We start from the raw sequence: 115,343 nt of genomic DNA, 5'->3' as shown, positions 1-115,343 counted from the left end.
TTTTCATGGAAACCATACCTATGAAGTGCCCATTAGGCTAAAAGATACCATTCCTATGAAGCTAATTAAAGCTTATTTAAAAGGAGGTGCCGACCCTTACGGTAATGACAAAAAATATATTGGATTAACACAATTGGAGTGGGTAAAAAAAATGAATAACAAATAACGCCCTTTATATTAATAGTCTATTTGTATTCTTTAAAATCCCAAATAAACTTACTCTACATGCTTACAACCTAAATTACTTAACCAATCTAATAACCAAGTAAACGGCTTTACGTATTAATACGTAAAGCCGTTTCTCTAATTAATAAATCACAACTAACTATTTTTCAATAAATTAAACCACAAACCTGTATTATAGCAGTTTTTCACATGTTATTTAAGTCTTTTATACATGCATAAAAGGTTATTGTTACATGTTGTATGTCATTGAATAAAAACAATACTACTTATATATTTGCCTTGTAATTAAGTACTAATACTTATTAAAAATATTAAAACTAGATACTATGAAATCACTATTAACAAAATCAACATGGGTCTTATCACTTGGATTGCTACTATGCGCCTGTGGTGGAAAAGAAAAAAAGGCATCAACCGAAGAAGTTACTGCCGAAGCTTCTAAAACAAAAACATTAGATATTGAAAAACCACAATTAACTTTTGGTTTTATCAAATTAACCGACATGGCACCTTTAGCCATTGCGAAAGAAAAAGGATACTTTGAAGATGAAGGATTATTTGTATCTGTTGAAGCACAATCAAACTGGAAAAATATTCTAGACCGTGTTATTGATGGGCAATTAGACGGGGCTCACATGTTAGCGGGTCAACCCATTGCAGCTGGTGCAGGCTTTGGCAGACAAGCAGAGTTGGTTACCTCCTATTCTATGGATTTAAATGGAAATGGTATTACCGTATCAAATGATGTTTGGGCTAAAATGAAGCCAAATGTACCAAAAGATGCCGATGGAAAACCAATTCATCCTATAAAAGCAGATGCTTTAAAACCTGTAATTACAGAATATAAAAACAAAGGAAATGCCTTTAAAATGGGCATGGTATTCCCAGTGTCTACACACAATTACGAAATCAGATATTGGTTAGCTGCCGCTGGAATCAACCCTGGCATGTACACTGCCGATAATGTACAAGGACAAATTGGTGCCGATGTGTTACTATCTGTTACGCCACCACCACAAATGCCAGCAACCTTGGAAGCAGGTACTATTTATGGATATTGTGTAGGTGAGCCATGGAATCAACAAGCTGTTTTTAAAGGTATTGGTGTGCCGGTTGTAACCAACTACGACATCTGGAAAAATAACCCAGAGAAAGTATTTGTAATGACAAAAAAGTTTGTTGACGAAAACCCAAATACTGCCATAGCAGTTACCAAAGCTTTAATTCGTGCAGGTAAATGGTTAGACGAACCAGGAAACAGAGCTGAAGCAGTTAAAATATTATCAATGCCTCAATATGTGGGTGCAGACGAAGTGGTTTTAGCAAATTCCATGACGGGTACTTTTGAATTTGAAAAAGGTGATAAACGTGATATGCCAGACTTTAACGTGTTCTACAAGTATAATGCAACCTATCCTTTTTACTCTGATGGTATTTGGTTCTTAACCCAAATGCGCAGATGGGGTCAAATTCCTGATGCGAAACCAGAAGGATGGTATTCAGAAACCATTAAAAAGATTTACAGGCCTGATATCTGGAAAAAAGCAGCCGATTTATTGGTAGCAGAAGGCAATATTCCTGCTAGCGATATACCTAGTACAGATGGTTACAAACCTGCAACAACCGATTTTATTGATGGTACTAAGTATGACGCTAAAGACCCAATAGGATATATCAATAGTTTCTCTATAGGAAATAAAGATAAAAAATAAAATTTTCAAAAAAGTTAGTACTCATGAAGCAAAGCATAACATTAGATAGAATAACCAAGTTTGTAGGATTGGATTTTTTAAAAAATATAAAATCAATATTTACTGGGAAAATTGAGAAAGAAGATTTTAAAAACTTCTTGCGAAAAGTAGTCGTGCCTCTTGCTTCCATGCTCTTATTTATAGGATTATGGCACATGGGAGCTAAAGCACTGTATAATACAGAAGCTGAATACAAAATAGAAAAAGCATTAACCGAACAAGGGCAGGAAGCAGCAGATGCCATGAGAGCTTGTATAGCATCAGGTGCTATAAAATGCCAACCAAACACATTACCATCTCCTGCTCAAGTTTGGGCTTCTTTTAAAACTTTATTGGACGACCATTATATTATTAAAGCCGACAAGGAAGCTTTTATTGAAAAAACAGCTGCTTTAAACGCAAAACGATTGGCAGAAGGCAAAGATCCTATAACATATACAGGAAGACCATCGTTTGTTGACCAGATCTTAACTAGTATAAAAACCGTTTTTGCAGGGTTTCTTTTAGCATTGCTTATAGCAGTTCCTATCGGGATCGTCATAGGGCTTAGTAAAACCTTAAGAAGTTCGGTAAACTGGTTAATTCAAATTTTTAAACCGGTATCGCCCGTAGTTTGGCTATTACTTGTTTTTATGATTGTAAAAACATTAACTAAGGACTCTGAATCTGATAGTGCCTTTATCATCTCGTTCATTAGTGTTGGTTTATGTTCTATGTGGGCAACTTTGGTAAACACTGCTATGGGAGTTTCATCGGTAGATAAAGATTATATAAACGTCGCTAAAGTATTGAAATTGGGAACATTTCAAAAAGTTTTTAAAGTGATATTGCCATCTGCGCTACCATTAATTTTTACTGGATTAAGAATTACGCTTTCAGTATCTTGGATGGTACTTATTGCCATTGAATTATTAGCACAAAGCCCTGGTTTAGGATCGTTTGTTTGGGAAGAATTCCAGAATGGAGCGATAGATTCCAATTCAAAAATCATTGTTGCCATGTTTGTTATTGGTGGTATTGGATTTTTGTTGGACAGAATTATGCTAATCATTCAGAATATGATTTCGTTTAATAAAAATGATGGGATTTAATGAGTTGCAAAGTTGCAGAGTAACAAAGTGGCAAAGTCCCAGGGATTAAATAAAACGATGAGCGTGTTAGTGATTGTAACAGTACCCTTTTAGGTCACCCTGAGCACAGTCGAAGGGTAAAGCCCAACTCAACACCAAACAAATCAACAAATAAACAGAAAACAACAAAATGGCATACTTAGAATTAAATAATATTTACAAAACCTACGGTAAGGATGATAACGCTACCGAAGTGCTTTCGAACATTAATTTGTCTATTGAAGAAGGTGAATTTGTTGCTATTGTGGGTTTTACCGGCAGCGGAAAAACGACCTTGGTAAACCTAATAAATGGCCTTTTAGAGCCTACAAGCGGCGAAGTACTGTTTAAGGGGGAACCTGTTGTTGGAACAAGCCATGAGCGTGGGGTTATTTTTCAGAATTACTCATTACTGCCTTGGTTAACCGTTGGACAGAATGTTTATATGGCGGTTAAGGAGGCGTTTCCTAAAAAAAGCAAGACGGAGATAAACAGTATTGTGGCAGAATATGTAGATATGGTTAACTTATCGCATGCCATCAACAAACGTCCTAAAGAATTATCAGGTGGTATGCGCCAGCGCGTTGCCGTAGCACGTGCCTTAGCCATGAAACCCGAAATGATTATCATGGACGAACCGCTTGGTGCTTTAGATGCCTTAACTCGTGGGAATTTACAAGATGAGATTTTAAATATTTGGGGTAAAGAAAAACGTACCGCACTGCTAATTACCAATGATGTAGATGAGGGTATTTATATGGCAGACCGCATTATTCCATTACGTCCAGGCCCCAATGCAACGTTGGGACCTGAGTTTAAAATTGATATTGATCGCCCACGAGACAAAACGGAAATGAACGATAATCCTAATTTCAAAAAAACAAGAAATGCCATTATTGAGTATTTAATGGATATAGGAAACGAACGAAAATCCATAGCGCAAAAGGAATATATGTTACCAGAATTGAGCCCTAAAGACTTTGCTGGATACTTTTAAACAAAAGAACAAATGAATACAAATACCATAGATTACAATAGAGATATAGATACCGAAAACGGTATCATGTTCCCTTCCAGAGTTATGTTGGATTTGAAAAACCTTAAGAAAGTATACCCAACGCCCAAAGGTGATTACATTGTGTTGGAAGATTTGAATCTTCAAATTATGAAAGAGGAGTTTGTCACCATTATTGGGCACTCTGGCTGTGGTAAAACAACCATGCTTTCTATGATTGCTGGACTTAATGCTATTTCAGGCGGTAACATATCTGTTTTAGGGCACCATATTAAAGGTCCTGGACCCGATAGAGGCGTTATTTTTCAATCGCCCAGTTTAATGCCCTGGATGACATCGCTTCAAAATGTATTGCTAGGTGTTAACCAGGTATTTCCAGACGCTACCAAAGCCCAGCGCTACGATATTGCTAAATACTATTTGCAAAAAGTAGGATTGGAAGATGCTTTTAATAAAAGAGCTTCAGAACTATCCCAAGGCATGCAACAACGTGTTGGTATTGCCAGAGCATTTGCTATCAAACCAAAAGTATTACTGCTTGATGAACCATTTGGAATGTTAGATTCTTTAACAAGAGGCGAGCTTCAAGACATCCTAATAGAAATTTGGAATAAAGAAAAAATCACTGCAGTTATGATTACCCACGATGTGGATGAAGCTATTTTCTTAGCAGACCGCGTGGTGATGATGACCAGTGGCCCCAAGGCTAAAATTGGAGATATTTTAAACATCGATTTTGAACGCCCAAGAACCCGAAAATCGGTATTGGAACATGATAATTATTACAAATACAGAAAACATCTCATAGATTTTTTAGAACATTAAATACCTTAAACCAAACAATTATAAATTAAAATCAAAAAAAAATGAAAAGACAATACGTATTTTTAGGACTATTATTGGGTTGCTTACAATTTGCTCAAGCACAATTTACATTAGATGGTGAATTTAGACCACGAACAGAGTACCGCCATGGTTTTGGAAGTATCATTCCAGATGCTGCCGATGCTGGTTTTGGAATCTCTACACGAGCAAGGTTAAACGCAGGCTTTACTACCGAAGCTTATAAGTTTTATTTAAGCCTTCAAGATGTGATGGTTTGGGGTGAAAACAGACAAATTTTACCGTACGACCAAAACAACTCGTTTGCTGTTTTTGAAGCGTGGGCTGATATTAGTTTAGGTTCAGGTTTTTCTACCAAATTAGGACGACAAGTTATTTCTTATGACGACCAACGCATATTTGGAGGTTTAGATTGGGCACAACAAGGGCGTAACCACGATGCAGCCTTAATTAAATATAAAAAAGAAAAATTTATGCTCGATTTGGGCTTGGCATTTAGTCAAGATTACTCTAACCCAACAGGTTTTATAAATACAGGAACGGCTTATAACACCACGGGATTCTTTACTTATAAAACCATGCAATATCTATATTTAAAACAAGCATGGGAGAATTTTTCAGGAAGTTTATTATTACTTAACAATGGATTTCAAAAATTTGAAACTGATGGTGTAACACCAGACGGTGTAAATAGTTTACAAACTTTGGGAACGCACCTTGATTATAAAAAAGATGGTTTTGGTGTCGCTGCAAACGCTTTTCTACAAACAGGCGACCAAATAAAAGGAGCTTACCTTTTAGGGTTGGATTTTAGCTATAAAGCGTCTCCTAAAGTTGGTCTTGGTGCTGGTATCGAAATTATAAGCGGTAACGATCCAACATCTACTAAAAATGAAGCGTTCTTCCCATTATATGGAACAAACCACAAATTCAATGGTTTTATGGATTATTTCTACGTAGGAAATCATGCAAATTCAATTGGCTTGTTTGATGTTCATGCAAGTGCCAACTTTACATTAAGCGAAACATCTAGCTTATTGATTAAAGCACTTAATTTTAGTGGCGAGCAAGAACTGGCAAGTGGTGAAAAATCTTTAGGAACCGAATTGGATTTAGTATTTACAAAGAAATTTAAAGGTTATAATATGGTCTTAGGTTATTCGCACATGTTTGCTGCAGATGGTATGTATGAACTAAAAGGCGTAACCGAAGCTGATGCATCAGATACTCAAAACTGGGCTTGGGCTATGTTGGTTATAAAACCTAAGTTTTTAAACTAATAAACAAAACAAACAAGCTATCTGCTATTAATCAATTTGAGTTAGTGTTTTAAATCCGAAAGAACTCCATAATATTATGGGGTTCTTTTTTTATAAAGTATTTTGAAATACGACTTTAAATCGTAACTGTTCGAAATGATAGTAAATAATATTATTATATTTACTCAATAATTTATTTCAATTGAATTCAAAATTAATTGCAAACGGTATTTTAAAAGCAGTAGCCATTATTTTAGGTATTGCTTTACTACTATGGTTTTTATATGAAATTCAGTCGGTAATTGGCTACATAGCCATTGCTGTAGTTGTTTCGTTAATTGGCAGACCCATAGTGCTTTTTTTAGAACGTCGGTTAAAATTTAAAAACACCTTGGCTGTTATAGTTGCTATGGCTATTCTTATTGGGTTATTTACTGGTTTAGTGGCTTTATTTATTCCTTTAATAATAAAACAAGGACATAATCTATCGCTGCTAAACATCAATCAGCTTCAAAATAATATTGAAAATCTGTACATTGAAATCATAAATTATTTCAATGTGTATCAAATTGATTTAGAGCAATCCATAAAAGAATCAAATCTACTATCAAAAATAGATTATGGACTTATTCCCAATTTTTTTAATTCGGTTATAAGTGGTTTGGGGAGTTTTAGTATCGGTTTTTTTTCGGTATTGTTTATTTCCTTCTTCTTTTTAAAAGACAGTCATTTGTTTGAAAATGGTGTACTTACTTTTATACCCGACGATAAAGAATTAGGTTGGAAAAACTCTTCAACAAAAATTAAAGATTTACTCTCAAGATATTTTGTTGGCCTTATTTTTCAAATCATAATCATATTCATTATTTATACAATTGGATTGCTCATTATAGATGTTGAAAACGCCATCCTTATTGCCTTTTTATGCGCTTTATTAAATCTTGTTCCATATGTCGGTCCATTAGTTGGTGCCTTTATAATGTTGGCTCTTACCATGACCAGTAACCTTGGCGAAAGTTTTAACGACGTTATTTTGCCTAAAGCATTTTGGGTCTTTGTAGTATTTATTATTGGGCAACTGATCGATAATTTTTTCAGTCAGCCAATTATATTCTCTAAAAGCATGAAATCCCATCCACTAGAAATATTTTTGGTGATTTTAATCGCAGGTATTCTGTTTGGTGTTATGGGTTTAATACTTGCTGTACCCACCTATACTGCCATTAAGGTTATTTTGAAAGAATTTTTATCTGAAAATAAGATTGTAAAAAAACTGACTAAAAATTTATAACTCCTTTTGAATACGGCTATTTTAAGTACTGAAATTCAAGAATTTATAGATAAAAATTTAAATTCTGATATGGTTTCTTTGTTGTTAAAAGGAATAACCTTCCCCAATATTGAAATCAAAACCATCATTGAACAAATTGAAGCCAAAAAGCGTAGTGAAAAGAAACTACCCACTTGGTTTGAAAGCAAAAATATTTATTATCCCAACAAACTAAACATTGAGCAAACCTCATCGGAGATAACAGCACAGTATAAATCGGGTTTAATAAGTGGAGCATCCATCATCGATTTAACGGGCGGTTTTGGGGTAGATTGTTATTATTTTTCAAAAGCTTTTAAAACGGTTGAACATTGCGAAATCAACAAAGAACTTTCTAAAATAGTAACCCACAATTACAAGCAATTAGCTATTCAAAATATAAAAACACACGCTGTTGATGGGATGAGCTATTTAAAAACCAGCAATAAAACGTTCGATTGGATTTATATAGACCCTTCCCGGAGACACGATAGTAAAGGAAAAGTCTTTTTTCTAAACGATTGCCTACCCAACGTACCTGAACATATTAATCTACTGTTCAAGCACTCAAAAAACATTTTAATAAAAACATCGCCCCTACTCGATTTTTCGGTTGGTATCAATGAATTAAAACATGTAAAAACCATTCATGTCGTAGCAGTAAATAATGAGGTTAAAGAATTACTTTGGGTTTTGGAAGATGAATTTACAGAAGGTATTTTTATAAAAACCATCAATCTTAAAAAAGATAATAACGACGTTTTTAATTTTTCTATGGAAAATGAAAAAACAACAACCTCGACTTACAGTCAGCCTCTCACCTACTTATACGAACCTAATAGTGCTGTTTTAAAGGCAGGTGGTTTCGATTCTATTTCTACCCAATTAAACCTTTTTAAACTTCATAAACATTCACATTTGTACACGAGTGATACTTTAATTGATTTTCCCGGAAGGTGTTTTAAAATTGAACACGCTATACCATATAACAAAAAAGCCCTAAAAAAATTAGGTATAAAAAAGGCTAATATCACGACACGTAACTTTCCTGAAACGGTTGAACAACTCCGTAAAAAACTCCATATTAAAGATGGTGGCGAAAACTATTTGTTTTTTACTACCGATATGGAGGATAACCATATGGTGTTAATAACTCAAAAAGTAACTGCTTTGTTAAAAGAAAATAGAATAAAGAAAATAGAATAGAGAGCCTTCGAGAAATTAAGCAAGGTAACAGATCAATAATCTCTTTAAAAAGCCTTTATCACTATGTTAGCAGTCAATTGTAGATGTTTATCGGACAACAATGACTGATATATATCATTTTGATTTTCGTATGATTCATGTATTTTGTCAATGAAGAGGTTTAACCTTTTTCGATTGAAGCGAAAATTAGTCATTTTTTGTCCAATCGAAGCCTTTTTCGAGTTAGGGCCGAGCGTAAAGAAAAGGTTTAGTAAACCTTTTTAGAGAAGGAGCCAGCTTGTCGCATTGGAAAAGCTACGGAAAGAAAAAAAGACGTAGAGTGGGCAAAAAAGGGCGGTTTTTTAGCCAATTAGAAAAAGTTTAAACCACTTCAATGTAATTCAAAATTAAATGTGATGTTAGGAGATTTAAAAAACAGTCAGATAGAGCATTTATTATATAGCCAAGTTATTGGACGGATTGGTTGTCATGCAGATGATATGACTTACATTGTACCTATAACTTACGCTTATGATGGCACCTATATTTATGGACATACAAAAGAGGGTATGAAAGTAGACATGATGCGAAAAAATCCAAACGTGTGTTTAGAGGTAGATGTTATAGATAATATAAGCAATTGGAGAAGTGTCATCGCTTTGGGCAAATTTGAAGAATTAAAAACTTCTGAAGAAAGAGAAATGGGCATGCAAAAACTAATGGATCGTGTACTACCCATAATGACAAGCGAAACAACAATACATCATGCCATGACCGATTCCCATGGAGAATATGCTGAGGCGATGCAAGGTATTGTATATAGAATTAGGCTTACGGAAAAAACTGGGAGGTATGAGAAGAGATAATAGATAATAGAATAATAGAAAATAGACGATAGCAAAACCATCGGGATTATTTAGATTAATTATTACAAAAAGCTAGACCACAAATCGGTAAACTCCTTAAAAAGCCATTAGCACTGTGTTTGCAGTGAATTGTAAAAGTTTTATTGGACAATAATGATTATTTAAGATGAGTTCAATAAATAAAGTTTAAATTATGAACAAACACCATACGATTATTATTGCAGGTGCAGGCGGCATCGCTCAAGCAGTTGCGCTTATACTCGTCGAATGGAGTACAGTCACTCCTACTATTTTTATTGGCAACAGAACACTTTCCAAAGCACAAAATCTTGTGAAATGGATTGAAGCTGGCACAACCCGACCCTGTATTTTAAAACCTTTTCATCTTTCAGAAACAGGTCTTTCCAAAGAAATGAAAATTGTTTTTAATCAAGGAGATATTCTTCTCGATTGCTTGCCCGGAACCCAAGCACCAAAGATGGCAGGCTTTGCCAAAGATTATAAGTTGCATTACGCCAACCTAACCGAATATGTGGCAGAGACCGATAAAATAAAAGCATTGGCAAAAGATGCATCAACAGGCTTTATTTTACAGACTGGTCTCGCTCCAGGCTATATAGATGTATTGGCTAATCATCTATTTAAAGCATTTTGCAATGATTTTCAAGTAAGCAAAGTAGATACTTTAGAGTTTAAAGTAGGTGCACTTTCAAAGAATGCCGTTGCACCCCACTACTACGGATTCACATGGAGTCCCATAGGGGTTGCTACAGAATATATTAAAGAAACTGAAGTGATTCGTAATTACAAAAAAACAAAACGCCCTTCCCTATCAGAACGAACCTCTATAATTATCAACGGAATAACTTATGAAGTAGACCTGACTTCGGGAGGCGCTGCCGATTTACCCGATGCTTTAGCCGGACAGGTGGATGCCATGGACTATAAAACCATACGATTTCCTGGTCATTATGCGTGGGTAGAAGAACAAATTAAGAATGTATCCGATTCAGATCAACCTATTGAAGCTTTACAACTCATTATGGAAAAGCAGATTCCACATATTGAGGAGGACCAAATCATCATATATGCAGCAGTGCAGGGTAAAGACGCTAAGGGTACTTTGCGGAGACGAGAAGTAGCAAAGCAAATTCTCCCTCAAAAAATAGGCAAGTATCAATTACGGGCCATTCAAACAACAACGGCGGTTCCTTTAATTCAATCAGCTCAATTATTACTGGAATCGACATTAAAAGGCGTCTTATTGCAAAGTAATATAGATCCACAATCTTTTTTAAATGGAAACTTTATCGTTCCCATTTATGGAAATGTATAACTATGCTCAAAATTAATATGATATGAATAATTCAGACAACACACCGGAAGACACTTTACTAAAATGCCATCGCGACGTATTGTGGTGGAAATCAATGGTTGAATATACTGAAACAGAAATCATTTTCATCAACAAATTACTTAATTCCAATGCATTTGAAACAACCCACGACACTGTTTTTGAAATCTTAAATACTTTCAAAAACCAGATCAAAACTGAAACAAAGGCATTGAAAAACCTCAAGGAAATCATTGATGGTCACGACATTAAAATGCGTGGTATGATGGAGTGTGATGACTTGTCCTGTGATGCGGTATATTTAAGCAATCATGAGTCATTAAAAGTTCATTTTGAGAAATTCCTTAAGGATTTTTTCGAATACAAATTAAAAATTTACAACTATATTGGAAGTATTTTAAAACAATCTTAATCCTGAAAGTGATACTTATGAATATTATAACCCTTACCATACATCCCGCTTTGGATAAAAGTGCCAAAGTAGATAGTCTTGTACCTACCCAGAAACTCAAATGCCACTCCATAGTATATCAACCTGGGGGTGGTGGCATTAACGTCTCTAGAATGCTCAATAGGCTTGATGAAAAAGTACATTGTATATTTACTTCTGGCGGCGATACAGGTAAATATCTTCACGAATTACTTTTAAAAGAAGGCATTACGCCAGAAAGTATTGCGATAAAATCATGGACGAGGGAAAACCTATCCATAGTGGATACAAAGAGTAATTTACAATATCGTTTTGGGATGCCGAGTAACGGATTGCAAGATGTGGAACTCACTGAAATAAAATCGACACTGGATAAATGCCTTAAAAATAATGACATCCTTGTATTAAGTGGAAGCCTACCTGAAAACGTAGCAACAGATTTTTATGCGACATTAATTAAACAAGTGTCTCCGAAAAACATAAAAATTGTTATTGACACTTCTGGACCAGCACTCACAGAGGCTCTTAAAGAGCCGATATTTTTAGTAAAACCAAATCAAAGAGAATTGGCACAATTGGCAGACAAGGAATTTTTATCAAGCACCGAACAAGAGGCCTTTGCTTTAGATGTGGTAAAATCCGGTAAAGCTCAATATGTCGCCGTTTCTTTAGGTGCAAGAGGCGCCTTTATGGCATCCAAAGAGGGTGTTGTTTACCAGTCCACACCTTCCGTATCAGTAAAAAGTACTATCGGCGCAGGTGATAGTATGGTAGCAGGATTGATCTATGGGATTAAAAATGTTTTTTCGGTACAGGACATTTTAAAATGGGGCGTTGCATGTGGAGTCGCCACAACCATGAATGAAGGCACCAATCTTGCCAGTAAATCACATATCGACGATGTTTTGAAAATGATGAAGTAGTTTAAACGCTATAAGAATAGCCTAAATACTTTTTAATTCAAAATTTTAATGATAGACTTCTCTTCAAATATATGTTGCCTTCTTTCATTCCATTTTAGGATTTCATACCAAATAACGAACAAAAACCCTGTAAAAATGCTCAAAAACGTTTGGGTCAAGGAGAGTCTTTCAAATTTTAAAAATCCAATAAAAGGTTCAACAAAAATAAATAATGCCGTTATTACAATTGTGATGCTTATTATAAGTGGTACTAATTTGTTTTTATAACCCAACGTGGTAATAACGGAATAATAGAAGGAACGATTGACCAATGTGAGTGTGATATTTGAGACAATAAGTGTTAAAAAAACCATGGTTCTGGTCAATGATTCTCCGTAGTGGCTATGAACTGCATATTGATATATAAGTAAAATACCGACCGTAATCATCAATCCTTGAAAAATACTTGTTGTGAGTTCCCTGAAATTGAAAAAAGTACGTGTAAAAGGACGTGGTTTTTGTACCATTATGTTCTGTTCCATGGGTTCATTTTCATAAATGATGGAACATGTGGGTCCCATTATCAATTCCAACAAAATAACATGTACTGGTGAAAAAATATTGGGATACACCCATCCTAATGCTAAAGGAATGAAAACAGTTAGGATAATGGGGATGTGAATGGAGATAATGTATTGAATCGCTTTTTTGAGATTTGCATAAATTTTGCGCCCCATAGCAACGGCATCAAGCATTTTTGATAAATCATCTTCCAATAAAATAATGGAAGCTGCCTGTTTTGCAATCTCCGTGCCTCTATTACCCATGGCAATACCAATATGAGCTGATTTTAAAGCAGGGGCATCATTAATACCATCACCAGTCATAGCTATAATTTCTTTTTGGGCTTTTAAAGCATTGATGATTTTTAATTTTGCGTCTGGAAACATTCTGGTAAACAAAAAATTATCTGTGGATGCGGATTGCAATTCAATGTCTGACAAGTTAATTAATTCTCTTCCTGAAATCCGTTTGTCATCATTTTTAAAATGTATTTGTTTTGCTATGGCAAGCGCAGTATCCTCATTATCACCAGTGATTATTTTTACTTTAATTCCAGCGTTATCAAAAGCTTCAAAAACTGATTGGATATTGGGTTTGGGCGGATCATAGAAGGCAACAATTCCTTTGAAGTTAAATTTGAAATCTTGTTGATTCCGTGGGAAATCATTTCCGGAAAAATCAGAGGCCCCTACTGCCAGTAAACGATAACCATGGGACGCTAAATTACCAATGGTTTGGTTGATTTGTTTCTTTTCATTTTCTGAAAGATTGGATACTTTCATGATGGCTTCGGGGGCGCCTTTTGCCGCAATGATACGCTTACCGCTTTCGTTCTCAAAAATATGGGTCATCATGGGAGGCGTTCCCCCCAAAGGGTATTCATGAACCATTTTATATCTTGGACGTTCATCTTCATGAACTATTTTGGAATAGGCCTTGTGCAAGGAAATTTCCATGGCATCAAATGGTATAGGCTCACTTGCCCACATGGCGAGTGCTATAAGTTCTTTTTCATCCGCTTTAAATGCTGACGAATCAGCATCGGAAACTGTGTTCGATTTTAAGGAATAGATTTTAACAAGACTCATTTCATTTTTGGTAATGGTCCCTGTTTTATCAACGCAAATTGTGGTGGCACTTCCGAGAGTTTCAACGGTTTTCATCTGTTTGACAATGATGCCCATTTTTAATAATCTCCAAGTGCCTAAAGCCATGAATGTGGTAAAAGCAATGGGAATTTCTTCCGGCAAAATGCTCATTGCCAACGTCAAGGATTTCAATAAACTGTCCAAAAAATCATAAGTCCGAAAATAATTGAGAAGCCATACTCCAATAAAAACGACCACACCAGCAATAACCATCTTTTTAACAAAATTCTGGATTTGAATTTCGATGGGTGTTTTTTCTTCTTCTATACTTTCAATACTCTTTCCTATTTTACCTAATTGGGTCTTTTCACCTATTGCGGTAACAGTGACTATACCCAATCCACTAGCCACAGAGGTGCCTTGATACACAAAATGGTCTGCTTTGTCTTTATCCTTATAAACTGCTAATGATTCACCTGTTAGAAGCGATTCGTTGACCGAAAAGTCATTGGAATGGATGATGGCACCATCTGCCGATATGGAATGGCCTTCTTCCACAATCAAAGCATCTCCAATAACAATATCTTCACTTTTGATATCGATAACTTCACCATTCCTAATGACTTTACTATGTGGTTTGGTAAGATCTTTTAATTTCTCTAATGCGATACGACTTTTGGAATCCTGATACAAGGAGATTGTGGACACTAAAACAATGGCAACCGATAGAAAAATGCCATCACCTATATTGCCAGTGATAAAATAGATAGTGGCCGTAACCAACAGCAAAATCACCATGGGTTCTTTCAATAAACTTTTTAAAGCCTTTATAAACTCATTTTCCTTCTTGAAATTTGTGCGGTTAATGCCAAATTTTATCCTTGATTGAAGTACTTGACTATCTGAAAGCCCTTTGATATTGAAATTTTCTACTGAAATCATTGGCTTTTGGTTGAGTATGTAACTAATTTAAAGAATAAAGGCCTTAGATAATGTCCGTAATTTGTTTCGGAAATTATGAATAGCGTTTGCTATATTATATAGCTATCAAAATTGTAGTTTTTTGTATCAAGATTTTTTCACATAATCAAAGACAATCTTTTTAAACATACGAAAATCCTTATCAAATCTATACATTCTTTCCTTTAAAGCACCGTGTTCTTCTCTATAGTTTCCATCCGACAGGCCTTTTTCACCTTTTTCTATTCTAGAAAGTAAACGCTCGTGTTTCATGATTGAATCCTCTATATCACTAAAGAGATCGGCATGTATTTTATCCAATTCCTGTAACAATTTAGTGTACTCATTTTGACTTTTCTCTTTTAATTCTTTCTTTTTTAAAAGATCCTCAAAAAAACGTGCTTCATCTTTCCAAAAGGCAATGGTTTCAAGCCATTCTTGACTTTCAAAATGTAAAGTATCTAATCCTGTTCCTAATAATAACTTGATCTTTGGATTTGATTTTTTAGTTTTCATCTGTTTATATTTATTATTTTAACTTCGTTAGATGGAACACCCTTAATAATCATCCTCGTATGTGTAAATGCTTCTCATGGGCGTTTCATAATGTTTTACTTGGCTCATTTACTTCTTGTTAAACACCTCCTTAAAACTAGTTTTTATACCTAAAATTAATTGATTTTACCTCCTTTTTTGTTACACCTGATTATTGCAATCCATCAATATTAAACTTATGGCTAGAGATAGTACATCCTCCTTTAAACTGAGGTAAATTCCATGATTGCAGCCACATAATAAAATTCCACAAAAATTCAGGAAAACAAAATGATATTTATCAGTTGCTTTAAACATGGCTGCCTAAAAATCAGTATTTTAAACAAAATAAAAGCGATAATTTACTTTACGAAACTGATATATATCATTCTCAAATAATTGCTTCAATTGTATATTTAATACAGCAAACTATTATTTATAAATCTATTTAAAAATGAAAACAGATGTAGAAATTAGAAATGATGTACTCGATGAATTGGCATGGCAGCCAGCTATTGATGAAACTGAAATTGGTGTAACCGTAGAAAAAGGTGTTGTTACCCTAACTGGTACGGTAGACAGTTATGCAAAAAAAATAGCAGCGGAAAAAGCCGCTAAATCTGTAAAAGGAGTCCGAGCCGTTGCAGAAGATATTGAAGTAAAATACGGTACTGAGTACAAAAAATCGGATAAGGAAATCGCAAAAGCTGCTGCTGATGCCTTAAAATGGAATTATTCTGTGCCAGATGATAAAGTCCAGATTAAAGTAGACAATGGGTGGATTTATTTATCTGGAGAAGTAAAATGGGAGTACCAAAAAGATGCTGCTAAAAGCGCCGTTGAGAATCTTCTTGGCGTCAGGGGGGTTAGTAATTCCATTACCTTAAAACAAAGTATTGAACCTTACCAAGTTAAAGAGAAAATCAAAAAAGCATTGGAGCGTTCTGCCGAAATTGAAGCACAAAACATTAATGTTATTGTGGATGGTCATAAGGTGAAATTACGTGGAAAAGTGCATTCATGGACAGAAAAAGAAGAAGTCCGTAGAGCTGCATATCTAGCACCGGGTGTTTACGAAGTAGACAATGAACTTGAAGTTACTTATTAGTAATAATCTGGTTTATTGTAAAACCCTAACAAAGCACTTTTGTTAGGGCCTTTTTATTTCAATAATAATTACGCCACTTTTATGATTTACTTATTAGATATTTATTCGAAGGCAAACACTGTTTAATAAGTGAACTCAAACATTAACTTGAAGATGTTTTAAGTGCTTTTTTTAATAGTTGTTTCACCTCTGTATCATCAACTTGATAAAAATTTTGATAAAACTGCCCTACTGACTGAAAATAATCTGGAACTAGAGGACATATTACTTCATCAACATAAGGTGAGGCCTGTAACTTTTTTATGGTATCACCTGGAGCCACAGGAATAGCCACTACAATTTTGCTCGGCTTTTCATCATGAAGCATTTTAATAATGGATAACATGGTATTTCCAGTTGCAATACCATCATCTACAATAATTAAAGTCTTCCCTTTTAATTGCAATGGTTTTCGATCTCCATAATAATCATTATAGCGTTTATTAAGTGCGTTTCTGATTCTTATTGTTTCTTCTTCGATATAGAAAGACGATATGTCTGCCGCGGTATCACTTAAAATACGGCTTTTTAAGGTTACTGCCCCAATAGCATATTCCTTATGTAAAGGGTGTCCGATTTTTTTAGACAAAACAGCTTCCAAAGGCAGGTTTAATTTTTCACTTATAATGAACCCCAATGGGATTCCACCTCTAGGTATGGCCAATATAATAGTATCCGTTTTATTGTATTTTTCCAATTTAGCAGCCAGTAATTTGCCAGCTTCATTTCTATCCTGATACATTGTTTTACTTTTTTAAGTACTTATTAAACCATTTTGTTGACAGATCTGCGACTTCTTCCAATTTTCCAGGTTCTCCAAATAAATGAGAAGCACCTTCGATAATTTCAATCTTTTTAATGCCTCCAAGTTCAACGTATGCTTTTTTATTTAGCTGAATTACCACATCATCATCACCTCCAACAATTAAAAGTGTTGGCGCTTTTATTTTATGCAATACAGGCATTGCTAAGTCAGGTCTACCTCCTCGAGAAACAATGGTTCTAATTTTATCTTCCAATTGTGCTGCTGCATAAAGAGCTGAAGCGGCGCCTGTGCTGGCTCCAAAATATCCAACGGGCACATCTGTTAATTCTTCATATTCCAGCAACCATTGGGTAGCCTTTGCCAAGCGTTGTGAAAGTAAATGGATGTCAAATCGATTTTCATAAATCAAATCCTCCTTTTCGGTTAATAAATCGAAAAGTAAAGAAGAGAATCCTCCAACTTGAAGATGTTCGGCTACGTAATTATTTCTACTGCTTAATCTGCCACTGCCACTGCCGTGTGAAAAAATTACCATTCCTTTTTGGTTATCAGCAATCCTTAATCTTCCTTTTAATTGGACATTAAGTACTGGAATATCTATATTTTTAAAAGAAGTCGTTGTTTTCATAAATTTCGATTTAAATTGAACAACCTTTACTTGATATTTTTAGACTCGTAATAATCTGTAAATATGTTATCAAATAAATAATAACGTTATATTATAGTAGTATATTAAAACTTTTTATGATTATGATATGAATTTTAATCTTATGCCCCATGCTACGGAACTTCTATGTACTGAATATTAGCATTATCAATATAAATCCTGAAAAATTGTATCTTAGAGAACTACTACATATGAGAGACTATGATTTCATTGGTTTTTATTTAATCTTCAGATTTTAAGGTTTTCTTGGCGTCTTCATAATCCTCTTTAGTGATTTCTCCTTTCGCAAAACGCTTTTTTAAAATATCCAATGGGCTCTCCCTTTTTGTTTTTTGGTATGGAATGTCGTATGGTGTTGCAAAAATCCAGATTACTAGAATGATCCATATAATCCACCATATAAAATGCATTCCAAAGAAATGTCCGTAATAATGATCCATGATTGTTTGCTTTTTTAGGTTTAAAGTTTTTAAAAGTAAATTGTTACTTTATTATTATTTTTCCATCGTTTCTAGTGCTCATCATCTCCATATGTAACATACTCATCGCTCATGACTTCTTTTTGATGCATTTGCAATAGACTTAGAGACTGTTTAAGTTTTATACTTTTGATTTTTAAGTATTGCGTCCACATCTGGTTTTTGGTTACATACCTATAAATATAAAATGAATTCCTCTTGATTAAAATGATAAATATCATTTTGCCCATTCCTGAAGTTCAATACATTAGTACTTTATACGAAGTGGTTTAAACTTTTTCGATTGAAGCAGGACGGAGCGTGAAAAAATAACCCAGTGGGTTATTTTAGCGAACGGGCCAGCCAGCGCAATGGCAATTTTACTCAATTGAAGTCTTTTTTGAGTTGCATAGCATCGTACGGAAAGAAAAAAAGACCTAGAGTGGGTAAAAAAGGACGATTTTTTAGCCAATTAGAAAAAATTTAAACCACTTCAAAAAGTGGTTTAAATGAAAGTCTCATTGGAAAGAAAAAATCTGTACGGCTATATCATAAATAGTATTGTGGTTATAGCACTTGGTATTATCTACTGGAAACAGATGGACTTTACTACCAATAGATTGTGGCATTGGGTGTCATTAGCATTAGTAATTCTCACCTTGGGAATGTTAACCACCGTTTTTTTTATTCTAAAAGCACAGCTCAAAGCAAAAAGACAATCTGAAGAAGAACTTCTTAAAAACCAAAAATTATTACAATCAATAATTAACAATACGACCAACGCTATTTCGGTAAAAAAAATAAATGGCGAATATATATTGGTAAATGAGAAGTATCAATCGATTTTAGAATCTTCAGAGAAAAGTTTAATAGGTAGAACAAACCATGATATCCTTCCAAAAGAAACTGCAGACAGATATTTTAATGCCGATTTAGATGCTGTAAAAGCAGGAAAAGAAATTCAAATAGAAGAAGTTTTTGAGCAATCTGATGGCCCACACACCTATTTGTCTGTAAAGTTCCCTTTGTTTGATGCCTCAAACAGAATGTATGCTATTGGAACTATTTCCACAGACATCACCCAAAGAAAGGCTATTATGGAATCCCAAAAGGCTGCAGATACTTTTTTTAATATGTCCATCGATAGTTTGGTCATAGCTTCCAAAGACAGATTCTTAAAAATAAATCCATCATTAAGTAAGCTTTTAGGATATAGCAATGAGGAGCTTTTAAATAAACCGTTTGCTACTTATATTGTCCCTGAGGACATAACAATAACTGAGCAGGCCATTGAAAAACTAGAAAAAGGAACAGATCTAATAAATTTCAAAAACCGGTGGATATGTAAAGATGGTACCATTAAATGGTTATCCTGGCATGCTACCGCAGATACCAGTACAGGAATGCTATATGCAATTGTTAGAGACATTACTGAGAATTTAAAACTCAAAGAAGAAGATGAAAAAATGATGAATGAGTTATATGAAAGTCAGCAAAAACTGAATATGATCCTAGAGAATATCAGTGATGGTGTACTAGTCGCAAATACCAGCAAACAGGTTCTATTGGCCAACGATGTAGCGAATGAGCTTTTTGGCATAGAAGACGACTCCAAGATTTCCGTCGATTTTTCTAATCATTTTAAAGTGCTTTATCCAAATGGAGAGAAAATATTTCCAGTTCAAAACCTTCCTGCTGAACTTGCTTTGGCTGGTGAGATCACCGATGATATAGATGTATTACTACAAAATAAAAAAACCAATGAAATGCGGAGGGTTTTGTTAAGCGGAAGGCCTATACTTGATAATGAAAATCACATAGCCGCGGTAGTTGTTACCATTAAGGATATAAGCAGATATAAAAAGTTGGAAGAAGAATTGGAAAGAAAAGACCAAGCATCAAGACCCTTGATTGGTTTTAAAACATCACGAACTAAAAAAAAGAAATAATGCTATATGTTGTTAAGTCCGCAATATGTTGTTATAACAAAGTCATATAAGCATACATTACAAAACACCTTAATCAAATAGCATTATCCAATAGTTCTTCTGGTTTTAAAGGTGTTATTAACTGTTCTTCCTCAAGAGCAAGAACGACAAGGTTAATATATTCATTAATAATTTCTTCCACGTTCTTCGGGTCAGTTATATCAATGTATCCTTTCCATATCAGATCCCTTTCTTTGGTAGGGCAAATACAATACATGCTAGTTTCAGTATGGTATAGTTTGTAATTCTCGTAATAATCTGGGTTATAGTAAATATCTTGACACATAAGATAGTCTTCCTTGAACTTTTTATAGGTTGAATCAAATCCATCATAATCTTGTTTGTACCTAATCTTATGATCCACACCAATTATTTTTGTTAACAAAATGGTGTCAAACCCCTCACCTAACAACTTAGTCTCCAAATCGTCCATCTGAGCTCCGTTTATTTTATCGGTCATCACAGATGAATCAAGGAAGACCATACTTGTAATTGCTTCCGATCCTCTTAATTCAAATTTCTTCTTTAATTGATTTTCAAATTGTTGTCTTGCATTCGTATTTGAGGTCATGCCAATTATTAATACTTTGGTAGGAAAGTAGGTTGCTATGTCTGGATTTTTCCAAGAATCCACAAGTTCTAGGGAACAACCAAATAATGATAAAAATAATATGGTAGAAATTGTAGAAATTAATAATTTCATCTGCTTATTTATTTTTTTAATTGTCAGATTTTAGTACAAGACAAAAATTGAAGCGTGTCACATTGAGACTTTCGACTAGGCTCAAGATAAGCTAAAGTCGAAATGCTATCAAAAACAATATTTCCAATGTCTTCGACCGGGCTCAGACTGGCATCTGAATATATTTGGATTTTTGTCATGCACTATATTGTCAGATGGAGCACCCTTAACAATCATTCTCGTGTATGTGAATCCCATTCTCATGGGTGTTTCATAATTTGGGTTTTTATCATTTTTTAAGTAAACGCTGTTGCTTTTCTTTTTTGAGTATATTTTTAACCTCTGTAAAAAGCTGGGATTTTAATGATTGGTAATCTTTTAAAAATTCGCTTACCTGAATAATAAGATTTTCATGTTCTTTTTTATAAACCTTCTCCTCTTTTGGCTGATTAACATCATCTACCATTATTTTAAGCGCATTGCCATGCACTTTAATAGCTTTTATAAGAGAATTGTTTCTTTTTTCAAAGTGTTTTATAGTTTCTATAATTTCTTGGTATTTGGAGAATTTTTTGGTATCAATTATTTGAAGGGTATGTGTTTTTACTAAATCTTCAAAGAAGATATGTTCGTCTTTTACAAATTCTAATTCAGATAACCAATCTTGTGTATGCTTATGCATTTCTTCTGCATTGAGCCATTCCACATGCTTTGTTTTAAGATGTGTATTCATGACATTTTTTTTAACAAGGCAGAAAGTGATTCTTCAAATCACTTTCTGCCTTAATTAGATTTAAAGAACTTATCTTGACTTTTTCTGTTTCCTAAAACCTGCCTGCCGGCAGGCAGGAATGGCTGAAATTTATCCATATTTCGTTACTTTTTTATACGTAGCCATGCTATGCCTTTCAAAAAGTGCCTCATCTGTATAAATTTTATATCATTTTCGGTTAAAAACAAAAAGTCAAGATGAGTTCAAAGATTTAATTAGAAGACTTAAAGAATTTCAATTTTCTTTTTAGCTGTGGTTTTGGATTCTTCTTTTTTAAGAAGATTTAATTTTAAGATACCATCGTTGTAACTAGCTTTCACTTTTTTATCGGCATTAACGTTTGCAGGTAATTTTAAGGATCTATTAAAAGAGTTATAACTAAACTCTTTGCGAGTGTAGCCATCATCTTTTTCCTCTTTTTCCATCTTTTTTTCACCACTAACATGAAGCATGTCACCATCAATGCTTACATCAAAATCTTTTTTTGAAAATCCTGGGGCTGCAAATTCAATTTCAAACTCGTTATCGTGTTCCTTAACGTTCATTGCTGGCATGAAACTGTCATCTTCCAATAAATCGTCGTTAATAAAAGGGTCATAATTTAAGAGATTTCTCAATCCGCCATTATTCCATGGGAATAATCTGTTTCTGTTGTTAAATTTTACTAGTGTCATCGTTTTATGTTTTTTTAATTAAACCTTGTTATAGAAGTGATTTAAACCTTTCGATTGAAGCGAAAATCAGTCGTTTTTTGTCCAATCGAAGACTTTTTAGAGTTACATAGCATTGTAGAGTGGACAAAAAAGAGCGATTTTTTTAGCCAATTTGGAAAAGCTAAACCACTTCATGGTATAAATTTACAATACTAAAACACGAGGGGAAATGATAAATATCAGTTAAGCATGAGATTTCAATACATGTTGACTATGAACTCATTTTTAATTTTAAATGATTATTTTTTCCACATCAGATAATTTGGGTATGGTAACATCCCAATGATACACATCTTTAATTTTCACCCTTAAAACATCCAAAGCTGTTGGCTCTCCATGAATGAGATATACTTTTTCAGGAATGTTAATAATATTGCTCATCCAATGAATCAATTCTTCCTGGTCGGCATGTGCAGACAGACTTTCCAGATGTTTTATAGTAGCTTTAACGGGATAGTATTTGCCAAATAATTTGATTTCGTGAACACCATCCAATAATTGCCTTCCACGAGTACCTTCTGCTTGATATCCGACCATTAAAACGGTTGTAGATGGTTCGTCAATCAACTGTTGTAAATAGGTCAATACACGCCCACCTGTAACCATGCCACTTCCTGCGATAATGACTTTAGAGCGTTTATCATCTATGGTTTCCCAAGTTTCTTTATAGGATTGCACAATGTTTACATGACGGCTCATGGCACTTATATCGGAACTTGAAAGTTTGTGCCATTTTGGGAAGCGATTAAAAAGCTCCAAAACGTTACTTCCCATAGGGCTATCCATGAAAATGGGAATGTTTGGTATTTTGTTTTTTTGATATAGCTTCCAAAGGATATACATAAGAGTCTGAAGACGCTCAACTGCAAAACTTGGAATGATTAAATTACCCTTTTTGTGAACAGTATCCACAATTATTTCCGAAAGTATGGTCTCCACATCTTCAGACGGATGAAGCTTATTACCATAGGTACTCTCCAGAAAAAGGAAGTCTGCCCATTCAGGGCGTTTAGGATCATCTAACAAATAATCATTGGTCCTTCCAATATCACCAGAAAACACAAAACGTTTTCCATTGATGTCTATTTCTATAAATGTTGCCCCAAGAATATGACCATTATATTGAAAACGATACGCTATGTGTTCCGATAGATTAATCCATTTATCTTCCATTTCAACTTGAAACATGTGGGTTGTTTTTTCGGCCTCCTTTACGGTGTAAAATGGCAATGCAGGGTTGTGTTTGGTATAGTTTTCTTTATTGGCATTTTCTGCCTCTTCCTCATGTATTTTTGCACTGTCCCTTAAAATGATTTCTGCAATGCCCAAGGTAGGTGCTGTTCCTATTATTTTTCCCTTAAAGCCCTCTTTTACCAAGCGCGGTAAATACCCCACATGATCTAAATGCCCATGTGTGAGCAAAACCAGATCAATAGAGCCAACATCAACAGGAAGGTCACACCAGTTGAGTTCTCGAAGCTCTTTGAGTCCTTGAAACATCCCGCAATCAATTAAAATATTTTTTTCAGAGGTTTCAATTAGAAATTTTGAGCCAGTAACCACGCCTGTAGCTCCCAAAAAATTTACCTTCACATAATTATCCATGGCATCAGTGTTTACATAGCATGTTTATCTCATTTAGGATTTTTGCTTTACGGATATCGGAAATACCTAAGTGATCCAGAAAAAACACATCATCTATTAAATCCCTGCAGAGTACAACATCCCTGCTTAATAAAAACTGCTTTTCGCGGCCACTCAGTAAGGTGGAAACAGTTATTGGATATAATCCCAATCGGTCTATACGATCTCTTAAACCGTCATTTTTTGGATAATCCCAACTCAACAAATACAACCCAATGCATTTACCATATTGTAACGCATCTTCAGTAAACCGTGTATTTGTGACCAGCCAGCCTTCATTAAGCACGGTATCACGTGGTTTTGAATCCCAATGCGACTTGACATCTTTATAACGAGAAGCGATGTATAAAGGCACTTTAACATTGCAGTTTCTTCCTTCTTCACTATGAAATTTACATTCAATTACCGTAGTGGTACCGTTCTTACTAGCTAACACATCGATTTCATGCGTCACGCACTCACCTCGTAATATTTCACCAACATGGGTTTGATACCCTGAATATTTTAAAATGGCTCCTATAAAGCGTTCAAAAGGATAGCCTGTGGGTCCCAATTCATAAATTGCTTTTTTAAGTTTGTACTTTGATGCCAGATAACTACCCTTTTTTTTGAGTAATGCAAACGCTCGGTTATAAATTTCTTTTGTAGAGATACCGTCATATAATTCTTCCTGTACTTTATCTATAATTTGGCTTACTGTTTCATTGTTTGCACCAGATTTGCTTAATGATGCATGCAGCTTACCCAGTGAAAACTTTACTTTTTCACCCGAAGATTTAATGACTTCAAAATCAGTTTCCATAGATCCTTAAAAAAATATTATAATAACAACAACTCTATCTATTATTTAGATTCAAAGAAATCCCTTACCCAAGCTATAACCTGATTATCGGTCATGCTATCGGTCTTTCTTTTGCCTTTGATTTTTACACTTATATTTTTATGGTTCTCTTCCAACTCTTTTGCGAATTTTTTATAGGTTTCCGCAGGACCAAAAATGACCAAAGCATCCGTATTGTTTATCTCTTGCACTATATCCTTAAAATAGGATTTAAACTGTTGCTTTTCGCGTTCTAAATATTTAACATCCTTAACGATTTCTTTTGCGCCTCCAATATGTCTATTTGCCGTAACATTATAATTATCTATATCAGAATGGATTATTTTCATGGTTTCCTCATTGTTTTCTATATTAACAATGAGTGCCCTGCTTTTATCTAACCAAATACCTGTGCTTTTCATATGTGAATATTTAGACCCCTACCCCCAAGCCTCCCCAACCCCTCCGAAGGAGGGACTTAACAAAGGGAACTCATACTGGTTCTAAGGGTTGTGTTTATTTGTTTATTCGTTTATTTGTTTATTTATTTATTCAGAATTCTGAATTCATAATTCTTCCAGTCATATGGACACGAGCTATAGCGAACTGGCGAAGCAATCGCTTTATTTTCATTGGTCTTTATGTTTCCAAATCATGGCTTCATTTTCCTATATTGAACTCGTTTAAACTTTTCATAACTGGCTAAAAAATTGTCCTTTTGCACTCGCTTTTTGTCTTTTCTTCCTTCCGTAGCTTTTCCAATGCGACAAGCTGGCTCCTTCTCTAAAAAGGTTTACTAAACCTTTTCTTTACGCTCGGCCCTAACTCAAAAAAGCCTTTAATCGAGCACAAAATGACTAATTTTCGCTTCACTCAAAAAAGTTTAAAAGAGTTTTCTTTTAATTTCTTAAATCATGCATCACTAAAATGGGTACTTTTAAATCAAAACTGATTTCTTTTACCAATGGACGTGTAAGTATGCTTCCGAAAAATGTATGCTTTCTGTTGATAAACGCTACCATATCGCTTTCTCTACTTTCAACAAAACAATTAATAGCAGAGGGAACAGATATATGGCTTAAAGAATGGAATGAATGGCTTATATCTTCAAAATATTCTACTAAAAGTTTTTTACCGTTCAATTGCTCTTCATCCAATTCCTCTTCGTTGGTAACGTGTAATATTTTTATTGAGGCTTTATATCTTTGGGCAATATCAATTAAATAACTTAATTCCCGTTTTTTAAAATGTGTTTTGTAACTGGTTGGAAATACAATCTCTTTTGGCAATTGTATTTTTGCCAATTCTGGAACCACTATGACGGGGCAGTTTCTCACTTTCTCCATAACAATAACGGCTGTACTTCCAAAAACATTGCCTCTCGCTTTTGTTTCGCCTCTGGTGCCCATAACAATGAGTTCGATATCTTTCTCCTCTACGACATTTTTAATGGCCTCCAAAGGATTGTTGAATATTGATATCGTCTGAAAGTTATGCTTTGGGTTTCCTTTCTCTCCAAAAGCGAAAATATTCAAAAGTTTTTCCAGTTCGTATTCGGAGTTTGTTTTCTCAGTTTCATATACTTCACTTCCTGACACCATATTTGCAACGTTGTAAATATTTTTTAAATCGACAGAAAACACATTGAGAAAATAAAATATACATGTCTCATTCTTATAAAGTTCCAAAGCATAATGGATAGCTTGCAAAGCATTCGTTGAAAAATCTGTTGGTAATAATATCTTGCGTTTCATCTGTCTATATTTGTTATTTTTTTAATTGTCTGATGAAATACCCAAATTATTAGGGTGTCCCGAAAACTTTCGGAATATTTAATACGTCTGTGAATGGGCATTTCATGAGTTATTTTTCTTTTGATTATGTAATCATTGTTGTCCGATAAAACTTTTACAATTCACTGAAAACACAGTGAAAGGGCTTTTTAAAGCGATTACCGATTTGTCGCCTAGCTTTTTGTAATAATTAATCTAAATAATCTTCCGAAGGTTCTATTTGTCTATTGTCTATTCTCTATATTCTATATCAGCTCATTCTGGTATTACCAATACGGGAACTTTTGGATGGAAGGCCAGTTTTTTTATCACTGGCTCATTGATTATAGTTTCCAAGAGACTGTGCCTATACTTTACCATAGCAAGCATCTCTATGTTGAGTTCTTCAATAAATGTTGTGATGGCTTCTGCTTTTTTTGTATAATCGGGCAACCAATGAAAACTACATTCATAATCGGCCAGATAGTTTTCAAGCATCGTCATATTATACTTTTGAATATCTGATAATTCCTTTTCGGTGTTAATATGCACGACTCGAATTTTAGAATTGAATAAATCTGCCATACTTTTAAGTGGCCTTAGTTCATCATTATAGAAACGATTGTAATCCGTTGGAAACGCTATTTGCTTTGGCGCAACGAAATCATGTTCATCTGGAACAATTAAAATTGGGCAGTTTTTAATCTTTTTAACGACTTTTACTGTATTGCTTCCAAACAAATAATCAATTGAACCTGTTGCTCCCTTAGTTCCCATAACAACAATATCAATGGCGTTTTGTTTAACTGCTTCATGGACAGCATCCATGAGTTCCTCTTCAAATAAAAGCGTTTTGAAATCATGATTGGCATTGGCATTGGCAATTTCTGTCTGGGCTTTTAATTCTGCTAATTCCTTTAATGCTTGCTCTTTTAACTTATCGATATAATGTGAGGTAATATAGGTCCTGGATACGGGATTTGTGATGTACGTGGAATGCAAAAAATAAAAGGTGCAAAATTCATCAACATATAGTTTTAAAGCATATACGATAGCGTTCCATGCATTATCTGAAAAATCGGTTGGCAATAAAATATGGAATGCCTTGGTTTTCATGACTCGCGATGTGCTTTAGAAGGAATTACCAAAAATGGAATATTCAAATGAAACCCAATTTGATTGATTGTATTCTTGAAAAATAAATTTTCAAAAAACGAATGCTTATTGTTTATCATGACCAACATGTTGATTCGATGTTTAATCTGAAATTTATTGATGGCTTCTACTATCTCCATACTTTCAACATCATGGAATAAATAAGCTGTGCTTTTAAACATATTTTCCAATATCATTTTATGGCTCTCCTGTGCTTCTGTTAAATCATAGCCTGTTGAAACATGCATAGTATTTATTCTTGAATGGTGTGTTACTGCAATATCTACCAGAAGGTCTAAAGATGTCTTTTGATAATCAACATCAAGATCAGTAGGAAACAGAATCTCTTGTGGTGACTCATATTCAAAATCTGATGGAATGGCTAGAATGGGGCATTTTATATTTTTAAAAACCTGAACGGTATTTGAGCCTAACAATACCTCTTTGGCTCCTGTTGCTCCTTTTGTCCCCATAACAATAAGGTCAATATGACGTTCGTCAATCAATTCTTTAATGCCAAGAACCAACGTGTCAAATCTGGCAATCGACTCAAATCTATGGTTTGGATTATTTTCGAATTCCTTGGAAATTCTGCCCATGAGTCTGTCCAAACCCTGTAAGGAAGCCTCTCTTATGGCATCTCCCAAACCGAATTGAGCCGGATATGCCAACATATACTCTACATGATAAATAACGGGAATATACGTGTTAAACAAATGAAAAGTACATTCTTCATCTTTGAAAAGTTTTATTCCATATTTGATAGCATTCCATGAATTATCTGAAAAATCGGTGGGCAAAAGAATATGTTTCATAACCAATAATTTTTTAATGTATTTATATATAACGGGTGGCATTTTGGAGTGCCAAAAGTGGTATTTTAAGGTCCACACTTACTATATCTATTTTAGAAGGAAATAGCATATCCTCCAAAAATGAATGTTGGGTATTGACCATAACCAACATATCTATGGCATTATTCTTTATATAATTTTGAATCGTTTCTGCTATTTTTTTACTGTGTACTATGTGAAAATCAATATTGGTTTTACAGATGGTTTCTTTTATAAAAGCTTGGTTATCTTCTTGTCTAAGTGATAATTTATCGCTTTTCGAAATATACAATACATCAATAATGCTTTTATAGGATGCGGCTAGGTCACATACTAATTTTAGTTCACGATGTTTGTATGGAATTAGATAATCAGTTGGAAACAAAATACGTTTCGGCTGCGTATTGGTATAATTTGAAGGAATCGCCAAAATAGGACATTTCACATACTTCAGAACTTGAAAAGTATGGCTTCCAAATATAATATGTCGTTCATCAGACTTTCCTTTCGTACCCATTACTATCAAATCAATATTTTTAGCATCCGCAATGAGATTAGCTTCGTCCACCAGCGTATTGTAAGCAGATATGGTGTGAAAAGTGAATCTAGAGTTTAATGTCATTTTTTTTACAGTCTCAAGAAGATTTTCGAGATTTTTTTCCGATTGGTTTTTCACTTTATCCAGAATGTCATCAAAAACCTCACGAGATGCCAACTCTTCATGATTATAAAAGTCATTTTGATAGGCATGCATAAAGAAAAAATCAACCTTTTGATGTTTAAAAAATTCCAATGCATATTTGACCGCATTCATTGAATTTTCAGAAAAATCTGTAGGAAGAAGTATGGATAGCATCGCATATACTTTTTAGGATTCCAGATAAATTTAAACTTTTTTATAAATAGAAAATATGATATATATCAGATAAAATCAATTAGCAATTTGTACTATTGTTAAGACTGCACTTTTGAAGTATCTGATGGTCTTTACTGCCATAGCGATAAATTGTAATACCTTTTAGTTTATATTTCCATGCTGTCATATAGATGTCCGAAACATCTTTAACACTAGCATCTTGAGATAGATTTATAGTTTTTGAAACGGCATTATCAGTGAATTTCTGAAAAATCTTTTGATGCAATAAATGGTACTGCCAAGATATTTCCAAACTTGTTTTAAATAACAATTTTATTTGTGAAGGTATGCTTTCTATTTCCTGAATGCTACCAGACTGGTAAATTTGCTTTTTCAAGGCATCGGTCCATAAATTCAGTTCCTTCATTTTTTGTAGAAAAACACCATTTAGGGCTGTTTGTTTTTTTCCACCTAAGATGCCAACTCTTATATAAGCCAAGGCAAACAAGGGCTCAATAGAATACGATGTGTTTGCAATAACCGAAATGGTCCCTGTAGGTGCCATACTATTACAAGTAGCATTTCTCATTTTGTAAATTGGAAAAAAAACGCTTCTTTCCCATTCTGGAAACACACCTTTTTCCATGGCTATAGCTGCTGAAGCCTTATAGCTTTCTTGCTTAATAAATTTCATGAGTTTTTCACCTAAAGTGAGTGCCTTCTCGGATTCATAAGGCATTTCCAATAAAATGAGAAGTTCTGCCCATCCCATGACTCCCAACCCAATTTTCCTATTGGATGTTGTTATCGCCTCCACCTCCGGCATTAAATAATGATTTACTATGATAATATTATCTAAAAATCGAATGGCAATTTGGATAGTAGATGCTAATTCCTCCCAATCAACCTCATATTTATTATTGACCATACGTGTCATTTTTGAAAGATTGATAGATCCCAAATTGCAACTTTCATAATTCAACAAAGGCACTTCACCACAGGGATTTGTACAATTTATATTTCCTTGTTTTGGTGTAGGATTTGCTGCGTTTATAGTATCCAAAAATACCAATCCGGGATCTCCGGTTTTCCAAGCTTCTTCGACAATCAGTTGCCATATTTTTTTTGCTTTGAGCGTTTTCTCTATATGAAGCGTACGAGGGTTTATAAGTTTCCAAGTAGAATCATTTTCAACAGCTCGCATAAAATCGTTTGTGATACCAACGGAAATATTAAAATTTTCAATGGCTTTTTTACTGGATTTTGATTGAATAAACTCAAGAATGTCAGGATGATTGACATTTAAGATCCCCATATTGGCTCCTCGCCTTTTGCCTCCTTGTTTCACGTATTCCGTAGCAGCATCATAAATTTTCATAAAAGCAACTGGACCAGATAATGTCCCGTTTGTGGAACTCACCAAATCATTTTTAGGTCGTAACTTCGAAAAATTAAATCCAGTACCACCTCCACTTTGGTGTATCAAAGCAGCATGCTTCAAAGTCGTAAAAATACTTTCAAGGCTATCCTCTATTGGCAAAACAAAACACGCACTTAATTGACCATTTTTACAACCTGCATTCATTAATGTTGGTGAATTTGGCAAGAATTTCAGCAGACTCATAAGATTATAAAACGTATTCTCCCAATCTGCAACATGCGCCTTTTCACAACTTGCAACAAATTTGGCTACCCTACGAAAAAGCTGTTCGGGATTTTCAATAAGTGCGCCTTTACTATCTTTTAGTAAATAGCGGTCTTCAAGAATTTGTATGGCATTTTTAGTCAATATTTCCATAGCAGGGGCGATTAGAGTTATGAAAGCGATGCATACTTCTTAACTTTTAAGACTTTAATAACTCATCATTAGCCATATAAAACAATTGAATATGAATTTTCAGGTGCATATTTATGACTGAAGTTAAGAGATAATCTAAATATATCCAGATGAATCAATAACATCAATGATATATGTCATTTAAAAATTGAATTTTATTCATCAATTTTAATCCACATAACACATTAATCTCAAAACCAATGATTGTGCATGATTTTTCTACCAACAATTCTATTTTAAATCAATTCATATCTGAATTAAGGGATGTTGATATACAAAAAGATGCTATGCGTTTCAGAAAGAATATTGAGCACATTGGTGAAGTATTAGGATATGAACTAAGCAAAACATTACATTATAAAATTAGAGATGTTAAAACACCTTTTGGGAGCAAGACGATGGCCGTATATGAGGATCAACTTGTTTTATGTTCAGTGCTAAGAGCTGGCCTAACTTTACATCAAGGATTATTAAATTACTATAACAAAGCTGAGAATGCATTTATATCGGCCTACAGGCACCACAGCAATAACAGTGATTCTTTCGAGATTGTTGTTGAATATCTTGCATCACCATCACTTAATAACAAAACCTTGATTTTATGCGACCCGATGGTGGCTTCTGGAAAAACCTTGGTTAATGTGCTGAAAGCTTTTAAACGACATGGGATACCAAAACAAATACATATAGTCGCTGTTATAGGCTCAAAAACTGGGGTAGAATATATTAATAGTATGTTTCCTAAAAACACCCATTTATGGATTGCCACCATAGATGACAACTTAAGCAATAGAGGGTATATTATTCCCGGTCTTGGTGATGCTGGTGATCTATCCTTTGGAATAAAATTATAAGGATTATTTAAGGGTTGTTGAATCAAAAACGGAGAAGTGTCTAGCTTCTCCGTTTTCTTGGACATTCAATTTTATCTTGTAACCTTTTCTAACCGCTAATATTCCTTCATTGCTAAAGAGAATTTAGCTTTTCAGTTAAAAACAACTTTGAATGTCTTTTTGTAAATATCTTAATACTCATTATAAAATTTAACAGTAAAAAACAGGAAGCCGAAACTTCCTGTTTTCCCAAAACATTCAATGATGCTATCTAACATGCGGTTTTCTGCAATTGACCATTATCAAATGACCAAATGGAGGTTTTCCTGTTGTATAACAGCTTCGAACGCCTTGTTTCGACCTTGATATCTTACAATGGCAAGGTCTATGCTTTTTAAAAAACAGGAAGTCGAAACTTCCTGTTTTCCGAAGAATTTAAGTTTATCAATTAACATTAAAAACAAACAGTAATATAACTTTATTCCTAAAGGGCAACTGATAATGTTATGTCAAGTAATATCTCCAAATTCTTCTTGAAGGCTAAAAAATCATACGATTTATAGACTTCATATATTTTCAAATGAGAAAGAACGTTTTTATTTATGATGCTAATTTACTATACGAAAATGAATTTGAAACTGATATATATCAGTTTGTAAAAAAAAATTAAAAACGACACCAATCACCTATAAAATATAAACGAAAGCCAGAATCAGTTCTGGCTTTCGCTTCTGATTAATAGCTCAATATTTAAGGACTTTCATCCTAATCTTTATATTATAAAAATATAGAATGGATACATTAAATGAAATGATTATTATCAGTTTTTAAAACTAATAAAGCACAATGCCATAGACCTGATTCAAGAGAAAGAGTCCCGTTAGAAATAGCAAAATATAAATAACTTGTACCAACTTAATATTTATAAAATTCAGCCAACTTACTGTTGCTTTTGGTATGATAAAAAGTGCCACACCTATGAATAAAGACGTCCATCCAATAAGGGTTATTATTAATGTCCATGATGGGCTCCATATATTATGGAACAATACATTCAACAGCCCTACAATGGTTGCTAAAAGTGATGATAAGATAAGAAATTTTTCATCCTTAAGGTCCGTAAAGATTTGTTTAATCCTGATGGGATTGAAGGTCAAGATCACAAAAAATATGATGAGGTACCAGCCCCAGAATTTTCCCAAAAAAAGTGATGCATCCATAGATATTATTTTTATGAAGCCAATAGAAGCTCTATTAATAGATAGAATTTAATAAATAAATTTATTGAAATGAACAATCCCCGAGGGGTATTTTGATTATTTTATTTTGTCCTAAAGGCACAAAAAACCGAAATCCATTGTTGAGATTATCATGATAATTATCAGCTAACTATTCATGAATTACTAAAAATGGAATATTGGTATGGTAGCTTATTTCTTCAACTTTGGAATGGAATAAAATTTGTTGAAAAAAGTTTAAATTTTTAGCCACCATGGCAATCATATCAATATCCCTGCTTTGAACAAAACATTCGATAGCATCTTCAACATCTTTATTGGTAAGATTATAAAATCTCATTTCAAAATTACTGAAATAATCCTGAAGCAAGTCTTTATTATCTTGCTGACTCAAACTCAACTTTTCAAAATCATGGCTAATATGTACAACTCTTAAACTTGCATGGTGCATCTCTATGATTTCATAAATAGGTTTCAGGAGATTCACACCATAGGTCAAAAAATAATCTGTGGGAAAGGCTATTTCGTTCAGGTTAGTAAACGTCGCATTTTCCGGCACAATCAACGTCGTACACTTTACTTTTTTGATAACATCTGCAGCATTGCTTCCAATAATTATTTTTTTTAAGCCAGTAGCCCCTTTAGTTCCCATTATAATCATGTCGATTTTCTTTTCATCCACATACTTACGAACAGAGTCTATAAAAAAATTATAGTCTGTAAGCATGAAAAAATGGTGGTTCTTATTAACAGGAAATTCTTGGGATATACGCTTCAGGGTTTTTCTTAATTGTAATTTTGATGGCTTTATAAAGGTGTTTTCAATTAAATCTTCAGTATCTATATGGAGTGAATCTTCAGCCATCGCATAATTCAATATATTGACATGCAATAAATAAAAAGTGCAGGTTGAATTCTCATAAAATTTAAGTGCATATTTAATGGCATTCCATGAGTTTTCAGAAAAATCTGTGGGCAGTAAAATGGTTTTCATCTGTTTATTTTTATTTTTTTTATTTATCAGATGGAATACCCTTAATAATCATCCTCGTGTGTGAACGCTATTCTCATGGGTGTTTCATATAATTCAAGTTTCATCAGTATTTAATTACTTTAGTAGGTTCTTAACAAATATATAGGGTTATATGGCATTCTAAAATGATTTCCATCATGTTTCGAAATAATGACTGATGGTCAATAAATATCCTGAAGCTTTTTTATATCCAAAATTTTAATATTTCTTCCTTCAATTTCAATAAGACCCTCTTTTTTAAAATTAGTCATGGCCCTAATAAACGTTTCAGTTGCAATGCCGGCCACACTGGCCAAATCACTTCGGGAAATCTTAATAGGGTCTTCTGGTTTTCTGTTCATTTTTTCTGCAAATTTCAAAATAGCTGTTGCGGTTTTCCTATTTACAGAACTGTAAGCCATTTGCAATAATTGATCTTTGACATCTATAAGGTCATTAGTAAGTAGCTGAATGAGCTCCAAAGTGACCTTATGGTTATTATCGAGAATGTTTTTGAGTTGGTCTTTTGAAATACCAACCAACTCTGTATTCTTGATAGCCGTTGCAGCTTCCTGATAGGGAATGTTTTGAATAAATGATGTGTATCCAAACAAATCATCTTCTTTATATAAGGCAGTTGTAAGCTCTTTGCCTTGTTCATCTAATTTATGGCATTTTACAACACCCTTAATAACCAAAAAGATATGATTGGAATTTTGCCCTTCTTTATAAATGGCTTCGCCTGCCTGAAATTGAAATGCCTCCCCATTATCATCAAAAAAATTTTTAAGATCATTGAGCGTTCTGATCTCATCATTATTTTCAACTTTTTCCAGAATATCCTTGTTTTCCTTTAAAATAGCACCCTTTGCCAAACGACTTTCAATGGCCGTTATAAGATCTTCTTCATTAAATGGTTTGGTAATATAATCGTCTGCCCCAAGATTCATTCCCAGACGTACATCCTTTCGATCTGTTTTTGCAGACAAAAAAATGAATGGTATAAACTTAGTACTTTCATTTTTGGAAAGCAACTCCAAAACCCCATAACCATCCAATTCTGGCATCATAATATCGCAAACAATAATATCTGGATGCTGTTGGATGGCTTTTTCAACACCTACCTTACCATTGGAAGCCATAATGACTTCATACCCTGAGAGCTCCAGTATTTCTGCCGTGTTCCCCCTTAGTGAGACATCATCTTCTATTAGTAATACTTTCGTTATCATACGGGATTATTTGGTATGGTTAAAATAAACGTTGACCCTTTATTTTCCTGGCTTTTAAAGGTTATTGTGCCACCCAAATTCTCTATATGGGACTTTGCGATATTAAGACCAATTCCCGTCCCCTGGGTTATTAAAACATTTTCTGCCCTAAAGTAACGATGGAATATATTCTTTTGGTCTTTCTCTGGAATTCCAATACCAGAATCTATAATTTCGAAAGTTGTCTTGGATTCGTCTTGCTTGATATTTAAATGAACAACCGTGTTTTCTGATGAATATTTGATAGCATTATGCACTAAATTGGACAGGGCCAATTCTAAAGCCTTTTCATCTTGTACCAATGATATATCCTCTATTTTTTCAGGATATATAATTTGTTGCCCTTCCTTTAGCAACATATTGGCATTGTAAACAACTTCATTAATTAATTTACTCAACCTAAAAGTAGTAAATTTGTAATTTATTCTTCCTGCTTCCAATTTTTCAATAGACAAAAATTCGTCCAGTATATTATTTAGATAATTTACTTTATCTGTAATCATTTTAATATGTTTTTCCCTTTTGTCTTGATGCTCTTGCAATGAATATTTACTTAAAAGGATGCAAGAGGTCAATATCGTGCTCAATGGAGTTTTAAATTCGTGGGAAACAAGAGATAAAAATTTGGTTTTCAATTCATTAATATTTTTTTCTTGTTCGAGTGAGGCTTTAAGCTGTTTTGTTCTTAACGCCACTGTTTTTTCTAGTTTTTGGGTATAATTTCTTTGCTCTGTAATGTCCAGAACGATTGCTACAAAGACTTCCCTCTCTCCTAAAACCGATAATTCCAAATTCACATACACAGGATATGTGGTTCCATCTTTGCGTTTATGGATCGTCTCAAATTCAATTTTGCCTCTATTTTTTTTGACTAAAGGTTCTGCTAGCTTTCTTATTCCCTTTTCATTAAATTCAGGTTTAATGTCCATGAGGGTCATTTCTTTTAATTCATCCAATGAATAACCTAGGTTTTTTTGCGCACCATAGTTGGCATTAATGAATTTTAGCGAAACCAAATCGAAGACATAAATCTCGTTTAATGAATCATCAAATATTTTAGATAGGTAATTGCGTTCTTGTTCGACTTGTTTGCGCTCTGTAGTGTCAATGATAAGAGCCATTATATAGGTTTTATCGAAAACTGTAAACGGATTCAAGCCAACCTCTACCGGGAATTGATGGCCATTTTTATGCAATGCAAATAAATCACGATCATGGCCCATTTTACGTTTTTCACTATTTTTATAAAAAACATCGAAATAAGTGTCATGTTTGGAGTGGTGATTTTGTGGTATTAATGTATTTAACCTCTTTCCTATTAATTCCTGTTTGTTATAGCCAAACATAGTATCGGCAGAAATATTTGTGGAAACAATGTTTTGATTTGCATCTACAATAACAATGCCCTCTGAAACCGCATCAGATAAAATTTTAAAAATATCCTTGTCGTCTTTAAACATTTATTTTCGGGTTAAAAGGACTATAAAGATAAAACTTATTGTACTAATTATCACGGTATTATTTCAATAATAATAACAAAATTGACAGGAAATAAGCGTCCTGATATATATCATTATAAACGTGACGTTCATTTATTATTTTAGATGCATTAATTTATAAAATATAAAATCATGGGAGTATTAAAAGTCATTGAAATTTTAGGCAATTCACAAATCAATTTTGAAGATGCTATAAAAAACATTGTTTCTGAAGCCGCAAAAAGCGTCAAAGGAATCAAATCTGTTTATATTAAGGACATGCAGGTTTCTGTAAAAGAAAATCAAATTACCGAATATAGGGTCAATGCCAAGGTAACATTTAGCGTACAAGATTAAGAGACTGTCTAAGAGACTGTTTAAATTTTATCCTTTGGCTCTTTTATGTGCCTTTTTCCACCATACTTCAGCTATTTTTCGGTCCATAGCTATGACTATGAATCTCAAAATACCTTAGTCTGACAAAAAAATACCCTATAAAACATTCCAAAAACGAAATTTAAACAGTCTCTGACAAAAATTCTTTTGTTCAAAACCTTTCTATGTTATACGCTCTGGAAAGGTTTTGTGTTAAAATGAATCGAAAAGTACAGTAGCTTTAAAAATGAGTTCATGATATATATCATATAAAAAAATATGCTATTTTTTAATTTTGTATAAAGCAATACCATTAAAATGACATCTAAAAAGCACATGACCTTAAAATTTTATCAGAATTTGGGTAAATTATTTTATGCCATGGCTGCTGCAGACGATAAAGTACGCGAAGCAGAAATGAACAAACTCAAGGAGCTTGTTAAAAAAGAATGGCTGGATGTTGATGATATTGAAGACAAGTTTGGAACGGATGCCGCCTACCAGATAGAAATTGTTTTTGACTGGTTATCCCAACCCCAGGATGTTGAACTTAACATTAAAGACTGTTATGATGATTTTGTAGCCTATAAAAAGGAGCAAAAACACCTATTTACAAAAGATGTAAATCGATTGATTCTTAAAACGGCAAATGCTATTGCAGAAAGTTTCTCTGGAAAAAACAAATCGGAATTAATGCTTTTGGCTAAATTAAATATCGAATTAAATAAAGAATAACCATGAGCTATTATTTTAGTACAGTTATTAAAGGTGATTTTGATCACATAGTAGACAAAACAACAGTATTACTTCAAAAAGAGGGCTTTGGTGTGCTTACCCAAATAGACCTCCAACAGACTTTAAAGAAAAAGCTTGATGTTGATTTTAATAGATATAAAATCCTTGGCGCTTGCAATCCACAGTTTGCTTACAAGGCGCTTCAAATAGAAAATAAAGTTGGTACCATGTTGCCTTGTAATGTCATTGTACAAGAACTCAGCAACGGAACTATTGAGGTGGCGGCGGTCGATCCCATTCAATCCATGCAAGCGATAAAAAACCAAGCATTGGAAGCTATTGCCCATGAAGTTTCGGACAAACTAAAGAACGTCATTAAAAACCTAAAAGATGAAAAGTAATTTTAGCAGTATTATCGATTCGAATGTTCCAGTCCTTGTCGATTTTTTTGCCGATTGGTGTGGTCCATGCAAAATGTTGTCACCCATTTTAAAAGACGTGAAGACTGAACTTGGTGATAAAGTCAAAATTGTTAAGATTGATGTCGATAAAAATGAAGCATTGGCAACACAATACCAAGTGAGGGGTGTTCCCACCATCCTTTTGTTTAAGAACGGCAAACAATTATGGAGACAATCTGGTGTATTGCAGAAAAATGACATTATCAATATCATAAATAGCCATAGTCAATAACGAGGTTAAATGTTAGAAAGTTCTGAGTTCTGAGTTCAGAGTTATGAGTTTGATGTAGATATGAAGTTTGTGATACACGATTCAACGGAATTACATCGAATTCACATTAAATAAGGAAGTGATCAATCATGATCAATATCATTTTATAATAGCGTTACAAATTCTACCTTAGGGTCTATTATAAAATATTCGGTCATGAAAAAATTACTAATTATACTTCTTATTATTCCTGTTATTACTTATGCACAAACAACAGAACTGCTAGATTTTATAGCACCTTTTAGCGATGACGTAGCAGCTGTTAAAAAAGGTGATTCTTGGGGGTTTATAAATGAAAAAGGCGCTATTGTTATAGATTTTCGGGATGATTTGGTTCTAACGGAAGTCGATGGTTACAAATACCCCGTTTTTAAAAATAATCGATGCCTAATTTCTGAAAGTAAAAATGGCATTATATACTTTGGATACATTGATAAAACAGGCAAAACAGTGATTGCCCCCAAATTCTTAAATGCTTCAAACTTTAATAACAACAAAGCCATTGTATTAGATATTTCTAAGGAAAAACTTGGAACTAATAATCTATTAGGTAAAAATGTCGTCAACTATAGGTATTATGAAGTTATTATAGATACTAATGGGAATATTGAACATTATTTAAACCCACAAGGAGCCCATATCGTTTTAGATAAAAAATTTCTGAGAACAACACCACCAGAAATAACATCAAAAAGAATATCTGATAACCTGTATGCTGTTATCACAGAAAACGAGAAATGGAAAATAGTAACAGCAAACAACTAATAACCTATTTTCAATGAAAGCAAACCTTCATTTGGGCAGTGTTTCAGGTATTAAAATAATAGTGCATTGGACATTCTTTTTTTTAATTGCTTGGATAGTTTTAAGCGAATTAAATCGTGGTGGTACTACCGAAAGTATTTTATTTAATACTGCACTGGTATTAGCTGTTTTTGTATGTGTAGTTTTACATGAGTTTGGACATGCTTTAACCGCCAAACGCTTTGGTGTAAATACTAAAAAAATAACATTACTCCCCATTGGTGGTATGGCAAGTTTAGAGCGTATACCAGAATTGCCAAAGCAAGAACTTTTGGTTACGTTAGCTGGTCCTTTAGTAAATGTCATTATTGCTATTTTTCTATATTTTATTGTTCCTATTGATGAGTTTATGCACTTAAATTTCACAGAAACCTTTGAATCACTTACCAATTACACGTTTCAAAGTTTTTTGTTTTATTTATATTTAGTCAATATTGGTTTGGTGGTTTTTAACCTGATTCCAGCATTTCCTATGGATGGAGGTCGCATTCTAAGAGCCCTTTTAGCTATGAAAATGAATCGTGTTAAAGCAACACAAATCGCATCGGGTGTAGGACAATTTATAGCGCTACTCTTTTTATTAATAGGTTTATTATACAACCCATTTTTAATCATTATTGCATTTTTCATTTTTTTAGGCGCTTATGGTGAAAACCAAATAGTTCAACATTTGGAGTTACTTAAAGGACATAGTGTTGAAGAAGCTATGATCATTAACATAACCACTTTTAACCCAGACGATTCTATAGATTTGGTTGTAAACAAAATCATTTCAGGAACAGAAAACAATTTTGTTGTTATTAAAGATCATCAAATTAAAGGCATTTTATACCATAAAAATATCATTGAAAACTCCAATAAAAATATATTGGTAAAAGATATTATGGAAACAACTTTTAAAACCGTCAAAAATACTGATGATCTCAATGACATTTATCATATTGTTTTTTCTGAAAAAAAATCATTTATACCCGTTTTAAAAGAAGAAAAGCTTGTTGGTGTTATTGATGCCACAAACCTAAACGAATATATTTTATTACAAGCCAAATTATCTAGTTGATATGAATCGTATGTTATTCCTAAGTGTTCTTTTTATCATAACGTCTTGTTCCAAAAAAAAGGACAGAATACTTCCAACACAAAAGCCTTTAACCGAGTCTGTATATTCTTCAGTAACCATTCAACCTGATAGTTCATACCAAGCTTATGCTATAGTTTCTGGTATTTTAGATGCTAATTTAGTTGAAGAAGGTGATGTGGTTTTAAAAGATCAAGCGATTATACAAATCATTAATAATACGCCTAAACTTAATGCTCAAAGTGCTAAATTGGCTTTGGAGCTCGCTAAGGAAAATTACAAGGGAAAAGCGGCAGTTTTAAGCGGTATTCTAGATCAAATACATGCTGCTAATCTTAAATTTAAGAACGATTCCATTAACTATTTCAGACAAAAAAACCTTTGGGAACAAAAGATTGGATCTAAATTAGAATACGACACCAAAAAACTGAATTACGAACTCTCAAAAAACAATCTACAAACCCTTCAAAACAATTATGAGAGAACAAAAAACGAATTACAAACCGCTGTAAAACAATCAGAAAACAAGTATCAAACAGCCTTGATAAGTACTAAGGATTTTACGGTAAAAAGTAAGATTGATGGTAAAGTATATGCACTTTACAAAGAACCTGGGGAAATAGTAAATACCATGGAACCTCTTGCAGCTATTGGTAGCGCTTCTAATTTTATTATTGAAATGTTAGCAGATGAAGTAGATATTGTAAACATTAAACTAAATCAAGACGTTTTAATTCATTTAGACGCCTATAATAGCACCGTTTTTAAAGGAAAAGTCTCAAAAATATATCCCACAAAAGAGGAGCGCAATCAAACCTTTAAAGTTGAAGCGGAATTTGATAAGCAGCCTGAGGTTTTATATCCAGGACTTTCTGGGGAAGCCAACATCATTATAGCCACAAAAGAGCATGTATTGACCATCCCGAAAGATTATTTGATAGAAGGCGATAAAGTTGAGACAGACAAAGGTATTATAAAAGTTAAAACAGGTTTACAGAACATGGAATATATAGAAATAACCGGTGGGATTACCGAAAACACCTATATCTATAAACCAACGCAATAATGAACTGGAAGGTTATTCTAAATATTGCCAAAACCCACTTGATAACCAAGATCAGACAAACATCCATAGCTGCATTGGGTGTTACTTTTGGCATTGGATCCTACATTACTTTGGTTTGTTTTATGACTGGTTTGAATACCATGCTAGACGATTTGATATTGAATCAAACGCCGCATATTCATATTTATAACGAGATAAAGCCTTCCAAGAAACAGCCATTGGCTCTTTATGACAAATTCGATAATAGCTTCAATGTGGTGCATTCCATAAAACCTAAGTTAAGTCAAAAAAAGATTCACAATGCCTTACCAATCATTCAGTATTTAGAAGACGATCCTAATGTTAAGGGTGCACTTCCACAGATTAAAACCTCCATCTTTTATATGGCAGGTTCCATCGAAATTGGTGGCAACCTCACAGGCATTCATGTCATGGATGAAGCCAATCTATTCAATTTGAAAGATTATATTGTAGAAGGTTCGCCTGAAGCCTTGGACATCACTGATAATGGGATTTTACTTGGAATTGGAATAGCTGAAAAGATGTCGCTATCCGTTGGCGATCGTGTTCAAATAAGCACCATTAACGGCGATGTGTTTCCATTAAAAATAGTTGGATTTTATCAAAGTGGTATTGCTGATATTGATGCCATCCAAAGTTTCGCCAATCTCAAAACTGTTCAACGCGTTTTGGGTGAAACTGAGAATTACATCACAGACATTCATGTTAAATTAGAAGATATAGACTTGGCTTTTCCAATGTCAAAAAAAATTGAGCAACAGTTCAACTTAACAGCTATTGATATTAAAACAGCAAATGCACAATTTGAAACAGGAACCACCATTAGAAACCTTATTACCTATGCAGTTTCCATAACCTTGCTTATTGTTGCAGGATTCGGTATTTATAACATTTTGAATATGCTCATTTACGAAAAAATGAATGACATTGCCATCTTGAAAGCTACAGGTTTTTCAGGGAAAGACGTACAGTATATCTTTATGAGCCAAGCCATGATTATTGGGTTTTTAGGCGGTATTTTAGGGCTGCTAATTGGCTACGGACTGGCAAGTTTAATAGGCACCCTTCCTTTTAAAACAGCCGCCTTACCAACAGTTACTACCTATCCCGTAAATATCAATCCACTATTCTTTATAATCGGTTTTTCATTCGCCATGGTTTCCACGTTTTTGGCTGGTTACCTTCCTTCCAAAAAAGCCAAGAAAATAGATCCAGTAACCATCATAAGAGGGCAATAAATGCGTATATGGATTCCATGAAGAACGGCTATACTTGAATTGATTTTAGCTTCAATATTTAAAATTATAATAACATCATTATATCTAAAATGACCAAAATGGTGCAGTAATTGTTGGTTCTTATTGAATATGAAAAGAATAGAGTCCTATTAATGTATTATTCTTCACAAACACATATTGAAACTGATGGTTATCATTGCGTGAATTCTGTTTTGTTAAGATATTTAGAGACTGTACAAATTTTGTTTTCGGAATATTTATAGCGGATTATTTCGTCAAAGGATAAAACTTAGACAGTCTCTTAATAACATTATAAATCTAATAATCATGAAAAACAAGGAGATTCATTTTGTGGATAAAGTTATAGACGCACTTAGAAAATCGGCTAAGGAGTTAGAGGAATTTCAAGTGAAAGCTGCTTTAGGAAAGGCTGAAGCCCATGACAAGTATGAAGAGGTTAAAAAGAAATTTAATCAATTTATACATGACAGCGAATTTAAAATTAAAGGAGTAAAAGAAAAAATTGATGAACTCCATACCAAATTTGATGAACTTCGCGTACAATTGGCTTTAGGAAAGGCAGAGACTAAAGATATTTTTAAAAAACAAAAAAAGCAATTGCTTTCAACAATACATGACATTGAAGTTAAAATTAAAACCAACGAAACTTTAAATAGAATGTATACATTAACTCTTATTGAAATAGAACAATTTAAAATTCAACTAGAGATTTTAGAACAAAAATTTAATAAAGATAAACCCGAAACTAAAGATGCTTTTGAAAAAAGTAAAAAAGACTTTAACTCTTTTATAGATAAATTTAAAGCTAAATATACTAAGGAAAAAGAAGAAACCAAACTGGAACATTTTCAGAATGAAATCTCTGAGGCTTTCGACCATTTTAAAAAAGCATTTTCTAAACCCTAAATAGTTATATTTTTAGGTAAAAAGAGCAATATTTATTGTTCTTTTTTTTTGAATTAAATGAGGATAATCTACATATAATTCAATAATCATAATCGCCTTTCTTTATATTTGATAGCATACCAAACGCTAAAATTACTGCTAATGTAAAACTAGAAATACCCAACATTGAAATGCCTTTCCAAAGGGGCTGTATTTCAAATATTATAAACAAAGACGCTCCAACTATGAGGGCCACCATAATAAAAGCCGTAATTAATTGCTTTGTGATTCTTTGAAGCGTATGAACCATGGGGTCAATACCTTTATGGGTTAAATCTACTTTTATTTGACCGGAGTTTATTTTGCGTATAGCATTCTTTAAGTCTAACGGAAATTCTTCCATATAATCTGTTAGTTCCACAATTGAATTAACAATTTTTTTCCCGATTATTAATGGGCTGTATTTTTTTGTAGCACTATCTTTTAAATAGGGTTTGACGATTTCAAATTGCTCTAAATTAGGGTCCAATTTTTCAATTACCCCTTCAATGGTAACTAAAGATCTTGCAAAAAGGAAAAAATAAGTAGGCACTTTTAAGCCATGGGTAATTATAATATCTTTGAGTTCCAATAAAATAGTACTCATTTCATTTTCATGCAAATCCCTTACATAATATTTCTCTACAAATTCATTAATGTCAAACTCTAAATCCCTCATATTTAAAATCGGCGCATTGTTTGAAAGTTGTTGTAAGGCTCGAATTATTTTTTTAACATCTTTATTGGTAATAGCAAAAAATAGCTTTCCAAAAATTGATATATCTCTTGGCAACATACTTCCCATCATACCAAAATCCAGATAACAAATACGATTATTGGGCAATACCAGCAAATTTCCAGGATGAGGATCGGCATGAAAGAAACCATATTCAAAAATTTGTTTAAAATAGCTAATGGCCAATCTTCTAGCAATAACTTTGGTGTCTATCTCTTTGGATTTCAGCTCTTCAATTCTATCAATTTTAATTCCTGAAATAAACTCTAATGCTAAAACTTTTGTTGTAGTGAATTCTTGATATACTTTAGGTGCTTGAGCAAATTGTTCGAAAGAACCATCTTTTTCCAAATTATTATAAAATCGTTGTACGTTAATGGATTCATGAATAAAATCTAGTTCTTTTAATATAGAAGCTTCAAAATTTTTAACTAACCCAATAGGATCAAAACTTTTTAAAGACGGTATTCTCTTTTCTAAAACATGGGCAATTCTATACATAACTTTAATATCCTCAATAATAACATCATAAATTCCGGCACGTTGTATTTTTAAAGCGACCCGTTTTCCAGAATGCAATGTTACTTTATGTACTTGAGCCATAGATGCCGACGCAAAAGGAGTTGGTTCAAACCAAGCAAATAGGTTTTCTACTTTATCTTTTAATTCTATTTCAACGACAGCTTTAGCTGCACTTTCAGACATTGGTGGTACATTATCCTGAAGTTTTTCCAACTCAAAAGTTAATTCTAATGGCACTAAATCCGGTCTGTTGCTTAAAATTTGACCAAATTTTATGAAGGTGGGACCTAACTCTTCGCAAACCAATCTCATCTTTGCCCATTTGCTATACTGTGTTACACGTTTTCTTGTGGAATTTGGAATTAATTTTTGAATGAATGTATAGTGCTTGTTTTCCTCAAGATATTGTACCAAATCCTCAAAGCCATATTTTATTAAGACTCTTAGAATTTGGTTATATCTTGAGATAGATTTTAACCGTTTTATAACATCAATTATAAGCCCCATATTGTTTTGCTTCCAATTTATTGAGTCTTGCTTCCAACAATGCTTCTGAATTTTCCAGCTTTTCTATTTTTTCATTTAAAGCTTTAATTTCGTCTAGATGAGCTACATTTATTTTTTTATAAAACTTAATAACCAACTCTTCTATTTTCTCATTTAGTTCTTCTTTTAGCTCATGGGTTTTTAAAATAATTTTATCCATAAACTCCAATTCGTTTCCATTTTCGTCTAATTGCGATTCGGACATTGCTTTATTGATATTAGCTTTACTCTTTTCTGAAAATGCATTTATTTTTTCCAAAAAGTGGGTGTCTCTAGCTAAAATATACATGCTAGAACTTAATGTGAGCAACTCCAAAATTGTTTTAGTTTTCATCTGTTTATTTTTATTGTTTTTTAATTGGCTAATGGAACACCCTTAACAATCAACCTTGTGCGAATGCCATTCTCATGGGTGTTCATATGTTCAAATTTTATTCTCTAGCGACAACATATCGTATCGTCTTTCTAATCCTTGGTGTTTATGGATAACATTATTTCTATTGGAGTTTGATAATTTATCCTTTGCTTGTGCGAACTTGTTGTTAATAGCGATTTCATAGCCTTATAATTTACCTTAAACCAGTACTAAAGGTATCAACAAATAGGATTATTTAACATGATTTAAATCATGTTAAATATGGCATTAATACTTTAATTTTAAGTTATTTAGAAACAATAACATTAATTATAAAACCTATGGAATCCGATTCAATAACAACTGTAATGACCAAGGATGTGGTTTCTGTTTCTCCAGAGCAAAATATTTTAGATGTAAAGCATATTTATGAGAAAAAAAGATGGCATCATCACATTCCTGTTTTAGAAAATGAAAAATTGGTAGGTATGGTCAGTTTAATAGACTTTATGTATAATATCGTTGGAGCTGGGATTAATGATGACCATGAGATTTATAAAAAACTAAAAGTAAGAGACATCATGACCCAAAAACCATTTTATTTAACTACTAGTGCAAAAGTTGAGGATGTTGCAAAAGTTTTGTCTGCTCAATATTATCATGCTGTTCCTATTCTAGAGAATGATAAATTAGTAGGTATTGTTTCTACTGCCGATATTATTAATTATTATTTAAATAAAACATCATAATATCTCAAGAATGACGCTAATAAATCCCTGAAATTTTCAACAATATTCAGTAAAACTGATAATTATCATTTCTTTTTTTTATAAAGAACCGTATTTATTTCTAGTGTCAAGTCAACGTTTAAATGACGCGTAAGGCGGCAGTATACTTTGAGGTATTACAGACAGAAATGAAAAATTAAAAACTTAATAATGTCCTTTGGATCAATAAAAAATACGGCCATAGATATTCATATTCCTGAGTTTAAACAAAACAGCAGCCTTACCAACAGTTACCACCTATCCCGCAAACATCAATCCATTATTTTTTATAATCGGTTTTTCATTTGCAATGATTTCCATATTTTTGGTTGGTTACCTTCCTTCCAAAAGCCAAGAGATTAAATCCAGTAACCATCATAAGAGGACAATAAAATGGCGCGTATATTAGAAGCAAAACATATCAACAAATACTTTAGGAAGCCTGTGGAATTTCAGGTTCTTAAAGATATTAGTTTTGAAATTGAAGCTGGCGAATTTGTTTCCATTATGGGCAAATCCGGCTGTGGGAAATCGACATTATTATATATTCTTTCTACAATGGATACGGATTATGAAGGCGAATTATACTTGAATAGTGAATTAATAACTGGTCAAAATCGTGATAAATTATCATACATACGCAATAAACATATTGGCTTTGTATTTCAGTTTCATTATTTGCTAGCAGAATTTTCAGTGTTGGAAAATGTGATGCTGCCCGCAAAAAAATTGGCAGAAAAGACACATCAGGAAATTGAACATGATGCCATGGAAAAATTGGGTATATTAAATATTGAAAAATTAGCACATAAGAAAGCTTCACAGATTTCTGGTGGTGAAAAACAACGTGTTGCTATTGCAAGAGCTTTGATCAACAACCCAACAATCATTATGGGCGATGAACCTACAGGGAATCTAGACAGTCATAATTCAGAAAATGTTTTTAATATCTTCAAGAAATTGAGTGAAGAAGCAGGCTTATCCCTATTGATTGTTACACATGATGAGGATTTTGCCAAACGCACCCATAGAATCATCACGATGGAAGATGGTAAAATAATTTCCTAAAAAATGTTTTTTGAAAGCCTTAGATGATATTCATCATTTATAATACCTACGATATAGTCTATTTTAGAAGAAATTTACAAAAAAAAAACGTCATGGATAATTTCAGATACAGACCAAAAGATAATTTTATTCAAGAAGCTAGTTTGGATGACCTTTTGACGCTAACAAAAAACTGGGAAAATGATTTAATATTTTATAATAAAGATTTGAAATTTCTTCAACAATTGATTGAGGTGCATTTTGTAAAATTGTTATTATATGGAAGTGCAAGCGAGTTCAGAGATTTACAAAATGACATTAAGATATCTATTGTACAATGTGAAATCCTACTCAAACAGACGCCGGTTATTACCAAACGCCTAACGCTTCTAATTGATGAACCTTACAAATACAATGCGTATATATTAAGGAATAATTATGAACTCTTTGAAGACGATTGCTCACATTATATAGAAACAGTAAAAATAATCAGGTTATTGGCTTTTTCCATGTTAAAAAACATTTTGGAAGAAGAAAAGCCACAGTATTTCTGGAAATTCAATTAATATGGAAAAATCAAATCATATCATTGACGAAATTACAAAACTGACAAATACCATAGAATTTGATTACCCAGAACTCTATGTTTTTTTGGAAGAACTTCCTGTTACCATTACCTCACCAAACCATCCACAAATTACAAATACCATTATGCAAGATTACCTTGACAGTCTAAAACAACTTGTTAAACATTATAGTAAGAACGTAAAAAAATAACTAAATGGCTTTCATTGATTATTATAAAATTTTAGGGTTACCAAAAACAGCTTCTGAACAAGATATTAAAAAGGCCTATCGCAAATTAGCACGCAAATATCATCCCGATTTAAACCCAAATGATAAAGAGGCCGAACGAAAATTTAAGGAAGTTAATGAAGCTAACGAGGTATTAAGTAATGCTGAAAATCGTAAAAAATATGACGATTACGGAGAACATTGGCAACATAGTGAAGCCTACGAACAAACAAGACAACGGCAGCAACGAGGCCCTCAGTATCAAACAAGAGGTGATTTTTCTGAAAGTGATTTTAGAGGCAGTGATTTTTCAGATTTTTTTGAGAGCATGTTTGGATCCCAAACAGGAAGTAGAGGGCAAGTTAAGTTTAAGGGACAGGATTTTAATGCAGAACTCCAACTCAATTTAAGAGATGTTTATACGTCACATAAGCGAACGTTAACCATTAACAACAAACACATCCGAATAACGATTCCAGCCGGAGTAGAAAATGGTCAGGTTATAAAAATAAAAGGACACGGTGGTCCAGGTGTCAATGGAGGCCCTAATGGGGATTTATATATTCAATTTACGATACACAACAACACGCCTTTTAAAAGAAATAATGATAACCTGTATATAACCATCGATTTAGATTTATATAAAGCCATTTTAGGGGGAGAAATCATGGTGAATACTTTTGATGGTAAAGCTAAGCTCAATATAAAACCAGAAACAAAAAACGGCACACAGGTAAAATTGACAGGTAAAGGATTTCCAAAATATAAAAAGGAAGGTCAATTTGGAGATTTATACATCACGTTCAATATCGTACTGCCAACAAACCTTACGGCTAAAGAAAAAGAATTATTTTATGAATTGGCTAAACTGAGATCATAATGGATACAAAGAATTTCATATCAATTAAACAAATTTGTGAGTGCTACAACGTACCTGAATCTTTTATCGATTCATTATATGACTATGAATTAATAGAGGTAGTAACCATAAAAGAAATACAACATATAAACACGGCACAAATCAACGTTATTGAAAAACTCATAACATTTCATTATGATTTGAATATCAACATAGAAGGCATTCATGCCATTTCAAATTTACTTAACACCATTGATAGTTTACAGAGTGAAATTAAAGAATTAAAAAATAAACTGAATTTTTATGAATCTCGCCTTATTTAATCTAAATAATTCCCCGAAGGCTCTGCCTCGGGGTATCCCATTTACCTCTCCTTTGGAGGCTACTGTGTACCCACATCTTTAGCCATCATCCAGCCTATAAATATTTGGTTAAATTTATCTAATCCATTTTTTAGAGTAATTGGTCCCGGTGGTCTTTGCGATTTATATCCTGACCACCCACCAACTCTTGCCACTATCCAAGTCGCCCATTTTAAACTGTTGGGTCGATATGGGTTTTTAAGCTTCTCTGTTTTTCCTTCATTTCGTATGTTCAGAAGTGTTAGGCATTCTATTTCATGTGTTGTAAAAGCCAATCCCGCATCTTCTTCTTCACTTGCACTATTGTAGGCCAAGAGCATTTGCATGACTCGCAAGACATTCTGTAGGAGTAATAAAGTTAATTTTCTTAATGCCCAACCTGTACCTAACTCGCTATTTTCTATCTGATACCCTTTGTTTTTTAACAGCCTAAATACCTGTTCTATAAACCACCTCATTTGATACCATTCTACTATCTGAACGGCTTCTTCAAAAGTTGTAACTTCATGAGTAGTCAATAATCGCCAACAAATACCGTCTTGTTTATTAGGCTCTCGGGCTTCAACAATCCATACTTTTACACTTTGTGGCCTGTCATCTTTTTTATTAGATGGTTTTTGTATTGATACTTCCGAATATTTAACCTCTAGAAGGGCTTCTCTTGGTTGCCTCTGTTTCCTTTTATCGCCTGATACTTGTATTTTGTAGCTACCACAAAGGGCTGCATTTTTTAGTATTCCATGTAATTTACTTCCTTCAGAAGTCTTTCGGTTGATTCTGTTACGTGCTAAGACATGTGTGCTTTGTTTTTTGGCATCCGTAAAAAGCTCGTATAAATCACTCTCTCGATCTCCAACAACTGTAATACTTGCAGCGTCTTGCAGGACTTTTGTGCTATCGTTACAACATTTTATCCATTTATAGGATTCTTTTTCTTCAACAGCTAATTTTCTATAACCTCTAATCTCTTTCGTGTCTTTATCTATTTCTCGGCTCCAAAGATTAATACTACTGTACCCAATAGCTTGATAAGCTTCGATGTCAACCACTAATCCTAAGTGAGCAAAAAAGCCAATGTCTGTATTATTTCCAACTAAACCGATTCCTGTTCCTGATTCTATTCTTCCACGATGACGCTGCAAGTTTATCTCTGTCGTGTCATTTAAAACCAAAACATTCTTGCCTTTGGATAATATTTCTGTCCTCTCACAACAAGCAGATATCAATTCTTGCTCGGTTACATTTTCATTGTTCAAAAAACGATAAGTTGCCTTTTGTGCGGCTTTATTTTTGCTGGCCTGCCTAATACTGCTGTCCTGACTCGAAAATAAACTTTTCATTATAATAGCCCCCTTTTTGCAAGCCTCTTATCCTGAAACTTGCCCGAGAAATCTAATTCCATTCCTTGATATAATAAAGCACCCATAGTCTTTTTTTCAAATTTAATCATTTTATACTTGTGGGTACACCGTAGCCTTTGGAGGAGAGGTCAGAACTGCCCGAAAAGGCAGTTCTGGGTGAGGTGAAATACAAAATTTCGGTTTTTGACCCTGAGGTCAAAATGAAACAGGCGAAATACCTCTATGGCTCTGCCTCGAGGATAGTCTGTTTCGAGAAATTTTTTATTGAAGTGGTTAAAACTTTTTCGATTGAAGTAGGACGGAGCGTGAAAAAATAACCCAGTGGGTTATTTTAGTGAACGAGCCAGCCAGCGCAATGGCAATTTTGTCCAATCGAAGCCTTTTTTGAGTTAGGGCCGAGCGTAAAGAAAAGGTTTAGTAAACCTTTTTAGAGAAGGAGCCAGCTTATCGCATTGGAAAAGCTACGGAAAGAAAAAAAGACATAGAGTGGGCAAAAAAAGGGCGATTTTTTAGCCATTTGAAAAAGTTTTAACCACTTCCATATCTTTAAATTTTCAATAATTATTTTTTAATATTATATTTATAATACCAACCTTATTGCAATACCCTTATTTCATTGAAAACATGCACAACGAAACAAGAATCTAACAATTAAATTTTCATTGATGTTCACATTCAAAAATTTTAATATTGCAGATTGGTTCTCCTTTTACAGGATAGTGGCAGTTCCCTTATTGATTTTATTGATCATACTGGATGAGCGTTTAATTTTTACATGCTTCCTTATGGTAAGTTACCTCACCGATGCCATTGATGGCTATTTAGCACGAAAACTTAAAATTACGAGCGCTAGAGGTTCCCAACTTGATTCTTTTGGAGACCAGTTGACTTTAGTTATGGGTTTAATTGGGCTTTTTTATTTTGAAGTGGAATTCATCAAATCAAATATCAGCATCATAATCATTGTCTTGTCACCATATATCGCACAAATGATACTTGCCTACTATAAATACGGAAAAGCCACAGCGTTCCATACCTATTTAGCAAAACTATCTGCTGTACTACAAGGTGTTTTTATTCTTTGGGCACTCTTTCTTGAGCCTAATTATGTACTATTCTATATGATGATTGTCTTTGGTCTATTAGAAACCATTGAAGAAATCATATTGATTTTTATGTATGATGAGTGGGTTTCAGATGTGAAAGGGCTTTATTGGGCTTCAAAAGATAAACGAAGACTTAATAAAAAGAAATCTAAATAATGTCAAGATGCGCAGCTATTCCCTATTTACAATTGTTTTATTATGCTTAGCTATTTTAGTAATTGACATATTAGCCTTTTATTGGCTTCAATCCATTACACGGTTACTCGAACCATCTCTAAAAACCATTATTCATGCTCTCTTTTGGATTTTTACCATAGGTCTTATCAGCGCTATTTTAATACTGAAAATTAAACTTGATGACATCGATCCAAGACGAAAACAAGTACTAATATCTTCCATGTATGGCCTTACCGTTTCTTCATTCATACCCAAAATAATATTTGTTATTATTATTTCCCTACTATTCTATTTAAATGTTGTTTTTTTAGAAAAAGAATCCCTTCTGGTCATTCCTCTTATAGGCCTTTTCTCTGGTTTTTTACCTTTTTTTGTCATTGTTTACGCCATATTTAAAGCCATCTACCGTTTTAAAATCTATCGGCATACGCTAGAATTCGAACACCTTCCTCCATCTTTTAACGAATTGAAAATTATACATATTTCCGATCTGCATTTAGGAAGCTTTAATTATCGTTTCAAAATTATGAACCGAGCCATAAATCTCATTAATAATACCAATCCAGACCTGATTTTTTTTACAGGTGATTTGGTGAACAATTTTGCATGGGAACTACGAGGGTGGCAACGGGTTTTTGTCAAACTAAAAGCCAATATGGGTAAATATGCTGTATTGGGCAATCATGACTATGGAGATTACAGCAAATGGAAAACTGAAAACGATAAAAAAGAAAACCACGAAGCTATTAAACAATTTTATAAAGACATCCATTTTAAACTACTTCTTAACGAATCGGATATCATTAGAAAAGACCATGGAGAAATTGCCATAGTTGGTGTTGAAAACTGGGGATATCCGCCATTTAAACAATATGGAGACTTACAAAAAGCATTAGAAAAGACTGCTTCTATGCCTTTTAAAATCTTACTGTCCCATGACCCAACGCTTTGGCATGAAGCGGTAATAAACAAAACCGACATACCCTTAACCCTTTCAGGTCACACACATGGCATGCAGGCCGCTATAAAAATTAAAGGATTACAATGGAGTCCCATTAAATATAAATACCAACATTGGGCTGGTCTTTATAAAGTTAATGACCAATACCTAAACGTGAATCGCGGTCTGGGATGGCTGGGGTTTCCTGGGCGCTTGGGTATGCGACCGGAAATTACTTTTCTAAAATTAATGAATCATAATCCGTTGGGGGAAAATTAAGAAAATTTAATTTATAACGAATTTTGATTATAATTTAGAGACTATTTAAATTTTGTTTTTGGAATGTTTTATAGGGTATTTTTTTGTCAGACAGGGCCGAGCGTATAAAAAAAGGTCTGGGAGATCTTTTTAGCGAAGGAGCCAGACTGCCGCGAGGGAGGGATTCATAGCCATAGCTATGGACTGAGAAATAGCTGATGTATGGCGGAAAAAGGCACATAAAAGAGCCAATGGATAAAACTTAAATAGTCTCTTAAAGTCAATTTAGTACTCAAGTGTCAGTCTGAGCCTGTCGAAGACACTAGAAGATATATTTCGACAAGCTCAATGTGACAATTTATATAAAAATTAGTATTGATAAAACAGTTACAGCCAACGGGTTAAGTCATAATAAAAAACACTGATATTTATCATTGCCTTCTTAAATATGACTTTGTACTTTTATGCACATAGAATATGGGCATCACTCTAATTTTTGGACTTGCCCCCTATTGTTCACCCCCCCAAAGAGCTAGAATATTATAATACTGGTTATATCTGGAAAAACTGAAACCCTCAATTACGATAGAAAACACCTATAAATCGTAACATCATGTTTATAAATTTAGAAGAAAAGGAGATCAAGTTCATTTTAGAAAACAATTACATTGGGTATTTAGGTTATATCTATAAAAACAGACCTTATATTGTACCCACCACTTATTATTTTAACAAAGAAAATAACACCATTACTTGTTATTCAGGTGAAGGGCATAAAATAAATGCCATGCGTAAAAATAATGCTGTCTCATTACAAGTTGCATCCATTAATTCTATTACTAGCTGGAAATCTGTGTTAGTACACGGAACTTTTGAACAGCTTTTTGGGAGCAACGCTAAAGCTTATCTCCATAAATTTTCATTAGGAGTAAAAGAAGTTATCATGAAGCAAGAACATAGAACTGTTAATTTCATAAGTGAGTTTTCCAGTAAAATCTATAATGATGACATCCCTACTGTATTCATCATAAAAATTGAAGAATTCACCGGAAAAAAAAGACATACCATCCATGCTTAATCTATTAAATTTTAATGATTTACATTATTTATAAAAATACTCTTTATAGTTGGTATATCTTTTTAAGAGCCAGAGCAACCTTCTTAATTTATGATATCAAGCGTTTGATATTTGCGTTATTAATTATGTTCCACGGTCTCATACACCTTATGGGTTTTATAAAAGCTTTTGGATTTGCAAATATCAATCAATTAGAACAAAACATTTCTAAAACAATGGGGTTGCTTTGGCTTTTTACAGCAATTCTATTATTCTTTATATTCTTTACCTTCATTTTATACCTAAAAAAAGACCAGTGGTTTTTTATTGCTATTCTGGCAATTGTTCTTTCACAAATTCTAATTATCATGTCTTGGAAGGATGCCAAATTTGGTACAGTTGTCAATATTATTATTCTTTTGGTAAGCATTTCTGCTTATGGCAAATATGAATTTAACAAAAAAGTTTATAATGAAACCAAATCACTATTAAAGGGTGTTACAATTGAAAACGATTCTATTATCACAAAGGAAGATGTAAAGTACTTACCTGAAATAGTTCAAAAATGGGTAAAAAATTCAGGTGCTATTGGTAAATATAAAACTGTTTCCGTACAGTTGAAGCAAAAAGGAGAAATGAAAACCAAGCCTAGCGGTAAATGGATGTCTTTTGAAGCCGAACAGCATATAAACGTAATCAATCCCGGTTTTGTTTGGTCAACAGAGGTTCATGTTATGCCAATGATCCAAATGATTGGTAGGGATAAATTCGCAAATGGCGAAGCCGAGATACTAATCAAACTTGCGTCCTTAATTCCAGCTGTGAACGTAGGTAAAAATGAAAAAATAAACCAAGCAGCCATGTTAAGATATATGGCAGAGATCATCTGGTTTCCATCAGCCGCTTTAAACCCGTATATATCATGGGAATCCATTGATAGTACCTCTGTTAAAGCAACCTTTACAATAAATAACAAAAGTGTTGTTGGGCTTTTTAAATTTTCTTCTATAGGTGATTTTATGTTTTTTAAAGCCAAACGCTATTATGAAGCAGGAGATGATGCGACTTTAGAAACATGGTATGTGGAATCAAAATCTTTCAAGGAATTTAATGGTGTAAGGATACCAAATAAATACCAAGTCATTTGGAAACTAAAAGAAGGGGATTTCAATTGGTTGAAATTTGAAATTACAGATTTAAAATACAATGAGGGCTGATTAAAAAAGACATGAAATATCCATGGGATTTACATACACACGAAGATGATTAATATTGGGTGGTCCATCTGACCAAATTATAACAATGAAGTGGTTTAACCTTTTTCGATTGAAGCGAAAATCAGTTATTTTTTGTCAAATCGAAGCCTTTTTCGAGTTGCATAGCATCGCTACGGAAAGAAAAAAAGACGTAGAGTGGGCGAAAAAGGACGATTTTTTAGCCAATTAGAAAAAGTTTAAACCACTTCAATAAATATAAACAGATGAAAACTAATAAAGAATGGCATCTCACACATAAAATGCCCAAAAACCCAACAATTGAGCAACGCACCCATTGGCATTTAGAACACTTAAAAAATTGCCAGTGCAGAACTGATATTCCTGAAAAGTTAAAAACTGAAATTAAGAAAAGAGAAGTTAAGACATAATGAAGTCCAATAGATTACTGATTTACCGGTTGATAAACAGATGATTTAATTGTCTTTTTCCCTCCTTTTTTGTCTCTCTAATTTTCTAAAATATCTTCTAGTCAAAAAATTATGCTTCATGGCTTCCATATTCTGGTTAAACTTGTGTGTGCCCTCATCCACGTTCTTTAAAATAGATTCTAAACTATTGACCAAAGATGTATCTTTCATGATATAATTGAAAGCCCCATCACTGGTGTTGATATTTTCAATAATGGTATTTACTTGTCCCACCGCATCTTCCATTTTAACACTTGATGTTTTGAGGTTGCTCAATGTCATCTTTAACTGGTTTCCTGAAATGGTGTCATTTAGCAATAATCCCAAAACAGAATCATCATCCGTTTTGATTGATTTAACAAGGTCATTTAATTCATCTAATACATTTGAAGCATCATAACTTACTATTTTGATATTTCTAACAGCTTGTTTTAAATCAGAAGACATGATGGTATCATTGAGAACTGTAGCCAATGTACCTTGACCATTTTTGATGGCATTGGTTATTTTCAACAAATCTTCTGTCAAGACTTCCGTGTTTTTGATACTCACGCTCAAATTACTCAACAAATCATCGGGACCTACTTTACTGAATGATTTTATCATATCACCATTTTCAATGGTTTCTGCGGTACCATCTCTGGGTAAAATATTAACAATCATATTGCCAACCAACCCATCAGAACCAATAGTGGCCACCGCATTTTTTCTAATATGTTTTACGATGTTTTCCTCAATGCTCATATCAACTCTTACAATGGAATCGTTTACCATCTCAATGGCTTTTACGATTCCTATATTAATTCCGGAATAACGTACATTATTACCTTTTTGCAAGCCATTCACGTTTTGGAATTCCGCACTGATGGTAAACGTTTTTTTAAATATATTCTGTTGTTGACCTATTAAATAAATGCCCAAAACAAACAACAGTGTGCCAATGATTACAAATAGACCTAATCGTATTCTTTGTGAGTTTGTGTTTTTCATCTGCTTATATTTATTGTTATAATTTGGTCAGATGATATCGCTTATCATCATCGGTACTTTTTTTTACAATAAACCTGTTGTTAATTGAATTTCATAACATCGGATTTAATGTTTAAAAAATGCTTTTATTTTTGGATCTGTTGAAACAGATAAGTCGTCAAACGTCCCTTCAGCGTAATTGGTGCCATCAATCAATAAGACCATGCGATCGGAAATAGCTCTTGCACAATCCACATCATGTGTTATAATAAGTGAGGATGTGTTGTATTTCTTTTGAATATCCTGCATCAGAATAATGATTTCTTTGGCTGTTATAGGATCTAGCCCACTTGTTGGTTCGTCATATAAAATAATTTTTGGCTGTAAAATCAAGGTTCTTGCCAATGCAACCCTACGTTGCATGCCTCCAGATAGTTCTGCTGGCATTAAATCTACGGCATGTGCCAATCCCACATTTTCCAATGCTTCCATAACCAAAGTATTTGTGTCCATATTCTTTTCAAATTTGCCGGAATGCCTACGCAAAGGAAATTCCAAATTTTCACGAACCGTCATGGAATCGTACAGAGCACTGCCTTGAAATAAAAAGCCTATGTCCGATCGCAATACATCTAAGGCTGCTTGATCTAATGTTGTAATGTCTTTGTGCATTACCGAAATAATGCCACTATCCGCTTCCATTAATCCCACAAGGCATTTAATCATCACCGATTTTCCAGAGCCCGATTTTCCCATGATAACCAGATTTTCGCCCTTGTAAAGTTTCATATTGAAATTTTTGAGAACGTGATTGTCATCAAAACTTTTGTTCAGGTTTTTGATGTCAAGGACAATCTCTCGTGTTTTTGTCATGTCCTCTTGTGGTGATATGGTTTTGCTTTCATTCATAAATCATAAAAAATATCAGCTGCAAATACAGCTATAAAGTCAATAATAAATAAGAGCAAAGACGTAAACACGACTGCCGAATTTGCTGCTCTCCCTACTCCTGCCGTGCCTTTGTCGCAATAATACCCTTTAAAACAACCTACAAGACCTATCGCCAGCCCAAAGAAAAACGACTTGATGGTTGCAGGAATGATATCTCCAAATTCCAACGACTCAAATACTTGATTAAAAAATAATCGAAAAGACACATCGCCTTTAAGGTTTTCAACCAAATAGGAACCATACAATCCAATAGCATCTCCAATAATTACTAAGAGTGGAATCATAAAAGTTGTTGCCATAACTCGTGTAACTACCAAATATTTAAAAGGGTTTGTACCAGACACTTCCATGGCATCAATTTGCTCAGTTACTCGCATCGAACCCAGTTCCGCACCGATCCCGGAGCCTATTCTACCAGCACATACCAACGCCGTAATCATGGGTCCAATTTCTCTAATAATGGAAATACCTACCATCGATGGCATCCAAGAAACCGCTCCAAACTCCATAAGCGTAGGTCTGGTCTGTAAAGTTAAAACCGAACCGATGATAAAACCCGTAATGGCGACCAATATTAATGAACGGTTTCCCATATTATAACATTGTTGCAAAAACTCTTTAAACTCAAACGGTTTCTTAAAGGATTCTTTAAAAAAACGTGCCGTGAAATAAGAGAGCTCTCCTATTTCTTTCAAAAATGTTTGTATATGGGATTGTATATTGCTTATGTCCAGCATGCTCTTTTGTAATATTATTCAAATATAAAAGAATGGAATTGGGTATAAAATGATATAAATCATTTACGTATCCTGATGAATATCATATAATTAATCAACTTTGAACACTAATTTTAAATATTCACATAGCATTTTGATTGGTCATGAAAATTGGTTTGGTACTTTCTGGAGGAGGCATGAGAGGTATGGCCCATATAGGTGCTATCCACGCATTGGAAGAACACGGCATTATACCTACCCATATAGCAGGCTCTAGTGTAGGTGCTGTTGTTGGTGCTTTATATGCTTATGGATATGATTGGAAAGAAATGCTGAGTTTTTTTAGAACCATACAGATTTTTGAACTAAAACGGTATGCAGTGAATAAACCAGGAATTATGGACGCTGAAAAATTCTATAGTGTTTTTAAGCTATACCTCAAAGAAGATAACTTTTCGGTTCTAAAAAAGCAATTGTTTGTTACAGCTACCAATGTGCTAAATGGGAAACTAGCCATTTTTAACACTGGTGAATTAATAAAACCCATATTGGCATCGGCAGCTTTTCCAGGAATATTTGCTCCTGTTAATATTAATGGATCGTACTATGTGGATGGTGGTGTTTTAAACAATTTTCCCGTAGACCTATTAAAGAATACCTGTGATGTTATTATTGGTGTATATGTCAATGGTTTTGATACAGTAGTAATAAGTGATTTAAAACATTCCCATAATGTTGTTGAAAGGGTTTTTAAATTAAAAACCGTTAGAGAAGACATTAAAAAATTCAAGAAATGTGATTTAATCATATATCCTAAACAATTAAGCAAGTATGGCACTTTTGATAAGAAGTATCTCGATGCTATTTATAAAATTGGTTATGATGCTGCCAATAAAGAACTCGTCAATCAACAATTATTGAATAAGATCTTCCCTTTAAAAGCGGTTAAAAGTGATAATCATCATTCTAAAATAGCACTACGGAAACGACCTTTATTAAAAACACCAATACACACACAACGTATGGAATGTGATGAATGTAAAGCTAACAGGACTCCATAAATTTTCGAAAGTTAAGAACATTAATACAATACAAGAATCATGAAAATACCTTTAAAATTAAAGCAAACTCTGTTGATTCTTACTCTCATTATATTGTCACTAAACTTATGCTGTCCAAAGGATACTGACTTCCTTATATTGGAAAAAAATCTTGTTTCGAACTTTACTTTTCAACAAAATTTAAAAACCAGGCCTATTTTGGTTGAAAAAGACATTACCGTTAGCAACTATTTTAAATATATAGATTCCCTTGTTATTAAATACGATTCGATTACCCCTTATAAATTAACCGAACATCTCTTGGTAAGATCAAATCCTTGGATTATTGATACCCTGCAAAATACGGACTACTATCGAATGATAGCCCGGGATTCTTTTATCTATGACCAAAAAAAAATGATCGTACTTCCCAAAGGTGCTAGGATTGTAATACCCGATTCCATACATGCTGAAAAACTCCTTAAATCATTTAACCATACCTTGATTGACATTAACATACCAGAGTTTAAGCTTCGTATTTATGAAGATTCAAAACAACTGTATGAATTTCCAGTAAGAGTTGGGAGAAATGAAAAGAAGTACCTGGCAATGGCCGGAAGAATCATAGACTTAAAAACAAAAACGGGAAAAGGATTCATTGTTTCCCATGTAAGGAATCCTGATTATTATAACCCTGTAGATGGGCGGCGCTATTATACAACGAAACGCGATGATCAAAAAATTACCAAGTTGCCTCAGATTCCGTTTTTGGAAACCGAAATTAATGGGATTAGAAATGGACAATTAATACATCCAACTACCAATCCTATAACGCTTGGAAAAGCGTATTCCAACGGATGCATTGGCACTAAAGAAGCCGATGCATGGGTTATCTATTATTATGCTCCTATGGATACAAAAGTTAACATACATTATGATTTGGAAGTCATAGATTCAACTGGGGAAACCGTCATTTTAAAAGACATTTATAGTTATAACAAGAAATTAAGGTAAATAAAAAAATTGAATCAGACTATCCTCGAGGAGAGCCATAGAGGCATACTTCGACTAGGCTCAGTACAGGTTTCGCCTGTTTCATTTTGACCTCAGGGTCAAAAATGCAAATTTGTATTTTGCCTCACCCTGGACTGCCTTTTAGGGCAGTTCTACCTCTCCAAAGGAGAGGTGAATTGGATACCCGAGGCAGAGCCTTCAGAGAATATTTAGATTAAAAATTAATTATTTTTCTATCACCCAATTGCAATAAAAATAGTAAAAATGATAACCCTTTTATACTAAATCATTCGTATTCTCTTTTCCACTTTCCCAACAATTAAGATTATAGATGGTTATTTCGGTAATTTTAGCAAGTGCCTCTTCTGTTAAAAAAGCATGGTGACCAGTAATGAGCACGTTTGGCATAATATTGAGTTTTATGATATTTATATCTTCAAATGGTATGGCTTGGGACATATCCTTGAAAAAAAGTTTTTTTTCATGTTCATAAACATCCAGCCCTAAAGCACCAATCACCCCACTTTCCAATCCTACCAATACACTTTTCGTATCAAGAATTGCGCCTCTTGCAGTGTTTATAATCACAATACCTGGTTTCATTATATCTACAATATTTTTATTGATTAAATAATGTGTCTCGGAGTTTAGTGGTAAATGGATGGAAATAATATCTGCCTGTCGGCAAATATCTTCAAGAGACGTATAAGCCATTCCATATTTCTCCTTAAGTGTTTTATTTTGTACGAGATCGTATCCAAATAATTTACACCCAAAGCCATACATGATTTTTGCCATAACCGAACCTATCTTTCCAGTTCCCAAAATCCCAACCGTTTTGTTATTAAGGTCAAAACCTATTAGTCCATTAATATCAAAATTAAAAGAACGGACACGTTTATTGGACTCTATTAATCTTCTGTTAAGTCCTAACAATAAGGACACAGCATGTTCTGCAATGGCATACGGTGAATAGTCTGGCACGTTTGCAACTTTAATACCTAATCTAGCAGCCACTTTAAGGTTTACATTATCATGGCCCGTACATCTTAAAGCAAGATACTTAACACCAAATTCTTTTAGTTTTTCCAATATAATTGCACTGCCATCATCTGCTGAAAAAATAGAGACAGCATCATAACCTACACTATTCATTACGGTTTCGGACGATAAAGATTCACTCAAAAATGTGAGCTTATGCCTTTTTGAATTGGCTTCTTCCAAATAAGGGATTTCAAAATCTTTAGCACTATAGACAAGTACTTCCATGACTAGTTATTTTCTTTAGAAATAAGGGATTCTTTTTTCAATGACTTAACAATGGCTTTTACATAATCGTTAACAGTAGAATTGATATCAATTGGATCTACAACATTATAGGAAGCAACCCATATAAGGGATTTACCATTGTTTGTTTTAATATTATATAATGAAGCTTCTATATGATAAACTTTATAATTATTGTAATAACCAGGTTCAAAATACACATTTTGATATAAATAATAATAACGTCCAAAATGGTGCCAGTAATAACCTGTTAAGAATTTGTTTCCCGAATAAGATATTTCATTGTCTATACCTTTTACTGCAGATACCAATATGGAATCATATCCATCGTTCACAAGTCGCTCTACTTCTAGGTCTATTTGTTCTTCGGTTTGCTTTGAGTCTATAAAGCCTTCTTCAAAAACAACGGAACTCTCAACTGCATCAATGCCTTCATTGAAGAGTTTGTCTTTGAGCCTTTGCTCAAAAATTTTTCGAGCTGTTAAATGGCCTGTAATACCCACAATCAACACTTTCTTGGGCTGGTAGTTAGCATATTCCCTATTCTTCCAACTATCTATCATTCTTGTGGAAGAGCAGCTAGCAAAAAGACATAGGGCTACTATACTATAAAACAATTTCATGATTTCTATATTTTTAATAAAAATATTTTTAGAAATTGGTTATTTCAATGATATATATCAGTTGGGTATTCAATTAGCCTTTAAATATGGTTTTCATGTGCAAAAGCAATGAGTGCTTTTACAGATGGTAATTGTAGTTTTTTTAGAATGTTTTTACGATGTGTATCCACCGTAAACTGACTGATAAACAGTTGTTCTGCTATTTCTTTAGACGTATGTCCTTGTTTGATATACGTGATTATATCGAGTTCGCGTTTGCTCAAAAGGCTTATGTACTGTGGTTGATTTGTTGTTGGTGCTTTAAAAGAAGATTTTGATAAAAATACATTGTTACCTTTTATAATATCATACAAAGTAGTTTTAAACAATTGGGCGTCTGTTGTTTTAGGAATATATCCATTAGCATGGGATGCTTTTGCATCGGAAATAATGGAAGTTGATTCAAACATTGAAATCATGACCACTTTCATTTCTGGGTAGCGTTCTTTCATCTGTCTGCAAAATTCCAATCCACCCATACCGGGCAATTGAATATCCAACAACACCAATTCGGGAGGTGAATTATTGAATGCGTGTAAAGCATCTTCGGCTATATTATATATTGCTGTCAGCCTAAAATTTAGGTCGTCTTCTAAAATCCGTTTAAGTCCTTCAGCAAACAGTGAATGATCATCGACAATGACGGTATTGCATGGCTTTGTCATGGTGTGTTTTGGATTTTTAATGGAATGATTACAATGACCGTTGTTCCTGTTTGACTACTTGAAAAGTGGACTTGGCCTCCCCAACGCTCCGTGCGTGAATAGATATTGGCAATGCCCATACCCTTTTGAGGTTTTTGAAGGTCAAAGCCTTTCCCATTATCTTCAACAATGAGTTGTACTTGTTCTGTATCAGTAATGAGTTGTATGGTTGCTTCTGTTGCATGGGAATGCTTCATGGTGTTCAAAAGCAACTCAACAGCAATTCTGGAAAGCGGTTTTATCAAATAGTCAGGGATGAGCGCTTCCTTACCAGATACAATCAATTTAAAGTCTATTTGATTCAATCGTTGTAAGTTGGAAATGGTTTGTTCAATAATATTGGAAATTTTTTCATTATTAAAATCTGAAACGGTTAGTTTGGCAAAAAACTGTCGAATATCATTATTCGCTTTGGTAATCATGTTCTTTAACCCAGTATCAGAAGCGTATTGGTTTGTAATAATCAACTTAATAGCACTAATAGTTGTACCCAAATCGTCATGTAAATCTTGAGCAATTTTGCGACGTTCCAAATCCTGTATTTCAATATCCCTAAGTATGGCAGATGCTTCCTGTTCTTTTTTTTCTTTTATAAGATTCAAATTATTATAAACTGTTCTACGATATTGTATTGCTAAAATAAGTGTAAAAAACAGTATCTCTAAGCTAACAATCCAATAAAAATAATTTGGATATGTAATGGTATAATAATTAAATATTCCTGAGTAATTAAGAAAATATCCTGCAGGATTAAAGTATAATAATAAAAATGCCAAAACAATGCCATAAAGAAAATAGCCTTTCATATACATTAAATAAATAATGACACAGAAGTTATTGATCATACTTAAAACAATACAAACAATGGTTGAATACCACATAAATTTAAAGACATCCACTCCAAAGTGCAATGCATCCTTCCCAACAAAATATATGATGGTATATAAAATTGCTATCCATAAAAATATCTGATTCAGTAAACTGGATTTTTTAAAAAATAGCAGAGATATGGAACGCGTGCGACCAATCCCATATACAATGATTTTGTAATGTAGGAACAAAGCAATAAGGCTTAAAAAAAGCGAGTGAACATGATTGATACTATAAAATAATATGGGCGAATTAACGATAGGTACCATCAGCTCTTCAGACAATATGAGTATCACGATACACAACAGATAAAGACCATAATATAAAAAGGTCCATTCTTTTATGACACCACTAAACAGGATGCTTAGCAAAGCAATTAAAAAGAAGCAGCCGATAAAAAACCCTATCTTCCCATAGAAATTGATTTCCCATAACAGATTGTGCTGAGGCGTTGTGAAATCGGTTATCGCATGTTGTGTATGACGTATATTTGTTATCTTCATAAGAAGTTGCTGATATTCGCCATGGTTCAAATGAATTTCCGCAACTGGAAATCTTGTTTTTATGGGACGGTTTTTAAGAAGTGTTTGGTTGGTAACCTCTGTATGAAGTTGCCAATGATCATTTTTAAACGCATATACCGAAACTGAATCTGCCTGACTGTATAAAGCCCACCAATATTGATGATAATCTTTAGAAGTATTGACCACCTTAAGATGTAGCCATGTATCATAAGGGTTTAAACCTAAATTAAGAACACTTCCTTTTTTCCAATGCTTGAATTTTTTATTCTTTAAGGCATTTTCTGCCAACTCTATACTTCCTGTACCAGAACTATCTACCCAAAACGTTATATACTCAGAAAGGTCGAAGCTATTAGGGCCATCTACAAAAAGGGTGTCTTTATATCGTGTTTCCTGTTGCGCAGAAAGTCCATTAAAAAAACAAACGCTTATACTCAGTATAAGATAAAGGTATCTCATTATGCGAATTCAATCATCAAATATGCAACAATCCATAAAAGTTAAAAATACCTAAAAGTTGGTATAGTATCAAAATCGTAAGGTATTTAATTTTATTCTATCCAAATTACTACAACCTACATGAGATATAAACTACGATTCCTTTTCTTTATTCCATTTACATTTCTTGCTAATTCACAACCAACTAGAGGGCTCTACCCTTTATTTAATCCGGAAGCTATTGGTTATAAAAACGGTAATTGGATTCAACAGCACAATCCATAAACAAGCAATTTTAAAACGTATCAAACAATCAAACACTAAATTTATAATTATGAGAAAAAAATTACTTTTTACATTCGTAGCCACATTGTTAATCTTGACGAATTCAAATGCACAAATTACAGATTATCTTTCGGGACTGAATTCACCAACAAAAATGACGCTAGACGGAACCACTATCTATGTAAATGGGTGGGGACATATTTATACAATAGACACATCTGCCGGTTCGCCATCGGCAAATTTAATTTATACATTGCCTGCTGATTTTTATTGCTACAAAACGCAAAAGCTAGGAGACGATTTATTTATTTTGGTTGAAAATTATGTTGAATCAACAGATGAATTTTTTGGTAGCCGAATTTTAAAGTTAGATTTAACCAATATAGGTGCAGGCACTCAGGTTATTGTTACTACTACAAATTTTATTTCTTCGTTTACGCTTTATAATAATACCATCTTTTATTTAGAAGAAATAGAAACAGCACCAGATGTTTTTACAACAAGTCTTTATAGTTTTGATGCTTTGGATGCTACCCCAACGCCTTCTTTAGAATTTAGTAATTTAGATACAGGTGTTGTAGAGGACATGGATATTTACAATAATACATTGTATATGTCTGCTCGGGATTTTGAAATGATAAAAAGCTTAGACTTAAGTTCTGCTGCATCTACTTTAGAGGATGATGTCATAGGATTAAACTTTAATAAGGGAACCTTTTTAAGTCAAAATAATGAGTTGTATATCTGCAATGCACATCAAATAGAAAAAATAAATGTTACCGACTCAGAAGCTGATTTGGTGTTTGTGGGCGATCAAACAGTTTATGAAGACATGTATGAAGGAGAGCCTTATTATGCTAATTTTAGAGATGTAGTTCTTATTGGAAATACACTATATATGACCTTAGAAGAACAAGGAAGAGTCGTAACATTAACAGACGCATCCTTAAGCATTGGTAATTTTTCATCAAATGGAAATTCCATGAAGGTCTATCCAAATCCCGTTAAAGATATAGTGCATGTTGATATGCACAACGAAGTCATTAAAACGGCTGAACTATATAATTTAAACGGACAAAAATTGGATACCTTTAATTCTGGTTTTGAAAATTTATCTGTAGGTCACCTTTCTGAAGGGGTATATCTATTTAAAGTTACCACTCATGGAGATAAAACACATGTATTGAAATTGGTTAAGGAATAACCAAATAAAAAACCACCGTCTTTGACTTTGATGGTGGTTTTTTTATTAAAGAGCGGGATTCGGTGCGTATTTTTTCAAATTAAAATTGTAAGCGCACCAATGCCCTATTTCAACTATAGTATGCTGCTTCCAATTTTGCTACATCCAATTTTTTCATGTGGCTGAGGGCTTCAAACAATTTTTGCCTTTTTTCAGGTTCGTCAAGGGCTAATTTTTCGGTAAGGAACTCGGGCACGATCTGCCAAGACACCCCAAACTTGTCCTTAAGCCACCCACATACCGATTCACTTCCTTCTTTGGTAAACTGGTCCCAAAAATAATCCACTTCCTTTTGATCCTTACAATTTACATAAAAAGAGATGGCTTCAGTGAAGGGCATGTCGTTTTCGTAACCATTGTCCATCATCATAAAGGCTTGGCCTGCCAACTTACACTGGGCGTGCTTTACCATACCTTCGGGACCTGGGTCGTCAGCATTGTATTTTTCAACTCCCACAGCCGATGAATCCTTAAAAATGGCCATATAATGGTTCATCGCTTCTTCAGCATTTCCTTGCTGTTCTCCAGAGTACATGATAAGCGGACATATACGCTGTCCCACATCGCTCACGTTGCCTTTCATTAATTGCCATGAAACCCCAAATCTATCGGTGACCCATCCGTAAAGTTCACTCCAATCATAACTATCTAGAGGCATCAAGGCCTCGCCACCGTCGAGAAGTTGGTTCCATAAGGTTTTTATCTCTGCATCGGTTTCATAGACTGCAAAAAAAGATATGGAGGGGTTGAACCGGAACATAGGTCCCGCATCGAAAGCACAAAATTGAAACCCGTCCAGGACGAACATGCCTTGTTGTACGGTACCGGGTTTGGTGGATTCCGTCGGGAAAGGTGTTTCTTCCGGCCATTTTTTCAATTGCTTTATTTCCGAATTTGGGAAAATGGAAATATAAAAGTTCATCGCTTCTTCTGCCCTATCGTCGAACCAAAGAAATGGTGTGATTTTCTGTGTGTTTTTAATAGTGTTCATGTTTTCTTATTTTAAATAAACAAATTTCTTGGAACAATATCCCCAAGGCGGAGCCATAGGTATTTTGCTCGTTTCATTTTGTGTCTGCATTTTATGGGTCAACATCCCCGTGTCTATTTTTGTCTTCACTGGCTAATTTCCACATCCCTTTTTTTGCAATGAAACAACCAATGGTTTCCATATTTATCGGTCAGTCGGCCAAAAAGTTCTCCCCAGTAGGTTTCCTGTAAAGGTTGGGTCGCTTTGGCTTCAGCTTCCAAATTATGATAATAGGCTTTAAGCCGATCTTCGTCATTACAGTCCAATAAAATGGACACCGCATTCCCCCACAACAGTTCTTCATCGGTCATATCGGTACCCATCAAGACCAAACCATCGCGTCTAAGGGACGCCTGAACTATATACGTTTTCATATGCTTGGGCAGCTTTTTTGTTTTAGGGGATTCACCTAAAGTCTGGAAATACAATTCCCCACCGAGGCATGTCTGATAAAATTCCATCGCTTCCCTGCAATTGCCATTAAACGTGAGATAGGTGATTAATTGTCCCATGCCTTTTCTATCATTAGATTCCCGGATGTCGTTTTTACAAGTAAACCTTGTTTGCCGTTTAAGTTAATGATGCAGCCTTTACCGTATCGATTTCTAAATTGGCGGATCTATTGAGTTTGTGGTAATAGCGGTAAGACACCAACAAAATTCCCAATACAATCAAGGGAAACAGAGCCTGAAAGTCGACCCCATCCACTGCCCAATGGCTAATAGAGGCAAACAGAAAGTTACATGTAAAACCAGCGTATGCCCATTCCTTCAACCGTTTTGGAACGGCAGGAATAACCAAAGCCAATGTGCCCAATACCTTGAACACCACCAAGGCGTTCATAAAATATTCGGGATAACCTAAATGGCGGATACCTTCCTTTGCCATTTCAGTTTGTGAAGTCAGTGCTGGCATGACCCCTTCAAAAAGGAAGATAATGAGTGTTGCCGTCCAGAAAATGATCTTATTTTTTTTCATTGTTGTATGTATTATTTATGTTCTTATTTTTTAGTACACGATAAAAATCCAAATATATTCAGATGTCAGTCTGAGCGCAGTCGAAGACATTGGAATATTGTTTTTAATCGCATTTTGACTTTAGTTTATCTTGAGCCTAGTCGAAAGGCTCAATGTGACACGCTTCAATTTTTGTCATGTACTAAACCTTATTTTATATACTTATTTGTTTCTACAACTCATTGGAAGTTCTCTGCGTAGGTTTTAAAATTATCCAAAATGGCTTGCCAGCCATCCCGTTGCTGTTCTATAGGGTTTTGGGTCTCGGCATCAAAAGTGCTGACAATCTCCGTGTTCCCGTCCTGTTCCTTAAAATCCACTTCCACTTTTCGCCCATCGCCCAGGGTGTAGGCTATTCGTTCACGTGGTACCACTTCATCATACGTGCCTTCAAAGTCAAAACCAAAACTGCCGTCCTTGGCTTCCATTCTTGAGAGAAAGGTTCCGCCCACCCTAAGGTCGTTCGTTGCACGGGTGGTATGCCAATCATCGGAAGGTGTATTCCATTTTACAATCTGTTCAGGAGCTGTCCATAAACTCCATACTTTTTTTGAAGGGGCTTTTACCGTATTTTTTACTGTAATTCGTTCCATGATTTTTTGTTTTTAATTATTACATTAACCCGTTGGGGGTCATTGATTTATCAATTCTAATTTTTATATAAATTGTCACATTGAGCTTGTCGAAATGTATCTTCTAGTGTCTTCGACAGGCTCAGACTGACACTTGAGTACTAAATTGACTTTAAATTATAATCAAATTTCATTATAAATTAAATTTCTTAATTTCACCCAACGGATATTACATTACAAATTTCAAAATTATTTTTCGAAGTCTTAGGGTGTAAAAACGGCTAACAGAAGGGTTCATTCTGCCAAATTTTTCTATTTTTATGTTCCCTCACCCAGAATTACCTTTTTGGTCAGTTCTGACCTCTCAAAAGGAACGGTCAATTGGGCGAGAGCAAAGCGAACTGGCGAAGCAAAGAGGCTGTATAAAAAGTCCTTTAAATTTAATTTGTCAGGTTGAGCTTGTCGAAACCGATATTGATTACCAAAAAGTTAAAATATTTCGACACCCTCAATATGACATAGAACTAGACTTTTTAGACAGCCTCAATTATTTAAATTAAAACAATGCATAGAAACCGATGAAAAACATATATATATTAGTGCCTGAAACCGCCGTGGCAGAGGGCATTACCGGTCCCCGCTACTTGTTTACCACTGCGAACCACTTTTTACAAGCTGCCGGAAAGGAACCTTTATTTAAGGTGGAATTGGTGGGTTGCCAGAAGGATGTCCGGGTTCAGGATGGCGCCTATGCCATTACTACGGATCTGCTTTTGGAACATACCGATCGGGCAGACCTGGTCATTGTACCACCTCTTTTTGGGGATATGAAAGCAGCGGTTGCGCTGAATGGGGCCACCCTTCCATGGATTACCCATCAATATAAAAACGGGGCCGAAGTCGCCTCTCTTTGTGTTGGAGCCTTTCTATTGGCTTCCACAGGTCTCTTGAACGGAAAAAAATGCTCCACACATTGGGCTTACTATAACGAGTTCAAAGAACGGTTCCCCGAAGTGGTCATCGTTGATGGCGGTGTCATTACCGAGGAGAGTGGCATTTATTCCAGTGGTGGGGCAAATTCTTTGTGGAACTTGTTACTCTATCTACTGGAAAAATACACCGACCGGGACACGGCGATATTGGCCTCTAAATATTTCGCCATTGATATCGACAGGGAAAGTCAGGCTTCCTTTATGATGTTCACGGGACAGAAAGACCATAACGATGAGCAAGTAAAACAGGCCCAGGAATATATTGAGGAACATTATCAGGAGAAGATTATTGTTGATGAACTGGCACAAATGGTAGCCGTAAGCCGTAGGAGTTTTGAGCGTAGATTTAAACAGGCCACGGATAATACGGTTATTGAATACCTGCAACGAGTCAAAGTCGAGGCCGCCAAGCGAAGTTTTGAATCGACACGGAAAAACATCAATGAGGTCATGTTCGATGTGGGCTACACCGATACCAAGGCTTTCAGAAATGTTTTTAAGAAGATAACGGGGTTGACGCCTGTTGAATATAGGAATAAGTATTATAAGGATGGGGTTGGTTGATGGTTGTTGGGTTCTGGGTTCAAGGTTCTGGGTTCTGGGTTTTGGGTTTTGGTGAATCGGTCAACTGTGAGCAGGGAGATTCAAATCGTGAATCGTGAAAAGGTGAAACGTGAAAGGTGATTCGGAAATGATTGATGGTTGATGGTTGGTGGTTGTTGGTTGTTGGTTGGTGGTTGGTGGTTTGGGTTTTGGGTTCAAGGTTTGGTGTATCGGTCAACTGTGAGCAGGGAGATTCAAAATCGTGAATCGTGAAAGGTGAAACGTGAAAGGTGATTCGGAAATGGTATCTTGTTGTTGGTTGATGGTTGATGGTTGTTGGGTTTGGGTTCAAGGTTTTGGGTTCAAGGTGACGGGTTCTGGGTTTGGTTAATCGGTCAACTGTGATCAGGGAGATTCAAAATCATGAATCGTGAAAGGTGAAACGTGAAAGGTGAATCGAATCGTGAATCGTGAAAAGTTCATGTGGTCGTTTAAAAAAATGTCTTCAAAACTTTCCAACTTTTTACTTTCTAACCATCTAATTGATTAACGATTGACGATTAACGATTTTTGATTTTTGATTTAATTGCTCCACAACAACTTTTTGTGTTGATCCATTTCTATCGTTATGCACCATTTCACTCGTTTAAAAAAATATCTTTCCAACTTTTTACTTTCCAACTTTCCAACTTTCCAACTTTCTAACCATCTAACCATCTAACAATCTAACCATCTAACAATCTAACAATCTAACCTACAGGCTTCCAACTTTTCCCCATACAAAAGGGCCACCACAAAGTTTAAATGCCATGCTTTTTCCGATAGGATTTCCAACTGAAACTTGGTAATGTGATAGTTTTTAGAGTAGCTGGCAGTGATGTAGGCTTCATCCAATAGTTTTAACAGGTTGCGGTCTTCTTCCCTATCCATATTAAAGATACGCCCAAGTTCCGGGGCAAAAGCCTTGATATAGTTTTGATGCTCCTTGATGCTGTGACTTTTTATTTCTTTGCCCATGACAAGAAGCTCTGCATTGCGGAACCATATTTCCATGTACTGGTGCAGCATAAAGGCAGCCTGGGGGAAATTCTTATTTTTTATGTATGATGTGGCGCCTTCCATAAAAGCGCCTACGCGGCTGAGTTCGTTCTCAAAACCCAACGCCATGGCTTCTTTGGTGTCTTTATGTATTACAGGCACTTTCAGCCCTGTATCGGTGTTGTCGCTTTTGTAGATTAGTTTGGACAGATGACACCCATGAATAAAAAATAGGTTTGCCTCCCTGAGTTGCTGTTGGGCATACTCAATCGAAAATATGCGGTATAAGACATCTGTTTCTTCCTGAAATATTTTAGCTACCATAGGAGATAATCCTTGGGTTAAGGAAGGACTGTTTTCTTTTAGTATCACAATTAGTAAAAACTTGAAACCACTATCTTTTTCAGGTTTTGATTTATAAACATATTTAATTTCCAAAAGCGATTTTAGTTGGACAATCATCTGGTCTTGTTTAGGGTAAATTTCATCGTCCATACTATTTTTTGGGTTATTTAGAGTGAATTTATATTAATATACAAAAAACAATGTGTATATTATTTATACAGATGTATTAAAAATCAATACTAATGTATTAAAAATAAACCTAAATTCAAAACAAAAGTGTAATTATTTCATACAACAGTATACGCTTTCTATATTTATGTATTCAAAAAAGATATACAAATGACTGATTTAGGATTATACTTAGCTAAAAAATCTATAAATAAAGCAGAGGTTGCTAGAAGAACTGGGATAAGTAAATCTCGTTTAAGCCAATTAAGTGGAAACGATTCGACCAAACTTCGTGCTGATGAACTTTATTTAATTGCTTTAGCAATTGATGTAGACCCTGGGGAAATTTTTAAAGAGCTTTTTAAAGACTTAAAATTACCCAAGGTGTAATATTCTTGCGGTTCTGAAAATAAGAATATAAAACAACAAATATAAGTTTATAAATCGAAAAATGGTAACTTTATATATTGAAAATAGGATAAATACATGACAACATTAGGACGCTTCTTTGCTAAAAAATCAATAAACAGATCGGATGTGTCTCGCAAAACAGGCATTAGCAAAACACGATTGAGTGAGCTTGCTAATAACATAACCACCCAATTGAAAGTGAAAGAGTTATACTTGATATTTCTTGCTATTGACGAAGATCCTGGTGAATTATTTAAGGAAGTTTGTAAAGATTATAAATTGCCAGAGAAGTGATATAGTGGAGGTTATAAATTTGGAGGAGCAGGTATCTGCTGATTTGGAAATAGACACACCTATGTTTAGCAAAATTGAACGTGGCGAACGCAGAGCCAAACGGGAACAGGTGCAAAAAATAGCAGCACTACTAAAAGTCGATACACAGGAATTATTGACTTTGTGGTTAACTGACCAAATATTGGAGGTCGTAGCTGATGAAGACCAGGCATTGCAAGCCCTAAAAATTGCTATTAAAGACATTAAAACCAACAAGAAAGACTAAAATTATAAATGGCTAAAAAAATAACCGAGAAAACGAAAGCAATTGAAGAAACCCTTTGGCAATCCTGCGACAAATTAAGAGGTTCTGTAGAGCCGTCTGAATATAAACATGTGGTATTGGGGCTTATTTTCCTCAAGTTTACCAGCGATAAATTTGAAGAACGCAGAACCGAATTAATAGCCGAGGGCAAAGAAAAATATGTAGAAATGAAAGATTTCTACAATATGAAAAATGTTTTCTTTTTAGAGGAGATTTCACGTTGGTCCTATATCAGCAAAAATGCCAAACAAGATGATATTGCTATAAAAATAGATACCGCACTACATACCATAGAAAAAAACAACCCTTCTTTAAAAGGCGCTTTACCAGACAACTACTTTTCACGTTTAGGGTTGGACAAATCCAAACTCGCATCCCTACTTGATAAAATCAATGAAATTGATACCCTCTTAAATGAAGGACAGGATATTGTAGGGCGTGTATATGAGTACTTCTTATCAAAATTTGCCTTAAAAGAAGGTAAAGGAAAGGGCGAATTCTATACGCCAAAGGATCGTAAACCTCATTGCTGAAATGATTGAGCCTTATAAAGGCATCATCTATGATCCTGCCTGTGGTTCGGGAGGTATGTTTGTTCAATCCATTAAGTTTATAGAAAATCACCACGGTAACAAAAAAGAAATCTCTATTTACGGACAGGAATACACCAACACTACCTATAAACTGGCAAAGATGAACTTGGCTATCCGTGGGATTGCTGCCAATTTAGGTGAAAAAGCGGCCGACACCTTTGCACAAGATCAGCACAAAGACTTAAAAGCTGATTTTATAATGGCCAACCCGCCTTTTAATCAAAAAGATTGGAGAGCTGAAAATGAATTGATAGACGACCCACGCTGGATGGGTTACGAAGTACCTCCAAAAAGTAATGCCAACTATGGCTGGATTTTGAATATGGTGAGCAAACTGTCTGAAAACGGTGTTGCTGGATTCATACTGGCAAACGGTGCCTTATCTGGCGGTGGCGAGGAATACAAAATTCGAAGAAAACTCATTGAAAACAACTTGGTGGAAGCCATTTTGGTATTGCCACGTAATCTGTTTTATACAACAGATATCAGTGTTACTCTTTGGATAGTCAATAAAAACAAAAAGGTCCATTCCCGAAAAATTGGTAATGAAACCCGAAAAAACCGAGATAGAGAAAAAGAAATCCTGTTTATGGACTTGCGACAAATGGGAGAACCGTTTGAAAAGAAATACACCCAGTTTTCTGATGATGATATTCAAAAAGTAGTGAGTACTTACCACCAATGGCAAGTAGAGGAAATTGAAAATGTACCTGAGTTCTGCTATAGTGCTACCTTAGAAGCTGTGGAGAAAAAAGATTTTTCGCTTGTGCCGAGCAAATACATTGAATTTGTAAACCGAGATGAAAACATTGACTTTGAGGATAAAATGACATCTTTAAAAGGTGAGTTTGGCGAATTGCTCAAAGCAGAAGCCCAAAGCAAAAATGATTTACTAAACGTGTTCAAAGAGTTGGGATATGAAATTGAATTATAAACCAATTGGGAACTTTATTCAAAGAGTTGAACACCGCAATCGAGATTTAAAAGTTACTCGGTTATTGGGTTTGAGTATGACTAAGGAATTTAGAGAGACCACTTCTAATGTCGTTGGAACTAATATGTCCGTTTATAGGGTGATGAGTAAGTATCAATTTGCTTGCGATTTTATGTCTCCAATTCGAGTTAACAAATTGCCAGTAGTTTTGAAGTTAGATGACGAACCAAATTTGGTTTCTCCAGCATATCCTGTTTTTGAAGTAAAAGACCGGAATGAACTTGACCCTGAATATTTGATGATGTGGTTACGCAGATCTGAATTCGATAGGTATGCCACTTTTAAATGTGATGCAGCAATCAGAGGTGGGTATGATTGGGAAGAATTGTGTGAAACGCTTATTCCTGTTCCCCACATAGACAAACAACGCGAAATAGTAAAAGAATACAACACCATCCAAAACCGCATCAAACTTAACGAGCAACTCATCCAAAAACTAGAAGAAACCGCACAGGCGATTTATAGGGAGTGGTTTGTGGAGGGAAATTGGGTAAATGTTGAAATCAAGGATTTTGGAAATGTTGTAACAGGTAAAACACCTTCAAGTAATAATCCTGAGGATTTTGGAAATGAAATGCCTTTTGTTACACCAGGTGATTTTAAAAACTATAATAAGTTCGTGTTAGGTGCAGAAAGGAACCTTTCTGAAGAGGGATATTCAAAATTGAAAAACAAAATTCTTCCTAAAGGTTCAGTAATCGTGACTTGTATTGGTTCAGATATGGGTAAAATCGCAGTTGTTAAAAATGACTGTATTACAAATCAACAAATGAATTCAATAATAGTCAAAGAAACTTTCTATACAGATTTCCTATACTATTATTTGAATTTTGTAGCAGATGAAATAAAAGGAATTGCAATGGGTGGTTCAACAATGCCAATGTTAAGTAAATCTGATTTTGAAAAAATTGAAGTAATGAAACCAGAGGATGATATCCTTATGAAGTTCGAATCAGTAATGAAACCAATGAATAAATTAAGTATTACCTATTCAAAAGAAAACCAAAAGCTATTGGAACTTAAAGAATTGCTTCTTTCTAAGTTGGCGTCAGTAGAAAATTAAGATTATGGAAAATCAAATGTTCATCAACGATAATACATTAAAATCATTAGGAATTGATTATCAAAAACTCATAGCATTAGAATACTGTCTAAATGCTAAAAAGAACCACACCATCTGGATTGAATGTAAAGGAGATGTTGCAACTGAAAATACTAGTACTGAAGTAAAGCATCACATTGATGGTGGTGTTATTATTGATAACTCAGAAGATGTTTGGAAAACTATTAAAAACTACACGGTTAATTTTGATGTAATTAAACAATATAGCAACCTAGTTCTACATACAACTGCTGTCTGTAGAGATAATTCAATTTTTTATAATTGGAATGATTTAAAAGTAACAGAGAAGTACGCAAAATTGAAAAGTCATACTCCGTCTACAACTTTAAAACCTATTTATGATGAAGTATTAAAATTTGACAAAGAGAAACTAGAAACTATTCTAGGGAAATTCATAATACTTGAAGGTCAAAAAAATATTTCCGAGAAATGGGATGAATTAAAAGAACATTCAAAATTTACTATTATACCAGATAATTTTAGAGATACCGCTTTGCAACAACTTTATGGATATATTACAAAAATGGCAATTGATAACGCAAATGAATGGAAAGTTATTATTAATGACTTTAATAGAGATATTCAAGATAAGTTGAGTCCTTACACAAAAGGAAACACACCATTTCCTGTAGTAAGCGTTGCAGAAATCGATAAAAATAGCGAAAAACAAAAATTTATATTTATTGAAAAAATGAAATCAATAAGCATAAAAGAAAAAGATCAAACCAATGCAATACGAGATTATCTGAGAGCAAACCTTAGTCAGATAAAACTATTAGAAACAACTCCAACATTGACTGAAAATTTAGAGGAATATGATTCTAATGTAAAAAGATCTATTGAGGATGTGAAAAGCAAAAACTGCATAGGAGTTACAAAAGAACATTTGGATACTAACGATGTGCATATGAAATCTCAAAATACTTACTTTGAATGCATTACTAACCCTCACGATCCAATAGTTGGGGTAAATGACACACAAAAGTACTACAGAGATGGGCGAATACATCATACTCTTGAAGAAACAGATTTTGAATGGAAATACAATGATTCTGATATATGAGAGCAAAAGACATCAATATCTTACTTTACAATCCAATTTGGACAAGCAAAATTCTTCATCATTTTATTAGTGGAGCTTGTGAATCTAAGTTAGGGAAATTAAAATTTGAACTCATCTATATGGGATTGCCTTTCATTTTTGATGAAGTGATTTTTGAGAAATTAATTAATAGTAATAAAAACTCATCTATATCTACTTTATTTAAGTCTATTGAGCTAAAAAATCAACTTATATTAATGCCTAATAAAATTGAAGAATTTAAAAAAATCACAAATCAAGGACTAATATATCTTGGCAATAAACACAAATTAGTCATAAGCGATTTCATTCAAATGGATGATAAAATTCAATATAATAAGGAGCAGGATATGATGAAAAAGCAGTATTTTAAGGCTGCATATAATTGGGGGCAAATAATCGCAAAAGAAGACTGTAAAAACATTTTTATTAAACTCGAAATTGTAAACATATGAATGCAATATTACACAAAATAGTCATCTTCGGACGAGCTGATGAAATACGGAATGTAGATTTAAAGCCCGGATTAAATATTATTACTGGAGATTCTAAAACAGGAAAAAGTGCTTTAATTGAAATTGTTGATTACTGCCTTTTTTCAAGTCGGTCAACTATACCTAAAGGGATTATAGACAAGTTTGCAGAAATGTTTGCAGTTATTTTGAAGGTTTCTGATAAGTATATTTCCATTGCTCGTCCAAATTCAAGCAATGGTAGTGGTGGGGATGTTTATCTTCGATTTGAAACTGACGACAACTTTCTAGCTAATCTTAATAAAGAATATTTTACATCTACACAAGCTAAAAAATTAAAGGATGCTCAAGAAGAAGTTGAGCGACATTTGGGTCTATCTATTTCTGATACTAGAACTGATAGCGAAGAAGATAAAAGGAATGCAGGGAAGGTAACTCTGAGAAGTATGGTTTCTTTATTATTTCAGCATCAAAATTTAATTGCAAATAAGCACAGCCTCTTTTATCGTTTTGAAGACTTTAATAAGCGAAAGAAAACTATTGCAGATTTCCCTATTTTCATTGGGTGGGAAAGCAATGAGTATTTTCTCATTAGAAGAGAATTAGAGCAAAAAAGAAAAGAACTAAGGATAGAAGAAAAGCTTATTGAGAAATTAAAAATAAATGATGAAGAATTATCAGAAAAAATCAGATTATTATTAAAATCTTATTTTGTATTTATAGGTATGGAATTAGATGATAATTTATCTATCAGACAATTAAAAGATATTTCATATAATCTTCCATCTATTTCAATCAACTCTTTTAGTAACTCAAATCTAAAATTAGAAATAGAAAATAAAGAATCTAAAAGATTTGATTTAAAAGAAGTGCTTTCTGAGAAAGAGATTTTATTACGGGAACTTTCGAACAACAATGTGCTATCTCATACATATTCTAATAGGTTACGAAGTATTGATCAAGTCCTAATTGAAGAAACAAAGGATGATAATTTAAAATGTCCTGTATGTAGCAATCAAGTTACTGAAATCACTTCTATAGTTAATTCATTATCAGAATCTAAAACAAAACTCAAAACTGAATTATCTAAAATAGGAACTTATGAAATAGATAATTCAGGACAAATTGAATCGTTGCAAAAAGATAGGGATAGTTTAAAACGTCAAATAGCCATTCTTTCGTCAGAAATTCAAAAACTGGAAGAACAAGATGAAATATTCATTAAGAATAAATCACTTATTGAACAGGCTAATATATTAAAGGGAGCAACTGATGCCAATATTAAACAATTGGTAAAGCAAAATACAATGGTTAAAGGTTCATCCAGTATTGAAGAAATAAAAGAAAGGATCAAATGGCTACAAGAAAAGTTGGAGGGGTTTGATGTAACTACAAAAATAAAAGAAGCCGAAGGTTTTCTTGCTGACCGAATGACAGCTGTATGCGAAAAACTGGACTTTGAAACAGAACTTAGACCCGGAAGGCTACAATTCCGGTTAGAAGATTTTTCTTTCTATTATCATTTCAATGAGAAAGAAAAGATTCTTCTTTCAGAGATGGGTAGTGGTGCTAACTGGCTAGCTTGTCATCTTTCTATTTTCATTGCATTTCTTCATTTAAATTGTAAATCAAAAAAATCAAGTATCCCTTCTTTTTTAATGATTGACCAACCGAGTCAAGTTTATTTCCCAAGGGCTTATAAAGATACAGATGGTATGGAAGGCGAGTTGGATGAAAACATAAAACAGGTTAAAAATATATTTACCGTATTAAAAGATGAATTAGAGTTCATAAAAAAAGATTGTGGTTTCTTGCCACAAATAATTGTTATGGACCACGCAGATGAACCCGAGTTTGAATCCTATGTTAGAAAACGATGGAAAAACGGTGGTGAAAAGTTAATATGAAATTTACCTAAGAAAATCAGAAAAGAATAAATGACAGAAACCAACCGAATAGAATATAAAGCTGAACTCACCAAAGACTTAGATTTGGAAAAAGAGGTGGTTGCCTTTTTAAACTATCATGAAGGCGGTTTGGTGTATATCGGTATTGAAAAAACTGGAAAAACGATTGGTGTAGTTGACCCAGATGGTGATATGCTAAAAATTAAAGACCGTATAAAAAATAACATCTCCCCTTCGGCTATGGGCTTGTTTGATGTGGTTTCAGAAGATAAAGACGGCAAGACCATCATAAAAATAATTGTTGCCAGTGGTAGCGAAAAACCGTATTTCAAAAAGAAATATGGCATGACTGAAAAAGGTAGTTTCATTCGTATAGGTACGTCAGCTGAACCCATGCCGCAAGCTATAATTGATAAACTTTTCGCTTCCCGTACCCGTAACTCCATAGGAAAAATAAAATCGCATCGTCAAGACTTGAATTTTGAACAGCTTCATATCTATTACCAAGAAAATGGCAAACCTCTTAACAAACAGTTTAAAAAGAACTTAGAGCTGCTTACTGAAGACGGTTTTTTGAATTATGCGGCATACCTTTTAGCAGATGTTAACAATGTATCCATTAAAGTAGCCAAATATAAAGGTCTAAATAGAGTCGAGTTAATAGAAAACAACGAATATGGATATTGTTCCCTTATTAAGGCAACAAAAAGTGTATTGGATAAAATTGCAGTGGAAAATACAACTTTTGCAACCATCACATCAAAGCATCGGATTGAACGGAAGTTATGGAACCCTATTGCCTTGCGGGAAGCCATATATAATGCGATAGTCCATAACGACTATACACGTGAAGTTCCACCCAAGTTTGAAATATTTGATGATAGAATTGAAATAACGTCAGCAGGTTCATTACCTGAAGGATTAAGTGAAATGGATTTTTTTGAAGGCGTTTCTATCCCAAGAAATAAAGAATTAATGCGTGTTTATAGAGATTTGGAATTGGTAGAGCAACTGGGTTCTGGTGTTCCAAGAATTATGGAGAGCTATGGTAAAGAATGTTTTAGATTTATGGATAACTTTACGCGAATGACATTTCCTGCTTCTGAAAAGGTTACCGAGCAAGTTACCGAGCAAGTTACCGAGCAAGTTACCGAGCAAGTTAAAAATCTATTATTGGTTTTAGATAAACCGTATAGCACAAACGAACTGATGGAACGATTGGGGCTAACGCACAGAGAGTATTTTAGAACAGAATATATTCAAAAATCTTTAGAATTGGGCTTAATTGAAATGACAATACCTGATAAGCCAAAGAGCAGTAAGCAAAAATATAGACTAACCCAAAAAGGTAAGAATAGGAAAACCCAATGAAATTTACAGAAGCAAAATTAGAAGACGCATTTATAGAATTATTGGGTAACGAAGCATACCCACATTATTTAGGAAATACTATAAACCGTGATCCCGAAGAAGTGCTCATTGAAGAAGATTTGATAGCGTTTCTGCTAAATCAATATAAATCTGAAGGACTTACCCTTACAGAAGCTAAGTCTATTGTTTTGCAGTTAAAAACTTTGCCAGCATCCGATTTGTACGAAACCAATAAAAAGGCAACGCAATGGCTATCTGATGGTTTTAGCTTTAAGCGTGAAGACCGTAACCAAAAAGATATTTGGGTTTACTTAATCGACTATTCTAAAGAGAACAGCAATAGCTACAAGTTCGTCAACCAACTGGAAATTGTAGACACAGAAAAAAGAATCCCGGACGGAATCATTTATATCAATGGCATTCCGGTAGTGGTATTTGAGTTTAAAACTGCTATTCAAGAAAATTGTACCATTCATAATGCCTACATTCAGCTTACCACAAGATATCAAAGGGACATTCCAGAACTGTTTAAGTACAATGCCTTTTGCGTAATTAGTGATGGTGTCAACAATAAAGCAGGGTCTTTTTTTGCACCTTATGAGTTTTTTTATGCGTGGCGCAGAATTTCAGGTTTAGCCAAAGATGTGGATGGTATAGATAGCATGTTTACACTTGTTCAAGGCATGTTGCACCAAAACCGCCTTAGAGACATTATTCAAAATTTTATTTACATTCCAGATACGTCTAAAAAAGATGAGAAAATTGTTTGTCGTTATCCTCAGTACTATGCTGCAAGAGCCTTATACGACAACATTAAAAAGGCTCAGAAACCCGAAGGAGATGGCAAAGGAGGCACTTATTTTGGTGCAACAGGAAGTGGTAAGAGCTACACCATGCTTTATCTCACAAGGTTGTTGATGAAAAGCGGGCATTTTGAAAACCCAACAATCGTTTTAATTACTGACCGTACCGATTTAGACGACCAACTTTCAGGGCAATTCACCAATGCCAAAGTATTTATAGGTGACGATACCATTAAAAGTGTAGAAAGTAGAGCGGAATTGAGGGAGTTGCTACAAGGACGTGCCAGTGGTGGTGTGTTTTTAACCACCATTCACAAGTTTACAGAAGATATAGAATTACTCACCGAGCGCACCAACGTCATCTGTATTTCAGACGAAGCGCATAGAAGCCAAACCAATTTAGACCAAAAAGTAAGGGTTACGGAATACGGCGTTAAAAAGTCTTTTGGCTTTGCCAAATACCTACACGACTCGTTACCCAACGCCACTTTTGTAGGCTTTACAGGCACACCTATTGATGCCACCTTGGATGTGTTTGGTAAGGTGGTAGATGTTTATACCATGACAGAATCCGTTAAGGATGAAATCACGGTAAAAATCGTGTACGAAGGCAGAGCTGCTAAAATAGCCTTATACAATAGTGAATTAGAAAAAATAGAAGCATATTATCAAGTAGCCGAAGAATCTGGCGCTAATGAGTACCAAATTGAGGAAAGTAAAAAGCAATCAGCCAATATGAATGCTATTTTAGGAGATCCAGATAGATTGAATGAATTAGCCACGGACTTTGTAAAGCATTATGAAAATCGTGTTACGGAAGGAGCTACCGTTAAGGGCAAGGCCATGTTTGTTTCTAGCTCTCGTGAAATCGCCTATGAGTTTTATAAAAATGTCATAGAACTAAAACCCGAATGGAATGTTGTAAGAGTTGCTGAAGAAGGTGCGGCATTGAGCGATAGGGATAAAAGGGAAATAAAACCTATGGAGCGCATCAAAATGATTATGACCCGTGGTAAGGATGACCCAAAAGAAATGTACGATTTATTGGGAACTAAAGAGTACCGTAAGGAATTAGATAGGCAGTTTAAAAATGAAAAATCTAATTTTAAAATTGCCATTGTGGTAGACATGTGGTTGACTGGTTTTGACGTTCCCTTCTTAGATAGTATTTATATTGATAAGCCCATACAACAGCACAATTTAATTCAGACGATTTCTCGTGTAAACCGCAAATTTAAAGGCAAAAACAAAGGTTTGGTAGTTGACTACATCGGCATCAAAAATCAAATGAATTTAGCCTTAAAGAAATACTCGGAAGGTGACAAAGATAATTTTGAAGATATCCAGCAATCTTTAATAGTGGTTAGAAATCACTTGGATTTACTTTCCAAGCTCTTTCATAAATTTGATAATACCAAATACTTTCAAGGAACTCCATTAGAGCAGTTAAACACACTTAATATGGCTGCGGAATATGCTCAGCTTACAAAAGAGTTGGAAACTCGCTTTATGGGTTTAGTTAAAAGGCTTAAAGCAGCTTATGACATATGTGCCGGTAGTGAGCAGTTGACACAGGAAGAAAGAGATTATACCCATTTCTATTTGGCAGTAAGATCCATTGTTTTTAAACTAACAAAGGGTGATGCACCCGATACCGCCCAAATGAATGCCAAAGTAAGGGAAATGATTAAAAATGCCTTACAAAGTGATGGTGTTGATGAAATCTTCAAAATGGGTGAAGAAACCCAAAAAGAGCAGGATCTTTTTGATGAAGACTATTTGGCCAAGATTGATAAAATAAAGCTTCCTAATACCAAGATAAAATTACTTCAACAGCTTTTGGCCCGTGCCATAGGTGAAATGAAGAAAGTAAACAAGGTTAAAGGGGTTGACTTCTCAAAGAAAATGGAATTCTTGGTTGACAAATATAACCAAAGAGATGAAAACGATGTTTTTAGAAGTGAAGTCTATGAAGAAATGGCAGAACACCTTACTAACCTTATATGGGATGTCTACAAAGAATTTAAAGCTGGAGATGAATTAGGGATTGATTTTGAGGAAAAAGCCTTTTATGACATTTTAAAAGAACTGTGCATTAAATATGATTTTACTTATCCGGAAGACAAATTGATTGAGTTAGCCAAAGCGGTCAAAGATTTGGTTGACAGTCAAGCCAAATTTCCTGATTGGAGCAAACGTGCCGATATAAAATCAGCACTTAAGGTTGGTTTAATTCTACTCTTGGATGAATTCGGTTACCCTCCAGTTGAACGCGATGAGGTTTACAAAGAAATTTTTGAGCAAGCTGAGAATTTTAAAAAATATAATAAAGTATAAATTAAATAAATACAATTAAATATGATTGGGTTATCAAATATAATAATGGAATTAGCGTCTTACGAAATGTTTAGAAGTGTAGAATCAATAGATTTCAATGCAATAAGCAAAGATCATATTGGTGATATTCAAGCAATTTTTAATGGCCAAAATATAAAAGTGCAAGTCTTTTCAAATGATGATGCAGATTCAGTAGCAAAAAAGATAATTGATCATGCTAAATTTTAAAATTGGATTTGCTAATATATAAGTTATAAATCATTTAATAAATAGACTCCCGAGTTGGATAAATCCTGTATGGCTATTTATCTCCCCACAGACATATAACTTCTAATAATCTTCTGAACATCCACATTATCCTTTTGGGGAATCAAATAAGTCTCTAAATCCTCTTTTGAAATGATTTGTTCCGATCGGTCTATAAAGCCATAGCCTGCATACACGCTATTTCTAATCATCACAAAGGCTTCTTCTTCGGCATGACGGCCTTTTTCTTTGATAACCATATCTTTGGCGTATTCCATAGTATGCTTTATGGCGTTTTGAACACGGCTATTGTAATCATGGACAGATTCATTTTCAATACAAACGCCCTTACAGGTTTTAATGAGGTAATGTGAACATTGGGCAACTCCTTCTTGTAGATGGCAATACTTGGGGCATAATTCAAATTGCATGCAAAGTCGTTCTAAAAATTGTCTGCAATCCGTAATGTTATAAAAGGTCAGTAATGGGTTGGGTGCTCCTTTTAAGATATTGTATGCCAAATGGATGATGCCGTTTCTGTCCTCAAACATAAAAATGGCATAGGCTTTAGGTATTCTTTTGGCAGCTTGGTTATACTCTGGAAAATGCTTTTTTATGGCGGCATCTTCCATAAGAAGTGCGATAAGCTCACTGCCTGATAGTTCAAAATCGATATCGGCTGTTTCCCTGCAAAGGTTAAGTTCCCGTTCCGTTTTATTATAAAAATGACCCAAGACCCGTTTCTTTAAATCTTTTGCTTTGCCTACATAAATGACTTTCCCTTTTTTGTTCTTAAAATAATAAACGCCTGCTTCGTTTGGTATCGCATTAAATACGGCACTTGGTAAATGTGGAGGTAAAGTGGCTTCTTTAGACGATTTTTTAAGAAAGTCATTAATGACGATTTCAGAACCATCGGTTTGTAATAACTTTTCAAAAAGGATGACGGTGGCTTCGGCATCTCCTCTAGCCCTATGCCTTCCGTTGATGTCAATATCCAAGGCCCGGCAAATTTTACCCAAGCTATAAGACTTGTGGCCAGGAATCAATTTTCTGGAGAGTCGCACCGTACAAAGCTTTTTTCTTGTGAAATCAATCCCTAATGCCTTGAACTCATTCCGTATCACATTGTAATCAAAATTGACACTATGGGCAACAAAAACCATCCCCTCCGTAATGGCTAAAACGGTATCTGCTATTTCTGAGAAAGTTGGTGCATTGGCAACCATAAAATTATCAATGCCCGTTAAGACTGTTATGTAATCGGGTATATAACTTTGGGGATTGACCAAAGAGGTAAATTCATCTATGACTTTATCACCATCATATTTGAAAATAGATATTTCCGTGATTTTATTCCCTTGTCCCGTAGTCTCAATATCAATGATGGTGTACATTATTTTATTTTTTCTAAGGCCTTTAATTCAACTCCTAATTCATTAAACATGTTGATGATACTGCTTATTTTTAGTTCTTGCTCACTATATTCTTGGGTGTTGATACTACATGTAAACTCCCATAATTCAAGGACCTCGTCTATGGGGACACTGTAGTCGTGATAGGTTTTATTGTCTGATATTAGGAGCAGTGAATTATTCAGTTCAATGTTGTTAATGACCCGTTTATAAACCATCCCCTCATTAAGGGTCACAAGCACGTAGGTTTTTCCACTTTTTATATCGTTTCTGTCTTCCACAAAACGCCCCACCACATAAGAGCCACTTTTCATGGGCAACATGGAATCTCCCTTTATGGGAAAGGCTCTGTGCTTTCCTGTTGGTAGAAATGGGAGTTTTATTTTTTCCAACTGTTCTATGTATTCAGGATCATCGTAGCCAGCCAAATAGCCAGCAGAGGCTTTTATCGGAACGACTTCAATCAGGTCATTATTGTCATTATCTACGGTAATCGGAAACAGGATACGTTGGTTTCCTATGTCTATAAAAGAAGTGTCCGTTGCTTTTGTTAGGTCGTTCTTCAACAAAATATCAATAGGTAACTTAAAATAATCAGAGATTTTAATCAACATCTCAATCGTGGGTGCTGAACGCTCTTCTTCGTATGAGCTGATGCGTGAACGGGTTACCTGAAGCACATCCGCAAGGGTTTCTTGTGTGAGTCCTTTCAGATGGCGTAAATGCCGAAGGTTTTTTGAAATCATTTTCATAATGCTACAAATATAAGCAATAATTGCTACATTGTGTAGCTTATTTTGTTGCATGAGAAAAATTTTTGGCTACCATTGATTGGTATTGATTTTTGCTTCCATTGTTGTAAACAGGCATAAGACAGAAGGAAAGCATTGTTATGCAACTACCTTGTTGAATATCCTGAAAGATGGGTTTTATCTAGGTCAGCTCTTATAAATACTGCATATGCTAAAAGCGCTACAAAAAATGCCATGTGCTAACAAAGAACTCCTAAAAAACAAATCTTTTAGGCTATTTTTAAACAAAGTTCTCATTATATGGTATTCCTGATTTAGCAATTGCAAAAGACTGCTGTCATACCTACTTTACATTTTAAAAATGTTTTTTGTAGGTGGTTTTTTATTATATTCGTAAACATATTAACGATATAACTACAATTGTATAGCTGTTTGTTGTGGTTATACGGGTGTTAGCCACAACCAAAAAACTGAACTTTGAAAATCATTACAACACCAAATAAATTAGAAAAGGAGTTTTTAAAATCATTAGACAATTATTCTAATTATTACTGGACAACAGCTTGGGCAAGTTCAAAATCAGAACCATTCAAAAAACTTATTGAAAACAATCATAAAATAAGTAAAATAGTAGTTGGAATACATTTTTACCAAACACATCCCGAATTTATTGAAACATTTCTAGATAATAAGAATGTGAGATTTATAAAACAACCTAGTGGAACTTTCCATCCAAAATTATTTCTTTTTTTTAATAACTCACAAGATTGGAAAATAATTTTAGGTAGCGCAAATTTTACAAAATCAGCATTTACTGAAAATACTGAAATTTCAACTGTAATAACACCTAAAGACTTAAACTCTAATGAAGTCTTGGAAACTACTTTCAGTTTTATAGAAAAAACTTGGAATGATGCTAAATACTTTGACAAAAAAGAATTAGAAGATTATAAAACAGTCTGGAAAAATCAAAAACCAAAAAGAGATAGTCTATCTGGTAATTATGGCAATACGAAAATAACAAATAACAAACCTATTCATCAAGCATCCATAGTTAATATGAAATGGAACGATTTTGTTGAAAATGTTAAGAATGCAGAATACCATTCATTAAATGCGAGAATTGGTGTTCTAGATGTTTGTAGAGAATTATTTAATAAATCAAATTCATTCTCTGATTTAACAAAAGATGAAAGGAAATTTATTGCAGGTGTCCCAAATAAACTTAATGTCAAAGAAGGAATAGAATGGGCTTATTTTGGAAGTATGAAAGGAAATGGAAAGTTTAATAAGCAAATTGGAGAAAATAATATTGAGATTTCAAATGCACTCGATGAAATACCTCTTTTTGGTCAAATAACTAAAAACCATTTCAATAAATTTATAGTTCATTTTAAAAATGTATTTCCAGGAAAGAACTTAATAACAGCTTCGAGATTACTTGCTATGAAAAGACCTGATGTTTTTGTGTGTCTCTCAAGTAAAAATAAAACTTCAATAAGTCAAAATTTTGGAATAATTAAGTCGAGACTAGATTATGAGAGTTATTGGGAAGATATAATAATGAGAATTTATGACTCTGAATGGTGGCTGAATCCAAACCCAAAAGATAATATCGAAAAGAAAATTAGTCAAGGAAGGTCAGCATTTTTGGATGCATTATATTATGAGGAATAAAAAGGCAGTGGCTAACACCGTATAAAAAAAATTGCTAGTTTTAGCTAAACCAAAGTTAGTTGCCCGTTTGCTTGCTTCTGATTTTCCTTCGGAAAATCCTCGCACACAAACACGCAACTTTCCTTATACCAACCGTTGGCGGTCATTAATAGAACCACATAGGAAGATGAAAGAAATATTGGAATATACGAATAGAGTTTCACCACTTGACCCCATTGCGATGGAGGACTTTCTTAAGGCATTTGAACTCAAGACTTTTTCAAAGGGAGACTTTATTTTAAGGGCAGACCAAGCGTGTAAGCATTACTACTACATAAAATCAGGACTTACAAAATCCCATTTTTATAAGGAGGATAAGGAATTTATAATGACTTTTTTTAAAGAGGGCATGATGTTTACTGAAATTAGTAGTTATCTCACAGAACAACCTTCAAAATATATGATTATGGCGTTAGAGGAAACTATCGTTTACTCTATAAGCAAAAAGGAAATATTGGATTTGTGCAAAAGACATCATACCATTGAAGCCCTGTTTAGCAAACTATTTTCATTTGCTACTTTGGGAATGATGAAACGTATCAGTGAAATGCTCGAAGAAAATGCAACTAGACGTTACAAAAACTATATCGAAGAAAATAATGGACTATTACAACGAATCAGTCTTGGAGATCTATCCAACTATTTAGGCATAACACAAGTTTCATTAAGTAGAATACGTGCCCAAAAATGATTTTTTATCATTTGTAAAAAAAAATTTGTTGTTTCCTAGAGACCTTTGTTCCATAACAAAACAAAATAATAAATTATGGAATCAAGAATGAAAAATCCCGCAATGATTTTAAACGTTAACCCAGCAATTCAAACAATAATGGGGTCAATATACCAAAGTGGTATTTCCTTTGAATTACTGGAATACGTTGGTTTAAGAGTAGGGCAAATGAATAATTGTGAACTGTGTATTGGTGAATCGATAGTGAGAGCCAAAAATAATGCTTCTACAAGAGACAGAATCGAGCACGTATTGGAATGGAAACATTCTAAAATGTTCAATGAGGCAGAGCAAACTGCACTAGAATTAACAGAATCTGTTACTGAATTAAAGAACAAATATCAATCTGTACCAGACGAACTTTGGCTCAGGGTTGAAAAATATTTTGACGAAAAGGAACGAGCAGCTTTGATAATGTTTATATGTTCGATGAATATGTTTACACGTATTAATGTAGCTACAAAACAAATAACAGCGGAATGGGAGTAAGAACAGGGTTTGAGATCGTAAAAATCCGGGCATGTTATTGAGAGTAATAACAACAAACCGCTAACAAGGTATATGAAAAATAGGCGAAATAGTAATAAATTCAAAGCGTTGGGCTGTTACCAAACTTGTGCTCAACCGAAAGTCCAGTGCTTCGTAATCGCCTATTTTTCATATACTAACCGTTAGCATACATTAGAACAATTCAGTTATAAATCATTTATTTTTGAATAAGTTTTAGTATGTTTGCACGCAAGGCTAATTTTAACACGTCACGTAAGGCTAATTAAAGCACAACTTGTTAGGCTAAATTTGACACAAAAATAGAACTGCAATTAAATATAAAAAACAGCATTTATTCATATGGCTACACCAGGAGAAAAACTCGCAGCATCACTTCAGATTCTTCGTGAAATTCAAGAAGAACAAAACATTGTAGCAATAAAAACATCTGAAATAAATAGAACACATCGCGAACGACTTACCAAAAATGGATTTTTAAAAGAAGTCGCCAAAGGTTGGTATATAGCAGCAAATCCAAATGAGAATTTAGGGGATAGTACTTCTTGGTACACATCATATTGGCAATTTTGTTCAAGATATTTAAAAGATAAATATAACAATGCTTATTGCATTTCTGCAGAGCAATCTATTTTAATGCATTCAGGCAATAACACAGTTCCTAGTCAATTAATTATTCGTAGCCCTAAAGCACCAAATAAGAACATCCCCCTTTTATATAATACCTCATTATTTGAAATGAAATCTCCATTACCAAATACAGCGGAGATAATAGAAGTCAACGGAATAAGAATGTTAACTATTACTTCTGCCTTAATTAATTGCTCACCTACAATGTTCGAAAAAAATCCGACCGACATGAGAACTATTTTGGCATTAATTCCAGACTCATCTGAATTACTTAAACAACTATTAGATGGCTCTCATTCAGTAATTGCAGGCAGATTGGCTGGAGCTTTTCGGAATATTGGTCAAATCCGAATAGCTGACGAAATTGTTTCTACAATGAAAATGGCAGATTTCGATGTGAGAGAAATAGACCCTTTTGAAAACAAACTACCTATTAGACTATCCTTTAGAGAAAAGTCACCATATGCAAATAGAATAAAAATCATGTGGGAAGAATACAGAAAAGTAGTAATTAAAAATTTTCCAGATGGTCCAGGACTTGCCAAAAATCATGAAGAATATTTAAACTCGGTGGACCAAATATATTTGACTGATGCATACCATTCTTTATCTATTGAAAGATACACCGTATCTGTGGACCTAATTGAAAAAGTAAGAAGTGGTAATTGGAATATAGAAGAAAATAATGAAGACAGAAATCAACGAGATGCAATGGCTGCCAGAGGTTATTGGCAAGCCACCCAATCAATAAAAAGTAGTATTAAAAAAATTCTAAATGGCACCAATTCAGGGACCGTTGCGGACCAAGACCATACCAAATGGTACCAAGAATTATTCGCTCCTAGTGTTACAGTTGGAATTTTAAAGGCCTCAGATTTGGCTGGATATAGAACAAATCAAGTATATATTTCACAATCACAACATGTTCCGTTGAATAAAGAAGCTGTAAGAGATGCAATGCCAATCCTTTTCGAATTGTTGGAAAACGAAAGTAATGCAGGAGTCCGAGCTGTACTTGGCCATTTTATCTTTGTTTACATTCATCCATTTATGGATGGCAATGGAAGAATGGCTAGATTTTTAATGAATTTAATGCTCGCATCAGGCGGATATCCCTGGACAGTGATTCCAGTAGAAGAACGCAAAGCATATATGAATTCATTAGAAAAAGCAAGTGTTGAAGGTGATATTAAGTCGTTCACTCTTTTTATTTCCAATTTAGTTAGAGAGAGTCTTAAAGGAACTCCTATTGCGAAATTAAAAACATAACAATAAAAAAAAGTATGCCAACAATGGTAACTGTTGCGCAACTCCTAATTCCAAATAAATCAATAAATTTTGACACTACTAAAAAATATAAATCATTAAAAACAAGCGATTTACTGTTTACCGAGTTGTAGCCTTCCCTAAAGAATCCAACGGAACTGACTGAATTAATTGGAAATAATTCTATAAGACAAGATTGGATAAAAGATGCATGGAACAGGCCTTATAAATATACGGTTATGGAAAATGGAAAAGGATTTTCAATCATATCTGCTGGTGCTGACGGAAGATTTGGGGTAATTCTTCCATTTTTCGCAAACCATATTCTACATAAAGAAGTTTTGTATTACATAGGTTTGTCTAAAGATGCATTAGTGACAACAAAATGGATAGGTTTAAATGTTCCGCCATTACTATCTTCTGCAGAGCAAGCCGTTAAACCCACGATGAGATCCATTTCGGCTTTAAACCTTATTAAATCACCTGGCCTAGACGTTGGAGGTAACACTTTAAGCTGACCCGTTTTGTCAAACTGGACATTCATAAAAATGTTGAAAGCTGTTGGAATATCATCCAATTCAATGCCATAACCCATCAAACTTTTATTTAAATTTTCCAAGCAACTTGGGTGATAGGCAGGATTATGATACATGATCTTAAATGTCTCTGGACTGCATGGTGCTAATAGAAAATCATTCCTTCCGTTACTGTCTTCCATGATTTCCATCATTTTTCGTGAACGATTACTCCACAAAAAATGTCCTTTGGTCAATAATATCGTTTCTTCAAAGTCCATGGTTTTTCCAGAGGATATTTTTTCTTTTATATCATCACGATTAAAAAGCACCATATCGCTTACTTGTTGACCAAGCGGATCGATAACAGTAAGCATATCGCCTTTATTCATTTCAAATGCTGCACCAGATTGAGGCGCTATAATATGTACTACACTCATAAATTTTTATTTTTAGGTTTAAAAGGGCATTCCCACTCATGCCCCACTGCCCTTCCACTATATTGTTTAGTCTCTGTATCTGAACCAAAATCACGTAATACAGGGTTAATACTTCCTTGTAATTTCTTATCGCGTCTACGTATTCTTTTTTTAACACTTTGATAGGTTCCCATCTCCCTCAATTTTTCAAATTGCCAATGTAAATTAAAAACGATGGTACAATAAGGCGCTTTTCTTGCTATTCTTGAACTTTGTGGATGCATGCCCAATACATAAAAAGCTTTTCCCTTAATACTAAAACTGAAATTTGACTCATTGGGGTTTTGACTTACATTGGAATCCCATACTACATCATCATGATCATGAAGCCTTTGTAAAAATGTCCACAGCGCATTTTCAAACTGCATTTCTGATTTAAAGGTATTATTTTTAAAACAAATCATTAAAGATTCAAAGTGGTTAGACTCATAATCATACTGATTTAAATAGTTTTCTATATCCAAAAGGATGGGAATTATGATCTTATCAGATGTCATATCCTCATAAATTTTTATATGATAATTATACATAGCAAAAACCGTATTTGCCATGATACAAGGATGTTTTTGTTTAATTATAAAATTTCGATATTCTAGTTCAATTGTATCTGGATTCTGTGGAGTCATAAAATGATCATTTAATTTTTTAAATCGATGCCTGTTATCATTACACTTCTTTCAAAATCCAATCATCAGTAGAATTATTGTTTTCTTTATGTAATAGCAACAAAGTAGATGTCCAAGCAGGACAAAATGCCTATAAACTTTAAATTAACGTGAGTTCGATATAAAACGATATGCAAATTATTGATTATTATATGATTAAAGAATAGTATTTCTGTCACCTCGAGCATTATTGAAAATGAAAATACATTTTTATTTGAAGATAAAAGCGCAGCTTACGAGAGGTTTTTAGACTTTGATACCTTTAAATGAGGTCTCGACTGCGCTCGACCAGACAGTGTTAATACCAATAATTGATTATCAGACAAGAATAAATCGAACTCACGTTAAATTAAAAAAAGCTTCTGGCCACATGTCGTTGCCAGAAGCTTTTTTGCAGAAAAAAAATCGATTATTTTTTCTTTGGAGGATTCGCTGATTTTTGAGTAGTAGGCGATTTTTTTGGAGTACCTTTTTTGTCCTCTTTTCTATCCTCTCTTTTTTGGGTTTCTTTGTTTTCTTTAGTGTTCATAATTCTCTTATTTAAGTTTATTTAAAATTAGATATAACCACCCGTATAAAAGTGCGTAAAAAAGAAAAATAAGAACTCTATCAATTAAATAGTGCTATATACCATTTAACTAGTGCGTATTTCAAAAATTTAGAATAAGTTATTAAGCAAAAAAATATTTATGTATTATTTCAAGCTAGAAGCATCTAATGCCGTACCCACCAATTTAATTTTATAAGGCCATTGAGCATCAGGCTCTTCAGATTTGTGTTCTCCCCAGCGTGCCGGCAACACCCAGTGTTCTTTAGGTGCTCCCATAACAACCAACCATAAATACGCCGTGTTTTCCGGGACTTTAAATTCCACAACACCTTCTGGGTCTTTATGAACATCTCCGTAAATTCTAGTACCATCCTTTAAAGAGGCTAAAAAGCCGTAACGCCATCCAGCACTATCTGCTCTAACTACGTTGTAACCTTTAGCGTCTAAAATGCTTTTAAAACGTAATTGGATGTTGGTTCCTGCTTTTGGCACATGCAGTTTTATACCATTATACCCATAGTTTTGAGGGCAATTGCTAGCGTCTATTTGATACCAACCATCTCCCACATCATTAAATTGGCTTATATGCTGATTGGCATATGGCTTAGCTACCTCTTCTATTCGTTTTAAATCCCAAGTAATAAATTTTCGGGAAGCATCAAACATGTCGTCATTAAATTGTTCTTGTGTTAAGTTATTGATGCGCTTATAAGTGGTAACGGCATCTTCACCTTCTTGGGTTGATCTGCTTAATTTACCCCAGAATTCTATCCCATATTTATGGGACCAATATTCAAGCACATAAGGGGCATGATACATATTTGCAGGATGTAAAAATGCATAATGTGTGCCTTTTAGAAAATCCTTGAGATGATAATTTTCAAAAGTCATCCATTCTGGGTATACCTGCCATAACATATATTGTGCAGACATTTCCATAACCGGCCCTCTAGGTCCCGTTTTACTATCAACACGACTCATGTATTGAAATGAGTGACCAATTTCATGAGCTAATGCTCCATAAGGGGGTTTGTTTATTCGTGTTGCAGGGGTCCATAAAATACCGACTTTTTCTTCCTCGCCACCTCCAAAAGCGGTGTTTTCATCCCCTCCAAAAACATATATCAGTAATTTGTATCTATCACTTATGGAATGCCCTTTTTCTACCAATTTTAAATCATTGACGTAAAAGTTATAAAAGCGCTCACATTCTATGAGTGCTGTTTCAGGGTCAAAACGTCGGGTCGTGTCTATATTAGCCATAGGATGCTCACCATACTCTTTATGCCAAAACATGGCTATATTTTCTGATTCCACCATACGGCTGTAGCTATAAGCGCTTTCAGCACTATCATAATTATTATTTTCTGGAACACGCCAAACCTTAGCAGGAATGTATAATGCTTTCTTATCATTTTCTTCTTGTGCATACATACCAATAATTGCTAAGAAAAAAACCATACAGGCTTTTACAATGGTTTCCATAGTTTCTACTTTTTAGTAATTATGGCAGACCATCCGCCACCTGAAGCCATATTTGCTGTAACTTTTGTGTTTTTATTTACAGATACTGTTTCTATGCTATAGTCCTGGGCAAATCTATCTACATTGGCACCATCCTTAAATAGTTCCATATTAAAAGAGCCCTCTCCTAAGAATGCTAAATCAATTGGTAAGGCCCTTGCATCGGCATCGGTCATTCCCCCAACATACCAAATATCCCCATGTCTTCTGGCGACCACGATATAATTGCCTACAGAGCCATGAAGCACTATCGTTTCGTCCCAAGTGGTTGGAATTTGGGTTATAAAATCTACCGTTTCCTGCTCTTTGTAATAAGTTGATGGCGATTCGCATAGCATCTGCAACGGTGCTTCGTACACCACATACATGGCAACTTGATGGGCTCTAGTACCTAAACTCATGGGGCGCTCAAAACTAATGGCATAATTTTTTGCTTGTTTATTTATCATTGCACCGGGCGTAAAGTCCATAGGACCAGCAACCATACGAATAAAAGGAATGGTCACGGTATGTTCGGGCGTAATGTCTTCACTCCATTTGTTGTTTTCATTGCCTCTTACGCCTTCATAATTAACCACATTTGGATACATACGTCGTAATCCTGAAGGTTTAAACGCACCATGGAAATCTACCAATAGCTCAAGTTCAGCACAGGCTTTTGCAATTTGCTCGTAAGAGTTTACCATGTATTGATCATTGCGTTGCATAAAATCAATTTTAATACCTTTTGCACCCCAACTTTTATAGGTTTCAAGAATTTCCATAAGGTTTTCGTCAAGTGGTTTCCAAAGTACCCAAAGGATGATACCAACACCTTTTTCCTCACCGTATTTTATTAATTCCTTGATATCCATATCGGGATTAAAATGAAGGATATCGGTGGTCGATTTTGTCCAGCCTTCATCCAGAATAACATATTCTATGTTGTTTTTTGAAGCAAAATCTATGTAATACTTATAAGTAGCGGTATTTAAGCCTGCTTTAAAATCGACACCGTAAATGTTGTTGGCATTGTACCAATCCCAAGCGACTTTACCGGGTTTTATCCAGTCTGTATTTTTTAGAACATTGGGTTTCGCTAACTGATAGGTTAAATTGCTTTCTACCAATTTCCGATCGTCGTCCGTAATAACAAAAACACGCCATGGATAGTCTCTGTTTCCTGAAACTTCTGCAATATAATCTGCTTCCTTAGTAATAGTTTGCACACGGTCTGAACGACCATCTTTATCAACAGCTTCCAATACGTATTTTGGAAATACCGCATTTAAAGTCGTACTTCCGCTACCTTTTAAAAACAGACCGGGATAATCGTGAAGCGCTGTTTCCGTAAATAACACCTTTACCTTGTCTGTTATAAATAAAACGGGAAGGCTACAAAACTCATTGGGAGCAATTTCGGGTAGGGATTTATCTAAATACAAGCGTTCGTTGTGGGAATACATAGATTCCTCTTGAGGAAAGAGTGATTTGGTACCTTCGGGAAACCTCAGTGATACGTTTTCTGAAATGACCTGTCGTTTTGCTTTTGCTTCATCTATAAATTGATAAGCCACACCATCATTATAGGCGCGAAAGTTGAGTTTGTAATGCCCGCGATAGGTTATTGACAGTTCTGTGTATTCGTCTTTTATTTTAGAATCTTTATGGGAAACTACAGGATATATGGTTTCGGAGACACTTTTAATAGTATGTTTCTTGACATTTGGATTTGTTCCGAAATCCGTATGGGAAGAAAAATCCATACCCATTTCTGCTTTCTCAATAATAGTGTTTCCGTTTAGGGAAGCAGACCACAGAATCGTATCTGAATTATCAACCCTTATTTGTATGTTACCATCTGGAGATTTGATGTCATAGTGTTGCGCTGATACCTGGTGAACAATTACTAATAAAATAGAGATACAGAAGCATGGTATTGTTTTCATTTTAGTCTTTTTAATGTCATGAATTTAAATATTTTAGTTTTAATCTAAATAATTCCCCGAAGGCTCTGCCGAGGATAGTCATTGCTTCTCGACAATCAAGTTGTTTCATTATTTAATTAGGCATTCATTTGATTTACCTAGAAATTACAATTTTAATAGTTTGAACCACTTCTGTGTTACTAACTCGAAGTAAATAAATACCCTTACTTAATTTCATGTCTTGTGTATACAATGATATTTCGTTTTTCCCTTCTGTTTTTTTAGACCAAATCAATTTCCCAGACACATCTAAAATGCTTAAATTTAATTGCCCTGAAGTAGCAAGGTCACCAAGTCTTAGTGTAATTTTATCGCTGGTAGGATTGGGATAAACCGAAACTGATTTTGTTAATTTTTTAGACAAACTTAGTTTAGATAACATATTACCAGACGCTATCTTGCCAATAACCCTAAATTCTATAATCCCAGTAGACTGCGTCGTATTTTTCATAGACACCCTCATATTACTTGCAGTTATCGTATTAAAAGTTGCTATGTTAAATTGGTTGGCGTTTAAAGTAACATCAGCAAGTTTTACCCAAGCAGAGCCATTATAATATTCAACAAAAGCTTCTGTAGGAATTAAAATCCCACCATTATCCGTAAACCAGTATAATTCAACAGATGTTATTTCATAGTTTTGAGACCAGTCATATTGAACCCATTGAAACGTATTGTGGGTATCCCAATTCCCATAGACGCTATGGGTTCTATCTCCTGAATTTGTAGGCGTAAATCCATCATTAACGGCTGCTAGGGACTCCCATCCAGACACAAATGAAGTTGTTACGTTTGAAGCTTTTAAAGCAATATTGGATGACATGCTATTTGTTGCTGCAGTTGTTATCAAAGCTGGCGAACTTGGACTGGAAATATTGCCTTGACCATCTTTGGCCTTAACAGTTAACGAGTAAGTTGTATCTGGGGATAATCCTGTTATTTCAGCAGAATTGGTGTTCACAGAGGCTAAAAGAGTGGTGCCGTCATAGACATCATATCCTGTAACAGCAAGATCATCAATAGAAGCTTCCCATGTTAATGAAAGAATTGTACTGGTTGCATTTGTAGCAAATACGGTACCTGGAGTAGAAGGAGCAATATCTGACTGTAAAAAATAATTGGTAGTGAATAGTCCTCGACCATGGGTTCCTGCTACCACCACACCATCAGATTTTCTTGCTTTTACCATACGAACGATAACATTGGACAACCCATCATTAAAAGATACCCAATTTGTATTGGCACCGTTAAGATTTTCAGTCATCCATACCCCAAGATGGGTAGCAAGAATAAACTTATTAGTATCGTTTGGAGCAAAAATACCATTATAAACAGGCATATCAGGAAAATTATTAGAAATATTCATCCAGCTATTTCCTCCATTTTTTGTTTCAACAATATGATTGACACCAAAACTGCTATAGGTGGCAATAATATGGTTTTCATTTCCTGGCTCTACAGCTATACTGGATATCCATCCATAGGCACCATCCATTATTCTTGTCGCAGTTGGCGTTGTTGCAGTTGGATTGACGACCTTAACCAATGCTCCGTTACCACAACCAAAATAAACAATGTTTGGATCATTTGGTGATACCATGGCGCATGTGGCACTTCCTCCATTCATTGCATTAATGGTTTTAGTGGAAACAGTAACAGGGTCTACAATGCCAATGCCAGTGGTAACTGAATATGAATTTGCAATACTCATACAGGTATACAATCTGTTGTTTACATCATCATAATCTTTAGGTGTTATAAAATAAGCTTGATTTACAGGAGCATAACCTACATATTTAGATGAATTCCAATTATCTGTTGTGTATGCTCCTCCTTCATTTTGGTATGCTGCTATCTGAATATTTGGTTGGTCTTCATCAATAAAAGCAAAGCCACCATCTCCACCTAAAACATTTTCAGATGAGGTAATACCAGCACCTATAGATCTTTGGGTGCCATTGTCTTGGGTGCCACCCAAGAAATAATCTTTATAGGTTTCAGGGTGAATATCAATATTATAATATTGAAGCGTATTCAAACCGTTACCAATAAACTTAAAAGTTGGGTTGGTTGATGAAGCGTTATCCGTTCTATAAATCCCTCCATCATTACCTATAAATGCGACATTGGAATTTAAGAAGGTGATGGCATGTGCATCAACATGCACTTCGTAACCTGTAATTCTAGACCAGCTAGTACCAGAATCACTTGAAGCATTGTAGTTAATGCCACCAGCATAAATTCTATTGGAATTGTTCGGGTCCACCTCCATAGTAATACATCCATCTGAGCTTCCATAGGTATTAATACTCATATCGCCGACTCTAGTCCAACTGACACCGCCATTGGTGGAAAGGAAGTTTTTTGACCATTCTACAAATGCATATACTTTATTAGGGTCTGAAGGTGCTACGGCAAGCCTTATTAAATAATCGTTTGTTGTTAATCCAGGAATGGATATATTGGTCCAGCTATTACCGTTATCCGATGATTTATATACTTTTTTGTCCTTAGCTGTAGCATAAAGCGTTCCGTTTGTTGCTAAATCTAAATCTAGTATTTGATTTGTAGTTCCGCCACCTACGCCACTTCCTAATACCTTACTCCATGTTAAGCCTCCATTAGAAGAACGTTGTACGCCACCTTCATGGGTAGCAACAAAAATTATTCCTGAGGAATTTACCACAACGTTCCCTGAATGTTTGAAATTTCCATTATTGGTAGCAGCTAAATGATTCCATGTGTCACCGCCATCTGTTGATTTATAAAGCCCAACTCCAGCAGTTTCAGGACTAACCCAGCTGATGTTTCCTGTAGTGCAGTATATTTCATTTAAATTAGCAGGATTCTGAAAGACACTTTGTGTATGAAGAAAACTCATAAAATCATTAATGGGATGCCATGTAGGATCATTGCTCATGGCATTAGTGGTTTTCCATAACCCTCCTGTATCACTACCCACTATTAATGTGTTTCCTGTTGCATCTCGCTTATCTATCATGATACATTTTAAACGCCCTTGAATATTGGAACCCCCTCTTTCTTGCCAAATAGTTGTAGCCACGCCTTTTGACAAATTTGCTTTTCTGCTAGAGCGAGCATCCTTCTGCATTTTATTGCTTATGCTTACCAAACTCTCTATAGGTATTTTTCCGGTTTTAGGGTTACGGATCATTTGCTCAAAAAATTCCTGGGCTTCTTTTCCACCGGTTTCTCGGCGTTCATTTTTCATACTGATTTCATTTTCAAATGGTTTTAGCCATAAAAAAACTGAGATACTGATTACTAAAAACAATATTATTTTTGCTACTGATTTTGGCATAATTTTTTCGTTTAAATTTATTCTTATTGTTAAATGTTTATGCAATGAAAAGTTAAAGCCCAGTTAGGAGTAAAAACATCCTAAAATTATTTTTACGATGATTTGTAATCTGATTACCCTACGTGTTTTGATAATTTATTCGAATTTAAATATCGAAAGCAATTTGTATAGGTCATTTTTATATAAGACTTTTCAAACATTTTATACAAGTTTACTAATTATATAAGCTTTTAGGTTATTATAAATTAGCCGATATTGATATTATATTAACCTAAATTTAAAAGCGCTATAAAATATGTTCTGTATGGGTTTTCTTTTTAAGGTTTTGTTTCTTGCATAAGTTTATTTAACTCATCTTGGTTCAGCGCATAATCATACATTTGTAAAGATGCCATAAATCCCGAATAATGTTCTCCAATATCCGAAGCGCCAATAATTATTTTAGCATTATCAATTGCTGAGGACAGTAACATATTCTGTGAATTATCTAAAACACCATCCACATAGATTTTTTCGACCACGCCATCAAAAGTTACCACAATATGATGCCATTCATTTGCTTGGGGCAACGTTTTATAGCGCATATCAAAATGACCATCTAAATGTGCAACGGCGCCGTAATGTCCGCTATTATATGCTAAGGCATTATATGAATTTGCTAAATTAAACGCATGTCTGTCACACCATGAAACTAAAAATTCTCCTTCCTGACTTATTTTTGGGTTTTTCACCCATGTCGCCACGGTAAAAGAACCGTTCCATGCCAGATTTTTAGGAACAGGTTGATCCCATACCAAAGCGCCTTTTTTAAATTCAAAAACTTTTTTGCCTGTGTCTTTATCTGTTGAAACTGAAACATCTCCCACTTTAGAAAATATGCCAGAAATAGATCCTTTGTTTACCACTTTTGCTAAAACATCGGTGTTCACATCTTCGGCAGCTATATCTATTATTTTTTTATGTGTGCTTACTGCCGCTGGAGGTTCATTTGATGCTTTGTTTTTTAACTGAAGTGGAATTTCAAATAAATCGCTATACACTTTTATATTCCAAACGGCAGCCAGAAGTCCTACTTTTTCTGTTGCTAAAACAGTCAGTTTGATGTAACGTGCCATAACATCATGATCATCAATCATGGGGCTGCCAGAGGTTTGGTTTTTAGATTTATCGGCAAACATGTGCCACGTTTTTCCATCTTTGGAGTATTCTAAAGTATATTGATAATAATAACTAGCAAATTCAAATTGTGTCATCACACGCTTTACTGCGGTCACTTTTCCTAAATCGATCGTTAAATCTTGTGGGAACGTATTGTTGGCAGCTTTCCACATCGTAGCATTGTTGTTATCCGTGGCAAATGCCGGTTCATATTTATAATCGTATTCTAAAGATTTTAGATGATAGGTTGATGACGCTGATGTATTTTTGTTAAAAGCAATATCTTCGGGAACATCCGATTTTTCTATAGATACAATACCTGTATGGGAAGGCACTACTGCTTTTATAACGGAATCGTTTTCAAAAATCATTTTATCAATGCATACTTGCCTTGAAAGTCCTCCACGGGTCATAGGGTAATCATGTCTATGGTAAACAATATAATCATCATCCCCATCTTGTAAAACGGAGTGATGACCAGGTCCATGAACGGTCTTGTCTTCATTTGTGCTTAAAATGGGGTTGTTTTCACCAGGCGTAAAAGGACCATACGGGCTGTTTGAGTAAGCATACCGTACGTTATAAGTTTCATCATGACAAGAATCGCCAGAATACATTAAAATATATTTATCCCCTTTTTTCATCATGTAGGCAGCTTCAAAAGGATCTGGGGTTTGTTCTAACGGAATATTAGTAGAATTCACCATATCTTTCATGGTCTTCGTATCCAGTTCACCAACAGCATACCCACCATTGTAATGCACCCACGTTCCCCAATAGGCATACACTTTCCCATCGGTATCTGTAAAAAACTGTGCATCTAAAGACGGAAAACCTGGTCTTGGATAGTTATGTGCAATAACAGGTGTGTCGTCTTCATTTAGTTTCGTCCATGGCCCCGTAGGTGTGTCCGAAACATAGCCATAAATGTTACATCCTGCTTGACAGTTGCCAAAATACAAGTAATACTTACCATCCTTACCTTCTATAATATCTGGTGCCCAAAAATTTCTTAAGTTAACTGAAGATAACGAAGGAATTTCCATGGTGTAATTATACCAATTTTGAAAATCCTTACTGTACCAAACCGTTGGTGCGCCAGATGCTAACATTTCATTGTCCGTAGTAGCATATATATAATATATATCCCCGAACTTTTTTATTGTAGGATCTGCATAGTACCCCGGTAATATAGGATTTCCAGTATATAGTGAATGATGATGTTTGACCTCGGAAGTATTTGTTTTTACTTGTCCTTTTTGAGCACACGATAAGAAAGCAACTATCAAGATATAAGAAAGGTAACGTTGTGTTTTTTTTGTTGGCATTCTATCTTATTATTGATTATTGTTTATTGTTTATTGTTTATTGTTTATTCGGTTATTAACAACTAACTACTGAATACTGCTACTGAATACTGTCCACTGACTATTGACTATTGTTTATTCGTTGAATCGTTTAATTGTTGAATTGATAGTTAATCATAAATTACTGCTTACTGAATACTGACCACTGAATACTGCTACTGCCTACTGCTACTGTCCACTGAATACTGAATACTGCAATTTCCAGCATCAAATTTTATAACTTTATTTGAAGGGGCTTTTTTTGCAGGGGTATTTGGTAAGCACCTCTTACTTTTGTATATGGTAACTCCATGTCATCATTCACTCTTAAATAGGCGTTTGGCGTAAACTCATCTTTGCCATTTAAGGTGATTTCTATGCGATCCGTTTTGGTATTATAGGTTATTTTTTCAAAGGTACCGGCATCTAATGTGAGCCACATTTTTTTAGGAGCAACAAACACTTTCGATTTTGCTGCAGTTGTTATTTCAACCTCAATCAAATCACCTTTTGTTGTCACATTGCCGCCAAAGGCCAGCCATCCTAAATCGTCATCCTTGGTTATATAAGTCGCGGTATTAACAGCATAGCCATAAAACCCAGAGCCATAATCCCCAGATAAATAATCGATTCTTAATTCGGTAGGATATGAATGGAATGCCGCTGGACCAAATCCGTCTTCAGTAATATTTGATATGCCTCCTAATAAACCACCATAACCTACTTTTAATAAATATAAATTATCGGCGGTTTTTCTGTATTGTGTCAGCACAGGAATCGCATTTAAGGACGAGCCGTAATGATGGATTTGACGCTCAACTCTTGATAATTTCCCACCATAAAGGAAGTCCCAATATCTACGTGCGTTTCCATTGTAAGCCCAATGGGGCATTGTAGGCATATAAGCTAAAATGGCGTTGAGTGTGACATTTGCTTTATGATGGTATCCAAAATAATCGGACCACATATACACTTCTTCTTGTCCTGTGGAATCCCAAGGCATTTCACTTCCAAAAGGGTATTCCAAAGCTTCCCAATGGTCTGCCCTATTTTTCATTTTCGCTTCTAAATCGGCAGACATATCTTCATATCCTTCAACTTTTAGGTCTTCCAAAATATATAAAAATACAGAGCCTTCCATTTGTCCGAATTGTGCATAATAAGGTGCTAATTCAGTCATGGCAATCGTCGTGTGATAGGCTTGTTTTAAGTACCAATCCCAAGTTCTATTATCCACCAAGCCGTCATGATATCTTGCCAAGCGGTACATGGTCCAATAAGCGGCAGCCACGTGTGGATAATTATAGGATCTACCCGGATCGTTTGCATGTTTATGGTCCCAAGCAGCCCAGGTTTTATAGTTTATGCTGTCACTATATGTGCCCTTTGGCAAAGAGTCAGGCTCATAGTAAAACACACTCTTTTTTACACCGTATTTGTTTTTACCTTCGCTATATTGAATGTTACCCCAAAGCGTTTCATCTATAAAGCGTTGTAGTTTTTTAATTTCTTCTTTGTCTGGTTGAATATGCTGTTTCATAATAGCAGCTAACCAACCCCCTGCACCACCTTCATCACTCAAACCAGCAACCCATGCACGACTGTCCTCGGTTAACTGTTTTTTAGTTTCATAATCATAACTAATTACAGAGGGATTCCTACCGAATAAATCGTTAGGTTCATCAAACCACTGTGCTGTTGTTAGGAAATGTCCAAAGTCTTTTACAACATCGGTTTCAGGTTTAATTATTTTATAGTTTATCGTTTGTTTTACACCATCATCATACGTTATGGTTAGCCTAGAACGTCCCCATTTTTTTCCGCGAACGGTGTATTTTTTTAGACCTTTATTGGTTGTGCCATCTTCCTCTATTTGAATACTTCCTTTGGGTTCTATAGTAAAGGCGCTTACATGGCTTTTGTAATTTAAGAATAACTGCGATTTAATATCTTGCGGAATGACATAACCAGGGATGCTTGTTGCCACAGGTTGTTCTTCTTTAATAAGAGTCTGTTGAATGTCTTCTATACCTTCTGAAAGCACAAACTTTAAGGCAAAATTTTTAGATGCATTTGGTTTTAAGATTAATGATGTTGGTTTGTTCCATGGGGTTGCCTCTTTCCATTCGTTTTCTGCGTATGCTTTGCTATATGCCATCCACTCATGAAAGCCTTCAAAAACAATACTTCTCGGTGTTGGGTCGTCTAACAGCGGACGATAGGCTTCAAAAGGCATGTTTTCCTTTGGCAGCACTAATAGCGCAGAACCACGACCGCTAAGTCTTTTTACTTCTAAATAGCCTGCATCCAGCCCTATATACGGATCGAAAAACACATTTTGAGCATGGGTTTCATTTAGCGACTTTCCTTCTAAAATATTATTAAAAATCATAGGAATGCCTAAAGCGCCTATTTCTATGTCGGTTGCCGATTTGTTTGTGATTTCAAACCGCATCACCAAATGGTCGTTATCTATTTCGTAAAAACGTTTTATGGTAACAGGAATATCACTTGGTAAGGTATTGGCTAAGTCTGCACCAGCGATAACAGCCCCTGATACTTCCAACGCTGTAACAGCAGCACGCTTGGCAGCAGTGGAGTAACTTTTCCATTCGAAATCCCTTTCTTTAATTCTTAAATTGATGTCACCTAAATGGTATAAACCGTCTTTGTCCCTAATTTCCAAACGATCGCTTGGGGTGAAATCGAAATTTAAATTCTTTATTGGTTTTAAACCCGCAACGGTTTGGGATGCTTTTACAAGTTTTAGTTGAAAATGGGGTGTATTAAACTTTTGATAGACCTCAGCAATTCCCAAAGTCGGCTCTTTATCCTCCAGTCGGCTCCAATAGCCCTGTGCTTGAACACCCAAGCCGGTTATTATTAATAATAGGAAACTAAACTTTAATTTTAGGTGGTTCATTATTTTTTGATTTAGTAGTTTTTTTTAATATTAGTACATAACAAAAATGTCGAAATGCTATTAAAAGCAATACTTCCAATGTCTTGGACTTTTAAAATTAGGACTTCGACAAGCTCAGTCTGACAAACTAAACGTCATTTTATGTTGCTTTTTTTAGAATAAAAATGATACCTCAGTCTGACATCTGAATATATTTGGATTTTTGTCATGTATTAAAAAATTTTCATTTGAATTCCGTTGAGAATTTCCAATGCGTTTTATGGTTTTTCTTTAATGGTAAATCTTGTATCAGACTTCTTAGAAGCTCGATGGGCATCATGTTTTCTTGTAAAACACGATCATGGAATTGTTTTTCTGTCCACCCTTTTTCCAACATTTCATTCCGTAAGGCATAAAATTGCAAACCTCCCGTCATATAAGCCATTTGATATAATGGTGGGGTATAGCTTGTAGCAAAAGAACGTCTGACTTCTGCTTCGGCATTGGCGTATTCGTGACCAACTTCGTTTACAAGCATATCAATACACTGCTGGGGTGTCATGTCTCCTAAATGATATTTTAAAGAGAAAATAATGCGTGCACATCTATGGATTCTCCAAAATAGCATCCCTAATTTTTGTTCAGGTGTTTGGGGGAATTCTTTATTCCATAAGTTTATTTCCCAATAAAGTGCCCATCCTTCCATCCAAAAAGGGGTGTCGAATGCATTGCGGTAACTTTTATGGCGGGCATTCATAAAATATTGAAGATTATGCCCCGGCAATAATTCATGTTGTACGGTCGCTCTGGAAAAATTAGGATTGTTTCCACGCATGCTCATTAATTTATCGGCCTCACTCATATCTTGGGTAGGATAAGAAATACTAATTTCCCAACCACCTGTAAAGAATGGATTTACTTTTTGACGCTCTGGTGTCATCATAATCATGCCCCAAGTTTCTTTTGCCAATTCCGGAAATGTTATCAAATCGCGTGCTTCAATAAAATCGACAGATTGATTATAAAGATCTGTGATAACTTGAGGTTGTTCGCCAGCAGGCACATAGGTATTTTTCACATGCTCCAAGGCAGCTTTCCAGTCGGTTCCATAACCTAAATCTTTCGATGCTTTTATCATTTCCTCCTTGCACCAGTTAAACTGATTTTCGGCAGTTTTAATCATTTGTTCCGGTGTGTACGGAATAAATTCAAAATTTAAACTTTCAATGAGCGCCTCTCTTCCAATTGGTTTTCCGATAATACCACTACCATCGTCTTTTATACTGGTTTTAGAATAGTTTTCTTTAAGTAGATTAGCATATTCAGAAAGTTTAGCGGATATGTGTTCGAATGGTTTTTCAACCCACCAGGTAAAACTAGGGTCGTAACCGCAATAAAAAGAATAGGCTTCTTCTAATGATTTTTGGAAAGACACGATTACTTTAGAAGCCTTTTCTGCCATTAGCCAATCTTTAAAAAGCTGCTCGTTAAGTGTCTTTATTTCAGCATCAATTTTCGAGCTGGCATCGTGTAAAATTTTTGCCAGTGCCTGGGCATCTGGTTTTTTACCCCGTCTTCTTTCTTTAATGAAAGGAACTATATCTTTAGCAAAATCCGATACGGAAGCCACCTCTTTAAACGCTATATAATCTAAATTGAAAAAGTAAGTTTCTTTTTCAATCAAGTTCTTTAAAAGGAGGTAATCTACTTTTTCCTGTTGGTTTAAAGCATCAAAATCCAGGGCTTCCATTTTATTTTGCCAGTTAGCATATAAGGTCATAAACCGCTGATAGTATTCTTCAGATTCACTATGGGTATAAAATTTATTTAAAGCACGTTTATCGGCACTATATGAGTTTACCAAATCTATAAGGTTGCTTTGTGCGGTTACCATCATGGTTAGAAAGAATATAATTAAGAAATGGTATGTTTTTAAAGATGTATAGTTCATGGTCGAATTATTTAAGGGTAACGTCTAGATAAACCGAATGTCTCCCATAAGTTTCATAAAAAGGTTTGAAAACAACGCCGTCTATATTAAACTCCAAAGTCTTTGGATTTCCTTCTATGGACTTGCTAATATCCTGAGCATCTAAAGTTACTTTCCGCCAGTCTTTTCGTGGTTCGGACTCCTGTGCTGCCAGTAAAATGGGGCCATAAAACAAACTCGCTATATTTTGCTGATCCATTATGGGGTCTAAATGAAATTGAAATGGCATGTGCAGTTCTATGGTATCTCCATTTTTCCATTTACGGCTCAATTTAAGATAGCTTCCCGGTGTGGCAGCCACTTTTTCTTTTTTGCCATTTATCTTTACGGAAAATCCTTGGGTCGCCCAATGCGGTACGCGAACATTAACATCAAACTTCCCACTTCCTTTAATGGTTAACTTCGTATGGTCTTCATTTGGAAAAGCAGTTGTTTGCACTAAAGTTATATTTTTTTCAGTCCAGTGTAATGTTGAAGGCACATACAGATTGACATAAAGTGCATGGTTATCCATACTTTTAAAATAAATTGAATTCTGAAGCTTGGTACTACTTTCTAAAGCTGTCCCATTACAGCAAGTGAATCCTTTCATGTCCGCATTGCCAAAATGTTTTATGGAGCCCGGTCTCAACGGCACATGATACGTATTCGCAGGGCTATCTTCTGCCACAGAAGCTAGGATATGGTTATAAAGACCCCGTTCATAATAATCCATGAGTTCGGCACGCTGTTCATAAAGAAATAAATTTCTGGTTAGCTTAAGCATGTTGTAGGTCGCACAGGTTTCATTCTGCCCACCAGCGGACAAACCATTTTCATAGATTGTTGCTGGCTGACTGATAAAACATTCCGCGTTGGCAGGATTACGGGCTCCCGCAACGCCTCCAATGCTGTACATATAATCATTGGTGGTTTTATACCAGAAATTATCGGCTATACGGTAATAGTCCGGAGTATTGGAATCACGATAGGTTTCGAGTGCTCCCATAATTTGAGGAATGTGTTGATTGGCATGTAACCCACGGAAGGTATCTACATTCTTCGCTAATCCATGTGAATGTTCAGCGTCACCAAAAAACATGTTGATGTTATCGAATAATTGAGCAACTTCTAGGTAACGGTGCTCATTCGTTATTCGAGACAGTCGCGCCATGGCTTCATTCATACCGCCAAATTCTCCAGCTATATACCTGTTCCACATACTGATAAGTGCTTCGGTTGGCAACTGACTCAAACGGGCATGTACCCAGTCACCCATTCCCTTAGCAACTTCAAGGGCTTTTTCATTACCACTGACTTCATATATATCCATCAATCCTGCAAGGATTTTATGTAGTGTATAGTAGGGTGCCCAAATTTGGGTTTTCTGCCCGCCATAGGTGGCGCCATTTTCTAGCATAATGAATTGATCTGGTGGATAGGCACTAATGAACCCTTTTCCCCAATTCCAATAATCGGTACGAATACCGTCTATACTCAAATCTGAGTCATAGTTTGTTTTCCCTACGCCTATGGGTACAGCGGTTGGATCTGATACGTGCGCTCCTCCTGTTTCCCGTGGTTGCCCAGACATTTGCGATAACCCGTATAGCGTATTGACCATAGATTCCATCTTATTAGCAAAATTAGCTTGGAGTGCCTTATCATAACCCGTACTCGCATAGGCTTGTGCAATCGCTGTTAGATAATGTCCCGTGGCATGACCGCGTAATTTGGTTTCCTGAGTGTCCCATACCCCTAACGGTTCTGCGCCTTGAGGTTGTTCCTGTCCAAAGGCATTGCGAAACATATACAGGAAATCGTCTGGGTTTGTTTTGGCAAGGGTGGTTATGAACTTATCACGGTTCTCAATAAATTTTGTGTTATGCCCATGAAGATCTGGGTTTAATGAAACTTCATCCAGATTAAAAACTTCTAGTTTTCGGGTTGGCGTCGCGTTTTCCTTGACCTCTTTGACTGTTATAACTGCTTTGGGTTTTAAGTCAGTACCAGCGATACTTCCTGTTATGGTATATTGACCTGCTGTGCGTACGTTACTGTTATCTTTTGGTGCTGGCCATAGTACGCGGACGTCTGGACCTTCCATGCCATTGCGATAAATGCCTTTTACGTAGCGCGGTAAGCGAGGAAGATATCCTACTACTGTTTCTATTTCAACGTTTGGTACGCTGGTCACGTATTCGTTATAAAGTTGGGGACTTGTTTTGGAAAACATAGGCAGGTCGTCTGCAACATCTTTCGTTTCATTTACAACCGTCTCCTCACCGCTCAAAGCATTATGGTGAATTCTGGCGATTTGCTTTTCACTCAAAGGGATTCGATAGATTCTAAAATCATGTAATTTGGCATGGAGATAAGCGTTGTTAGATAAAAGTGACTTCCCTATATAGAGCATATTCTTGGTGCTAGAATTCTTATCGAATACATGTTCTAAATCCAGCTCTACGTTTTTGGTTTCACTAACGAGTTTACCATTAACATACGTGCTGAGGGATTTTGAAGGCACATTGATAACAATAGCTAAATGGTTCCATCTATTGGCTTCTATAGCTGATGGATCTGTTTGGTACTTATCCCCTGCTTCAGTAACGATTCCTGCCTGATATCCTTGTTTTTCGTTAGTTCCCATGGGAGCGACAAAAAAATGGGATTTGGTGTTTTTTCCAAAATCAAAAAAATGTTGCCCCTGACGATCAGAAAGCAAATAAATCCACCCTGTTATACTAAGTGATTCTTCTCCGGTGACTGCTTCTCCTGGTAAAATAACAAAAGCGTTACTATCTGCTGGCAAAGAAAGCACTGTGCCAAACAGGTCGTCATCAACAAAATTAGCTTTCGAATCATTTAGCTTGCCATGTAGATTGTTTCGTGACCAATCCTTCGCATCACCATCAAACAAATAGCGAGCAATTAATCCTGTTTCGCCAATACCGTCTAAAATTTGATCTCCATTTTGTGCCTGTAAATTTGTTGTCATCACAGGTAGAACAGTTAGTAGTGTATAAATGAGTGATTTATGGATTTTCATGTGTTTGTTTTTTTTTTAAGTTTCAGAGTTTCAGAGTTTCAGAGCTTCAAAGTTTCTGAGTTTTTTAGTTAGTTACTTTTCGCTTTGCTACTTTGCCACTTTGTCTCTTTATAAGTTGAAAAGTTTCTCTTTTCTTGTTTTAACTTTTAACTTTCAACTTTCAACTTTTAACTTTTAACTTTTAACTTATCTATTTATATTCTTTTTGGGCGTGCCCTCATTGTAAATTTCATTCCATGTGGGTGGTGTTACATTTAGTAAATGTTTTACAAAAAAATCTTTTCGTTTACGCTCCCCAAAGGCGCCTCCAGAGGAGTGTCCCATTCCGGGAATGGTGACTAATTCAAAATCTTTATTGGCTTTTATAAGCGCATCAGCAAATTGCATGGTTGAAGATGGATCTACGTTATCATCAACTTCTCCTAAAATTAACATCAGGTTTCCTTCCAACTGAGCCGCATTTTCAATGTTGGAACACGCGGCATAATGTGGACCAATAGGGTAACCCATAAATTGTTCGTTCCACCACATTTTATCCATTCTGTTATCGTGACAGCCACAAGAAGACACCGCCACGTCATAGAAATCTGAATTGAATACCAAAGCAGCTCCAGCATTTTGTCCGCCAGCAGAAGTTCCATGGATCCCCACTTTATCGATATTCATGTACGGGTATTTTTTAGCAGCGGCTTTCATCCATAATTTTCTATCTGGGAAACCACCATCTTTTAGGTTTTGCCAACAAACATCATGAAAGGCTTTAGAGCGGTTTGAAGTCCCCATACCATCTATTTGCACTACAATAAAACCAAGTTCCGCTAAAGCAGACATAGACCAATAATAGGCATGAAACTCTTTAGGGACAAACGAATCATGCGGACCTGCATAAATGTATTCTATTATTGGATAATTTCTATTGGGATCAAACGTTGTGGGCCTTACAATAATACCCCAAATATCGGTGATGCCATCTCTCCCTTTTGCGGTAAATACCTCTGGTGCCATCCACCCTTCTTTTAATAAAGCGGCATGATTTGCCGTTTGTAGCTCTAAAATCGTTTTGGCATCTTCTGTTGTTTTTAAAAGCGTTACAGGAGGTAAATCGACACGGGAATATTGATCGACATAATAGTTGTAATCTTCTGAAAAGGTTAGTTTGTGGTTTCCATTTTCAGACGTTAAGCGTTTCATGTTTTTACCTTCAAAATCTATTTTAAAATAGTGTATAAAATAAGGGTCTTGTTTTTTATCCAAACCACTCGCCGTAAAATAAATTTCTTTGTTTTCTTCATCTACATGGATTACTTTTCTAACCACCCATTCTCCTTTAGTCAGTTGTTTTTTAAGGGTCCCATCACCATGGTATAGATACAGGTGGTTCCATCCATCGCGTTCGGAAGTCCATAAAATCGCTTTTCCATCTTCAATGTCATGTCGGTATTTTTTATTACTGTAATCTATAAACGTGTTGCTTGTTTCGTTTATTAAAACGTTTACTTTTCCTGTTGTTGCGTTGACTTCAATAACCTTATAAACCTGGTGTCCACGTTGGTTATACTCAAAAGTAAAGGCCCTGCTATCTTTACGCCATTTTATATCCGAAAGGCTGTATTGGCTATTAAATTCATTGGTAGGAATCTCTATTTTTGTTTTAGATTCCACAATAAATAATTGCGGACTTTTAAATGGCAATTGATCACCTGGCTTTAGGTAATCCCTGGACTGTAATTTAGGTTGTAACTGGTCTTTCGGGCTTGACTCTACGAAATAAATTTTATGTTCTTCTCCGGGTCTAACCTTATACGCCATTATTTTTTCACCATCGGGCGACCATTGTATGTAGGAGGAATAATAATTGCCTTTGGAACCATCATAACTTAACTGACTCTCTTCTTCAGTTTTGATGTTTTTTATATAAAGATTGTAGTTTTTAATAAATGCTATTGCAGAGGAATCTGGCGATGTTACTGGTGGCTTTTTAGTTTCGTCAAACCGATTTCCCCAATAATCTCCATCCTTATTTCGCCAGCCTTTAGCTGTTTTATTAAAGGTTAGTGTGTAGTTATTGAGATTGCAAGTAAAAACGGTATTTTTATAGGTAAAATCCAATTCATTTTTATCTTGGTGATACGCTAACTTGTTAATATCTATAGCGTTCGCATGAATAGTTTCATTGGTTTGTTTTGCCAATGCTTTAGCAAATTTATCATGATTGAAAAAAGGGTTTTGTGTTTTTTGTTCAACATCAACCAAAATATATTCTTTACCCGATTTTGAATTATTAACATACCAAAGTTTATTATTTGGTAGCCAGTAAAATCCTGATGGTGAATTAAAAACTTTATCTTTAAATAAAGAATCTACAGCAAGTGCTTTTTTATATTCTTCTAAAGTACCTTGGCTATACATTGAAATACAGCAAAGACATACTAAAATAGCAAGTATTTTGTTGGTCATTTGTTTGATAATATCTTTCATTTATAAAAATAAATATTATCTACAAACAGTTATGGTTTAAAGTTAGCCGAAAGTAATAGTATATTACCCTTAACAGCATATTAACGTGTGATTATGTGTAATTTTAATATAAACCTCCTTGAAAAAGATTCTAGACCGTATTCTAAAAGAAAATAGAATAAAGAAAATAGAATATAGACTCAATGACAGCAAATTTATGAGACTGTCTAAAAAGCCCTTTAAACGTGGGTTTGATGTTCAAAGTTCAAAGTTTGAAACTAAGGCTTTGCAATGTTATCTTTTTTTTATTTAACTATTTAAACACCTAGAAGCTAAAACGAAGATTCAATTACCAAATGGGTTTTCGATAGAATGTGCTGGTTCCGTAAACCATTTTGGACCATCTTTAGTTATGTAAACATGGTCTTCCAAACGAATACCAAATTCGGATGGCACACAAATCATGGGTTCAATACTATAACACATACCTGGTTTTAAAATAGTTTTATTTCCTTTTAAGATATAAGGATACTCATGAATATCCAAACCTATGCCATGACCTGTTCGATGTGGTAATCCCGGAAGATTATAATCTGGTCCAAGACCGTAAGATGCTATTTTTTCTCTTGCAGCCAGATCTACATCACCACAGGTAAGCCCCATTTGTGATGCCGTAAAAGCAGCTAATTGTGCTTCTTTTTCGATGTTCCAAATTTTTTGTTGGTAATCGTTGGCCTCACCAAAAATATAGGTTCTGGTAATATCTGAAATATAATCGTGAAACGAACAACCTGTATCTACCAAAACGATATCGTTTAATTCCAGTGGTTTTGGGGTTTTAACACCATGTGGAAACGAGGCGTCTTTTCCGAATAAAACAATACAAAAATAAGAACCAGAGATCATACCGTAACGTTTGTGGGCTTCATTAATAAAATCTTCAATTTCTTTAGTTGTGATGCCTACTTTTAAAATTCTTGCGGTAGCTTTGTGAACTTCTAAAGTAATATCCATGAGGGCTTTAATAATGGCTATTTCAGCTTCAGATTTAATCATTCGACATTCTGAAATTACTGTATGTGCGTTTTCAATATTTAAACCTGTAGCTTTAGAAATGCCCTCATAAACAAAGAAAGGCGTGCTTTCGTCAATTAAAATATCACCTTCTAATATGTTGTTTTCTTTAAGTATATTGTTCAAAAGCAGATACGGACTT

At 34.6% G+C, this 115,343-nt stretch carries 102 protein-coding genes and 3 pseudogenes (2 of these 105 cut by a window edge); 56 read left to right on the top strand and 49 right to left on the bottom strand.

Annotated features, from left to right (window positions below; genetic code table 11):
• From CJ739_RS16035 to CJ739_RS15980, 12 genes are all read left to right on the top strand, one after another.
• A protein-coding gene (locus CJ739_RS16035; RefSeq protein ID WP_117177101.1) for a multiheme c-type cytochrome crosses the window boundary here: on the top strand, positions 1 to 166 show its 3' end. 551 nt of this gene lie to the left of the window's left edge; 166 of the gene's 717 nt are visible here — the last part of the coding sequence; its start codon lies off the left edge, out of view; the stop codon is at positions 164 to 166.
• Positions 167 to 512: 346 nt separating this feature from the next.
• Positions 513 to 1,898 (top strand): CmpA/NrtA family ABC transporter substrate-binding protein, encoded by a 1,386-nt coding sequence (locus CJ739_RS16030; RefSeq protein WP_117177099.1) that lies wholly within the window; start codon positions 513 to 515, stop codon positions 1,896 to 1,898.
• Positions 1,899 to 1,921: 23 nt separating this feature from the next.
• The gene (locus CJ739_RS16025; RefSeq protein WP_117177097.1) at positions 1,922 to 3,028 is read left to right on the top strand and encodes an ABC transporter permease; all 1,107 of its coding nucleotides are present in this window, start codon (positions 1,922 to 1,924) and stop codon (positions 3,026 to 3,028) included.
• Between the two features lie 169 nt (positions 3,029 to 3,197).
• Positions 3,198 to 4,043: an ABC transporter ATP-binding protein gene (locus tag CJ739_RS16020; protein ID WP_117177095.1), complete on the top strand. Its 846-nt coding sequence runs from the start codon at positions 3,198 to 3,200 to the stop codon at positions 4,041 to 4,043.
• Positions 4,044 to 4,055: 12 nt separating this feature from the next.
• Positions 4,056 to 4,886 (top strand): ABC transporter ATP-binding protein, encoded by an 831-nt coding sequence (locus tag CJ739_RS16015; RefSeq protein WP_205419373.1) that lies wholly within the window; start codon positions 4,056 to 4,058, stop codon positions 4,884 to 4,886.
• A gap of 41 nt (positions 4,887 to 4,927) precedes the next feature.
• Entirely contained in the window at positions 4,928 to 6,184 is a 1,257-nt protein-coding gene (locus CJ739_RS16010; RefSeq protein WP_117177093.1) for an alginate export family protein, read from the top strand.
• Between the two features lie 181 nt (positions 6,185 to 6,365).
• Entirely contained in the window at positions 6,366 to 7,454 is a 1,089-nt protein-coding gene (locus tag CJ739_RS16005; RefSeq protein WP_117177091.1) for an AI-2E family transporter, read from the top strand.
• A 6-nt stretch (positions 7,455 to 7,460) separates the two neighbouring features.
• Entirely contained in the window at positions 7,461 to 8,678 is a 1,218-nt protein-coding gene (locus CJ739_RS16000) for a THUMP-like domain-containing protein (protein ID WP_117177089.1), read from the top strand.
• A 395-nt stretch (positions 8,679 to 9,073) separates the two neighbouring features.
• Positions 9,074 to 9,523: a pyridoxamine 5'-phosphate oxidase family protein gene (locus CJ739_RS15995; protein ID WP_117177087.1), complete on the top strand. Its 450-nt coding sequence runs from the start codon at positions 9,074 to 9,076 to the stop codon at positions 9,521 to 9,523.
• A gap of 193 nt (positions 9,524 to 9,716) precedes the next feature.
• Complete coding sequence (locus CJ739_RS15990; RefSeq protein ID WP_117177085.1) at positions 9,717 to 10,859, top strand: saccharopine dehydrogenase family protein; 1,143 nt, start codon at positions 9,717 to 9,719, stop codon at positions 10,857 to 10,859.
• Between the two features lie 22 nt (positions 10,860 to 10,881).
• Positions 10,882 to 11,289: a hypothetical protein gene (locus CJ739_RS15985; protein ID WP_117177083.1), complete on the top strand. Its 408-nt coding sequence runs from the start codon at positions 10,882 to 10,884 to the stop codon at positions 11,287 to 11,289.
• Positions 11,290 to 11,306: 17 nt separating this feature from the next.
• Positions 11,307 to 12,230 carry a 1-phosphofructokinase family hexose kinase gene (locus CJ739_RS15980; protein WP_117177081.1) on the top strand — a complete coding sequence of 308 codons (924 nt, stop codon included), beginning with the start codon at positions 11,307 to 11,309 and terminating at the stop codon, positions 12,228 to 12,230.
• A 32-nt stretch (positions 12,231 to 12,262) separates the two neighbouring features.
• On the opposite strand, the gene CJ739_RS15975 is transcribed toward CJ739_RS15980, so the two are convergent.
• A complete protein-coding gene (locus tag CJ739_RS15975) occupies positions 12,263 to 14,803 on the bottom strand; it encodes a cation-translocating P-type ATPase (RefSeq protein ID WP_205419372.1) in 2,541 nt (846 codons plus the stop codon).
• A 126-nt stretch (positions 14,804 to 14,929) separates the two neighbouring features.
• A complete protein-coding gene (locus tag CJ739_RS15970; RefSeq protein ID WP_117177079.1) occupies positions 14,930 to 15,337 on the bottom strand; it encodes a hypothetical protein in 408 nt (135 codons plus the stop codon).
• Positions 15,338 to 15,809: 472 nt separating this feature from the next.
• On the opposite strand from CJ739_RS15970, the gene CJ739_RS15965 reads away from it, so the two are divergent.
• The gene (locus CJ739_RS15965; protein WP_117177077.1) at positions 15,810 to 16,463 is read left to right on the top strand and encodes a BON domain-containing protein; all 654 of its coding nucleotides are present in this window, start codon (positions 15,810 to 15,812) and stop codon (positions 16,461 to 16,463) included.
• Between the two features lie 142 nt (positions 16,464 to 16,605).
• On the opposite strand, the gene CJ739_RS15960 is transcribed toward CJ739_RS15965, so the two are convergent.
• The 3 genes from CJ739_RS15960 to CJ739_RS15950 form a co-directional block, all read right to left on the bottom strand.
• Positions 16,606 to 17,244, bottom strand: coding sequence for a phosphoribosyltransferase (locus CJ739_RS15960; protein WP_117177075.1), 639 nt, complete (start codon positions 17,242 to 17,244; stop codon positions 16,606 to 16,608).
• Between the two features lie 4 nt (positions 17,245 to 17,248).
• Positions 17,249 to 17,896: a dienelactone hydrolase family protein gene (locus CJ739_RS15955; protein ID WP_117177073.1), complete on the bottom strand. Its 648-nt coding sequence runs from the start codon at positions 17,894 to 17,896 to the stop codon at positions 17,249 to 17,251.
• 260 nt (positions 17,897 to 18,156) lie between these two features.
• Positions 18,157 to 18,375, bottom strand: coding sequence for an SHOCT domain-containing protein (locus tag CJ739_RS15950; protein ID WP_117177071.1), 219 nt, complete (start codon positions 18,373 to 18,375; stop codon positions 18,157 to 18,159).
• 527 nt (positions 18,376 to 18,902) lie between these two features.
• Here CJ739_RS15950 and CJ739_RS15945 point away from each other — a divergent pair.
• Complete coding sequence (locus tag CJ739_RS15945) at positions 18,903 to 20,342, top strand: PAS domain-containing protein (RefSeq protein WP_117177069.1); 1,440 nt, start codon at positions 18,903 to 18,905, stop codon at positions 20,340 to 20,342.
• 73 nt (positions 20,343 to 20,415) lie between these two features.
• Here the strand turns inward: CJ739_RS15945 and CJ739_RS15940 are convergent, their stop codons facing one another.
• The 11 genes from CJ739_RS15940 to CJ739_RS15890 form a co-directional block, all read right to left on the bottom strand.
• Entirely contained in the window at positions 20,416 to 21,084 is a 669-nt protein-coding gene (locus CJ739_RS15940; RefSeq protein ID WP_117177067.1) for a hypothetical protein, read from the bottom strand.
• A gap of 268 nt (positions 21,085 to 21,352) precedes the next feature.
• Entirely contained in the window at positions 21,353 to 21,796 is a 444-nt protein-coding gene (locus tag CJ739_RS15935; protein WP_117177065.1) for a hypothetical protein, read from the bottom strand.
• Between the two features lie 263 nt (positions 21,797 to 22,059).
• Entirely contained in the window at positions 22,060 to 22,509 is a 450-nt protein-coding gene (locus CJ739_RS15930) for an Hsp20/alpha crystallin family protein (protein ID WP_117177063.1), read from the bottom strand.
• A gap of 270 nt (positions 22,510 to 22,779) precedes the next feature.
• Entirely contained in the window at positions 22,780 to 24,153 is a 1,374-nt protein-coding gene (locus CJ739_RS15925; RefSeq protein ID WP_117177061.1) for an MBL fold metallo-hydrolase RNA specificity domain-containing protein, read from the bottom strand.
• Between the two features lie 4 nt (positions 24,154 to 24,157).
• Entirely contained in the window at positions 24,158 to 24,994 is an 837-nt protein-coding gene (locus CJ739_RS15920) for an ATP cone domain-containing protein (protein ID WP_117177059.1), read from the bottom strand.
• A gap of 41 nt (positions 24,995 to 25,035) precedes the next feature.
• On the bottom strand, positions 25,036 to 25,434 hold the full coding sequence (locus tag CJ739_RS15915; RefSeq protein WP_117177057.1) for a hypothetical protein: 399 nt from the start codon (positions 25,432 to 25,434) through the stop codon (positions 25,036 to 25,038).
• Between the two features lie 477 nt (positions 25,435 to 25,911).
• Positions 25,912 to 26,766: a universal stress protein gene (locus CJ739_RS15910; RefSeq protein WP_117177055.1), complete on the bottom strand. Its 855-nt coding sequence runs from the start codon at positions 26,764 to 26,766 to the stop codon at positions 25,912 to 25,914.
• Positions 26,767 to 27,060: 294 nt separating this feature from the next.
• Positions 27,061 to 27,900, bottom strand: a complete 840-nt coding sequence (locus CJ739_RS15905; RefSeq protein WP_117177053.1) for a universal stress protein — start codon at positions 27,898 to 27,900, stop codon at positions 27,061 to 27,063.
• Positions 27,897 to 28,754, bottom strand: a complete 858-nt coding sequence (locus CJ739_RS15900) for a universal stress protein (RefSeq protein WP_117179066.1) — start codon at positions 28,752 to 28,754, stop codon at positions 27,897 to 27,899. The genes CJ739_RS15905 and CJ739_RS15900 overlap by 4 nt, the downstream gene beginning before the upstream one ends.
• A 22-nt stretch (positions 28,755 to 28,776) precedes the next feature.
• Positions 28,777 to 29,628: a universal stress protein gene (locus tag CJ739_RS15895; protein ID WP_117177051.1), complete on the bottom strand. Its 852-nt coding sequence runs from the start codon at positions 29,626 to 29,628 to the stop codon at positions 28,777 to 28,779.
• Positions 29,629 to 29,707: 79 nt separating this feature from the next.
• Positions 29,708 to 31,426 (bottom strand): adenosylcobalamin-dependent ribonucleoside-diphosphate reductase, encoded by a 1,719-nt coding sequence (locus CJ739_RS15890; RefSeq protein WP_117177049.1) that lies wholly within the window; start codon positions 31,424 to 31,426, stop codon positions 29,708 to 29,710.
• A 239-nt stretch (positions 31,427 to 31,665) separates the two neighbouring features.
• Between CJ739_RS15890 and upp the strand changes: the two genes are divergently transcribed.
• Positions 31,666 to 32,319, top strand: a complete 654-nt coding sequence (gene upp / locus CJ739_RS15885; protein ID WP_117177047.1) for a uracil phosphoribosyltransferase — start codon at positions 31,666 to 31,668, stop codon at positions 32,317 to 32,319.
• A gap of 812 nt (positions 32,320 to 33,131) precedes the next feature.
• Here the strand turns inward: upp and CJ739_RS15880 are convergent.
• The 4 genes from CJ739_RS15880 to CJ739_RS15865 all read right to left on the bottom strand — a co-directional run bounded on the left by CJ739_RS15880 (position 33,132) and on the right by CJ739_RS15865 (position 37,279).
• The gene (locus CJ739_RS15880; RefSeq protein ID WP_117177045.1) at positions 33,132 to 33,518 is read right to left on the bottom strand and encodes a hypothetical protein; all 387 of its coding nucleotides are present in this window, start codon (positions 33,516 to 33,518) and stop codon (positions 33,132 to 33,134) included.
• A gap of 169 nt (positions 33,519 to 33,687) precedes the next feature.
• On the bottom strand, positions 33,688 to 34,530 hold the full coding sequence (locus CJ739_RS15875) for a universal stress protein (RefSeq protein ID WP_117177043.1): 843 nt from the start codon (positions 34,528 to 34,530) through the stop codon (positions 33,688 to 33,690).
• Between the two features lie 200 nt (positions 34,531 to 34,730).
• Positions 34,731 to 35,777, bottom strand: a complete 1,047-nt coding sequence (locus CJ739_RS15870) for a response regulator (protein WP_117179064.1) — start codon at positions 35,775 to 35,777, stop codon at positions 34,731 to 34,733.
• A complete protein-coding gene (locus CJ739_RS15865) occupies positions 35,777 to 37,279 on the bottom strand; it encodes a sensor histidine kinase (RefSeq protein WP_117177041.1) in 1,503 nt (500 codons plus the stop codon). The genes CJ739_RS15870 and CJ739_RS15865 overlap by 1 nt, the downstream gene beginning before the upstream one ends.
• Positions 37,280 to 37,450: 171 nt before the next feature.
• Here CJ739_RS15865 and CJ739_RS15860 point away from each other — a divergent pair, with 171 nt between their 5' ends.
• The 9 genes from CJ739_RS15860 to CJ739_RS15820 all read left to right on the top strand — a co-directional run bounded on the left by CJ739_RS15860 (position 37,451) and on the right by CJ739_RS15820 (position 44,273).
• Positions 37,451 to 37,654 (top strand): dodecin family protein, encoded by a 204-nt coding sequence (locus tag CJ739_RS15860; RefSeq protein WP_117177039.1) that lies wholly within the window; start codon positions 37,451 to 37,453, stop codon positions 37,652 to 37,654.
• Positions 37,655 to 38,008: 354 nt separating this feature from the next.
• Entirely contained in the window at positions 38,009 to 38,407 is a 399-nt protein-coding gene (locus tag CJ739_RS15855) for a hypothetical protein (RefSeq protein WP_236951530.1), read from the top strand.
• A 2-nt stretch (positions 38,408 to 38,409) separates the two neighbouring features.
• Complete coding sequence (locus CJ739_RS15850) at positions 38,410 to 38,808, top strand: DUF302 domain-containing protein (RefSeq protein ID WP_117177035.1); 399 nt, start codon at positions 38,410 to 38,412, stop codon at positions 38,806 to 38,808.
• Positions 38,798 to 39,100, top strand: coding sequence for a thioredoxin (gene trxA / locus CJ739_RS15845; RefSeq protein WP_117177033.1), 303 nt, complete (start codon positions 38,798 to 38,800; stop codon positions 39,098 to 39,100). Before CJ739_RS15850 ends, trxA begins: the two co-directional genes overlap by 11 nt.
• Before the next feature lie 195 nt (positions 39,101 to 39,295).
• Positions 39,296 to 39,904 carry a WG repeat-containing protein gene (locus tag CJ739_RS15840; RefSeq protein ID WP_117177031.1) on the top strand — a complete coding sequence of 203 codons (609 nt, stop codon included), beginning with the start codon at positions 39,296 to 39,298 and terminating at the stop codon, positions 39,902 to 39,904.
• A gap of 13 nt (positions 39,905 to 39,917) precedes the next feature.
• Positions 39,918 to 41,003, top strand: coding sequence for a site-2 protease family protein (locus CJ739_RS15835; RefSeq protein ID WP_117177029.1), 1,086 nt, complete (start codon positions 39,918 to 39,920; stop codon positions 41,001 to 41,003).
• Between the two features lie 10 nt (positions 41,004 to 41,013).
• On the top strand, positions 41,014 to 42,087 hold the full coding sequence (locus CJ739_RS15830; RefSeq protein ID WP_335645408.1) for an efflux RND transporter periplasmic adaptor subunit: 1,074 nt from the start codon (positions 41,014 to 41,016) through the stop codon (positions 42,085 to 42,087).
• Positions 42,084 to 43,346 (top strand): ABC transporter permease, encoded by a 1,263-nt coding sequence (locus CJ739_RS15825; protein WP_117177025.1) that lies wholly within the window; start codon positions 42,084 to 42,086, stop codon positions 43,344 to 43,346. The genes CJ739_RS15830 and CJ739_RS15825 overlap by 4 nt, the downstream gene beginning before the upstream one ends.
• A 327-nt stretch (positions 43,347 to 43,673) precedes the next feature.
• Positions 43,674 to 44,273: a hypothetical protein gene (locus tag CJ739_RS15820; RefSeq protein ID WP_117177022.1), complete on the top strand. Its 600-nt coding sequence runs from the start codon at positions 43,674 to 43,676 to the stop codon at positions 44,271 to 44,273.
• Positions 44,274 to 44,352: 79 nt separating this feature from the next.
• Here CJ739_RS15820 and CJ739_RS15815 read toward each other — a convergent pair whose 3' ends face one another.
• Positions 44,353 to 46,056, bottom strand: coding sequence for an ABC1 kinase family protein (locus CJ739_RS15815; RefSeq protein WP_117177020.1), 1,704 nt, complete (start codon positions 46,054 to 46,056; stop codon positions 44,353 to 44,355).
• Positions 46,040 to 46,429: a hypothetical protein gene (locus CJ739_RS15810; protein ID WP_162880247.1), complete on the bottom strand. Its 390-nt coding sequence runs from the start codon at positions 46,427 to 46,429 to the stop codon at positions 46,040 to 46,042. The genes CJ739_RS15815 and CJ739_RS15810 overlap by 17 nt, the downstream gene beginning before the upstream one ends.
• A 362-nt stretch (positions 46,430 to 46,791) precedes the next feature.
• Here CJ739_RS15810 and CJ739_RS15805 point away from each other — a divergent pair, with 362 nt between their 5' ends.
• The 6 genes from CJ739_RS15805 (at position 46,792) to CJ739_RS15775 (ending at position 50,241) form a co-directional block, all read left to right on the top strand.
• Entirely contained in the window at positions 46,792 to 47,199 is a 408-nt protein-coding gene (locus CJ739_RS15805) for a CBS domain-containing protein (protein ID WP_117177016.1), read from the top strand.
• 411 nt (positions 47,200 to 47,610) lie between these two features.
• The gene (locus tag CJ739_RS15795) at positions 47,611 to 48,285 is read left to right on the top strand and encodes an ABC transporter ATP-binding protein (protein WP_117177014.1); all 675 of its coding nucleotides are present in this window, start codon (positions 47,611 to 47,613) and stop codon (positions 48,283 to 48,285) included.
• Between the two features lie 92 nt (positions 48,286 to 48,377).
• Entirely contained in the window at positions 48,378 to 48,830 is a 453-nt protein-coding gene (locus CJ739_RS15790; protein WP_162880246.1) for a hypothetical protein, read from the top strand.
• Position 48,831: 1 nt separating this feature from the next.
• Positions 48,832 to 49,041 carry a hypothetical protein gene (locus CJ739_RS15785; protein WP_117177010.1) on the top strand — a complete coding sequence of 70 codons (210 nt, stop codon included), beginning with the start codon at positions 48,832 to 48,834 and terminating at the stop codon, positions 49,039 to 49,041.
• Positions 49,042 to 49,045: 4 nt separating this feature from the next.
• A complete protein-coding gene (locus CJ739_RS15780) occupies positions 49,046 to 49,939 on the top strand; it encodes a DnaJ C-terminal domain-containing protein (protein WP_117177008.1) in 894 nt (297 codons plus the stop codon).
• On the top strand, positions 49,939 to 50,241 hold the full coding sequence (locus tag CJ739_RS15775; RefSeq protein ID WP_117177006.1) for a chaperone modulator CbpM: 303 nt from the start codon (positions 49,939 to 49,941) through the stop codon (positions 50,239 to 50,241). The genes CJ739_RS15780 and CJ739_RS15775 overlap by 1 nt, the downstream gene beginning before the upstream one ends.
• Before the next feature lie 59 nt (positions 50,242 to 50,300).
• On the opposite strand, the gene CJ739_RS15770 is transcribed toward CJ739_RS15775, so the two are convergent.
• Positions 50,301 to 51,620 carry an IS4 family transposase gene (locus CJ739_RS15770; RefSeq protein ID WP_117172240.1) on the bottom strand — a complete coding sequence of 440 codons (1,320 nt, stop codon included), beginning with the start codon at positions 51,618 to 51,620 and terminating at the stop codon, positions 50,301 to 50,303.
• Positions 51,621 to 52,306: 686 nt separating this feature from the next.
• Between CJ739_RS15770 and CJ739_RS15760 the strand changes: the two genes are divergently transcribed.
• The 5 genes from CJ739_RS15760 (at position 52,307) to CJ739_RS20400 (ending at position 56,824) form a co-directional block, all read left to right on the top strand.
• Entirely contained in the window at positions 52,307 to 52,903 is a 597-nt protein-coding gene (locus CJ739_RS15760) for a CDP-alcohol phosphatidyltransferase family protein (RefSeq protein ID WP_117177002.1), read from the top strand.
• Positions 52,904 to 52,910: 7 nt separating this feature from the next.
• Entirely contained in the window at positions 52,911 to 54,143 is a 1,233-nt protein-coding gene (locus tag CJ739_RS15755; protein ID WP_117177000.1) for a metallophosphoesterase, read from the top strand.
• A gap of 592 nt (positions 54,144 to 54,735) precedes the next feature.
• On the top strand, positions 54,736 to 55,200 hold the full coding sequence (locus CJ739_RS15750) for a pyridoxamine 5'-phosphate oxidase family protein (RefSeq protein WP_117176998.1): 465 nt from the start codon (positions 54,736 to 54,738) through the stop codon (positions 55,198 to 55,200).
• Between the two features lie 14 nt (positions 55,201 to 55,214).
• Positions 55,215 to 56,396 (top strand): DUF6920 family protein, encoded by a 1,182-nt coding sequence (locus CJ739_RS15745; RefSeq protein ID WP_236951529.1) that lies wholly within the window; start codon positions 55,215 to 55,217, stop codon positions 56,394 to 56,396.
• A 263-nt stretch (positions 56,397 to 56,659) separates the two neighbouring features.
• On the top strand, positions 56,660 to 56,824 hold the full coding sequence (locus CJ739_RS20400) for a hypothetical protein (RefSeq protein WP_162880245.1): 165 nt from the start codon (positions 56,660 to 56,662) through the stop codon (positions 56,822 to 56,824).
• A gap of 45 nt (positions 56,825 to 56,869) precedes the next feature.
• Here CJ739_RS20400 and CJ739_RS15740 read toward each other — a convergent pair whose 3' ends face one another.
• From CJ739_RS15740 to CJ739_RS15730, 3 genes are all read right to left on the bottom strand, one after another.
• The gene (locus CJ739_RS15740) at positions 56,870 to 57,853 is read right to left on the bottom strand and encodes an MlaD family protein (RefSeq protein ID WP_117176996.1); all 984 of its coding nucleotides are present in this window, start codon (positions 57,851 to 57,853) and stop codon (positions 56,870 to 56,872) included.
• Between the two features lie 105 nt (positions 57,854 to 57,958).
• Positions 57,959 to 58,741, bottom strand: coding sequence for an ABC transporter ATP-binding protein (locus tag CJ739_RS15735; RefSeq protein WP_205419371.1), 783 nt, complete (start codon positions 58,739 to 58,741; stop codon positions 57,959 to 57,961).
• Positions 58,738 to 59,520: an MlaE family ABC transporter permease gene (locus CJ739_RS15730; protein WP_117176994.1), complete on the bottom strand. Its 783-nt coding sequence runs from the start codon at positions 59,518 to 59,520 to the stop codon at positions 58,738 to 58,740. Before CJ739_RS15730 ends, CJ739_RS15735 begins: the two co-directional genes overlap by 4 nt.
• Before the next feature lie 143 nt (positions 59,521 to 59,663).
• Between CJ739_RS15730 and CJ739_RS15725 the strand changes: the two genes are divergently transcribed.
• Together CJ739_RS15725 and CJ739_RS15720 are read left to right on the top strand one after the other, a co-directional pair.
• The gene (locus tag CJ739_RS15725) at positions 59,664 to 60,560 is read left to right on the top strand and encodes a patatin-like phospholipase family protein (protein ID WP_117176992.1); all 897 of its coding nucleotides are present in this window, start codon (positions 59,664 to 59,666) and stop codon (positions 60,558 to 60,560) included.
• A gap of 198 nt (positions 60,561 to 60,758) precedes the next feature.
• Positions 60,759 to 61,553, top strand: a complete 795-nt coding sequence (locus tag CJ739_RS15720; protein ID WP_236951528.1) for a L,D-transpeptidase — start codon at positions 60,759 to 60,761, stop codon at positions 61,551 to 61,553.
• Between the two features lie 276 nt (positions 61,554 to 61,829).
• Here CJ739_RS15720 and CJ739_RS15715 read toward each other — a convergent pair whose 3' ends face one another.
• The 4 genes from CJ739_RS15715 to CJ739_RS15700 form a co-directional block, all read right to left on the bottom strand.
• The gene (locus tag CJ739_RS15715) at positions 61,830 to 62,822 is read right to left on the bottom strand and encodes a 2-hydroxyacid dehydrogenase (RefSeq protein WP_117176987.1); all 993 of its coding nucleotides are present in this window, start codon (positions 62,820 to 62,822) and stop codon (positions 61,830 to 61,832) included.
• Positions 62,823 to 62,824: 2 nt separating this feature from the next.
• On the bottom strand, positions 62,825 to 63,463 hold the full coding sequence (locus CJ739_RS15710) for a hypothetical protein (RefSeq protein ID WP_162880244.1): 639 nt from the start codon (positions 63,461 to 63,463) through the stop codon (positions 62,825 to 62,827).
• Between the two features lie 80 nt (positions 63,464 to 63,543).
• Positions 63,544 to 64,167, bottom strand: coding sequence for a response regulator (locus tag CJ739_RS15705; protein WP_117176983.1), 624 nt, complete (start codon positions 64,165 to 64,167; stop codon positions 63,544 to 63,546).
• Complete coding sequence (locus CJ739_RS15700; protein WP_117176981.1) at positions 64,164 to 66,059, bottom strand: sensor histidine kinase; 1,896 nt, start codon at positions 66,057 to 66,059, stop codon at positions 64,164 to 64,166. Before CJ739_RS15700 ends, CJ739_RS15705 begins: the two co-directional genes overlap by 4 nt.
• A 120-nt stretch (positions 66,060 to 66,179) precedes the next feature.
• On the opposite strand from CJ739_RS15700, the gene CJ739_RS20395 reads away from it, so the two are divergent.
• Both CJ739_RS20395 and CJ739_RS15695 read left to right on the top strand, forming a co-directional pair.
• Complete coding sequence (locus tag CJ739_RS20395; RefSeq protein ID WP_162880243.1) at positions 66,180 to 66,323, top strand: hypothetical protein; 144 nt, start codon at positions 66,180 to 66,182, stop codon at positions 66,321 to 66,323.
• A gap of 49 nt (positions 66,324 to 66,372) precedes the next feature.
• Positions 66,373 to 67,527 (top strand): T9SS type A sorting domain-containing protein, encoded by a 1,155-nt coding sequence (locus CJ739_RS15695; RefSeq protein ID WP_162880242.1) that lies wholly within the window; start codon positions 66,373 to 66,375, stop codon positions 67,525 to 67,527.
• A 109-nt stretch (positions 67,528 to 67,636) separates the two neighbouring features.
• On the opposite strand, the gene CJ739_RS15690 is transcribed toward CJ739_RS15695, so the two are convergent.
• The 4 genes from CJ739_RS15690 to CJ739_RS15675 all read right to left on the bottom strand — a co-directional run bounded on the left by CJ739_RS15690 (position 67,637) and on the right by CJ739_RS15675 (position 70,206).
• A complete protein-coding gene (locus tag CJ739_RS15690; protein WP_117176977.1) occupies positions 67,637 to 68,557 on the bottom strand; it encodes a VOC family protein in 921 nt (306 codons plus the stop codon).
• A 125-nt stretch (positions 68,558 to 68,682) separates the two neighbouring features.
• Entirely contained in the window at positions 68,683 to 69,108 is a 426-nt protein-coding gene (locus CJ739_RS15685; RefSeq protein WP_117176975.1) for a VOC family protein, read from the bottom strand.
• A 58-nt stretch (positions 69,109 to 69,166) separates the two neighbouring features.
• Positions 69,167 to 69,574 carry a DoxX family protein gene (locus tag CJ739_RS15680; protein ID WP_117176973.1) on the bottom strand — a complete coding sequence of 136 codons (408 nt, stop codon included), beginning with the start codon at positions 69,572 to 69,574 and terminating at the stop codon, positions 69,167 to 69,169.
• Positions 69,575 to 69,792: 218 nt separating this feature from the next.
• On the bottom strand, positions 69,793 to 70,206 hold the full coding sequence (locus CJ739_RS15675) for an SRPBCC family protein (RefSeq protein WP_117176971.1): 414 nt from the start codon (positions 70,204 to 70,206) through the stop codon (positions 69,793 to 69,795).
• Positions 70,207 to 70,763: 557 nt separating this feature from the next.
• Here CJ739_RS15675 and CJ739_RS15665 point away from each other — a divergent pair.
• Complete coding sequence (locus CJ739_RS15665) at positions 70,764 to 71,741, top strand: GlxA family transcriptional regulator (RefSeq protein ID WP_117176967.1); 978 nt, start codon at positions 70,764 to 70,766, stop codon at positions 71,739 to 71,741.
• A gap of 19 nt (positions 71,742 to 71,760) precedes the next feature.
• On the opposite strand, the gene CJ739_RS20390 is transcribed toward CJ739_RS15665, so the two are convergent.
• Together CJ739_RS20390 and CJ739_RS15655 are read right to left on the bottom strand one after the other, a co-directional pair.
• Complete coding sequence (locus CJ739_RS20390) at positions 71,761 to 72,072, bottom strand: hypothetical protein (protein WP_162880241.1); 312 nt, start codon at positions 72,070 to 72,072, stop codon at positions 71,761 to 71,763.
• Between the two features lie 389 nt (positions 72,073 to 72,461).
• On the bottom strand, positions 72,462 to 73,220 hold the full coding sequence (locus tag CJ739_RS15655; protein WP_162880240.1) for a HEPN domain-containing protein: 759 nt from the start codon (positions 73,218 to 73,220) through the stop codon (positions 72,462 to 72,464).
• A 222-nt stretch (positions 73,221 to 73,442) separates the two neighbouring features.
• Between CJ739_RS15655 and CJ739_RS15650 the strand changes: the two genes are divergently transcribed.
• The 11 genes and pseudogenes from CJ739_RS15650 (at position 73,443) to CJ739_RS15600 (ending at position 85,190) form a co-directional block, all read left to right on the top strand.
• Positions 73,443 to 73,661: a helix-turn-helix domain-containing protein gene (locus CJ739_RS15650; RefSeq protein WP_117176962.1), complete on the top strand. Its 219-nt coding sequence runs from the start codon at positions 73,443 to 73,445 to the stop codon at positions 73,659 to 73,661.
• Between the two features lie 96 nt (positions 73,662 to 73,757).
• Positions 73,758 to 73,976 carry a helix-turn-helix domain-containing protein gene (locus CJ739_RS15645; RefSeq protein WP_117176961.1) on the top strand — a complete coding sequence of 73 codons (219 nt, stop codon included), beginning with the start codon at positions 73,758 to 73,760 and terminating at the stop codon, positions 73,974 to 73,976.
• Positions 73,977 to 73,980: 4 nt separating this feature from the next.
• Complete coding sequence (locus CJ739_RS15640; protein WP_205419370.1) at positions 73,981 to 74,241, top strand: helix-turn-helix domain-containing protein; 261 nt, start codon at positions 73,981 to 73,983, stop codon at positions 74,239 to 74,241.
• An 8-nt stretch (positions 74,242 to 74,249) separates the two neighbouring features.
• Positions 74,250 to 75,807, top strand: a pseudogene (locus CJ739_RS20780) (type I restriction-modification system subunit M).
• Entirely contained in the window at positions 75,791 to 76,930 is a 1,140-nt protein-coding gene (locus tag CJ739_RS15630) for a restriction endonuclease subunit S (RefSeq protein ID WP_117176960.1), read from the top strand. Before CJ739_RS20780 ends, CJ739_RS15630 begins: the two are co-directional and overlap by 17 nt.
• A gap of 4 nt (positions 76,931 to 76,934) precedes the next feature.
• Entirely contained in the window at positions 76,935 to 78,053 is a 1,119-nt protein-coding gene (locus tag CJ739_RS15625; RefSeq protein WP_117176959.1) for a hypothetical protein, read from the top strand.
• Positions 78,050 to 78,526: a three component ABC system middle component gene (locus CJ739_RS15620; RefSeq protein ID WP_117176958.1), complete on the top strand. Its 477-nt coding sequence runs from the start codon at positions 78,050 to 78,052 to the stop codon at positions 78,524 to 78,526. The genes CJ739_RS15625 and CJ739_RS15620 overlap by 4 nt, the downstream gene beginning before the upstream one ends.
• On the top strand, positions 78,523 to 80,451 hold the full coding sequence (locus CJ739_RS15615; RefSeq protein WP_117176957.1) for a DUF3732 domain-containing protein: 1,929 nt from the start codon (positions 78,523 to 78,525) through the stop codon (positions 80,449 to 80,451). The genes CJ739_RS15620 and CJ739_RS15615 overlap by 4 nt, the downstream gene beginning before the upstream one ends.
• A gap of 30 nt (positions 80,452 to 80,481) precedes the next feature.
• Positions 80,482 to 81,822, top strand: a complete 1,341-nt coding sequence (locus tag CJ739_RS15610; RefSeq protein WP_117176956.1) for an RNA/DNA-binding domain-containing protein — start codon at positions 80,482 to 80,484, stop codon at positions 81,820 to 81,822.
• The gene (locus CJ739_RS15605) at positions 81,819 to 84,962 is read left to right on the top strand and encodes a type I restriction endonuclease subunit R (RefSeq protein WP_117176955.1); all 3,144 of its coding nucleotides are present in this window, start codon (positions 81,819 to 81,821) and stop codon (positions 84,960 to 84,962) included. The genes CJ739_RS15610 and CJ739_RS15605 overlap by 4 nt, the downstream gene beginning before the upstream one ends.
• A gap of 21 nt (positions 84,963 to 84,983) precedes the next feature.
• Complete coding sequence (locus CJ739_RS15600) at positions 84,984 to 85,190, top strand: hypothetical protein (RefSeq protein ID WP_117176954.1); 207 nt, start codon at positions 84,984 to 84,986, stop codon at positions 85,188 to 85,190.
• Between the two features lie 77 nt (positions 85,191 to 85,267).
• On the opposite strand, the gene CJ739_RS15595 is transcribed toward CJ739_RS15600, so the two are convergent.
• Entirely contained in the window at positions 85,268 to 86,608 is a 1,341-nt protein-coding gene (locus tag CJ739_RS15595) for an exonuclease domain-containing protein (RefSeq protein WP_117176953.1), read from the bottom strand.
• The gene (locus CJ739_RS15590; protein ID WP_117179056.1) at positions 86,605 to 87,375 is read right to left on the bottom strand and encodes an XRE family transcriptional regulator; all 771 of its coding nucleotides are present in this window, start codon (positions 87,373 to 87,375) and stop codon (positions 86,605 to 86,607) included. Before CJ739_RS15590 ends, CJ739_RS15595 begins: the two co-directional genes overlap by 4 nt.
• A gap of 477 nt (positions 87,376 to 87,852) precedes the next feature.
• Here CJ739_RS15590 and CJ739_RS15585 point away from each other — a divergent pair, with 477 nt between their 5' ends.
• The 5 genes and pseudogenes from CJ739_RS15585 to CJ739_RS20775 all read left to right on the top strand — a co-directional run.
• The gene (locus tag CJ739_RS15585; protein ID WP_117176952.1) at positions 87,853 to 89,052 is read left to right on the top strand and encodes a phospholipase D family protein; all 1,200 of its coding nucleotides are present in this window, start codon (positions 87,853 to 87,855) and stop codon (positions 89,050 to 89,052) included.
• A gap of 31 nt (positions 89,053 to 89,083) precedes the next feature.
• Positions 89,084 to 89,782: a Crp/Fnr family transcriptional regulator gene (locus tag CJ739_RS15580; RefSeq protein WP_162880239.1), complete on the top strand. Its 699-nt coding sequence runs from the start codon at positions 89,084 to 89,086 to the stop codon at positions 89,780 to 89,782.
• Positions 89,783 to 89,857: 75 nt separating this feature from the next.
• Positions 89,858 to 90,310 carry a carboxymuconolactone decarboxylase family protein gene (locus CJ739_RS15575; RefSeq protein WP_117176950.1) on the top strand — a complete coding sequence of 151 codons (453 nt, stop codon included), beginning with the start codon at positions 89,858 to 89,860 and terminating at the stop codon, positions 90,308 to 90,310.
• A 360-nt stretch (positions 90,311 to 90,670) separates the two neighbouring features.
• The gene (locus CJ739_RS15570) at positions 90,671 to 92,227 is read left to right on the top strand and encodes a Fic family protein (RefSeq protein ID WP_117176949.1); all 1,557 of its coding nucleotides are present in this window, start codon (positions 90,671 to 90,673) and stop codon (positions 92,225 to 92,227) included.
• Between the two features lie 155 nt (positions 92,228 to 92,382).
• Positions 92,383 to 92,508: pseudogene (locus CJ739_RS20775) on the top strand (hypothetical protein); the annotation flags it as partial.
• Between the two features lie 62 nt (positions 92,509 to 92,570).
• Here the strand turns inward: CJ739_RS20775 and CJ739_RS15560 are convergent.
• From CJ739_RS15560 to CJ739_RS15510, 11 genes and pseudogenes are all read right to left on the bottom strand, one after another.
• Entirely contained in the window at positions 92,571 to 93,179 is a 609-nt protein-coding gene (locus CJ739_RS15560; RefSeq protein WP_117176947.1) for a DUF1989 domain-containing protein, read from the bottom strand.
• Positions 93,176 to 93,856 (bottom strand): annotated as a pseudogene (gene gntA / locus CJ739_RS15555) (guanitoxin biosynthesis heme-dependent pre-guanitoxin N-hydroxylase GntA); the annotation flags it as partial. The gene CJ739_RS15560 and the pseudogene gntA, both read right to left, overlap by 4 nt.
• 721 nt (positions 93,857 to 94,577) lie before the next feature.
• Positions 94,578 to 95,918 carry a DUF6055 domain-containing protein gene (locus CJ739_RS15550; protein ID WP_117176944.1) on the bottom strand — a complete coding sequence of 447 codons (1,341 nt, stop codon included), beginning with the start codon at positions 95,916 to 95,918 and terminating at the stop codon, positions 94,578 to 94,580.
• A gap of 5 nt (positions 95,919 to 95,923) precedes the next feature.
• A complete protein-coding gene (locus CJ739_RS15545) occupies positions 95,924 to 97,885 on the bottom strand; it encodes a glycoside hydrolase family 97 protein (protein ID WP_117176942.1) in 1,962 nt (653 codons plus the stop codon).
• 133 nt (positions 97,886 to 98,018) lie between these two features.
• Positions 98,019 to 101,246, bottom strand: a complete 3,228-nt coding sequence (locus tag CJ739_RS15540) for a T9SS type A sorting domain-containing protein (protein WP_162880238.1) — start codon at positions 101,244 to 101,246, stop codon at positions 98,019 to 98,021.
• Between the two features lie 317 nt (positions 101,247 to 101,563).
• Positions 101,564 to 103,732 carry a family 43 glycosylhydrolase gene (locus CJ739_RS15535; protein ID WP_117176938.1) on the bottom strand — a complete coding sequence of 723 codons (2,169 nt, stop codon included), beginning with the start codon at positions 103,730 to 103,732 and terminating at the stop codon, positions 101,564 to 101,566.
• A 253-nt stretch (positions 103,733 to 103,985) separates the two neighbouring features.
• Positions 103,986 to 106,673 carry a DUF5695 domain-containing protein gene (locus CJ739_RS15530; protein ID WP_117176936.1) on the bottom strand — a complete coding sequence of 896 codons (2,688 nt, stop codon included), beginning with the start codon at positions 106,671 to 106,673 and terminating at the stop codon, positions 103,986 to 103,988.
• Between the two features lie 223 nt (positions 106,674 to 106,896).
• Positions 106,897 to 108,603, bottom strand: coding sequence for a DUF885 family protein (locus CJ739_RS15525; RefSeq protein WP_162880237.1), 1,707 nt, complete (start codon positions 108,601 to 108,603; stop codon positions 106,897 to 106,899).
• A gap of 7 nt (positions 108,604 to 108,610) precedes the next feature.
• On the bottom strand, positions 108,611 to 111,670 hold the full coding sequence (locus tag CJ739_RS15520) for a beta-L-arabinofuranosidase domain-containing protein (protein WP_117176932.1): 3,060 nt from the start codon (positions 111,668 to 111,670) through the stop codon (positions 108,611 to 108,613).
• Positions 111,671 to 111,856: 186 nt separating this feature from the next.
• Positions 111,857 to 114,148, bottom strand: a complete 2,292-nt coding sequence (locus CJ739_RS15515) for a S9 family peptidase (RefSeq protein WP_236951524.1) — start codon at positions 114,146 to 114,148, stop codon at positions 111,857 to 111,859.
• 324 nt (positions 114,149 to 114,472) lie between these two features.
• Positions 114,473 to 115,343, bottom strand: partial view of a M24 family metallopeptidase gene (locus CJ739_RS15510; protein WP_117176930.1) — the 3' portion only. Its footprint extends 341 nt past the window's final position; only the last 871 of its 1,212 coding nucleotides appear in the window; its start codon lies off the right edge, out of view; it ends in the stop codon at positions 114,473 to 114,475.

Origin of the sequence: Mariniflexile sp. TRM1-10 (assembly GCF_003425985.1) — a bacterium.
Classification (GTDB): Bacteria; Bacteroidota; Bacteroidia; order Flavobacteriales; family Flavobacteriaceae; genus Mariniflexile.
Note: the sequence above shows the minus strand (reverse complement) of the source record. Positions and strands in the feature narration are given on the sequence as shown.

Excerpts from the sequence above, each read along its gene's own strand:
- CJ739_RS16030 (WP_117177099.1), top strand. The coding sequence starts at position 513 with ATGAAATCACTATTAACAAAATCAACATGGGTCTTATCACTTGGATTG.
- CJ739_RS16025 (WP_117177097.1), top strand. The coding sequence starts at position 1,922 with ATGAAGCAAAGCATAACATTAGATAGAATAACCAAGTTTGTAGGATTG.
- CJ739_RS16020 (WP_117177095.1), top strand. The coding sequence starts at position 3,198 with ATGGCATACTTAGAATTAAATAATATTTACAAAACCTACGGTAAGGAT.
- CJ739_RS16015 (WP_205419373.1), top strand. The coding sequence starts at position 4,056 with ATGAATACAAATACCATAGATTACAATAGAGATATAGATACCGAAAAC.
- CJ739_RS16010 (WP_117177093.1), top strand. The coding sequence starts at position 4,928 with ATGAAAAGACAATACGTATTTTTAGGACTATTATTGGGTTGCTTACAA.
- CJ739_RS15995 (WP_117177087.1), top strand. The coding sequence starts at position 9,074 with ATGTTAGGAGATTTAAAAAACAGTCAGATAGAGCATTTATTATATAGC.
- CJ739_RS15990 (WP_117177085.1), top strand. The coding sequence starts at position 9,717 with ATGAACAAACACCATACGATTATTATTGCAGGTGCAGGCGGCATCGCT.
- CJ739_RS15985 (WP_117177083.1), top strand. The coding sequence starts at position 10,882 with ATGAATAATTCAGACAACACACCGGAAGACACTTTACTAAAATGCCAT.
- CJ739_RS15980 (WP_117177081.1), top strand. The coding sequence starts at position 11,307 with ATGAATATTATAACCCTTACCATACATCCCGCTTTGGATAAAAGTGCC.
- CJ739_RS15975 (WP_205419372.1), bottom strand. The coding sequence starts at position 14,803 with ATGATTTCAGTAGAAAATTTCAATATCAAAGGGCTTTCAGATAGTCAA.
- CJ739_RS15970 (WP_117177079.1), bottom strand. The coding sequence starts at position 15,337 with ATGAAAACTAAAAAATCAAATCCAAAGATCAAGTTATTATTAGGAACA.
- CJ739_RS15965 (WP_117177077.1), top strand. The coding sequence starts at position 15,810 with ATGAAAACAGATGTAGAAATTAGAAATGATGTACTCGATGAATTGGCA.
- CJ739_RS15960 (WP_117177075.1), bottom strand. The coding sequence starts at position 17,244 with ATGTATCAGGATAGAAATGAAGCTGGCAAATTACTGGCTGCTAAATTG.
- CJ739_RS15955 (WP_117177073.1), bottom strand. The coding sequence starts at position 17,896 with ATGAAAACAACGACTTCTTTTAAAAATATAGATATTCCAGTACTTAAT.
- CJ739_RS15950 (WP_117177071.1), bottom strand. The coding sequence starts at position 18,375 with ATGGATCATTATTACGGACATTTCTTTGGAATGCATTTTATATGGTGG.
- CJ739_RS15945 (WP_117177069.1), top strand. The coding sequence starts at position 18,903 with ATGAAAGTCTCATTGGAAAGAAAAAATCTGTACGGCTATATCATAAAT.
- CJ739_RS15940 (WP_117177067.1), bottom strand. The coding sequence starts at position 21,084 with ATGAAATTATTAATTTCTACAATTTCTACCATATTATTTTTATCATTA.
- CJ739_RS15935 (WP_117177065.1), bottom strand. The coding sequence starts at position 21,796 with ATGAATACACATCTTAAAACAAAGCATGTGGAATGGCTCAATGCAGAA.
- CJ739_RS15930 (WP_117177063.1), bottom strand. The coding sequence starts at position 22,509 with ATGACACTAGTAAAATTTAACAACAGAAACAGATTATTCCCATGGAAT.
- CJ739_RS15925 (WP_117177061.1), bottom strand. The coding sequence starts at position 24,153 with ATGGATAATTATGTGAAGGTAAATTTTTTGGGAGCTACAGGCGTGGTT.
- CJ739_RS15920 (WP_117177059.1), bottom strand. The coding sequence starts at position 24,994 with ATGGAAACTGATTTTGAAGTCATTAAATCTTCGGGTGAAAAAGTAAAG.
- CJ739_RS15915 (WP_117177057.1), bottom strand. The coding sequence starts at position 25,434 with ATGAAAAGCACAGGTATTTGGTTAGATAAAAGCAGGGCACTCATTGTT.
- CJ739_RS15910 (WP_117177055.1), bottom strand. The coding sequence starts at position 26,766 with ATGAAACGCAAGATATTATTACCAACAGATTTTTCAACGAATGCTTTG.
- CJ739_RS15905 (WP_117177053.1), bottom strand. The coding sequence starts at position 27,900 with ATGAAAACCAAGGCATTCCATATTTTATTGCCAACCGATTTTTCAGAT.
- CJ739_RS15900 (WP_117179066.1), bottom strand. The coding sequence starts at position 28,754 with ATGAAACATATTCTTTTGCCCACCGATTTTTCAGATAATTCATGGAAT.
- CJ739_RS15895 (WP_117177051.1), bottom strand. The coding sequence starts at position 29,628 with ATGCTATCCATACTTCTTCCTACAGATTTTTCTGAAAATTCAATGAAT.
- CJ739_RS15890 (WP_117177049.1), bottom strand. The coding sequence starts at position 31,426 with ATGGAAATATTGACTAAAAATGCCATACAAATTCTTGAAGACCGCTAT.
- upp (WP_117177047.1), top strand. The coding sequence starts at position 31,666 with ATGATTGTGCATGATTTTTCTACCAACAATTCTATTTTAAATCAATTC.
- CJ739_RS15880 (WP_117177045.1), bottom strand. The coding sequence starts at position 33,518 with ATGGATGCATCACTTTTTTTGGGAAAATTCTGGGGCTGGTACCTCATC.
- CJ739_RS15875 (WP_117177043.1), bottom strand. The coding sequence starts at position 34,530 with ATGAAAACCATTTTACTGCCCACAGATTTTTCTGAAAACTCATGGAAT.
- CJ739_RS15865 (WP_117177041.1), bottom strand. The coding sequence starts at position 37,279 with ATGTTTAAAGACGACAAGGATATTTTTAAAATTTTATCTGATGCGGTT.
- CJ739_RS15860 (WP_117177039.1), top strand. The coding sequence starts at position 37,451 with ATGGGAGTATTAAAAGTCATTGAAATTTTAGGCAATTCACAAATCAAT.
- CJ739_RS15855 (WP_236951530.1), top strand. The coding sequence starts at position 38,009 with ATGACCTTAAAATTTTATCAGAATTTGGGTAAATTATTTTATGCCATG.
- CJ739_RS15850 (WP_117177035.1), top strand. The coding sequence starts at position 38,410 with ATGAGCTATTATTTTAGTACAGTTATTAAAGGTGATTTTGATCACATA.
- trxA (WP_117177033.1), top strand. The coding sequence starts at position 38,798 with ATGAAAAGTAATTTTAGCAGTATTATCGATTCGAATGTTCCAGTCCTT.
- CJ739_RS15840 (WP_117177031.1), top strand. The coding sequence starts at position 39,296 with ATGAAAAAATTACTAATTATACTTCTTATTATTCCTGTTATTACTTAT.
- CJ739_RS15835 (WP_117177029.1), top strand. The coding sequence starts at position 39,918 with ATGAAAGCAAACCTTCATTTGGGCAGTGTTTCAGGTATTAAAATAATA.
- CJ739_RS15830 (WP_335645408.1), top strand. The coding sequence starts at position 41,014 with ATGTTATTCCTAAGTGTTCTTTTTATCATAACGTCTTGTTCCAAAAAA.
- CJ739_RS15820 (WP_117177022.1), top strand. The coding sequence starts at position 43,674 with ATGAAAAACAAGGAGATTCATTTTGTGGATAAAGTTATAGACGCACTT.
- CJ739_RS15815 (WP_117177020.1), bottom strand. The coding sequence starts at position 46,056 with ATGGGGCTTATAATTGATGTTATAAAACGGTTAAAATCTATCTCAAGA.
- CJ739_RS15810 (WP_162880247.1), bottom strand. The coding sequence starts at position 46,429 with ATGAAAACTAAAACAATTTTGGAGTTGCTCACATTAAGTTCTAGCATG.
- CJ739_RS15805 (WP_117177016.1), top strand. The coding sequence starts at position 46,792 with ATGGAATCCGATTCAATAACAACTGTAATGACCAAGGATGTGGTTTCT.
- CJ739_RS15795 (WP_117177014.1), top strand. The coding sequence starts at position 47,611 with ATGGCGCGTATATTAGAAGCAAAACATATCAACAAATACTTTAGGAAG.
- CJ739_RS15790 (WP_162880246.1), top strand. The coding sequence starts at position 48,378 with ATGGATAATTTCAGATACAGACCAAAAGATAATTTTATTCAAGAAGCT.
- CJ739_RS15785 (WP_117177010.1), top strand. The coding sequence starts at position 48,832 with ATGGAAAAATCAAATCATATCATTGACGAAATTACAAAACTGACAAAT.
- CJ739_RS15780 (WP_117177008.1), top strand. The coding sequence starts at position 49,046 with ATGGCTTTCATTGATTATTATAAAATTTTAGGGTTACCAAAAACAGCT.
- CJ739_RS15775 (WP_117177006.1), top strand. The coding sequence starts at position 49,939 with ATGGATACAAAGAATTTCATATCAATTAAACAAATTTGTGAGTGCTAC.
- CJ739_RS15770 (WP_117172240.1), bottom strand. The coding sequence starts at position 51,620 with ATGAAAAGTTTATTTTCGAGTCAGGACAGCAGTATTAGGCAGGCCAGC.
- CJ739_RS15760 (WP_117177002.1), top strand. The coding sequence starts at position 52,307 with ATGTTCACATTCAAAAATTTTAATATTGCAGATTGGTTCTCCTTTTAC.
- CJ739_RS15755 (WP_117177000.1), top strand. The coding sequence starts at position 52,911 with ATGCGCAGCTATTCCCTATTTACAATTGTTTTATTATGCTTAGCTATT.
- CJ739_RS15750 (WP_117176998.1), top strand. The coding sequence starts at position 54,736 with ATGTTTATAAATTTAGAAGAAAAGGAGATCAAGTTCATTTTAGAAAAC.
- CJ739_RS15745 (WP_236951529.1), top strand. The coding sequence starts at position 55,215 with ATGATTTACATTATTTATAAAAATACTCTTTATAGTTGGTATATCTTT.
- CJ739_RS20400 (WP_162880245.1), top strand. The coding sequence starts at position 56,660 with ATGAAAACTAATAAAGAATGGCATCTCACACATAAAATGCCCAAAAAC.
- CJ739_RS15740 (WP_117176996.1), bottom strand. The coding sequence starts at position 57,853 with ATGAAAAACACAAACTCACAAAGAATACGATTAGGTCTATTTGTAATC.
- CJ739_RS15735 (WP_205419371.1), bottom strand. The coding sequence starts at position 58,741 with ATGAATGAAAGCAAAACCATATCACCACAAGAGGACATGACAAAAACA.
- CJ739_RS15730 (WP_117176994.1), bottom strand. The coding sequence starts at position 59,520 with ATGCTGGACATAAGCAATATACAATCCCATATACAAACATTTTTGAAA.
- CJ739_RS15725 (WP_117176992.1), top strand. The coding sequence starts at position 59,664 with ATGAAAATTGGTTTGGTACTTTCTGGAGGAGGCATGAGAGGTATGGCC.
- CJ739_RS15715 (WP_117176987.1), bottom strand. The coding sequence starts at position 62,822 with ATGGAAGTACTTGTCTATAGTGCTAAAGATTTTGAAATCCCTTATTTG.
- CJ739_RS15710 (WP_162880244.1), bottom strand. The coding sequence starts at position 63,463 with ATGAAATTGTTTTATAGTATAGTAGCCCTATGTCTTTTTGCTAGCTGC.
- CJ739_RS15705 (WP_117176983.1), bottom strand. The coding sequence starts at position 64,167 with ATGACAAAGCCATGCAATACCGTCATTGTCGATGATCATTCACTGTTT.
- CJ739_RS15700 (WP_117176981.1), bottom strand. The coding sequence starts at position 66,059 with ATGAGATACCTTTATCTTATACTGAGTATAAGCGTTTGTTTTTTTAAT.
- CJ739_RS20395 (WP_162880243.1), top strand. The coding sequence starts at position 66,180 with ATGAGATATAAACTACGATTCCTTTTCTTTATTCCATTTACATTTCTT.
- CJ739_RS15695 (WP_162880242.1), top strand. The coding sequence starts at position 66,373 with ATGAGAAAAAAATTACTTTTTACATTCGTAGCCACATTGTTAATCTTG.
- CJ739_RS15690 (WP_117176977.1), bottom strand. The coding sequence starts at position 68,557 with ATGAACACTATTAAAAACACACAGAAAATCACACCATTTCTTTGGTTC.
- CJ739_RS15685 (WP_117176975.1), bottom strand. The coding sequence starts at position 69,108 with ATGGGACAATTAATCACCTATCTCACGTTTAATGGCAATTGCAGGGAA.
- CJ739_RS15680 (WP_117176973.1), bottom strand. The coding sequence starts at position 69,574 with ATGAAAAAAAATAAGATCATTTTCTGGACGGCAACACTCATTATCTTC.
- CJ739_RS15675 (WP_117176971.1), bottom strand. The coding sequence starts at position 70,206 with ATGGAACGAATTACAGTAAAAAATACGGTAAAAGCCCCTTCAAAAAAA.
- CJ739_RS15665 (WP_117176967.1), top strand. The coding sequence starts at position 70,764 with ATGAAAAACATATATATATTAGTGCCTGAAACCGCCGTGGCAGAGGGC.
- CJ739_RS15655 (WP_162880240.1), bottom strand. The coding sequence starts at position 73,220 with ATGATTGTCCAACTAAAATCGCTTTTGGAAATTAAATATGTTTATAAA.
- CJ739_RS15650 (WP_117176962.1), top strand. The coding sequence starts at position 73,443 with ATGACTGATTTAGGATTATACTTAGCTAAAAAATCTATAAATAAAGCA.
- CJ739_RS15645 (WP_117176961.1), top strand. The coding sequence starts at position 73,758 with ATGACAACATTAGGACGCTTCTTTGCTAAAAAATCAATAAACAGATCG.
- CJ739_RS15630 (WP_117176960.1), top strand. The coding sequence starts at position 75,791 with ATGAAATTGAATTATAAACCAATTGGGAACTTTATTCAAAGAGTTGAA.
- CJ739_RS15625 (WP_117176959.1), top strand. The coding sequence starts at position 76,935 with ATGGAAAATCAAATGTTCATCAACGATAATACATTAAAATCATTAGGA.
- CJ739_RS15620 (WP_117176958.1), top strand. The coding sequence starts at position 78,050 with ATGAGAGCAAAAGACATCAATATCTTACTTTACAATCCAATTTGGACA.
- CJ739_RS15615 (WP_117176957.1), top strand. The coding sequence starts at position 78,523 with ATGAATGCAATATTACACAAAATAGTCATCTTCGGACGAGCTGATGAA.
- CJ739_RS15610 (WP_117176956.1), top strand. The coding sequence starts at position 80,482 with ATGACAGAAACCAACCGAATAGAATATAAAGCTGAACTCACCAAAGAC.
- CJ739_RS15605 (WP_117176955.1), top strand. The coding sequence starts at position 81,819 with ATGAAATTTACAGAAGCAAAATTAGAAGACGCATTTATAGAATTATTG.
- CJ739_RS15600 (WP_117176954.1), top strand. The coding sequence starts at position 84,984 with ATGATTGGGTTATCAAATATAATAATGGAATTAGCGTCTTACGAAATG.
- CJ739_RS15590 (WP_117179056.1), bottom strand. The coding sequence starts at position 87,375 with ATGAAAATGATTTCAAAAAACCTTCGGCATTTACGCCATCTGAAAGGA.
- CJ739_RS15575 (WP_117176950.1), top strand. The coding sequence starts at position 89,858 with ATGGAATCAAGAATGAAAAATCCCGCAATGATTTTAAACGTTAACCCA.
- CJ739_RS15570 (WP_117176949.1), top strand. The coding sequence starts at position 90,671 with ATGGCTACACCAGGAGAAAAACTCGCAGCATCACTTCAGATTCTTCGT.
- CJ739_RS15560 (WP_117176947.1), bottom strand. The coding sequence starts at position 93,179 with ATGAGTGTAGTACATATTATAGCGCCTCAATCTGGTGCAGCATTTGAA.
- CJ739_RS15550 (WP_117176944.1), bottom strand. The coding sequence starts at position 95,918 with ATGGAAACCATTGTAAAAGCCTGTATGGTTTTTTTCTTAGCAATTATT.
- CJ739_RS15545 (WP_117176942.1), bottom strand. The coding sequence starts at position 97,885 with ATGAAAACAATACCATGCTTCTGTATCTCTATTTTATTAGTAATTGTT.
- CJ739_RS15540 (WP_162880238.1), bottom strand. The coding sequence starts at position 101,246 with ATGCCAAAATCAGTAGCAAAAATAATATTGTTTTTAGTAATCAGTATC.
- CJ739_RS15535 (WP_117176938.1), bottom strand. The coding sequence starts at position 103,732 with ATGCCAACAAAAAAAACACAACGTTACCTTTCTTATATCTTGATAGTT.
- CJ739_RS15530 (WP_117176936.1), bottom strand. The coding sequence starts at position 106,673 with ATGAACCACCTAAAATTAAAGTTTAGTTTCCTATTATTAATAATAACC.
- CJ739_RS15525 (WP_162880237.1), bottom strand. The coding sequence starts at position 108,603 with ATGAACTATACATCTTTAAAAACATACCATTTCTTAATTATATTCTTT.
- CJ739_RS15520 (WP_117176932.1), bottom strand. The coding sequence starts at position 111,670 with ATGAAAATCCATAAATCACTCATTTATACACTACTAACTGTTCTACCT.
- CJ739_RS15515 (WP_236951524.1), bottom strand. The coding sequence starts at position 114,148 with ATGAAAGATATTATCAAACAAATGACCAACAAAATACTTGCTATTTTA.